The sequence below is a fragment of the Pseudoalteromonas sp. SG44-1 genome, assembly GCF_014164315.1.
Classification (GTDB): domain Bacteria; phylum Pseudomonadota; class Gammaproteobacteria; order Enterobacterales; family Alteromonadaceae; genus Pseudoalteromonas; species Pseudoalteromonas rhizosphaerae.
In genome coordinates this window covers 1-115,343 of sequence record NZ_JACJEW010000005.1, presented here as the reverse complement: position 1 = coordinate 115,343, position 115,343 = coordinate 1, and the positions used below count along the sequence as shown (strand labels likewise).

Here is a 115,343-nt window from a genome sequence, read left to right as displayed (position 1 = left end):
GCTACAGTGAAGTTTGATCCCGCAAATGGGGTTATTTCAGTACCAAATGATTTATTAATGAGTGGTACAAAAGATGGCACTATAAATATTCCCGGTGAGTTGAGTGCTAATGGTGCATCAGTGCCAAGAAGCGCCTATGCTAACCCGTCACTGGCACTAGGTGCACTTGATGGCTGGTCTAGCCAAGTTCCCTATAAAGTAGATCTTACCTTTCCTGCGAATGTGAGCCTTGATGAAAGTTCGGCTGGTGCGCCGGGAGCTGTGCGTATTTTTGAAGTTGTTATGGGCGCTAGTTTAACAGATGCAGATTGCGCAGCGGTACCCGCTGGAGCAGGATGTAAATTATTAGGTGAATTAACCTTTGGCGTTGATTTCATCACTAAAGCAAGTGGCAATGCGGTTGCTATTATTCCATTAAAACCGTTTAAAGCTGGCAGCTCGTATATTAATGTGCTGACGACTGAGCTTAAAGACTCATTAGGGCGTTCAATCCAGCCATCTTCAACCTACGGATTAGTAAAACAGGAAGCCCCATTAGTAACTGAATCGCAACTCGCGCTGCAGGGCGTGGTAAATAGCTATGAAAATGTACTTATTTCAGGCGGCACGATCACTAAAGATGAGATTATATATTCAGCAGCGATGACCATTCAATCTGTAGGTCCAGTGCTTGGTACTATTAAAAAATTGCTAGCAGCGAGCTTACAAAATCCAGCTTTGCCAAAACCACAGGTACAAATACCAGAGCAGGATATGCTGACAGTAGCTGAAGTGCTTCTTAGTGATCCTGACATAACTAATGTGTCACCAGCATTTAATGGGGTGCAGTACCAAAGAGGCAGTGTGACACTGGCTATGTATTTATCTCAACCAGAAGGGAAAGAAATTTCAAAGTTGGCTGATACATACTGGCAAGGCATGTGTTCAAGCCCTGTTGCCGTACTTAATCAGCAAGCAGCGGATCAAGCACTGCGCGACGCAGGAAAAGAAGATGAAATTGATCCAACAATGTTTGGTATTGGTCCATATGAGCAGCTCTGCCAAGGTTTAAGTGAAGGAAAGCTACACGATTACCCAAAAATTGACATTACTCGTCACTTAACGAAATATAACCCGCTCCCTAAAATGCAAAGCCTGCAAGAAGTGCCTGTACAGATAACAAAACCTATTCTGCCTGTGATAAACGCTATCAGGACACAAACTGGTATGCCGGCACTTGAAATGCCAGCGGGTGGTTGGCCTGTTGTTATTATGCAACATGGCATTACTTCAAAAAAAGAGCACATGCTGGCGTTAACGGCTAGTTTAGCGATTCAAGGTTTTGCAACGGTTGCCATAGATCACCCTGTGCATGGTGAGCGTGGCATTGACGTGGATGACGATGGTAAAGACGACTTTAATGCGACTAAAGGGGAGGGATCTGTACTTGCGTACATGAACTTGCAATCATTACTCGTTGCGCGTGACAATTTAAGGCAGTCTGCGGCTGATTTACTAGCATTGCGTCTAGGCCTCAATTTTGTTGATGATACATCACTCAACACCTCTGACGTAGTGTTTATCGGCCATTCACTTGGCTCAGTAGTTGCTCCTGCTTTTGTTGCTCAAGCAAATGCACCTTTTGATAGCCAAGTTGATGGCTTGTTTAAAATCAATAGTGTCGCACTCGCTAGCGGTGGTGGTGGGATAGCTAGCTTTTTATTAGAATCGGCGAGTTTTGGCCCATTTGTGCAAGGCTCTGTATTGCTATCAGCTGGGACGTCTGAATCAGCTGAGTTTCAAACTTATAGAGAGGGTCCTGCTGTATCAAACTGTGGTGAAGCAGCGCCAACGAACGAGAGTATTTCATGTGGTTATGGCGAATATTACACTTCGTTAAATGCAGCTGGTGAAATGACTAAGCTTGCTAAGATTCAAGGTATTTTGAGTCAGTTCTCATTTGCAGCACAGACGGCTCTTGATAGCGGCGATCCAACAAACTATGCATCAGCTATAAAAGCGCTTGGCACACCTGTTTATATGAATGTGGTTGTAGGTGATGGTGAAGCTAATGGCAATAAACCAGATCAAGTGATCCCACCAATGACTGCAAATAACCCAATTGCAGGCTCACTGCCTCTTGCTAACTTAATGGGCTTAACGACAGTAACCCAGACGCAAACGCCTACTGAGGATGGTATGAGCTATTTAGTTAAATTTACCAAAGGGCATCACAGCTCAGTGCTTAGCCCAGATCCTGATGCAGGTGCAACGGCTGAAGAAAGCGCAGCCACGACAACTGAAATGCAATTACAGATTGCGACTTATTTGGTCACCCGAGGGAGAGCGTTATCTATTCAAAATACTGAGATTGTCACTGACTAACTTTCTAGAGTATTAAAATAAATGAAAAGCCACTGAAAAGTGGCTTTTTTTTGTTTCAATGGTAAATTAGACGAAATTTTTGTTTGGAGAATACGATTGGAATTTCTATATGAGTACGGGCTGTTTCTAGCTAAAACGGCAACGTTTGTGATTGCCGCCGCTGCAGTAATATTAATTAGTGTCGCTGCAGCGATAAAGCCTAAAAGTAAAAAAGGTGAGATTGAGATTGATGATATTTCTGAGCAGTTAGATGATTTGAAAAATGATTTTATTGCAAGCACCTTATCTAAAAAAGCATTAAAAGCGCACCATAAAGCCCAAAAGAATGATGCTAAAAAAAGCACTGATGAACAGTCGAAACCACGATTATATGTACTTGATTTTAATGGTAGTATGGATGCCCATGAAGTCGATAGTTTACGTGAAGAAATTACCGCAATTGTTGCAATTGCCGATCCTAAGCAAGACAAAGTGTTGGTTAGGCTAGAAAGTGGTGGCGGTGTAGTTCATGGCTATGGACTTGCTGCTTCCCAGCTACAACGCATTAAAAATAGAGGTATTCACCTTACGGTTGCGATTGATAAAGTTGCTGCCAGTGGTGGTTACATGATGGCCTGTGTCGCTGATGAAATTGTTGCCGCACCGTTTGCTATCGTTGGCTCTATTGGTGTGATAGCACAAATTCCAAATTTTAATAAAATTCTGAAGAAAAACGATGTTGATTTTGAACAAATCACTGCGGGTGAGTTTAAACGTACCTTAACTTTATTTGGTGAAAATACAGATAAAGCACGGGAGAAGTTTAAAGAAGAAATAGAGCAAACTCATGACTTATTCAAACAGTTTGTTAGCAGTCAACGGCCAAGTTTAGATATTAACTTAGTGGCAACAGGTGAGCACTGGTTTGCGACTCAAGCGCTTGAAAAAGGTCTAGTCGATACTATAGAAACCAGTGATGACACATTACTTAAGTATCAAGATGAGCGACAAATATATAAAATTAAATATAAAGTTAAAAAGAGCTTAAGCGACAAGCTTGCTATCGGGTTGAGTAACACTGTTAACAAAACCGGTATATCATTATTGTCTCGTTTAAAAGGGCTAAACCCATAAAGGTTTCCGTTATTAAATGATAAAAAAACCCGCAAATTTGCGGGTTTTTTTCATTTATACACGGACAACTTTAGTCAGTTGATTTGTGATAATCCTCTAAGTCTTTGGCTGCATTTGGGTCGTTAAATACTGCCTCATCTAGTTCACCTTCAGATTTAGCAACCACACATGTCACCATACAATCGCCTGTGACATTGACCGCCGTACGAGTCATATCAAGTAACCTATCAACGCCAATAATGATGGCAATGCCCTCAACAGGTAAACCAACTTGATTCAGGACCATGGCAAGCATGATCAAGCCTACACCAGGGACACCAGCGGTGCCTACAGACGCTAAAGTGGCGGTTAAAATTACCATTAAGTAATCTGAAATCGTTAAATCAACACTGAATACTTGTGCAATAAATACCGTAGCCACACCTTGCATGATTGCTGTACCGTCCATGTTAATAGTGGCACCGAGTGGAATTGTAAATGACGCAACTGAATTTTTTGCCCCTAATTTTTTAGTGGCTGTTTCAAGTGTAATAGGCATTGTTGCACTTGAGCTTGAAGTGCTAAATGCGAATAAACAGGCATGTTTCATTTTTTTCAAAAAGATAATCGGGTTTAATCCGGTTAAAAACTTTAACAGTAAGGTGTAATTAATGAAGGCATGGAAAAATAGCGCAGCCACCACAACACCAAAATATTTAGCTAAGCTGACTATCAAGTTCAACTCGATAGTAGTGAATAGCTTCGCCATTAAGCAGAACACCCCATAAGGAGCCACATTCATTAATAAGGTAACTAGCTTTAAGATCACGGTGTTTAAATCTTCAAAAACAACCGCTACTCGTTTACCAGCACTGCCGCCAAGAGCCATTGCAATACCAAATAGCAATGCGAATACAATTACTTGTAACATATTGCCGCTTGCCATGGCATCAATTGGATTGGTTGGGAACATGCCAATGATTACTTGTGCAAGAGTTGGTGCTTCTTTTGCGCTATAAGTCGCTTCAGAAGGTAAGTTAATCCCTTCCCCTGGATTAACTAATAATGCCAAGGTAATCGCAACCGTAATTGCAATTGCGGTAGTAATAAGATAGAGAACGATTGATTTACCGCCTAAACGGCCTAATTTTTTCGGATCACTTAAGCTACATGTACCACAAACAAGTGATACAAATACCAGTGGTACAACTAACATTTTCAAACTGGCGATAAATATTTGTCCACCAATATGAAATAAACCATCTACAAAAAAGCCCTTAATTGGCAAAGAGAATAATCCAAGTGGGATTAGAAAATCGTCTTCGCCAGCTAATATAGCTTGGAATATGAAGCCTACAGCAACCCCCAGAAACATACCTATCATGATACGGGTGGTTAAACTCATTGAACGGATTTTTGACATAGTAACAATCTATTTTTTATAAATTTGCCATAGCCTACCAGCATGCAGATTTTTATACAGAAAAAATCGCTAAATATGAAAAAAAATATTGTTGAAAAAAACCATAAAAAAGTAATAAAAGTTGTGATTTTAAAGCTTGATATAGGTTAATATTGGGTAAATTTTATATTTAAATAATTAATTACAAACGCTAGGGAGAGGGCAATGCCTTTAATGCGATGGCTCAGTGTCATACTGTTGAGTTTTTTTATCACCGCGTGTGGTGGCGGTGGAACACTTGAAAAGGACGGTGGAACAATTGATGATGGTACTACTGCTGATCCCATTTATACCTTATCTGTTCAGGGTTACGTAAAAGCAAGCGATGAAACTATTAATGCAGTAACCGAAGCTGATCCGATAGATATAAAGATAACTCTATTAAAAAATAATGAGCCGGCAAGTGGGCAAAGAATCACTTTTACCTTGGCTGATAATATAGGTGCTGTAAATTTAAATTCTGCACTTACCAATAGCGAAGGGATAGCCACTGTTGAGCTTTCAGCTGGACTACAAGCAGGCGCTGGTGAGATAACGGCGACTTACACCGGCAATGACATCAATGTTAATAGCAGTTTTGCTTTTACATCTACGGGTGGGCAAGGAGAAAGTAACCAAGGTGCATTTACACTTAGTTTGAAAGGACTATCTCAATTAACTGCAGAGCCTACTAATACAGTTACTACTTTGAATAGTCTGGATTTACAAGCAACATTAAAGCAACAAGGAGAGCCTTTATCGAATGTTAGAATCACTTTTAATCTAGCTGACAATATAGGTGAAATAACGCCTTCTTCTGGAACGGCTTTAACTAACAACCTTGGTATAGCAACGGTTGAATTATCCGCTGGTGATGTCATCGGAGCTGGAGAAGCAACAGCAACGTATACTCATAATGGGGAAACAATAACTTCACAACCATTTAGCTTTGAGACCCTCATAGACGCAAGTGCCTCAGCAGATTTGGTTGTTACTTTACTTTCATCAGATAACACCGCAACACGAAACGTTACTTTTTCAGAACCATCAGTAGCTCAAGCTAAATTGCTATTAAATCAACAGCCGGCGGCCTTTAAGCTAATACAGTTTAATGTGTCAGGTTTTGGTATTCTAAACCCTTCAAATGGTACCGCTATGACCAACAGCGAAGGTATTGCTAAACTTGATTTACTTACAGGTTCTGAAGCGGGAGCAGGTAACATTTCTGCTAGTTATCTTTCTGAGTCGCAGCAAGTTATTAATTCGAATGCTTATACTTATACTGCTGCGGGTGATGCTCCAGTTCAAGGCGTGTCAGAAGACTTTAATGTCAATTTAAGCCTTACTTCATCTGTAAACTTATCTGACACGAATGAAATTAATGCACAGCAGAGCGGTATTATCAAAGCAAGAGTTACAGACTCAAATGGTGACCCCGTAGTCAATAGAGTGGTGAGTTTTACCTCGACGCTTGGTAGTTTACTGCCAAGCTCGGGCACTGCACTTACAAATCAAGATGGTGTCGCTACGCTCAATATCACGACAGGAACTATTGAAGGGGCGGGGCTTATAACAGCCCAATATGAAGCTGTAGAGTCTTCCATTGGCTTTTATACTCGGGGGGATGCGATAGACCCAAATCAAAATAATGCTGATATCGCTTTTAAAATTTTGATTAATTGCCAATCTGATTTTAGAACGACGCGAGACCCTAACTTATGCGAGGAAACAACGAGCATATCGGGCGAAGATGCAGCAATCGTGTTTATTGAATTAACAAAGCAAGGATCAACAACGCCATTAGCACAAACTCTTGTAACTGCAACGACGACTATTGGCGCTATTTCACCAAGCACTGGTACTGCTATATCAAATGAGAATGGTATCGCACTATTGGACCTTGTGCCTGGAAGGGATGTAGGTGCAGGCGAGATAACAGTTACTGTTCTTCAAAGCTCTATAAAAAAAGCATTTCAAATATCAGCAGTAGATGTTGATGTTAGTATCAATAGTTCTTTGGCAGAATCAGAAGTTTTATCAGCAGGTTCAACCGCTTTAATCTCAGTAAACCTGAGCAAAAATGGAGAAACCTTCGTTTCTCCATTATCTGTTGAGTTTACATCAGGTTGTGTTGATGCAGGCCTAGCTGTTATAGATGCCAGTGTGACTAGTATCGGTGGTGTTGCGCGTTCAACATATAGAGCACAAGGTTGTGTTGGCGCTGACTTAATAACAGCAACAGTTATTACTGGTGGTAATACTGTTTCTGCTTCTACGGTAGTGAACGTCTCTGCTGCAAATGTTGGCTCTTTAGAGTTTTTAGATGTATCTGAACCAGTTATTGCGCTTAAAGGTACCGGCGGCGCAAACAGAAAAGAAACCTCTGTTGTTCGCTTTAGGTTAATTGACGAAAATGGCAATGTACTCCCAGCTCGAACTGTAAACTTTAAGTTAGCAACGGAAGTCGGTGGATTGAAGTTAGGTCAGTTATCAGGTTTCACTGATGCTGATGGTGTAGTACAAACTGTTGTGCAGTCAGGAGTAGTGCCAACGCCAGTCAAAGTGATAGCTTCCAGTGAGCAAAACGTTGATGGTGAGAATGTAATTGTAACAGCACCATCTGATGTTTTGGTGGTCAGCACTGGTATTGCTGACCAAAATAGTTTTTCACTATCTCGTTCGCAATTTAATGTGCATGGTTTAAATGTTGATGGCACTGAAGTCGATGTTAATGTTCGCTTAGCTGACCATTTTAACAATCCAGTGCCCGATGGAACTGCGGTTAGTTTTATTACCGAAGGTGGGGTTATTGAGCCCAGTTGTACTACATCTAACGGGGGATGTTCAGTTAAGTGGCGTAGTAGCAACCCACGGCCGTTTGCTGAGTTTATAGTTGAGGGCGGAATTACTCGCAGCTTTTACGGAAATACTATCGCAGATAAATGCGATAGTGGACTACCATGTCCGCTTGGTATTAAAAATAATGATAATACAGCGTTTGACTTACCTTTAGGCGGGAGAGCAACGGTACTCGCTTATGCTATAGGTGAAGAAACATTTTCTGATTTAAATGGCAATGGTTATTTTGATGAAGAAGACTTCTTTGATGATCTTTTTGATAAGCCAGAAGCCTTTATTGATAATAATGAAGATGGAACATTTGGTGGAAAAAATTGTGAAACCGCAGCTGAACTGTGCTCTGCGGCTAATTCTGCAGGGGATGAATTTGAGGAATTTATAGATTTTGATGGCAATGCCCAGTGGACTCAACAAAATGGTTTATACAATGGCTTATTGTGTCGCCCAGAAGATGATGCAGCAGGTATATGTACACGAGAAATGATAAATGTATTTCAAAATCAAGAGATCGTAATGTCGAGTGATAACGCTCACTTTAGATTGGTAACATATGCCGACGAATGTACTGATATACAAGGCGTAACTGCTACAGAAGTACATGTTAATAGTGACATAAATAGTAACTTAGTACATAAGGTACAAAATGATTTAACTAGCCAAAAAATGTGTCAAATAACTGAAGTGGATTTAACGTCAGCTACCGGCCAAGAGAGTATTAATTTGACCGTGTTTATTGCTGATATATTTAATAATCCATTGCCTGTAGGTACAGGAGTAACGATATTAACAGATAATGGTGTACTCAGTGGCGAGCCAGAAAATTATGCCTTCCCGAATACAACGAGTCGAGTTCCGGTTAGCTTATCATTTGCGCTTGGTCGTGAGCCTGCAGATAATCGCAATGATATCACAAGTGGCTTTTTAGAAATTAAAACAACAGCACCATCAGGATTAGTTTCATCTTTATCAGTATCAGTTAGAGATGATCCAAAAGTACCTTAAGATTGTTTAGTTTTAAAAAATGCCAACCATAAGGTTGGCATTTTTGTTGCTATTCTATATATTCCACTGCAAATACCTTAAAACACCGTTTTGTCTAAATTAACGACAATAATTGTTTAATTATTCATTAAAAGCAGAAAAGTTTGTATTAAAAGCTTGTAACAATTGGTGTTTGTAGATATACCTATAAATATTCGCGCCCGTAAATGGGCAAAACACATTTAAAATACTTGGTTAGAAATAGGCAACTATGGGCAAATCGCTAGTAATTGTAGAGTCTCCTGCTAAGGCTAAAACAATTAATAAATATTTAGGAAACGATTTTATCGTCAAGTCCTCTATTGGACATGTACGAGATCTTCCTACCTCCGGTTCAGGCAAAACCAAAACGGCTGCTGTAAAAACACCTGCAGAAGTACGTAAAATGGCACCAGAAGAAAAGGCCGCGTACAAAAAACAGCGTGATTATACAAATTTAGTAGCTCGAATGGGGATTGATCCAGATAAAGGCTGGGAGCCACATTACGAAGTATTACCAGGTAAAGAAAAAGTTGTTCAAGAATTACAAAAGCTCGCTGAAAACGCTGACCAAATCTATCTCGCAACGGATTTGGATAGGGAAGGAGAAGCGATTGCTTGGCACCTGCAAGAAATTATCGGTGGAGAGCCAGAAAAGTATAAGCGTGTCGTATTCAATGAGATAACTAAAAATGCCATTCAGGCCGCCTTTGAGGCCCCTGGTGAGCTAAATACCGACATGGTCTATGCCCAGCAGACTCGTCGCTTTTTAGATCGTGTTGTAGGCTTTATGGTATCGCCATTATTGTGGCAAAAAGTTGCCCGTGGTTTATCCGCTGGACGAGTACAGTCTGTCGCAGTACGTTTGTTAGTTGAGCGCGAGCGTGAAATTAAAGCGTTTATTCCTGAAGAGTTCTGGGATATTCATGCCGATGTGAAAAATACCGAGTCGGCACTTCGTTTAGAGGTGTTCAAACAAGGTGATAAAGCCTTTAAGCCAGTCAATGAAGCGCAAGCTATGGCAGCTACTGCATCTTTAGAGCAAGCTGAATATAAAGTTGTTAGTGTTGAGGAAAAGCCAAGTAAAAGTCGTCCTAGTGCGCCACTAATTACTTCAACAATGCAACAAGCTGCGAGTACGCGTTTAGGCTATGGCGTTAAAAAGACCATGATGTTAGCGCAACGTTTGTATGAAGCAGGTTATATCACCTATATGCGAACTGACTCAACCAACTTGTCGAAAGATGCAGTTGCAATGTGTCGCGAGTATGTTTCGCAGCAGTTTGGTGATAAGTATTTACCAAAAGAAGCTATTAGTTATAGTTCAAAAGGCAATGCACAAGAGGCGCATGAGGCGATCCGTCCTTCAAGTGTTACTGTATTATCTGGTCACCTAGATGGCGTAGACCCGGATGCTAAAAAGCTTTATGAATTAATTTGGCGTCAATTTGTTGCGTGTCAAATGGTCCCTGCTGAATATGACTTAACAACATTAACTGTTACTGCCGCCGATTTCCAATTAAGAGCCAAAGGACGGGTGTTACGTTTTGATGGTTGGACTAAAGTACAACCAGCAGTTCGAAAAAAGAACGAAGAAGATCAATCACTACCAGCTATTAAAGAAGGCGAGATATTAAGCCTTGTTGAACTTGATCCAAAACAGCATTTTACTAAGCCGCCAGCACGCTTTAGTGAAGCGAGTTTAGTAAAAGAACTTGAAAAACGTGGTATTGGTCGTCCATCTACCTATGCATCAATTATTTCAACGATACAAGATCGTGGATATGTCCGTGTTGAAAACCGTCGTTTCTTTGCAGAAAAAATGGGTGAAATTGTCACCGATCGTTTAGTTGAGAACTTTACTGATCTGATGAACTTTGACTTTACTGCAAAAATGGAAGGCCGGTTAGATGATATCGCTGAAGGTGAGCGTGTCTGGACACAGGTACTTGACAAGTTTTACGCTGATTTTTCTACACAACTGACTTTAGCCAGTGGTGAAGAAGATGAAGGTGGGATGCGTAAAAATGAAATGGTCGAAACTGATATTGACTGTCCAACATGTGGCAGAAAAATGGGTATTCGAACAGCCTCTACTGGCGTTTTCTTAGGCTGTACAGGCTATAATTTACCGCCAAAAGAACGTTGTACTACCACTATGAACTTAGTGTCAGGTGATGAAGCGGTTGCCGCTGACGTTGAAGATGTCGAAACCGAAACATTGATGCAAATGAAGCGTTGCCCAATTTGTGAAACGGCAATGGATTCATACCTGATAGATGAAACTCGTAAATTACATGTTTGTGGTAATAACCCTGCTTGTAAGGGTTATGTCGTTGAGCAGGGCACGTTTAAAATTAAAGGCTATGATGGCCCTATCATTGAATGTGATAAATGCTCATCAGATATGCAGCTTAAATCAGGGCGCTTTGGTAAATACTTTGGCTGTAGTAATGATGAGTGTAAAAACACCCGTAAATTACTGCGTAACGGCGAAGCAGCGCCACCAAAAGAAGACCCTGTTCAGTTACCAGAGTTAGAGTGTGAAAAATCTGATGCATACTTTGTGCTACGTGACGGCGCTGCAGGTATTTTCTTAGCAGCGAATACCTTCCCTAAATCACGTGAAACTCGTGCCCCTAAAGTGGAAGAGTTACAGCGTTTTAGAGATCGTATTTCACCTAAGTTTTATTATCTAGCTGATGCACCAGTAAAAGATCCTGATGGTAACTTAGCAATTGTTCGTTATAGCCGTAAGAATAAAGAACAATATGTAATGACTGAGGTTGACGGTAAAGCAACAGGCTGGACTGCACATTTCAATGCAGGAAAGTGGGTTGAAGAGGCAAAGAAGAAAGCCGCACCTAAGAAAAAACCAGCCGCTAAAAAGGCAACAGTCAAGAAAGCCGCACCTAAAAAAGCCGCTGCAAAAACAAAAAAGGACGCTGAGTAGAATACTAAGCTCTGAAAACAAAAAAACCGGAATGCACACCCTTGTGTCAATTCCGGTTTTTTTATATCAAAAATTATGCCTTTAGAGGCATTTTTGACGTTAGATTTTTACGTCAGTGACTTTTTTATAGCCTTCTGATTCAAGTTCATCATTTACGCACTTTAGTACGTATGGTTTAAGCTCTTCATTGCTGATGTCGTCGTCTTTAGCCCAGTTTAAACACATCTCAGTGTATTCTTTAATTGTTTCGGCGGAAGCTTCAACAGCATCGTCAGCAACAGCAAAAGTTGCATAAACTGCAAATAATGGCGCTACGATAAGCGCTAGCAATGCTTTTTTCATTCGTGTATTCCTAAAAAATGTAGTGACTGCTGTTTTATATTCAAAAACAACAGTGATCCAATCAAGCAACATGCTGTTGGTAAGTGATTCTTAAACGAAATGATAATAAAAGATAACGAAATATTTTTATCGTAAAGACAAATATAATGTAATAAGAGACGGTAAAATAATGAGAAACTTATGTTAATCAATGCTATCTTACGCCAGCTATCAATTTAGGAATAATTATGTCTCAAAGCCAACTACCTGACACCACACCTCGTGTTGCATCTAAACTAGAACAGTTTGTTGAAAGCTTTATTTTTCGAGCCCGCTGGCTACTAGCTCCCTTTTTTATAGGCTTACTCGTTGCAATTGTACTGTTACTTTTGAAGTTTTTTAAATACCTGTATCAAATGGCGATAAATACATTTAGCGCTACTAATGAGCAACTACTGGTGGGTATTTTGACCTTGGTTGATACCGCATTACTGGCAGGATTATTATTAATAATTATTTTTAGTGGCTATGAAAATTTTGTTTCTAAATTAAATATTGGTAATCATGAAGATCGCCCTGCATGGATGGGTAAAGTAGGTTTTTCTGGTCTTAAAATGAAATTGATCAGCGCAATTGTTGCCATTTCTGCAGTCGAACTGTTAAAGGTGTTTATAAGCTCTACTAGTCACTCAAGTGATGAATTGATGTGGAAAGTAATAATTCATGTTACTTTTGTGATATCAGGTGTGCTATTTGCTCTCACTGATTTTATAAATAGCAAAACTCACAATCATTAAATAGCAGATAACGCAACGCTATCTGCCTATATGTTTTGTTATTTAAAGATACTCAACCACATAGCCTTTAAACTCGGTTCTTTTGCGTACATATTCATACCCATTTTAAAAATACGAGCGGCAAATATACGTAAGTAATAAAAACAGCCAATACTGAGAAGCAGGGATAAGAGTGCTTGCCAAATTGGTATTTCAACTAATGACATGCGCACCGGCATAACCGCAAATGCCGTGATCGGCAAGTAACTAAGCACGATTGTTAAAACACTGTTTGGTGCATCGATAACAAAAAATGCAATCACGATAGGTGCCAATGGCAGCATCATTAAGGCACTTTTACTACTGTGATTAGGATCATCAATACCCGCTGCGATCGCAGCCATAAATGCAGCGCAGATGCCAAGACCTACAATCGCATAGGCTAACAACCAAGGCAGTAATGACCAATTAATAAAGTCTAAATTGAGGGCTTGTTGTTTAATGATAACGGTAAAAAATAGCATCGATAAAATAATCGATAGCAAGGTGCCAATCATGGTTTTTACTGCAAGTAATATTTGCCCAAGTAGCTTACCATCTATCCATGTTTGTGGTGTCATGGTGGCTAGCAATTGCTCCGTTACGCGGTTTTGCTTTTCACCGGTAATACTGACAAAGAGTTGGCTAAAGATCCCAAACATCGCAACAAATAATAATATCAGTACCCCAACTGCTGTGTATGTTTGACTACGATCAGCTTGATTTTTCAAAAGCTCGTCAAGTACCCTATGTTCAATTGAAATATTTTTCGTCAATCCTAGTCGTTGTTGCTCGCTTAAGCCTAAGCTATCAAATTGAGCTTGTTGCAATTGCGCTCTAAGGAGCGATTGCAATGTTGTTTGCCATGCTGATTTTACAGCCGTTATTAACGTATATGAGTGAGTCGCTTGGTCAAACTTAAGTACGCCATCATAGCCAGTATCCTCAGCTAAATTTGCAATGATGGCAGTTAAATCATCATGTTTGGTAAACTTAAATTGTGTCGATGTAGGCTCTGTTTTGACGCTAAACTCGAGGTTGCTTACTAAATGATAACCTTGTTCAAGTTGACTGTTTGCAGTGGCAAAAAAATAAATAACTCCAGCAATAGCGAGCATGATCAACTTCGAAATAATTTCTTGTTTTAATTTAAAAAAATGCAAGAACTCCCATTTTGCAACAATCCAGAGCTGTTGCTGTGTAAGCGATGATTTATTCATAGCGTCGTTCCTTGATCCAGTTTAGCGTTATGCTCAGCTACTGCGTGTAAATAAATTGCATGCAGTGACTGAGCTTTATTTTTGAGTTCACATATTTCCCCGATGCTGATTAACTGAGGAAGTAACTGGTTAAGTGATTGGTGTTGCTTTAGGGTGATAGTTAGTTGCTGTGCTTTTATTTGCTCAACACAATAATGTTCACATAGTTGCTCAAAGTAAGTTTGATTAATTGGATCGTTGAATACGACTTGAATACTATTATTTTGCGCGCTTTGAAGTATATTACTGAGTTTGCCGTATAAAACACTTTCACCTTGATTTAATAGCAATACCCGATCAGCAAGTTTTTCTACCATCGCCATCTGATGTGCACTTAAAATAACGGTCATGCCTTGCTGTTTTAATTGCGCTAAAAATTCAACAACTAATTCCTGATTAATAGGATCTAAGCCAGAAAATGGCTCATCTAAAATTACCCATTTGGGCTTATGTAAAATTGCAGTGATCAATTGGATTTTTTGTTGGTTCCCTTTAGAAAGTGATTTTAAGGGGTCATTCAAGCGTGCGGTTAAATTAAATTTAGCTAACCAATAGTCACAGCGCTGCGTAAATTCGCTATCTTTTACGCCGTGTAATGCTGCAAAAAATTGTAGATTTTGTTTTATTGTTTTTTCTGGATAGAGGCCTCGGTCTTCTGGTAGATAGCCCAGTAAATGTGCCGGAATAGATGAATACGCTTGTCTTGCATCATTGAGTTGAATAGAGCCACTATCTGGAGAGGAAAAACCAACGATCATTTTTACTAATGATGATTTCCCCGCACCATTGGGGCCAAGTAAAGCAAAAATCTCTCCTGGTTGCACATCAAATGACAGCTTATTCACCGCAGTAACCGTTTTATAGTGTTTTTCAAGGTTGTTAATAATTAACGACATGTGATCCCTACAATATTGTTTTTTTTGAGTTTAATCGGTTACAACCAAGAATGTAACTACTACCAGAGATGAAATTGTAAGCAAAGATTATGCAATAATTAAATAAGAAGTGTGCAGACACTGCAGTTAATACATATTTGCAAAGCTAATGCATTACAATCACAAGCAGATTAACTTTGTCTTGATGATAGTTAGGTATTTATTAATTTATTTTTCAAATACTTAACGATGAGCGCTGTAGTCTTACAGTTACTTTAGATGCGGTTCATGATGAAGCAAAACGACGGATAGTTTCGCTTTAATGAACGGTATGAGTTAGTCACTTAGGGTGCAAATCTTCGCCATTATAGGCATAATGAACGCGATATTTCGCGAGATTGGTGTAAGCAATGATAAAACAGTTTTTAGACGATCCAACTTTATTACTCAACGCCGTTGGTGAGGGAATATATGGCTTTGATTTAAGTGGTAATGCGGTATTTGTAAATCCCGCTGCTGAACGCATGACTGGATGGCATGCAGATGAGTTGCTGGGTAAAAAAATTCATCAGTACCATCATCATAGTCACGCTGACGGACGGCCATATCCAGCAGATGAATGCCAGATTTATTGCACTATGTTTGACGGCAAGCATCGCCATGTTAAAGATGAGGTATTTTGGCGTAAAGACGGCAGCTGTTTCGCGGTAGAATATACATCTACACCCGTTTATAAAAATAATCAGTTGATCGGCGCTGTCGCGATATTTCGCGATGTATCAAAACAACACCAGACAGAGCACGCACTGCGTGATGCTTTAGCGCAAGTGAATCACTTAAGTGAGCAATTAAAAGAGCAAAATAGCTATTTGATAGCAGAACTTAATGAAGATTGGCAAGAGTCTGGTTTGGTAGGCAAAAGCCACGTATTTCAAACCATGCTTGAGCAAATAAAACTTGTTAGCCCGACCGATAGCACGGTATTGATTTTAGGTGAAAACGGCACAGGAAAAGAATTAGTTGCTCGTAACTTACATCGCTTAAGTGGGCGCAGTGGGCAATCCTTTATTAAGGTTAATTGCGCCGCATTTACGCCAAGCTTACTTGAATCTGAGTTATTTGGTCATGAAAAGGGGGCTTTTACGGGGGCTAAGGAGCATCGTAAAGGACGTTTTGAGTTGGCTAATAATGGCACCATTTTTTTAGACGAAATTGGAGAGCTTGCTCTTGAAGCGCAAAGTAAGTTGTTACGGGTATTGCAAGAGCATGAATTTGAACGTGTTGGCAGTAGTCAAACACGTAAAGTTAATATTCGTGTAATTGCTGCGACTAATCGTGACCTATGGGCCATGGTGCAGTCAGGATGCTTTAGAATAGATTTATATTATCGACTAAATGTATTTCCAATCACAGTTCCACCACTGAAAGCGCGTAAAGAAGATATTCCATATTTGTGTAGTAATTTAATTGCGCAATTAAATAAACGTCTTGGTAAACAGCTCAAAGGACTCAGTGAAAAAGCCATAACACAGCTACAAGCTTATGATTGGCCGGGTAATATTCGTGAATTACAGAATGTACTAGAGCGAGAGGCTATTTTATCAAAGCAGTCTGTATTGCAGTTATCGCAACCACTTGATGCCAATGCTAGCGCTAACCTAAACACGGATCTGAGCCTTGACGAAGCGCAGAGACAGCATATCATCGCAGTATTAGAATTATCAAATTGGCAAATTTCTGGCAGTCAAGGCGCGGCAGTTAAATTAGGCATGCCGGAGAGTACGTTACGATCAAAAATGCGCAAGTTGATGATCCGTAAAAATCGTTAAATATCACGGCACTCGCTAAATGTCGCGATTTTAGCGAGTTTATTAAATAAAAATTCATTAATATTCAACTACTTAATTTAATTTCTGTTTGGTCTGAAACTTGCAAACTTACGGGCCTAACCGTCACAGTAAGTAGTTATTATGAAATTTGATATTAAAGAAGAAGATATGATCATCAAGCCCTATAAGCATGAAGGGCCTATTTATATCCGTGAGCAAAAAGGATTTTTCCAGCGTATTCGCCGTAACCTTGGTTGGTTACTCATGCTTACATTCATTCTTATTCCTTGGATCCCATACAAAGGCCAGCAAGCGGTATTGCTAGATGTTGCGAGTCAAAAGTTTGCTATTTTTGGGCTGACCTTACTGCCCCAAGATTTTATGATCTTGGCGTTGTTATTTATGTTAGGTGCTTTTGCGTTGTTTTTTGTTACCAATTGGCTTGGCCGGGTATGGTGTGGATATACATGCCCACAAACAATTTGGATGCTGATGTTTTCATGGGTGGAGCAACGTATAGAGGGAACACGTAATCAACGTATAAAGTTAGATAAATCCGCGTGGACGTTATCAAAATGGCAGAAAAAAACAATCAAGCATAGCGCTTGGTTAATCATATCATTGTTTACAGCAACGTCATTTATGGCTTACTTTATTCCGGCTAAAAGCTTGTATGGGGATATGTTTACTCTGCAATGGTCGGGCATCACTAGTTTTTGGGTATTTTTGTTTGCCTTTTGTACTTATGGAAATGCCGGTTTCTTAAGAGAAAAAATGTGCACTATTGCTTGTCCATACTCACGGTTTCAGGCTGTAATGTTTGATAAAGATACATTACTTGTCACTTACGATAGTGCGCGTGGGGAAAGTCGTGGTCCACGTAAACGTAAGGCCGATCCTAAAGCGTTAGATTTAGGTGATTGCGTAGATTGCAATTTATGTGTGGAAGTGTGCCCGGCAGGGATTGATATTCGTAACGGCTTACAATATGAATGTATTAACTGTGGTTTATGTATCGATGCATGTGACGATACAATGGATAAGTTTGGCTATCAAAAAGGCTTGATCAAGTACGCAAGCGAAAAACAGATGGCTGGCGAGCAAACTAATCCATACCGGTTGAAACTGGTTGGTTATGGCGCACTCACGGTTTTATTAATGGTCAGTATGTTAGCGTGGTTAGTTCAACGCACGCCAATCGAAGTGTCAGTACTGCGTGATCGTAATGCATTATATCGAGTAAATTATGAGGGCTTAGTTGAAAACCCTTACACCTTGACAATAATTAATAAAACACAACAGTTACTGCATTACCGAGTAGCGATTACCGGTCTTGATGTGGCTAAGTTACAGAGCCCTCAACTTACAGCTGTCGAGCCTGGTCAAATGAAGCGCATCCCGGTCACTGTGGTTGCCGATGGCTATGATTTACCAAGTAAGCTCAATGAACTTGATTTTGTGATCACAGCCGAAGAAGATAGCAGTATTAATACATCAATAAGCAGTGTGTTTTATCGTAACTAAGTTATGCAGAGTGAAATTGAGCTGCATTATCGTTCATTGTTTGGTGAACAAAGGTTTTAGCTTGCACTAAACATTTAAACAGACGATGGCGAACATCCACGCTAAGGCCTGCATTTTGAATAATGCGTTGCATTTGATTGATTACGATAGCTGAATCAAAAATATAAGCGCTAGCAATACATCCATTACGAACCATGGCAGAGGCCAACACTGTAAGTTGTTGCTCTGCCTGAGGAGTTGCAGCCAACAAATTTTGAGAATCACTGATATATCCCCATGGTTTATTGGCAAGCTGACTAACCTGCTCAAATAAGCCATTGCTAAATGAGGTTACTAAACTGGCGTTAAGATTCCCGCAAAAATTAGCAATGATTATATTTTGCTCGCGGTGTAAACTAACCTGTCCATGTTTATTGCTAAATTTCAACGTGCTTCCTTGTAAGAAAATTTAAGAGCGCGAATTTTATACAATTAAAACGCGGAGTCTAGGTATTTTTTAATTTTTTATAAATTTGCATTAATTAATCAGTGAATAATATATAACCAGATTAAAAATGTCAGAATAGGGCCTAAATATAATTACCAATAGACCCTCGCAATAATTATTTTGTAAGCAGGTGATCTAATGCACCTTTAATTGCAGCCACCTGTGCTGTAATACATAGCTCATCTGTTGCCGTCGGACTATCTGGGTACACTTCTGTTGTGGTGACATACTGTGCATCTGTAAAGCCCATGCATAAACCGAGTTCTCGTGCTGCATAATTGATCACACCATGTTGTTCTAATGGCACTCCAATGAGTTGATTGTTTTCATCACTGGGGGCAATTTGAGTCACATTAGCAACAGTGTCAATAATCGCTTTTTGGAATTGCGGTTCAGGTTTATTGCTATCAGCGACAAGATAAAAACCATCAGGAATATTCCAATTAGTGTTCACTTTGCCATCACGAGCCGCAAGTGCAGGGCGAAACTCACTGTTGTCAGTGTCAGTTGTTTCATGCAGATCAATATGCGCTAATAAAGGTATATTTTGTGCTTTAATATAATTTATTAGTGCTGCTGACTCTGGTGCTGGGCTTGATGAATAAAACGAACGGTTTGGATCTATGGCTGCTGGGTTCCAGCGATTAATGGTTTCATATCCCCACGGGCTAATACAAGGAGCAACCAGTAAGTTAAACTCTTTAGCGTATTTCATACCTAGCGTTTTCATAAAATGTAATGCGCCATGAACACCGCTTGTTTCATAGCCATGTACGCCACCGGTGATCAATATGCTCGGTTTATTCGATGCCCACTGTTTTGATTTAATAATAAAAAGAGGGTAGCGAGTAGGATCAAAACTGAGCGCACCATATTGCTCAACCTCGAAATCATTATCCAGTTCGTTGATTAAAGTTACAACTTCAGATTGATAGCTACGTTTAATCGTTTGTAGGTTAAACCAGCACTGTTTATCTTTATCATTCCAAGGCGTGCCTTGAGTACCTATTGGATAGTTATTTTCGCTCATAGAACCTTCATTTATTACAATAAAGGTTTAGCTTATCGCTGTACTAACCTCACTGCAACTAGCTGCGACTAATACACAACTGTGAATTATATTTATAAGCTGTTTGAGGACTCATATAAATTGGCATTTTGGCGCTTATGGGCTTCAAATAAATAAGCCCTTAGATGTTCTTTCCCTTGATGAATATGAGTGATCTTGGCAGCCATGCCTCGCTTACTAAAGCGTACCGGTTTGATGTCGATAGTAATATTTTTTTTGTTTGGAAGGGTTAATTTTATCTGTTGCTCAATCGCTAAAGGAGCTTTTTGAGTCGTTGATTTTAGAAAAAGTCCAGTACTTGAGATTGATTCAACTTCAAAGTCTTGGCTCTGAATATTGAGGTTCCCGCCACGCCAACAGCGCTTTATTCCTTGTGTGTCGATGACCTCTGGTGCGCTTAATACAGGGGTTACAACGCCTGTTTTATCAATTCTTATTTCAAGTGGAAACCATAATTGATAATCGCCAACTTCAGCCAGTAGTGTTAATTTTGTATTATTTAGTAATTCAGCAATATTGGCAGGGATAGAGCTTTGTAATGTCAGTGTATGATTGTCCCTCAATTTTGAAGGAACCGTCACTTGGAAAAGATCTGATATAAAATTTAGTTCTTCATTGGTCATATCCATTTAGCATCTAATCCCATGCGGGCGATAATGTAGTTAATACCGTATTTTAAGTCGAGAGTTTATTCATACAATAATGTATAACGGCAGTGTAATAACATACTTGAGTTATTTAAGAAAATAAGCATATTGTGCGCCACAAAGTCGTCTTTTTGGATTGTTAAAATATATAAGAGCTAGCACTTTTATACACTGTCAGATGATAAATCTACCCCTATTTATTCTTACATGATAGTTTTTTGTTTGTTTAATAAACAGTGGCTAAGTTTTATTGCTAAAATAACGTAAATTACTGGACCTGATAAAGTTATTAAGGGTATTTTTAAATTGCGATTTCACTTTTATATTGTTTACATTAATCAACTACTCTTTACGAATTTTCTCACGCCGAATATTTGCATCTGCTTACATTCCTTTAAATTATTCTGGTGTACTTCCAAGTGCATGTTTTTATGCACACGTAATTAATGGGCAATGTATATGGACTATATTTTCTATCAACAATCAATAATTAACTTCATTGCACAATATGCTGGTAATTCTAAATCACAATTAACAGCGATGGTTGATGACACGCGCAGTATTTTAAGAGTTGATGCGTATAGGCTTTTTGAAAATATTCTTTTAAATTATCAACAATTGGGAGTAATTGAATATAGTAAAGTAGATTGCCTACTTAAAAGTGTTGCCGTGAATTTGAAAACTTCAAGTGAGTCTGAGTATTTTCTCGTTTCACAGTTAGCAACCTGGTGGCAAGAATGGCATTTCGCGCTATCGATGCGCGTAAAAACGAGTCAAAATAATGCTGTTATCGTGCAAAATAGTGATTACTCAACGCAAGATAATAAACCACTAACCCGCCAGCATGATTTGAGTGAGTACGTTAATTTATTTACGCAAGTGCCAATACCGTTGTGTAATGTATGTATGCTCACCGAGAATATAATCCGTATAAACCAACGTTTTGTAGATGTGTTCGGTTACACTATTGAGGATATTCCAACACTTAATGATTGGTGGCTTAATGCTTACCCAGATCCACATTATCTGATGTGGGTGCGACAAACGTGGCAACAAGCTCTTAGCTTTGCGTTAGAAAATGATACTGATATTGAACCACAAGTTTATTGTGTTACTTGTAAAGATGGCTCCCATATAATGATGGAAATTTCGGGAAGATATTTTAGGCACGAATTTTTAGCTATATTTAAGGATGTAACACAGCATTTAGCTGCTGAAGATACACTTCGAGACATGGCATTTTTAGACTCATTAACACAAATTGCCAATCGACGTTGTTTTGATGAGAAGTTGGCCAATGAACTTGAATTAATGAATAAAAAAATAAAGCCGTTATCAATGATCTTAATCGATATTGATTATTTTAAGCAATACAACGATAACTACGGTCATATTAAAGGCGATGAATGCTTGTATCAAATTGCACAATGTATTGCAGTGGCCACGATGAATCACGAAAAGGACTTTGTTGCCCGTTTTGGCGGTGAGGAATTTGTGGTGTTACTGCCAGAGGCTGATCCGAAAAAGGCTTTACATAGTGCATTAGAAATCCAGCAAGCAGTTAATCAATTAGCTATTAAGCATGAATATACAGATATTGGCTATATAACACTAAGCATGGGCATTAAAACTTTGCATAATCCCCAAACTGGCGATTATATCTATTTTGCTGATGCGGCAGATAAAGCTTTGTACCAAGCAAAAAGACAAGGGCGTAATTGTATCGTTGTTAGTGAAGATTGATACAAAAAATCAGCTGAGCGCTACTAGGCATATTTGAAATAGCTGCGCTCAAGCACAGCTATAGTTCATCTGCGATTATTTTAAAATGGCCATTATCAATTCCTTTTAACGTATAGTCACCAATACGATAGCGGATTAAACGTAAAGTAGGGTGGCCAATATATGCTGTCATTCTTCTTACTTGGCGATTACGTCCTTCGGTAAGGGTAATACTGAGCCAACTGGTTGGAATGTTTTTTCGCTCTCTAACGGGAGGATTACGTGGCCATAAAGTTGGCTCATCTATGCGTTTAACAACGGCTGGTAATGTTAATCCGTCTTTGAGCTCGACGCCTTGGCACAGTTGTTTAATTGCTGCATCAGTTGGTTCACCTTCAACTTGTGCCCAGTAAGTTTTACTGGTTTTTTTGTTTGGCGCTGTTAAAGTGTTTTGTAATTTCCCACAATTAGTGAGCAATAGCAGGCCCTCACTGTCTCTATCTAATCGTCCTGCAGCATATACATCTTTAATGGTAATAAAGTCAGCTAAGGTTTGTCTGTTTGCTTCATCAGTAAACTGGCACAGCACATCAAATGGTTTATTAAATAAGACAATTTTTCGCTCACTGGCGGCAATGGCTGGTTTTATCTCGCGCTTTATTGAGTTATTCACTTTTTTGGTTGTAATTGCACCGCGATTATAGCTACGGCCGCTATTTCGGCGTTTTGCTGTATTATTTGGTTTAGCTATTGTCATTGCTAGATGCACCGTGCGGGTTTTGGTAAGCCAGCAATTTTAGTTGCTTGCTTAGCTGGGCCTTTAGGAAAAAGAGTATACAGATAAATACTATTGCCTTTATCTTCACCCAGTGCTTTTGCCATTGCTTTAACTAACATTCTTATTGCTGGGCTGGTGTTGTACTCCAAATAAAAATTACGCACAAAATGAATCACTTCCCAGTGTTGGGAGGTTAATTCAATGTTTTCTTGCTCGGCAATAACGCAGGCTAATTGTTCACTCCATAACGAGTGATCAAGTAAGTAACCTTGTTTATCCGTGTCGATAATTTGATTATTAAATTCAAGCATGTATTACCACGTAATAGAGTGAGATGTTGCTAATGTTAGTGCGACAAAGTCGTCATAACTAAGCGAGTGATCGGGCTGATTGATTGTGATATCTCGTACCTTGGCGTCATCAGCAAGTATTAATAAGTGCGTTGCAAGCTGTCTAAATTGAGCAATCGCAAAGCATGCGTCACTTAATAATAATACTTTGTCTGCTGACTGGATCAGGTTAACTAATTGATCCGTGTTGTAATAGCCAAGTGGCTTGGAAAATATGTGTAAAGTGCTCATAAGTTCACTATGTGTTGTTGCTGGGCTATAAGTTGAGTTTGCTGCTGATAATTAAGCGCTTTTACTTCTACTAACAAGTTATGTTTATCAAGGCCATACTCGAGCAGAGACTTTTCACATACATAAATGTTTTCAACATCGTAAATTTCTAGCGTTCTGATGGTCTTAAAGTAGTTCTTTAAACCTATATGCTCAGGTTGTTGATGTTTTTTTAGGGCTAGTACCGCAGGGCCGCTAAATAACCAACTAATATTTTGCTCAACAGCAGCGAATATTAATGTCATATCTAATGCATCACGAATATGTAAATCATCGAAAGGACTATGGTGGCTTAAAACTAATACATTGATCATTTAAATTGCACCCATTTATCCGCATCACTGGCAAGCATTGCAAACTCAGCTAACCCTGCGACTGCAAAAACACCGGTATTATTTATATCAAGGCCACGCTTTTCGGCAGCAGTAACACACAACATAAGATGAATCCCTTGCTCATGTAATTGTTGCCATAAAGCATTAATCGCTAATTCATCAGCTGCCAAATCTAGTTGCTCGCTGGCATGAAAAACGCCGTTTTGATACAAAAAAATGGCATCAATGTTATGCCCTTGTGTTAAACATGCTTGTGCAAATTTCACCAAACGTTGCGTGGTATCATGATCCGATGGTGCGCTGTGCAGAGAAAGTACAAATCGTGCCAAAACTATTCCAATAAAAAAGCCCCTAAAGAGGGGCTATTTTAACAGAACTATTTAATTAGTCATTATTTGCGCCAAGCAGTGCAAGCAATGAAGTAAACAAGTTATATACACTTAAATATAAAGAGACTGTAGCGCGAATATAGTTTGTTTCGCCACCGTTGATGATGCGGCTTGTATCAAACAAGATTAAGCCAGACATGATCAATACAACCGCTGCATTTAATACCATAAACATTAGCGAGCTGCCGATGAAGATATTAACAATGCTGGCCACAATCACAACAATAAGGCCTACCGTTAAAAAACCGCCCATAAAAGAGAAATCTTTTTTAGTATTTAGTGCATACGCAGACAAACCAAAGAAAATCAGTGCAGTTGATCCTAACGCTTGCATGATAAGCATTGGGCCATTTGGCATCGCTGCATAATGGTTAAGTAACGGACCAAGTCCCGCACCCATTAAACCCGTAAAAGCGAATACCCATGCAACGCCTGACGCGCTTTCGGCTTTTTTATTTACAACAAATAAAAGGCCAAATGAAATAAGAGTAAAAACTAACCCCATAAAATAAGGTAGTTGTAATGCCATTGAGATACCAGCCGTCACAGCACTAAATGCTAATGTCATGGCCAATAAGAAATAGGTGTTTTTAAGTACCTTGTTTGTTTCAATGGTCGACATAACCGGTCTAGCGGTATTGTACGAATGATTAAATGCCATTTTAGAGCTCCTTTAGAAACCTATTGTAAGTTCCGATAATTAAACTGAAGTTAGATTACCAAGACTTCTATATTTGGGCAAACCTTTGTAGTTCAATAGACCGATAATTAAAAAGAAAAGTTCAATTTAGTGTGAATTTTACTCAGTGGTGAGTTAAGAATATACAAATCAATGGTTTTTTAAGCACTTGAACACTTTTTTGAAAAAAAAGCTTCACAAAGAGCACTGCCTTCTCTATTATGCAGGCCGTGCGGAGAGATGGCAGAGTGGTCGAATGCACCGGTCTTGAAAACCGGCAGGGGTTTATAGCCCCTCTAGGGTTCAAATCCCTATCTCTCCACCACCTAATTAAAATAATTGCGAGTACACTCTTATTCGTGATTTATAAATGTTTCGGAGAGATGGCAGAGTGGTCGAATGCACCGGTCTTGAAAACCGGCAGGGGTTTATAGCCCCTCTAGGGTTCAAATCCCTATCTCTCCACCATATAAAATAGCCCGCTAAATTAGCGGGCTTTTTTGTGCCTAAGTTTTATGTAGTTATTTAATTACGACCATAGTCTCTATTTCGATGTTGTAAAACATCATGCATTCTTAGTATTTATTCAGGTATGATTTTAAGGACGCATTATGAAACATCGGCTTGCAAAAAGTGTTGGGTTATCATTACTTTCACCTGTGATCATTGGTAGTGTGTTAGGAGTTTATTATGCATTAACGCTCAATACCGATCCGCTGACTACCTTTTTCCAGTTACTTATGAGTGCGATAGCTAACGCGCATATTGTCGGTTTAACCATGGCTGCTTTTGTAGTACCCGGATATTTATTGATGTACAAGTACGCGAAAGTTAATTATTCGGGAGTACTGACATTAGGTTTACTCGGTGGTGCAATTTTTAGTTACTTACTCAGTGCAACAGGTGGTATGGTCTTTTTAATTAATACCGCGATGTCAGCTTTAGCGGCGGGACTGTTTTTATATGGATTAAGGTTAGGTGCGATAAAACAACAGCCTCCTCAATAGCAGAATTATTAACCAAGCTTGCTGAAAATTAGGGCAAATTGCTTTTTTTTGCCCTGAAAAGGTTTCAATTATTGGCGACAAAGAGTACCTTTAGCTACTGTATGTTTGATAAGAAGTAGTTTGGTATGCAAAAGCAAGAATTTTACCAGTCATTAGTTAAACAAACTGAATCGCTAATTACTGGTGAACCTAACATTATTGCCAATATGGCGAATATTAGCGCGCTGTTATTTACGTCACTCGATGATGTAAATTGGGCTGGTTTTTATTTGATGGATTCACCAACTGAATTAGTACTTGGTCCGTTTCAAGGTAATCCTGCATGTATCCGAATTCCTGTCGGAAAGGGGGTCTGTGGAACTGCCGCTGCAACTGCGCAAACTCAACTTGTTGAAGATGTACATGCATTTGCAGGCCACATTGCCTGTGATGCGGCGTCAAACTCTGAAATAGTAATACCTATCCACAAAAATGGTGAGGTATTTGCTGTATTAGATATCGACAGCCCAAGTATTGCTAGGTTTGATGCTGATGATAAGCAAGGTTTAGAAGCACTCATCGCGTGCTTTGAGGCAACTATTGCATGAAAGACTTAGTAAATGTACAGGATTATCTGTTTGCCATCACTGATGTAGGTGATTGGGAAGGGGATGAAGAGCATGTAGCGGAAACGCTCAACGATTTAATCCACATTGCATGGGATCGTCTTCCTGATGATACTGAATGTGAATTAATTGATGAAATTATAAATGGTATTTGGGAACACCTTCGAGGTGATATGGCTGTAATTGAAGCCGACTTTGAAGAGCTGGTCGACTGGGTAACACACTACGTCGATTCGTCCCTTGATGAAAAGATGTGAAAAATAGGTTCTAAAATGGAAACCACAAACAAGCTAAAAGATATTAATGAAGTGTTGGAATTTTTATATCAAGAATTTCCGCAATGTTTTAAACAAAAAGACGGCATCAAGCCGCTGAAAGTAGGTATCTTTAAAGATATCGCTGAGCGAATTGAAGGTTCTGAAAAAGTTAGTAAGACGCAAGTACGTCAAGCACTGAGAAAATATACGTCTAACTGGCGTTATTTAGAAGCCGTGACTAAGTCTGAATTTCGTATTGATCTTGATGGAAATCAAGATGCTAAAGTGGAACAAGAGCACATTGATCATGCTCAAAAAGCACTTGAAGAAAGTCGTGCGAAAATGGCTAAACGTAAAAAGTCACAACGTCCACGTAATGATTCAGACACAAAATCTTACAAAAAGAAACCAGGCCAATTCGCTAAACCAGGCGATAAAAACGCTAAAGTTAATGCCACACCAGCAAAAGCTGCGCCGGTTAAACGTTCAGGTAAAATTGAACCTTTACCAGCAAGTGAGGTCAAGGTTAATAACAAAGTTAAAGTTAAACTTGGCCAAGCCCTTGTTAATGCAGTAATCACTGAAGTGAACAAAGAAGACGTTCATGTAGAGTTGGTAACTGGCATGCAAGTTAAAACTAAAGCAGACAGCCTGTACATTATTTAAGCTGTATATAAATTAAGGAGTTGTGTATGAGTCAGAAGTTTAAGCTCATTCCGTTAGTTGCCGCCCTGTATTCAGGTTTATTATTTGCATCAGATATTGCTGATGTTAATGATGTAGTTACAGCAAAAGACTTGCCAGTACTTACGCAAGAGAGTCAGCATAGTACGGCTAGCAAACGGGTGACAAACTTATTTACTCGTGCACATTATAAACCAATTCGTTTTGATGACGCACTTTCAAGTAAAGTGTTTGACCGTTATATCGAATCCCTTGATTTTAATAAAAGCGTCTTTTTGGCTGCGGATATTGCCTCATTTGAGCAATACCGCAACCAATTTGATAATGCATTAACGACCGGTAAACTTGATTTTACCTTTGATATTTTCAACCTAAGCATGCAGCGTCGTTTTGAGCGTTATGAGTATTCTTTAAAGTTACTTGAAACACCAATGACCTTTGATAAGGCTGATGAATATTACTTTGATCGTGAAGATGCTGATTGGGCAAAAACGCAAGCTGAGTTAGACGAGCTTTGGCGTGAACGTGTAAAATATGATGCACTACGATTAAAAATGACCGGCAAAGATTGGCCTGGTATCAAAGAATTATTAACTAAGCGTTATCACAATGCACAAAAACGTTTAGTGCAAACCAATAGTGAAGATGTATTTCAGATCGTAATGAACTCTTTTGCGCGAAGTATTGAAGCACATACCTCCTATTTATCGCCACGCAGAGCTGAACAGTTCAAAATGGACATGGATCTTGAACTAGAAGGTATTGGTGCAGTACTTAGCTACGACGAAGACTACACGGTTATTCGCAGCTTAGTTCCAGGCGGACCTGCTGATAAATCGGAGCAAATTAAAGCTGACGACCGTATTATCGGCGTTGCTCAAGACAAAGAAGAATTTGTTGATGTCATTGGCTGGCGTTTAGATGACGTAGTTGATTTAATCAAAGGACCAAAAGGCACTAAGGTGCGGTTACAATACTTAAAAGGTGCTGATGATCATGGCGCGCCTAAAGTAGTTGAAATTATTCGCGATAAAATTCGCCTCGAAGATAGAGCGGCAAAATCAGAAGTATTCAAAGCAAAATATTCTGATTTAACCAGCAAAATAGGTGTTATTGAGATCCCTGGTTTCTATAACAACTTGTCTAAAGACGTTAAAGTAGAATTGGCGAAATTAAAAGAAGCCAAAGTAGATGGCATTATAATTGACCTACGCCAAAATGGTGGTGGTTCATTATATGAAGCAACACAACTATCTGGTTTGTTTTTTGACCAAGGTCCAGTGGTACAAATTCATACTCTAAATAATCGCATTGAAGAGCAAAAAGACCGCGATGGTGTTACGTTTTACGACGGCCCCCTAACAGTACTTGTTGATCGGTACAGCGCATCTGCCTCTGAGATTTTTGCTGCAGCGATGCAAGACTATGGTCGAGCAGTAATAATTGGTGAGCAAACGTTTGGTAAAGGCACTGTGCAACAGCATAAGGGCTTAGGCCGTGCTTACGATTTATACGATAATCCACTTGGCAGTGTGCAATATACGATTGCAAAGTTCTATCGTATCAATGGTGGTAGTACACAGCATAAAGGTGTGATCCCAGATATTTCATTCCCATCAGCAATTGATCCAGCGGAATGGGGCGAAAGCCAAGAGGATAATGCATTACCGTGGGACAGTATCGTACGCGCCAAATATAACTCGGTTGATGACTTACACCCAGCTATTGCTTACTTAAGCAAAGCGCATGCTGAACGCATTAAATCAGAACCTGAGTTTAACTATGTTTTTCAAGATATTACGCGTTATAAAGAAGAGAAAGACCGGAAAACTATTTCTCTTGTAGAAGCGCAGCGTATTAAAGAAAAAGACGATGGTGAAGCGCGTGCATTAGCTCGTACCAATGAAAGGCTTACTCGTTTAGGTGAAAAACCAATCGAGAGCTTGGATGATGCGCCTGATGTCTTAGACGACTTAGATCCATTCTTAGAAGAAGCTGCATTAATTACCCAAGATTATATCAAGTTTGGTCGTGTAGCTAAGAAATAACTTGTTTTACAGGTTAATAAAAAAGGCGCTTTGGCGCCTTTTTTGCTGCCTAAAACTCTTGATATTGCTATAATTACTGATTAAACGCTGACAAAAGTAAGTAACTTAGTTAGGCTAAGCGTCGCGTCTGTGCTAAAAAATAATAATTAAACGCGCATAAAAATGCGCGTAGGAGTCTTAATTTTGAATTCACAAAAAGAAAAACCCATCCTACAGGCCAGCTTTTTCGATGCCTTGATCCCAATTTCTGTACTGATTTGTTTATTAGGTGCTGCGGTCTATTTATTTGGCGATAGTTCGTCATCAGGGCCGAATCAAATTGCGCTACTGTTTGCTACATTTACAGCTGCACTTATTGGCCTTAAAAATGGCTATACTTGGAAAAAACTTGAACAAGCGATGATAGAGGGGATCACTCTATCTTTGGGCGCTATATTAATTTTGTTAATGGTTGGCGCGCTGATCGGCACTTGGCTGCTGTCAGGCACTGTACCGACGCTTATTTATTATGGTTTACAGGTAATTAATCCTAGTTGGTTTTACGCAGCAAGCTGTTTAATTTGTGGCATTGTAGCAATGAGTATTGGTAGCTCTTGGACCACGGCGGCGACAATAGGTGTAGCGCTACTCGGTGTTGCTACTGGCCTTGGATTAGAGCAGACAGTGACGGCCGGTGCCGTAATATCTGGGGCTTACTTTGGCGATAAACTCAGTCCACTGTCTGAAACAACAAATTTAGCTCCTGCGGTTGTGGGAGCTGATTTATTCGAGCATATTCATCATATGCTATGGACGACTGTACCAAGTTTTGTGATTGCACTAATCATCTTTATTTTTATGGGCTTTAATGCCACAGCGTCAAGTGAGGCTGGGCGTATTGATGAAATAACCGCTATTCTACAACAAAACTTTAATATAGGTTTAGAGATGCTGGTGCCACTGATTGTTTTACTGGTGTTAGCAATTAAAAAAATGCCTGCATTTCCGGCAATTTCAATCGGTGCGGTACTTGGTGCAGTATGGGCAATGATTTTTCAATCAGACCTAATTGCAACACAAATTGATGGCTCTCAGGGGCAAATTGTCGGTTATTTTAAATTGGTTTGGAGTACATTTTTTGATGGCTTTAGTATCCTGACAGGCGATGAAAAAATGGATTCATTACTCAGTGGTGGTGGGATGTCTGGCATGTTAACCACAACGTGGCTGATCATGACGGCATTGATGTTTGGCGCCATTATGGAAAAAACAGGTTTATTAGATATTTTTGTAAAAAGTATTCTTAAAATTGCCAAAAGCACTGGCTCTTTAATTACTGCTACTATTGCGACCTGTATTGGTACCAATGTAATTGCTGCAGATCAGTATATCGCTATTGTGGTCCCTGGTCGGATGTTTAAAGAAGAATATGCAAAGCGTGGTTTGAAACCTGTTAATTTATCAAGAACATTAGAAGATGGCGGGACGATAACCAGTCCTCTGATCCCCTGGAATACCTGTGGTGCATATATGCAAAGTGTATTACTGATCAACCCATTTGATTATGCGCTATATGCATTTTTTAATCTTATTAATCCATTACTAGCTGTTATTTATGCTTACCTAGGCATTAAAATTTTACGTATTAAGCCAAAACAATAGCCATAAATTATATGCTCCTCTGTTAAGAGGAGCCACTTTGGAGTTTCACATGACTGCATTAAAAAAACCTCAAGCACAGTATCTTAAAGATTACCAAGCTCCACCATTTTTAATTGATCACATTGATTTGACCTTCGATTTATTGCCTTTAAACACCCGTGTTACGAGTGTAATGACGATCACGAAAAAAATAGCTGGTGTGGCAGATTTAGTGCTTGATGGCATTGATTTGACGCTGATCTCAATTACTGTAGATAACAACGCATATACAGATTATGACCTACGTGATGAGCAGCTTGTGATCCATAATTTACCAGCGCAATGTCAGCTTACAATCGTTAATGAAATAGCGCCAAAAACTAACACATCTTTAGAAGGTTTATATCTATCTGGCGGTGCGTATTGTACACAATGTGAAGCGCAAGGTTTTAGAAAAATAACCTATTATCTTGACCGCCCAGACGTACTTGCAAGCTTTGACGTGACGATTATTGCTGACGAGCAGTTTACTCATTTATTATCAAATGGTAATAAATTAGCGGAAGGTAAATTAGACAATGGCCGTCACTTTGCAAAATGGCAAGACCCATTCAAAAAGCCAAGTTACTTGTTCGCACTTGTTGCAGGGGACTTTGATGTACTTGAAGATACCTTTGTTACGCAAAGTGGTCGTACAATAGATTTAGCCTTGTTTGTTGATAAAGGGAATTTACCGAAAACCCCTCATGCGATGGCATCACTTAAAAAATCAATGCGGTGGGATGAGCAGCGTTTTAATCTTGAGTATGATTTAGATATTTACATGATCGTTGCTGTGGATTTTTTCAATATGGGCGCGATGGAAAATAAAGGTCTTAATATTTTCAACTCTAAATGTGTGTTGGCGAATCAAGAAACCGCCACTGATAAAGATTATCACACCATAGAGTCAATCGTTGGCCATGAGTATTTTCATAATTGGACAGGAAACCGAGTGACTTGTCGTGATTGGTTTCAACTGTCGTTAAAAGAAGGCTTAACAGTTTTTCGTGATCAAGAGTTTAGCAGTGATTTAGGCTCGCGGGCACTGAATCGTATTGATGCGGTTAAAGTAATGCGTACTCATCAATTCAGTGAAGATGCCGGTCCTATGGCACATCCGATCCGTCCTGAACAAGTGATTGAGATGAATAACTTCTATACAGTAACTGTGTATGACAAAGGCGCTGAAGTTATTCGCATGATGCACACGTTATTGGGAGAAGAAAAGTTCCAGCAGGGCATGGCACTTTATTTTCAGCGTCATGATGGGCAAGCCGTCACCTGTGATGATTTTGTTGCGGCTATGAGTGATGCCTCAGGTATCGATTTAACTCAGTTTAAACGTTGGTATAGCCAAGCTGGCACACCACGGCTAATCGTAAAACAAGAGTTTGATAAGCTCAATGGTACTTTTTCACTGCATATAGAGCAGCTGGCACCGCTTAATCAGCCAGAAAATGCGCCATTACATATCCCATTTGCTATCGAGCTACTTGATCAACAGGGCGAGTCTGTCCCTTTACAGTTTGAAGGACAGCCACTTGATCATGTCTTAGATGTCACAACAGCGCAGCAAACGTTTAGCTTTGATGGTTTAACCGCGAAGCCTGTAGCGGTGCTACTAGAGGATTTCTCTGCGCCGTGTATTGTTGAGCAACAAAATACAGCCACTGAATTATTACACATTATGCGCTTTGCGCGCAGTGATTTTTCGCGTTGGGATGCTCAACAACAATTATTCATTGGGGCAGTTAAAGGGGCCATTACAACACCTGAAAATAATCAATTGGATCCAGCAATTATTTCTGCATTACGTAGTTTATTAGTTGAGCAGGAGGGAGATTTAGCTTTAATTGCGGAATTATTAAAGCTGCCTAGTTTTGATACCCTCGCAGCTGAGTTTAATGTGATCCCAGTGGATCAATTGGTTGCAGTGACAAATCAGTTTGAGTTACAAATTGCTCAGCAATTGCGTAGTGAGCTCTTAGACTGTTATCAAAGTTTAATAGATGACGGCTCTGTAAGTGCAACAGCTGTCGCTATACGTGCTTTAAAAGGTATGTGCTTACATTATTTGGCAAAAATTAATGAGCTTGATATTAATCAACTCCTTGTTAGTACTGCTAATTCACACAATATGACCAATGTACTCGCCGCGCTCAGTGCGGTGGTAAAAGCTGACAACCCCTTAGCAAAAGAGTTGTTAAACCAATTTGACAGTCAGTGGCGCCATGATGTACTAGTGATGGATAAGTGGTTTGCATTGCAAGCAATGCAAGGTGGCGATGACGCCATTATTAATATCAAAAAATTATATGATCACCCTTGTTTTGATTTTTCAAACCCAAACCGCGTCAGGGCGTTAGTAGGCAGTTTTAGCCATTTTAATACCGCACAGTTTCACCGTGAAGACGGCACAGGTTATCAATTGCTAGGTGACTTATTAGTTAAGCTTAATGCAATCAACCCTCAAAATGCATCACGTATGTTAACGCCATTTATGTCATGGCGTAGATACGATGAAGTACGTTCGGTTGCTATCAAAGCTCAGCTGCAACGTCTTGCTTTGCTTGATAATTTAAGTGACGACTTGTATGAAAAAGTTGATAAAGCACTACAATAAATTATGGTCGAATATTATTTTTTACTGAACTTAACTTACAAACAGTGCATGGATTACTATGAAGGTAAGTATACATCAGTTCAAGTAATTGAAGATGGTGGCAAAAAAGTACGTTTTGCGGCCAGCCATTTGCGTCCTTTTATTTCTTCTTTAGGAGTAAGAGGGCGCTTTCGACTTTTGCTTACCCCAGAGCATAAATTTTTACGTTTGGAACGTGTTGCCTAAAACAATATTTTAAAATAATCACTTATAATATTATTTTTTTGTTAATTCGATTTGTCCTATTGTTAATTTACGTGTATAAATTATCTGGTAGGACGTCTTACCATTAGGTGAACGTCAACTAAACAGAAAAATTATGACCGATTGAACGCGTTCTATTTGTAATTTCTTTATTTCGCTTCTATCGTTACGACTACACTAAAAACAATAACTTGATCACAAAATTACCCGCGACAGGGGGACACACAATGATAAGAAGATCGCTTTTTGTTAAAAATAAACTAGTACTAGGCATCGCAGCCGCTACTTTAGGGTTATCAGCAGCACCAACACAGGCTGCAACATTTGAGGCCGGAGGGTTTGATATAACCTTCGACTCGACTTTCTCTTATGGGCAAAGTATTCGTGTTGAAGACCGAAACTTTAACTTAATAGGGAAAAGTAATAACCCGTCTTTTGATTGGACAGGCTACAACTCCGTTTTAAATCCTATTTATTCAGCGCAAGATGTCTGGGCCCAACCTGGCTCTTACTCTAATAACGGTGACGCTGGGGATTTGAACTTTGATAGTGGTGAGTCTTTTTCAAAGCTGTTGAAAGGGACACACGATTTATCTATCAACAAAGATAACTACGGCCTTTTCACCCGTTTTATGTATTTTTATGATTTTGAATTGATGGATGGCGATCGCGCCTATGTTAATCCAACTTCAGGCCAAGGAGTTGATCCTTGTGATGATAAAGACACTAAAAAACAAAGCTGCGCAGATATTCGTCTATTAGATGCTTACGTATGGGCCAACTTTGATTTGAATGAGGGTAATAATCCACTTTCTATTCGCCTTGGCCAACAAGTTATAAACTGGGGTGAGAGCACATTAATTTCTCACGGTATTAACGTAAATCCGGTCGATATTGACCGATTAAAAGCGCCTGGTGCAGAGCTTAAAGAAGCCTTTATTCCAGTTGGTATGTTATGGGCATCTTTAGGGATCACTGAAAATGTGACTTTGGAAGGCTTTTATCAGTACCAATGGCATGAAACACGCTTACCTGCAGCTGGTACGTATTTTTCAACCAATGACTTTGCCGCAGAAAATGGTTATCAGCAAAATGTACAGCTTGGTTTTACCTCCAACCCTGATATCGATTTAGCATTTTTAACTGATAGCTTAAATAACTTGATGACCACCTTTGGTCAAGCTGCTGCCGCTAAAGGGATCGATCCTGCAAGCCCTGAAGGTAAAGCGTTATTAGCACAAACTTATCTAGCGTACCCTACTAAAGTCGCGCTTAAAGGCAAAGGGGGAGATGGTAAAACTGAGCCTGATGATGGTGGCCAATATGGTTTACGTTTAGGTATGTTTTTACCAGAGTTTAATGACACTGAGGTTGCACTTTATCATGTGAACTACCATAGTCGTCGCCCGCTTATCTCTGGTCGCGTATCTAACTTTACACAAGCCTCTATGGCTCAAGATTTAGCCATGTTAGCAACGACTAAAATCACTTCTGACAATGTCTCTGATTTAAAAGCATTTGCTAAAGCAACCAATGAGTATCCAGAAGATATTAAACTGTATGGGTTAAGCTTTAATACATCAATTGGTGAAACAGCGTTTGCTGGTGAGTTCACTTTCCGTGAAGACGAACCATTACAAATCGATGACGTAGAATTGCTTTATGCTGCTATGCCTGAGCAGTTAGCGGTAGCGGGGCTTCGTCCTGAGTTTGCAGGTATTTCACAAATGAGTCCAGGTGACGCGATTAGCGTTGTAGGACCTGGCGAATTAGCAAAAGGTTATATTGAGCGTAATACTAGCCAATTGCAGTTTACAGCAACACATTTATTTGGCCCATCACTTTGGGCTGATAGTTGGGCTGTTGTGGGTGAAATTGGTGGTGTGCACATTAATAATATGCCTGAATATGATGAAATGCGTTTAAATGTATCAGGCACTGGTCGAAGCGGTATTATGACTGGACCAGGTACCGATGATTACTCAACACTTCATATGGCTTTATCAAATGGGCCAGAGCAAAAAGAGTTTGCATCAGCATCATCGTGGGGATATCGCTTAATTGCCAAAGGCGATTACTATAACTTCTTCAAAGGAGTTAACTTTTCACCTCGTATTGTATTTTCGCACGATGTAAATGGTAACACACCCGATCCGATGTTCTTATTTATAGAAGATCGTAAGTCACTTGGTGTTACAGCGAACTTTAATTATCAAAATGCATGGTCATTTGACTTTAGCTACAACTCTTTCTGGGGTGGCGGTGATATAAATACTTTCTCAGACCGTGATTTTGTTTCTTTCAATATTAAATATTCAATTTAGGGGTATCATGATGATAAAAAAACCTACCCTCATTGCACTAACGCTATGTAGTTTGTTTTCTACAAAAGCGGTCGTTGCCAAAATGACCAGTGAAGAAGTAGCACGTTTAGGTGCAGATCTAACTCCTTTAGGTGCAGAAAAAGCAGGTAATGCTGATGGTTCGATTCCTGCGTGGACAGGTGGTATTACTAAAGCACCGGCAGGTTATACGCCGGGAATGCATCATCCAGATCCGTACGCTGACGACAAAGTACTTTTCACCATTGATAAATCGAATGTTGATAAATACAAAGCAAATTTAAGTCCTGGTCAAGTAGCTCTTTTTGAAGCGTATCCAGATACGTTTAAAATGAATATCTATACTACTCATCGCAGTGCTTCAAACCCACAGTTTGTCTATGATGCGACAAAAAAATACGCACCAACTGCAGAGTTGATAGAAGAAGGTAATGGGATAAAAAATACCGCAATTGGTATTCCTTTTCCTATTCCAAAAACTGGCTTAGAGGCAATTTGGAACCATTTATTACGCTACCGTGGTCTGTCAATTGAGCGTTTTGGCGGTCAAGCAGCTCCTATAGCCTCAGGTTCGTATAATTTAGTTGGCTTTGATGAGCAACTGTTAGTTAAGTACTCAGATCCAAAAGCAACACCAGCAGAGTTACAAGAATCTAATATTTTGTTTAAATTTAAACAAAAAGTCACCGAGCCTGCGCGTTTAGCTGGCACGGCCCTATTAGTTCATGAAACCATGGACCAAATTTTAACTCCGCGACAAGCGTGGACTTACAATTCTGGCCAGCGTCGTGTTCGTCGCGCGCCTAATGTTGCTTATGATGCACCAGGGACAGCAGCTGATAGCTTGCGTACAACCGATGATTTCGATATGTTTAACGGTTCGCCAAACCGCTATACATGGACGCTCAAAGGTAAGCAAGAGCTTTATGTACCATACAATAGTTATAAGTTACACAGTGATAAGTTACAGTATGACGATATTCTGATGGCCGGTCACATCAATCCGGAACATGTGCGTTATGAAAAACACCGTGTTTGGGTTGTAGAGGCAGATTTGAAAGGCGACACTCGTCATATTTATAAGAAGCGGGTATTTTATATTGATGAAGATAGCTGGCAAGTTCAAGTGACGGATATCTATGATAACCGTGACCAAATGTACCGTGTAGCGATGGCTCATACAATTAACTATTACGATGCGCTCACTAACTGGAGTACGTTAGACGTTTACTACGATTTGAATTCGCGCCGTTATCTAGCGATTGGTTTAGATAACCAAGAGAAAATGTATGATTTCTCACAATCGTTTAATGATAATGAATTTACCTCAAGTGCACTGCGCCGCGAAGGTCGTTAATACACTCTAAGCACCTGGAAATATCTAGGTGCTTTTTTATTATTTCAAATCGCGTTTGTCACTCTGACACGCACTGGGTCATGACACTAACCGAGTCCCCCGACTGCACGTTATATACCGACAAACACATTCTTTTCAAGGCGATTTTAATTTATGAAGTACATGCTTTATGCAGGTCTTGCCGCTGTGGCGAGCCTTTCAACTCTTTCTATTGCAGCTGAACCACTTGCTGCAATTGTCGCAACTAAAGCAGATAAAACCCTGTTGACTGATATTGAATACACAGGAAAGCAACTGGTCGCTGTCGGAAAACATGGCACTATTATTACAAGCAGTAATGCAAAAAATTGGCAACAAGCGAGCGTTCCAACGCAAGTGTTATTAACGGCGGTTGCCTTCAGTGGCAGTGAACTCGGTTGGGCTTGCGGGCATGATGCGACTATTGTTCATACCAATGATGGTGGTGCAAACTGGCAGTTGCAACAAGTGAATACGCAATTAGATAAACCTTGCTTAGATATTTTATTTACCAGTGAACTTCACGGCTTTGCTGTGGGTGCCTATGGTATGTTTTATGAAACCAGTGATGGTGGCAAACATTGGCAAAAGCGTTTTCTGGATTCTTTATTATTTGCAGATGATAGAGATTACTTAAATGATTTAAAAGAATCCGATCCTCAAGGCTATGAAGCCGAAACTGCATCAATATTGCCGCACTTTAATCGTATTGTCACAACAAAAGATAAACTTATGTTAGTGGGCGAAATGGGTTTGTTAGCGCACAGTACAGACAACGGAAAAACATGGCAACGCGATGAAGAAATCTACCGGGGTTCTTTTTTTGCTTATGCCAGCGATGAACAAGGGCAAGAAATAGTCGCGGGTTTAAGAGGCAATATTTTTAGCCGTCAGGTAGGTGAGCAATGGCAACCAATAAGTAATAATAAAACCGCCACAATCAATAGTATTATCGCTAGCGGTGATAATCAATGGTTGTTACTTGCCAACAGCGGTGTGATTTTCCACTATAAAAATAATCAACTTACTATTGAGCAGTTAGCGGATGGTAAAGCAATTCTTGATGCCGTTATTTTTGAAAATCAATTGGTTATGGCATCAGAAAATGGCATTAAAGTGAAGGGGATGGCTCCATAATGCACACAATCGTCAATTTTTTAGAGAAAGCAGTTTTTCGTCATCGATTAATGATGGTGATAAGTTTTATTTTAATAACATGTTTTTTAGGTTTTAAAGCCACACAAATCCAACTTGATGCTTCATTTAATAAAAATATTCCACTTAATCATGATTATATGAAAGTGTATTTAAAGCATGAAAAGCAATTTGGTGGCGCAAATAGTATTTTGATCTCAGTGTGTGATGATAGCGGTGATATTTTTAATCCTGAGTTTTTCACCCAATTAAAAGCCGTTCATGATCAGTTATATTTTATTCCTGGGGTGAATCGTCCGTTAGTGAATTCAATTTTTTCACCCAGTGCACGTTTTGTTGAAGTTGTTGAAGACGGCTTTGCGGGTGGGCCAATTATTCCCGCCAATTTTACTGCTGATCAACGAGGTTTAGCGGTTGTTAAAGAGAATATCGAAAAAGCGAAAGTCGTAGGTAGGATGATTGCCTCTGACTATTCGTGTGCGATGGTGACCGCGCAGTTGATGGAAACTGATCCGCAAACGCAAGAAAAATTAGATACGTTAGCGTTTGCACAAAAGCTAGAAAGCGAAATTCGAGAGCCATTGAGCACTGATAAAGTAAGTATCCACATTATTGGTTTTGCCAAAATGGCCGGTGATATTGCCGAAGGTGCGAAAGGGGTTGTGTTATTTTTTGCTATTGCTATCGCGTTTACTTTCATCATGGTGTGGTTATTTTGCGGCAGCATCAAGCTCACTATTTTACCTATAGCCTGTTCAATTATTGCCGTGGTTTGGCAGTTAGGGATATTGTCGAGCTTAGGCTTTGGTCTAGATCCAATGTCGATTCTAGTACCATTCTTAGTGTTCGCAATCGGCGTAAGTCATGGCGTACAGATGATCAATGCAATAGGTAAAAAAGTCGCCGAAGGAAGCAGTAATACGCGTCTTTGCTGTCAGGCTAGTTTTAGATCGCTGTTAATACCCGGTGGTATTGCATTGCTGTCAGACACGGTCGGCTTTTTGACGTTACTAACCATAGATATAGGTATAATTCGTGAACTGGCTATCACAGCAAGTTTAGGTGTGGCTGTTATTATTTTTACTAATTTGATTTTATTGCCAGTATGGGCATCGTATATGCGCTTTGAAAACACAGTTCATATTCAATCAGGCAACAGCGAAAAACCAAACTTACTTGATTCAATTCGTGATCTGTTAGTCAAAGCCACGGATCCAAAATGCGCGAAAATCATTATTGGCTGCACCTTAGTATTGTTTGCTGTAGGTTATTGGCAAGCAGGGAAAATGCATATCGGCGATTTACATGCAGGTGCACCGTCATTGCATCAAGATGCCCGTTATAACCAAGATACCTTTTTAATATCGGACAAATATACAATTTCATCCGATATTCTAAAAGTGATTGTCGAAGCTTACCCTGCAGCATGTACAGAGCACGACGTAATGGATCGCATTAGTCGTTTTCAATATAAAGTTGAAAACTTAGCAGGTGTTCAATCAGCAGTATCCCTAAGCTCAGTAGCGCAGTCGGTTAATGCCGGGTATAACGAAGGTAATTTAAAATGGCAAAGTTTGCCTCGTAATACGGCAAGTTTGGTGCAATCTACCTCACGAGTCGAAACCAGTACCGGTTTACTCAATGGTGATTGTTCAGTTATGCCTGTGATCATCTTTTTAGATGATCATAAAGCGCAGACCATTGAACATATCATTGCCAGTGTTAAGCAATTTGCCATTGAAGAACAAACCGATATGCTGCAGTTTAAGTTGGCCTCAGGGCCTGTCGGCGTCATGGCTGCGACGAATGAATCAGTTGCTGCTGCACAATTACCTATGATGTTATACGTTTATGGTGCAGTTATTATTTTATGCTTGATTAGCTTTAAGAGTGTAAAAGCGACCATAGCGGTAGTGTTACCCTTGTATATTGTATCGACTCTTGCGCAAGCTTTAATGGTACAACTTGAAATCGGTCTGACGGTTTCAACGTTGCCAGTGATTGCACTAGGTGTAGGTATTGGGGTGGATTATGGGATTTATATTTTGTCATCGATGATGGGGCAATTAAAGCAAGGTGTTGCCTTACCAGTGGCGTATCGTAATGCACTCGTTGAGCGTGGTAGTGCGGTGTTATTTACCGGTATCACGTTAGCTATTGGTGTGAGTACCTGGATTTTCTCTGATCTTAAGTTCCAAGTGGACATGGGAATATTGTTAACCTTCATGTTTTTAGTCAATATGCTTGGCGCAGTATTACTTTTACCAGCAATTGGTAGTTTGATCTGGACTGACCAGAAAAAATAATGTGAATAATTTTGCTCCTAAATGGCCTGTAAAGGCCATTTATATCTATAATTTGTGAATAGATGACCAAATAACTGAAATGCTTAAAATGTTTTCATCGAAAGGGCTGTTTATTAATTTTAAAAGGGTTAGAATTTGCCTGACTCCACACAATAAATTGCTGTACAAATTTTCCATCTAAGTAGGTGGTATAGATTTAAGGAACATGTAATGACACGAAATGAAGGGCAAGCCTCGGTTATCTTAGATAATGTCTGTAAGCTGATCCAGAAAAAAGTTCACGCTGATAATGTGTTACTCGTTGAGAAATTCGCCAAATCCTTGTACAGCAATATGTCTAAAGAAGATTTGGCACATCGCAATGATAGTGACTTATATGGCGCTGCACTTAGCCTATGGAACTCGCTAGAAAAAAATACCTCTGATGATGCGGTGATCCGCGTTTTCAATCCTGAAGTAGCAAAAGATGGCTGGCAGTCATCACACACAATCGTCGAAATTATCGCTAAAGATATGCCATTTTTAGTTGATTCTGTTCGTATGGCGATGACCCGCGAAAATATCGCATCTCATTTGCTATTACACAGCCCACTTAAGATTCAACGCGATAAAAACGCTAAAATTTCGGCTTTATCAAATTTAAAAGCCGAACAAGAGTCTAGCTCTACAAAAACAGTGTTTTTTATCGAAATTGATCGCCAAACAGATTCTTCAGTGATTGACTCGTTCAAAAAAGAGCTTGAGTCAGTGTTGAACGATGTGTCTACTGCGGTAGAAGATTGGCAACCGATCCGCAAAAAGTTAATTGCGGTCAGTAAAGAATTACCAAAACGTAACCATAACAACAATGCAAGTGAAGTCGCAGAGACTGTTGAATTCTTAGATTGGTTAGTAAAAGATAATTTCACATTAATGGGCTATCGCCAATACGATTTGTCGCCAGTACAAGGCGATTACCAGCTCAAAGGTAAAATCGAGAGCAGCTTAGGTTTAATGAAGAATTCAACCGAAGAGCATTCTCGCCTGTTATCTGAATTACCAGAAGTTGCCCGTCAAGAAGCCCGTAGCAATAACCTGTTGATCCTTACAAAAACCAATTCGTTATCACGCGTACACCGCCCAGCATACATAGATTATGTAGGGATTAAACGTTTTGATGATGAGGGGAATGTGATTGGCGAAGACCGTTTCATCGGGTTGTTTTCATCAAGTTTTTATAACAACAGCGCCGCTGATGTGCCAGTTTTAAAAAGTAAAATAAATCGCATCATGGAAATGTGTGATTTTGCCAAAGGCACTCATGCTTATAAAGCGGTATTAAATATTCTTGAAACCTATCCGCGTGATGAACTTGTTCAGGCCCGTGAAAGCGAGTTACTTGAAGTTGCAATGGGTGTTTTACAAGTACAAGAGCGCGATATGTGTCGCTTATTTGTGCGTAAAGATGCCTATGGTCGTTTTTTCTCTTGCATGGTCTATGTACCGCGTGAGCGTTATAACACAGCGCTGCGCCGTGAAACACAAGATATTTTAGGCAATGCATTTAATTCAGACGATAAAGTCGAATTTACTACCTTCTTCTCTGAGTCTACACTGGCGCGTACTCATTATACCGTGCGTGTGACTGACAACAATATAGAATATAACGTGAAAGACATCGAAAATAATTTAGTAGAAGCCGCTCGTACTTGGGAAGATAAATTACAATCAGCACTGTTAGAGTCTGCTGGTGAAGCACGTGGTAACGAATTAAACCGCAAATATTGTAATGCGTTTGCTCGTTCTTACAAAGATGAAGTACTGCCAAGTGCCGCTGTTGTTGATATTGAAAAGCTTGAACTATTGAATGACGATAACAAGCTTGAAATGTTGTTTTACCGTCCGCAAGAAGAAGCGAACAGCAACATTGTACGTTTGAGCTTATTCCACAAAGATGAGCCAATCCATTTATCAGACGTTATGCCAATGCTTGAAAACTTTGGCTTGCGCGTCATTGGTGAAACGCCTTATTCGGTTAAAACCAGCGATGGCCGTATCAACTGGATCATGGATTTCTCAATGCTACTTGATAGCAAAGGTATTGCAGATTTCGATAAAGTATCAGCACGTTTTCGTGCCGCACTTACTAGTGTGTGGAGTAACCGTTTAGAAAATGACGGCTTTAACCGTTTAGTGCTAATGGGTGGCTTAACTGGTCGCGAAGCGTCAATATTACGCGCTTATGCAAAATACATGCGCCAAGTTGGGGTTACTTTTTCGCAAACCTACATCGAGAGCACATTAGCTAATTACCCGCACATTGGTTCGCAAATTGTTAATTTATTTGCTAAAAAGTTCTCTGTTAAAAGCCCTGCCAGTGTTAAAACGCTTGATAAGCTAATTGCACAAATTTATGTAGAACTTGAAAACGTTGCTAACTTAGATGATGACCGTATTATTCGTTTATACGTCGATATGATCATTGCTACGCTGCGTACTAACTACTTCCAAAAAGATGGCATAGGTCAGTTTAAGTCTTATGTGTCGTTCAAAGTAAATCCAAGCTTAATTCCAGATATGCCATTGCCATTACCGGCATTTGAAATATTTGTTTATTCTCCACGTGTAGAAGGTGTGCATTTACGTGGTGGTAAAGTTGCGCGTGGTGGCCTGCGTTGGTCAGATCGTCGTGAAGATTTCCGTACGGAAGTACTTGGTCTAGTTAAAGCACAACAAGTAAAGAATACAGTTATTGTACCTGTAGGCTCAAAAGGCGGCTTTGTTTGTAAACAACTGCCAACGGATCGTGACGCATTCTTCAAAGAAGGCCAAGAGTGTTACAAAATCTTCATTCGTGGTTTATTAGATATCACAGATAACATTATCCAAGGTGAAATTGTGCCGCCGGTTGATGTAACTCGTCATGATGAAGATGATGCATATTTGGTTGTAGCAGCTGATAAAGGTACAGCCACTTTCTCTGATATTGCCAATGGCATTGCCAATGAATATAACTTCTGGCTAGGTGATGCATTCGCATCAGGTGGTTCAGTAGGTTATGACCATAAGAAAATGGGTATTACAGCCAAAGGTGCATGGGAATCGGTTAAACGTCATTTCCGCGAAATGGACATTGATACACAAACAACAGATTTTACGGTAGTTGCAATTGGTGATATGGCTGGGGATGTATTTGGTAATGGTATGTTGTTATCCAAGCATATCCGTTTACAAGTGGCATTTAACCACATGCATATCTTTGTTGATCCAAACCCAGATTCAGCGACGTCTTACCCAGAGCGCGAGCGCCTATTTAACTTACCTCGTTCATCGTGGGAAGACTACAACAAAGACTTGATTTCAGCGGGCGGCGGGGTGTTCTCACGTGCGGCTAAATCAATCACTTTAACGCCAGAAATGAAAAAAATGTTGGGCACTAAAAAAGCCAGCATGACACCAAACGAGCTGATCAAAGCATTCTTAATGATGGAATTCGATCTATTATGGAATGGCGGCATTGGTACTTACATTAAGAGCAGTAAAGAAAGCGATGCAGATGTAGGCGACCGTGCAAATGACGCCCTACGTATCAATGGTAGTGAGCTTGGTGCAAAAGTACTCGGTGAGGGTGGCAACTTAGGTGCAACCCAATTAGGACGTATTGAATTTGCTGCTAAAGGCGGTCGCGTTAATACTGACTTCATTGATAACGTAGGTGGAGTTGCGTGTTCTGATAACGAAGTAAATATCAAAATTTTACTTAATGGTTTAGTTACTGCCGGTGATTTAACGCGTAAACAACGTGATGAACTACTGTATTCAATGACCGATGAAGTTGCACAACTGGTACTGAAAGACTGTTATCGTCAAACGCATACACTGTCAATTACGCAATCAAAAGGCTCATCAACGCTTAAAGAAAAAGTACGCTTTATTCATGCCCTTGAAAAAGATGGCAAGTTAAATCGTGCAATTGAATTTATTCCAAGCGATGAAGAGTTGGCAGAACGCGCTGCAGCGGGTAAAGATTTAACTCGCCCAGAGTTATCGGTGCTTGTGTCTTACGCTAAAATGGTACTTAAAGAGTCACTCGTGACTGACGACATCACAGAAAATCCATATTATCGTCAGCTATTAGTGAAGTCTTTCCCTTTACCACTACGTGAAAAGTTCAATACTGCGATGGATAATCACCCACTGCGTAAAGAGATTATTGCTACTAAATTAGCTAATAATATCGTTAACGATATGGGTCTGAACTTCATGGTACGTATGCATGAAGAAACTGGCGCAAACGAAGCTGAAATTGCGTTATGTTACTCTGTTGCCAGTGAAGTATTCCAAATGCGTGATACGTGGTCTGCAATTGTTGATCTTGATAACAAGATCCCAGCCGCAGTGCAAACTGAAATGTTGTATCAATTACGTCGTACAGTACGCCGTGCAACGCGTTGGTTCTTACGTCATCGCAATAAAGCGCAAAATATTGAGCAAACAATTGCCTTCTTTGCACCGACCTTCGCTGATTTAAGTGCAAACTTAACTACCTACATGGTTGAAAAAGAAAGTGAACGTTTATCTGCGGCCGCAGACAAGCTTATTGAAAGTGCAGTGCCAGCTGAGCTTGCAACACGTATTGTATCGCTCTCTAGCTTGTTCTCAGTAATGGACTTAGCAGAAGTTGCTGCAAATTCAGGGCGTAGTATTGATATGGTATCTAATACCTACTTCAAACTAGGTGCACGGATGGGACTGCATTGGTTCCTTGACCAAATTACTCATCAGCCAGTGGCGAATCATTGGCAAGCATTGGCCCGCGCTTCATACCGTGAAGAACTTGATTGGCAACAACGTACACTATCTGAAGTTGTTTTAAATAACTTTGCTGGTGATAACAAAGATGTTGACGGTCAAATTGATCAGTGGATGGACAGCCAAGATTTGTTACTACAACGCTGGAAGCAAATGTTAGCTGAATTTAAGACTTCACAAAGTCATGATTTTGCTAAGTTCTCAGTTGCATTACGTGAACTTATGCTACTTAGTCATAACTGTGATACATCTGCAAAATAAGCAATTGATACTGACTGATTATTTTCCCACATGAAAATAATGAGTTAATCGTTAAAATTGTTATACAATACCCCAGCCTAGTCTGGGGTATTTTTTTATTAAGAGGATTATTTCATGTTTTACGATCTTGCTCGCCGTTTTATGTTCACCCGTGATGCGGAATGGGCCCATGAATTTGCACTTCATAACTTGCGCCGTTTTAACAATACCCCGTTCAGTGCTGCATGGTCGCAATCAGTGGCAGATCGTCCAGTCGAATTTTTAGGTTTACAGTTTAAAAACCCAGTAGGATTAGCAGCTGGCCTTGATAAAAATGCAGAATGCATTGATGCGTTTGCAAAGATGGGTTTTGGCTTTATTGAGGTAGGTACTGTGACACCTCGTCCACAAGTCGGTAATGACAAGCCGCGTATTTTCCGTCTGCCGGAGTCAAATGCAATTATCAATCGTATGGGCTTTAATAATAAAGGTGTTGATAACCTAATTAATAACGTTAAGGCTGCTAAATACGACGGCATTCTAGGTATCAATATTGGTAAGAATAAAGATACCCCAAATGAACAAGGTAAAGACGATTACATCCACTGTATGCGCAAAGTGTTTGAACATGCCTCATATATTACTGTCAATATCTCATCACCAAATACGCCTGGACTTCGCGATCTGCAATATGGTGCTGCACTGGATGATCTATTGCAAAGCCTTAAAAATGAGCAGCTTGATTTGATCGCCAAACATAATAAACAAGTGCCAATGCTAGTAAAAATTGCCCCAGATCTTGATGCTGTGCAAATAGCTCAAGTTAGTGAATCATTATTAAATAACAACATCGATGGTGTAATAGCGACGAATACTACCTTAGAGCGTGCTGCGGTGCATGGACAACAATATGCTGATGAAGCCGGAGGCCTGTCAGGTCAGCCAGTACGTGAGCGCTCCACTCATGTAGTGCAAGAATTAAAACGTTTAACCGCAGGGAAACTGCCAATCATTGGAGTGGGCGGAATTGATGATGCAGCCAGTGCGAAAGAAAAATTATCAGCAGGAGCGGATCTTGTACAGGTATACACTGGATTTATATATAAAGGACCGCAATTGGTAAAAACGATCCTGCAAGGCTTATAAGGATCCGTTATTTAAGCTTTTGATCGTTCAATAAATGTTCTAAAGAAATATATATTAATTGGTCAAAAGCCGCTATACTACAATATTCATAAGATTAATTAGTAGGGGCGTAGGGAACGCATGTTACAAGCATCAAAGCAGTGGAAATGGATTGCTTGTCCAGTAAGAAATCGTTTATTGATCGATTTAGATCAAGATATGCAGCTGTGCACGCCTTATAAACTACGTCAACTCACCGATGCTATTTTAACCCAACCTAACTTTAGTTTAGAAGATGCCGCCTTTTATCAGCAGGTTTACCAATATCTTGCTGGATTTAATCTTTGGAATGGCGCGCAGCTATGTCAAATTGCGCTCAATGCGACAGCAGCTAAATTTTATTTAAAGCCAATGCTGGCAAAAAGTTGGTTTTTCGAACCCTACAAAGGCAATGAGCCCAGTATAGAAGCCGTTATAAAATTGCAAACTAGCGAACAAAGTGGTGAGTTTTTGATTGTTGACCACTGTAAAGAAGCCTCTTTATGCATTTGTCTATCTGAGCATTTTAAGCTTGATGAAAACTTAAGCCTTAATCAATTTGAAGCTATTCGTATACTTAACAATCGTGTCCATCCAATTTATAACCACGCACAAAACAGTAAAACAGCCTAAGCATATTTTTTGTAGTTCCTTTGTTTATCGCGTGTTTGTCGCCCAACCTATGTTATAATCCCGCGCAATTAGCTATTAAGGGTTATTACTTTGCATTTTATCGCACTTACTTCTATCGGAATCGAAAATTTATTGGTTGATGAACTTACTGACATTGGCGCTACGGTGACCAAACAAACAGTCGGTTCTGTGCGTTTTGACGCCGACACTACATTAGCACAAAAGGTCTGTTTAATGAGCCGCTTCGCGACACGAGTGCTGATGTTGATCGAAGAGAAAGAGGGCGTAAATAATAAAGAAAGCCTTTACAATTTTGCTCGCTCACAGCCTTGGCAGGAATGGTTTGGTCCAACGCAAACTTTTGCAGTCGACTTTAATGGTACCAACGACTCACTTAAAAATACCCAGTTCTCAGGTTTAGTGATCAAAGATGCGATTGTTGATTATTTTAATGATTTATTTGAACAGCGGCCAAACGTTGATAAACAAGATGCCAATGTACGCGTTGTTGCGCGTTTATCGCGTCAAGGTGTGGCCATGTATATCGATTATTCAGGACCGCGTTTATCTGAACGTGGTTATCGAGAAGGTCAAGGTAAGGCACCTATTAAAGAGCATTTAGCGGCAGCACTGATCAAACGCAGTGGTTGGCTTGACAATGTTCAACAGCCGCTATTTGATCCCTGCTGTGGTGCAGGTACTATTTTGATTGAAGCTGCTGGCATGGCGCGTAATGAAGCGCCGGGTTTATTCCGTGAGGGATTTGCATTTGAGCGCTTACCAAGTTTCCGTATTGCTAAATACAAAGAGTTAAAAGAGCAGCTTACAGCACAAATTACAGATCCTAAACTATGGCTTATTGGCCATGACAATGACGCTAATGTACTAAGCAAAGCAGTAGATAATGCTCGTAGAGCTGATCTAGGTGATGTGATCAAGTTTAAACAAAGCGATGCAACTAAGCTTACCTCAGTGGCAAAATTACCAGGTGTGGTTATTTCAAATTTACCGTATGGTGAACGTATTGGTTCGATGGCTGAGTTGGTAAGTTTACACAGTGCTTTAGGTACAGGCTTTAAAAAACATTTTAATAACTGGAAACTTGCTCTACTAGGCATGGATGAGAGTTTATTTAAATTATTAAAGCTGGTGAAACTCAAGCGTTATAAATTTAAAAATGGTCCACTTGATGTGGTACTTAATTTATATCAACTTGATGACAAACAAGTCAGCCAAACAACTGAAGATAAGCCTGCATTGAACTTTGAAGGTTCAATGTCGTTTGCTAATCGGGTTAAAAAGAATAAGCAAGGCTTGAAAAATTGGCTCAAACAAAATGATGTGCAGGCCTATCGTGTCTACGATGCTGACATCCCTGAATACAATGTAGCTGTTGATATTTATGGTGATTCAGCGGTAATATTTGAGTACGCTGCGCCGAAAGAAATTGACGATGTAACAGCGCACAAACGTTTACAAGACGTGATTTCGTTAACCTCACAGCAGCTCAATATAGCACCTGGAAATATTGCTGTAAAAGTACGTAAAAAGCAAAAAGGTGAAGAGCAATACACACCGATGGCTAAGCAAAATCGTACTCAAGTAGTTGAGGAGTTTGGCGCGAAGTTTAAAGTCAATTTATTTGATTACTTAGATACTGGCTTGTTTTTAGACCACCGTCTTGCGCGTCGTTATATCCAAGAAAATGCCAAAGATAAACGCTTCTTGAATTTATTTGCCTACACAGGGACAGCCTCTGTACATGCCGCTCTGGGTGGCGCTAAAGCGATAACCACGGTTGATCTATCGAAAACCTATTTAAAATGGGGCCAAGATAACTTTGACCTGAACAATATCAGTAATACCCGTTATCGTTTTGAACAGGCTGATTGTTTGAAGTGGCTTGAGCATGCCACAAGCCAATACGATTTGATCTTTTTAGATCCGCCAACGTTTTCAAATTCAAAACGCATGAAAGATGCTTTTGATGTACAAAATGATCATATTAAATTACTGACATGGGTTAAAAAAATCCTCAGTCCATCTGGCACGTTGATTTTCTCGAATAATATGCGTGGCTTCACCATGGATGAAGTTGGCTTGATTGGCTTAGGCTTAAAAGCTGTTAATATTTCAGAGCAGACGATTTCTCCTGACTTCAAACGCAATAAAAAAATACATAATAGCTGGTTGATAACCCATGGCTAAGTGGATTTTGTATCATACCGATGGCTGTCATTTATGTGAGCAAGCGCAGAGCTTGATCACGCCGTTGTTAGGTGATGATCTGTTACAGCTTGTTGATATTATGAGTGATGAAGAATTAATTACAGAATATCAGACCAGTATACCCGTTTTAAAAAGCGATCAAGGCCCGCAATTATTTTGGCCTTTCACTGCGCAAGATGTGCGTCAGTTTTTTACGCAAACAGAATAAGAGTAAACAGATAGTATGGATTTAATTAGAATTTCTAAAGCTCAACTCGCGTATGGTACGCATCCACTGTTAGACAACGCTGATGCCGTCATCGAAACTGGTGAGCGTGTGTGTGTGGTTGGTCGTAATGGTGCGGGTAAATCAACGTTACTAAAAGTCCTTGATGGCCAAGTTATTTTAGATGATGGTGAAATAAATCAGTTAGGTAGTATTAAAATATCGCGTCTAGAGCAAGATCCACCAAAAGGGGCTAGTGGCTCGGTGTTTGATTATGTTGCTCAAGGTATGCCTGAGATTGCAAATTTATTAATTGACTTTCATCACGTCAGCACTGAGTTACAAACTGACTGCACAGATAAACTACTTAATAAACTTGAACGTTTATCAAATCAACTCGAAGCCGCAGATGGTTGGCGTTTTGATAGTAGAATTCAACTTGTATTAACACAGTTAGAATTAGCACCAGAAGCCAAACTTGAATCACTTTCTGGTGGCTGGTTACGCAAAGTTGCTCTTGCACGGGCACTTGTCAGTGAGCCGGATTTATTATTACTTGATGAGCCTACTAACCATTTAGATATGGAAAGTGTGATGTGGCTTGAACAATTCTTAAAAGAGTTTAAAGGCGGTATTGTCTTTATTTCTCATGACCGTGCTTTTATTCGTGCAGTTGCTACGCGTATTCTTGATTTAGATCGTGGTAAGTTAATTTCATACCCTGGCGATTATGCTACTTATTTAGAGCAAAAAGCCCATGATTTAAAAGTAGAAGAAACGCAAAACGCATTATTTGACAAACGCTTAGCAGAAGAAGAAACGTGGATCCGCCAAGGTGTAAAAGCACGTCGAACGCGTAATGAAGGGCGTGTCCGCGAGCTCAAACAGCTACGTAATGAACGCAAACAGCGTGTTGATCAAGTGGGTAAAACTGACTTCAATATTGAAACTGCAGACCGTTCAGGTAAATTAGTATTTGAAGCTAAACATCTAAATCATGCATTTAATAAAGATAAAGTTATCGCCAATGACTTCTCTACATTAGTAATGCGTGGCGATCGTATTGGCTTAGTTGGCCCTAACGGTATTGGTAAGACGACTTTATTAAAACTGCTATTTGGTGATATTGAAGCTGATGCAGGGATTGTTAAGCAAGGGGTGAACTTAGAGTTTGCTTACTTTGATCAATACCGCCAAAAGCTTGATGAAGAAGCCACCGTACAAGATAACGTTGCCGAAGGTAAGCAAGAAGTAATGATGGGCGGACGCTCACGTCATGTACTCGGTTATTTACAAGACTTTTTATTCCCACCTGCGCGTGCTCGTACACCAGTTAAAGCACTCTCTGGCGGTGAAAAAAATCGCTTATTATTAGCTAAACTATTTTTAAAACCATCAAATATTCTTGTGCTTGATGAGCCAACCAATGATTTAGATATAGAAACCCTTGAGCTGTTAGAGGATATTATTAATCAGTATCAGGGAACTGTGTTAATTGTAAGCCATGACCGTGAGTTTATTGATAATACCTGTACCAGTGTTTGGGCATTTGAAGGTAATGGGGTAATTACAGATATTGTCGGTGGTTACAGTGATTATGAAGCCTATGCTAATTATTTAGCACAGGAACAAAAAAAACAGCTAACTACACCTGCTAAAAAAGAAGCAGTCGTTGCACCAGCTCCTGTGGCTAAAGCAGATAACAAAAGTAATAAACTCTCTTACAAATTAAAACTTGAATTAGAACAATTACCCAGTAAGCTGGAACAACTTGAACAAGCATTAGAAGCACAGCAAGTTGTGGTTAATGACGCTGATTTCTTTAAACAAGATGCCAGTGCGACAACCAAAGAATTGAACCATTTAGCACAACTTGAGTCTGACCTTGAAGCCGCTCTGGAGCGCTGGGAAGAACTTGAAGATTTAAAGAATCAGTAGTAAGGACTAAAATGAAATATAAATTACTCGCGGCTAGTATTTTAGCTACGATGAGTACATCAGCAATCAGTGCAACATATCAGTTGACAGAGCTGAGTTCTTTAGACGAAGCCAAGCATAATTACGTAAAAGATGTCAGCGAAAGTGGCAATATAATCGGCGTTGCTAACGGTATTTACAATTTACCTATTGATGTTAGTTATATCGATTTTGGTGATAATGTAATTGAAAGTGCTTACCGTGAGCGAGAAAAGTATTTTAAGAACATTGATAAAGAAATTACTTTTACGCTTGATGATATTGAAAAAAATAATGCGGCGGCAACTAACCCAGATGCACACAGTTTTATGCTTTCATTTTTATCAGCACAAGCTAATAACTCAGAATATCAAAAACTGGCAAATATTGTTGGTTACCATGTTTTGAATGGTGAAGCTCAAGAGCAAGTACTGTTTGATGTTGCATCAGTCGATTATGATGGCCTTACACGATCAGTTAGCAATAACTATAATGCAGTGGCTGAAGACGGTGTTACTGTGGGTTGGGGCAGTGCACCTTATGAGAAAACTAGCTTTCTTCCTGAGGGTGAAAGTGAAGAAGAAACACGATTCGTGCGTGATTTTATCTCTCGGGGCATTGTTGTATCGCCATCGGGTTTAAATGTGCCATTAGTGCCAGAGTATGCGGAATTTGGTGGCTTAAGTTCAGCCAACGATATCGTTAAAACAAACACCGGTTATATTGTCGTTGGGCAAGTATCAACAGGGATCCCAGTTGATAGACAAGAAAATATTGATGATAATTGTGATGGTGAAGATGAACCTGTCAGTGTTTGTATTGAGAATTTGTATAGAAGCACATCATCACGATTGTTCGATACCCGTGCAGTTAAGTGGACACTTGATACAAATTTAAACATTACTAAAACTGAACCGCTTGGTTTGGGTCTTACACCAGAAGATGATGATGGGTTTGCATTTATAAGTAATGCACTTGCTGTTAATAGTAATGGTATTGTTGCCGGTTACTCTGACATTCGTGATAATAACAGATCGTCAACAATTAGATCGTTGCCTGTTTATTACAAAGACGGAAACGTTGTTGAAATGCTCAATCAAGAAGATGATTGGACAGGTGGTAAGGCAGTAGCAATTAATAATAATAATACGATTGTTGGTTATGGAATAAAGAGAATTGATGGCTCAGATCGTCAAAAATTCTTTTATCATGATGTTGCCAGTAATAGTACTGTATTCCCAACGGATTTCTTTAATAGCTCCAGCTCAGTTGCCAATGATATTAATGTTAATGGTTATATTGTTGGTGAAGGTGAAACTGACCTATTTAATGTTGGTGCGCGTCGCCGCGAAGGTTTCCTGTACAAGATTGGTGAAGATGCGATTACAAATATAAATGATCTACTGCCTTGCTACGAAGCAGATGGTGAAACACGTTATGGTTATGTCGTTTCAGGAGCTAAAGTAATTAACAATAAAAACGAAATTTTTGGTGTTGCTACTAAAACGGTCGAGAAAACTGATTCATTAGGCGGTGTTGTACGAGATATCAATGGTGAAATAGAATACGAAAGTATTGTAGTGCCAGTGAAGTTATCTCCTATTAACGGGACTATTGATAGTTGTTCAGCTCCTGAAACGGAAACTTATGAACGTCAATCGTCTAGTTCCCCTTGGTATACGTTATTGTTACTACCGTTAGTTGGTCTGCGTCGTATATTGCGATAAGTATTGAAATTATTGCTAGGTGATCCAGCATTAACGGTCACTTAGTATTAAAATAAAAAACCCTGCTTTGCTAAGCAGGGTTTTTTTTGTCTATACTTTAAATTGAAACAGTTATTTTTTATGACGATTTAACCATGCTTTTCGCACTGAGCGTCGCCATAGTAAATCAACACCGAAATAGCCTATTATTGAGGCAACACAGGCAGAAATAAGCGAGCCAACTAAAAAAGCAGGACCAATGGTGGTTAAGCTTTCCATAAACCACTGCCAACTTGGTTCAAATGCAAAATGTTGCTCCGGCTGCCCTAACACTAACGTACCAATTAAATACGAACAATAAAAAATAGGTGGCATGGTTAGCGGGTTAGTGATCCATACTACGGCGACAGAAATAGGTAGATTTACTCGTAATGGAATAGCCAACGCAGCAGCAAGCACCATCTGAAAAGGAACAGGGATGAAAGCGAAGAATAAACCGACTGAAAATGCCCCACGAGCTGAGCGACGATTTAAATGCCATAGATTAGCATCGTGGAGTAAACGACCAAAAATTTTTAAATATTTATGATGTTTAACTTTATTGTGATCGGGTAAAAACCGTTGGATCGTTTTTTTAGCCATTTAAAGCAACCATTTACATCTGTTTGGTTAAGCGTTGGGTTTGTCGTTGGTTGTATTATAACCGTTTATTATTATCAGACCCTTGTATTTACAGTTTTCGCGTTATCTCTGTTAATTGCGAGTGCCTATTTTAAGCCGTTTTACCGTGTATTGTTAGGTTTTATTTGTGGAATTTTGTGTGTATGGGGACATTTTTCCAGCTTTTATGCAATTTCCAGCTTGGCTTTGGATGAAAATAAACCACATCTAAGTAATATTACGATTGTTGAAGTTATTTCTCAGCGTGATAACTATTATTTAAAAGTTCAGCTCAATGAGATAGATAATCAGCCTCTATCAAATATTAAGCCTCCTTTTGCATTGCTCACTTTAAAAAACGACCAGAGACTCAAAGTAGGTGATCACGTTACAACGTGGCTTGAATTAGAAAAATATCGCAGCCAAAAAAATTATGATGTGTTTGATAAAGAGCGTTACGCATTTAGTGAGCGACTATTTTTTAAAGGCAAGCAAGTTGGTAGTATTATCGAAATATCGAACAACCATGAATTTGAGCTAATTGAAAAATACCGTAATTTTATCAAACATACCTACCAGCATAACTCGCTAAATTGGCTGTTTTATCCGCTAATGACTGGCGACCGAAGTGCTATGAGTTTTTCACAAAAGCAAGAATTACAGCAATTTGGTATTAGCCATTTATTGGCTATTTCGGGATTACACATTGGCTTGATGTTTAGTATCGGTTTTTTTATAACTCGCTATTTAACAAGCCTTTTTATTTTTGTGGTTAAACCAACTACACAGCAGATCAATTTGTCACTTATTTATAGTTTAGGTGGATTTGTGCTTGCTTTTAGTTATGTGTACTTAAGTGGTTTTATCGTCTCTGCAACGCGTGCGCTGATCATGCTAGGGTGTTATTTAGTTATTTATTACTTTGCTAAGCAGGCACTACGCTGGCGATTTATCTTGTTTGCATTGGTATGTGTATTACTTATTGATCCATTTAGTTTACTTAATCCGGGACTTTATTTTTCATTCACTGCGGTGGCAATTATCTTTTGGGTTTTTAGTGTTATAACCGTAACCAGCTCCGGCTTTTTAGCCATCATAAAAACACTTATTATTCTACAGCTTGCATTGTTTATTGGTTTACTACCATTATCACTTTATTATTTTAATGGGGTCAGTGTAATTGGCTTAGTTGTTAATTTAGTGGCTATCCCATTACTTGGTTTAATTATCATGCCTTGCTTAGTAATGTTTTCTGCAATTAGTGTGTTTTTTGATATTAGTGGGTTGATTAGTGTGTTTGATTCATTATTACAACATATTTATCAACTCTTATTGTTGATCCCGGTTGATTTTCGTTGGTTTGATACCACAAATTTTAGCCAGCAATGGCTTATTAGTAGCTACATTACAGCAATAATTGTGTGTTTTTTGCCCTGGCGTTTATTGGCATGCATACCATTATTACTGGTTGTACTCGATCATTATTTACTGACCAAACCGCGCTGGCAGCTAAATGTATTCGATGTCGGTCATGGCACCATGGTGTTAGTCAGTAATCGAGGTAAAGGTTTTATCTATGATCTTGGCCCAATTTATTTTAATACATTTACGCGGGTCAACAGCACCTTAATACCTTATTTAAAAAGAAACGGCATTGAGGCGGAAGTTGCGCTCATCAGCCACATGGATAAAGACCATGCTGGAGGGCTTATCCATTGGTTAGAGCAAGGTTATCAGCATACTTTTAAATTGCTACAACCAAATGGGCCAGAGCAAGTTTGCAGAGCGGGCGAATATAGTTTTTATGACTTAACCATTACCGTGAGCGAGCCAGCACAGCATTTAATAACTGATAATGATAACTCTTGTGTCGTGCGCATTAGCGATGGCAGGTTCAGTGTTTTGCTTCCAGGTGATATTTCAGCAACAAGAGAAGCGCAACTAATCCAGCAGCAAGGGGTGCTTAAAAGTACGGTATTACTGAGTCCTCACCATGGCAGTAATACCTCATCGAGTGATGCATTTATTGCTGCGGTTGCTCCTGAGATTGTTATTCATTCAACGGCATATAAAGGACAGTGGCAATTTCCACGTACAGAAGTTATAGCACGTTATGCTACACAGCATGCTTTACAATATACAACAGCGAATAAAGGGCAGGTTAAAATTGAATTTTATCCACATCACTACACAGTAAACCTAGCTCGTGAAGATGAAAGTTATTGGTTTCTAAAAGATTGAGTTTAGTTTTGTGCAACTGGAGGCTACAATAGCCACAGATTATGAATAAGAGAGTATTATGGACCAGACTACATCACAAATTTATAAGCGTTTATTGACGTATGTGGGGGATTATAAAAGCGTTGCCATTTTTGCTGTTATTGGCATGATTGGTTACTCAGCGATGGATGCTTTATTTATCCAACTAATGAAGCCATTTATAGATCAGGGCTTAAATCAACGCAACGCTGAAGTATTAAAATACGCGCCATTTGTTGTCATCGCGTTAGTATTTGGCCGAGGTGTTTTTAATTATATCTCGTCTTATTGTTTAAGTTATGTGGGTTCACAAGTTGTCCGTTCGTTACGTCAGCAATTATTTGAGCATATTTTACATTTACCGGTTGCATTTCATGATCAAAATTCAACGGGTGATTTGATTTCAAAAATAACGTTCGATACAGAGCAAGTACAGCAAGCGATCACCAAAGCGATGCTCATTGTGGTCAGAGAAGGCGCGTTTGTGGTGTTTTTGCTAGCTGTGATGTTTTATACCAGTTGGAAGCTGTCGTTAATCTTTTTGGTTATAATTCCCTTAGTGGCCGTTATTGTCTCTGTTGTATCAAAACGTTTTCGCCATATCTCTAAAAACATTCAATCAGCAATGGGACAAGTTACCCGTAGCTCAGAGCAAATGCTCAGTGGTCATAAAGTTATTCATGGCTTTGGCGGTCAAGCGCAAGAAATAACTCAGTTTGCAAAAATTAATAACCATAACCGTCAGCAGCGTATCAAAATGGATGCCACTAAAGCGCTTAGTGTATCTGTGATTCAAATTTTGGCTGCCAGTGCAATGGCCGTTATTCTCTGGGTGGTTTCCATGCCATCAATGATTGATACAGTGAGCTCGGGGGATTTTGTGGTGCTTATTTCATCGATGATGATGTTATTACGCCCTTTAAAGCAATTAGCTAATGTAAATAGTGATTTACAGCGTGGCATATCTGCAGCGCAAAGTATTTTTTTAGTGCTTGATGAAGAGGTCGAAAAAGACGTCGGTACAGTTAGTGTAGATAAAGTAAAAGGTATGATTGAAGTTAAAAATGTCACCTTCAATTACCGAACGAAAGCAGAAGCTGTATTAAAAAACTTATCGCTCACTATAAAAGCAGGCGAGAGTATTGCGTTAGTTGGGCGTTCTGGTTCTGGTAAATCAACCATTTCAAACTTATTACCGCGTTATTATGACTTACAACCGCCCAGTGAGATTTTACTCGATGGTGTGCCATTGGCGGATTATAAGTTAACTGATTTACGTCGCCAATTTGCTTTAGTATCCCAGCAAGTGGTGTTATTTAATGACACTATTGCTAATAACATCAGTTATGGGATTGCACGTTCACTTAGCGATGACGAGGTATTGAATGTAGCAAAACAAGCACATGTGTGGGAATTTGTTAAAGATTTACCCGATGGTCTAAATACCATGGTCGGTGAGAATGGTGTAATGTTATCAGGCGGGCAGCGCCAACGAATTGCAATTGCGCGGGCGATATTAAAAGATGCACCAATCTTGATTTTAGATGAAGCAACCTCTGCATTGGATACTGAGTCTGAAAAACTGATCCAGCAAGCTTTAGAAGCATTAATGAAAAATAAAACCTCTATTGTGATTGCCCACCGATTATCAACAATCGAACAAAGCGACCGCATCTATGTTATTGATAATGGTCAAGTGATAGAAAGTGGTGATCACACTAGCTTACTGGCTAATGATGGCACGTATGCAGCGCTTTGCAAGATGCAATTTGGTGATCACGGGTGAGTAAAATAGAACAAAGTTGGTATCGAGAAATAAGCTTTATTACCATATTACTTTTACCACTGACTGTATTATTTTGGTTTATAAGTGATCTGCGTAAATTAGCGTATAAGCTAGGTTTATTGAAGGCATACCAAAGTCCTGTGCCAGTTATCGTGGTAGGTAATATTAGCGTTGGTGGTAATGGGAAAACCCCCTTTGTGATCTGGCTTGCGAATTACTTACAGCAGCGTGGCTTAAGAGTTGGCATTATTAGTCGCGGCTATGGCGGTAATAGTGATAGCTATCCACTTACTGTGACTGAGCATACCGACACGACTCAGGCAGGTGATGAGCCGGTACTTATTCAACGCAGGCTTGACTGCCCTGTAGTTGTAGGCCCAGATCGACAAGCGAATATAAAACAATTAATTGCGCATTATCAGCTTGATGTGATTATTTCCGATGATGGTATGCAACATTATAAAATGGCCAGAACAATAGAGTGCTGTATTGTTGATAGTGAACGGCGTTTTGGCAATGGCTTGTTAATGCCTGCGGGGCCACTGAGAGAAACACAAAAACGTTTAAAATCAGTTGACTTAGTTATTGAAAATGGGGGGAACGCCACGTTTAATTATCAGCTAAAAAGTGCTGATTTAGTAAATGTTGCCACTAATATAGCAACTAAAGTCCCGCTTTTGACCGGTCACGCAGTGAGCGCCATTGGTAATCCACAACGTTTTGAAAATAGCTTACGTCAACAAGGCATTACATTGCTAAGTTGCCATCATTTTCGAGATCATTATGGTTATACAGCACAAGATTTCATAAAATTTAATGATGATATAGTGTTTATGACGGAGAAAGATGCGGTAAAATGTCATTCATTTGCAAAACCAACGTGGTATTTTTTACCCGTTGACGCAGAGCCATCCCCTGCGGTGGTTTCTAAACTTAACTTATTACTGAGAGAAAAAGGGATCCTAGATGGCCTTTGATACAAAATTACTTGAAATAATTGCTTGCCCAGTGTGTAAAGGCAAATTACGTTTAGACAAAGAAAACAGTGAATTGATCAGCACAGCTGCAAAACTTGCTTACCCTATTCGAGATGATATTCCTGTATTACTAGAAAATGAAGCGCGTGAATTGAGCTTAGAAGAGATTGAAAAGTGGAATTCGTAGTCGTTATTCCTGCACGCTTTGCATCGAGTCGTCTACCAGGTAAACCACTTGCTGATATTTGTGGCAAACCGATGATCCAACATGTTTATGAAAAGGCGATGGCGTCAGGGGCAAGTAAGGTCGTGATAGCCACCGATCACCAACAGGTTTTTGATGTTGTCAAAGGTTTTACTAATGATGTATTAATGACTCGAGATGATCATCAGTCAGGCACTGAACGGCTAGCAGAAGTTGTTGATTTATTATCTCTCAATAACGATATTATTGTAGTGAATGTACAAGGTGATGAGCCTTTATTAGCCGCTGAAAATGTCTCGCAAGTTGCTGCTTTACTTGCTAATTCAAGTGCGCCAATGGCGACCTTGAGTGCTGCCATTGATAGTGTCGATGAGATCTTTAATCCCAACGCAGTTAAAGTCGTCAGCGATGTAAATAAAAACGCACTGTACTTTTCTCGCGCCAGCATTCCCTATGATCGAAGTCATATGTACACAGGTGAAAATAACGGATTAGACATACAAGATTTTCAACGTCATGTGGGTATTTATGCATACCGCGCTGGTTTTATTAAACAATACATCTCACTGACGCCATCCCCATTAGAGCAACTTGAATCTCTTGAGCAATTACGTGTTTTATATCATGGCTATAAAATAAAAATAGAACAGGCAAAAATAACACCGCAAGCAGGGGTTGATACGCCTGATGATTTAGCGCGTGTAGTCGCTATACTGCAAAGTCATTAAGTGGTGAACACGTTCACATTACTCAAGGTTATAGCAAAGCACCTTGATTTTTATATTATAGAAAAACCTGCCGGGCTTAATTTCCATAGTGAAGAAGGCCCAGGTTTTGTAGTACTGGCTGAGCAACAACTCGCAGAAAAGTTATATGCTGTGCACCGCCTTGATAAAGTGACATCGGGGCTAATAATTTTAGCACGCAGTAGTGAAGCGGCTGCAAAGCTGACAGTTTTATTTACTGCTCATCAAGTTAATAAGTTTTATTTGGCGATAAGTGATTGCAAACCGAAGAAAAAGCAAGGTTGGATCAAAGGGGATATGGCTAAATCACGCCGTAGTACCTATAAGCTACTAACAAGTAAAGAAAACCCAGCCATAACTCGCTTTTATTCTATTAATTTTAAAGCCAATAGAAGGGCATTTATTTTAAAGCCTTACTCGGGTAAAACGCACCAACTACGGGTCGCGCTAAAAAGCCTTTCTGCGCCGATTTTAGGTGATGTAATATACGGTGGTACTGCTGCTGAGCGCACCTATTTACATGCTTTTGCACTAAGTTTTGTGTGGCAAGGTAAACTACAGCAATTTAGTTTGTTACCGCATTACGATGATGAGTTTACAACATTAATTGAACATGAAAATTTTCAGCCTTGGCAGACACCATGGCAACTGGATTGGTAAATGAGTGAAAAAGTAACCGATATCCGTTTTGGTGGTATCAAAAGATTATATGGCAACACTGAATTTGAATGGCTACAACAAGCCCACTTTTGTGTTATTGGTATTGGTGGCGTGGGCTCGTGGGCGGCAGAGGCTCTAGCACGTACTGGAGTTGGTAAAATAACCTTAATTGATCTTGATGATATTTGTGCAACCAACGTGAATCGGCAAATACATGCATTAACAGGCACGGTGGGTGAAGCAAAGGTTGTCGCAATGAAGGCCCGCTGTGAATTGATCAATCCACTGTGTGAGGTCAGTGTTGTCGATGATTTTATTACTTTAGATAATATTCGTGAGCATATAAGTGGTTTTGACTATGTCATAGATTGCATTGATGCAGTAAAAGAAAAAGCGGCATTAATAGCGCATTGTAAACGTAACAAAATACCGGTGATCACCACCGGTGGTGCTGGCGGTCAAACTGATCCGAGTCAAATCACTTTTGGTGATGTAGCAAAGACCACCCATGATCCATTACTGGCAAAAGTCCGATATATTTTGCGCAAGCAGTACAACTTTAGTAGCAATCCAAAGCGAAAATTCAACATCGATTGTGTTTATTCAACTGAGCAATTGGTATATCCAAGTACTGATGGCAGCGTTTGTCATGCTAAACAGGGGGCTGATGGCTCCATGAATATGGATTGTAACAACGGTTTTGGTTCAGCGACTATGGTAACCGGAAGTTTTGGTTTTTTTGTCGCAGCAAAATCAATACGTAAATATTTAGATCGCTGCGCACGTACCGTGAAAAATTAGTTTTTCTGTTCTGCCATGGTTTGAATACGCTCAACCATGGCTTTAATACCGTTGCCTCTGGAAGGACTAAGGTGCTGGATAAGCCCTAAATGATTAAACTGTGCAAATGCGTCAGTGTTAATAGCTTGTTCAGGGGTTAAGCCATTATAAAGCGACAGAATGATCGCTAATAATCCTTTTACTATGCGGGTATCTGAGTCACCAATAATAACTAGGCAATTTTCTTCAAGATCAAAATCCAAATACAGCCAAACTTTACTCTCACAGCCAGGTACAAGGGCATCGCTGGTTTTTAAAACAGCCGGCATAGCTGGTAATTGTTTACCTAGTAGCATTATTTCACGGTATTTTTGTTGCCATGATGGCGAGCTCTCAAGCGATGAAGCAATTTCTTTAAACGTTTTAATCATGTCTTATCCATAATTAGTCTAATAACTCTAAGCAATTTTGCAAAGCAGCGATAAATAAATCAACATCGCTATGGTTATTATAAAATGCAAAGCTGGCTCGAACACTGCCATTAATACCTAAATGTTGCATTAATGGCTGCGCACAATGATGACCGCTGCGAACTGCTATACCATAACCATCTAAAAGTGTTGCTATATCGAAAGGGTGTTCGTCTTTATAATTGAAACAAAGGGTACCAATATTGTTCTCAATGTTGCTATAAACGGTAATTCCTGCGATGGCTTGCAGTTTTTCTGCCGCATAATTAAAAATTACTTGTTCATGAGTATATACATTAGTCTTATTTAAACTGGTTAGATAATCGATTGCAGTTGCAAAAGCGATCACTGCAGCAATGTTTGGTGTACCTGCTTCAAACTTTGCTGGTGCCTGACGAAATATTGTTTTTGCTAATGTTACAGTTTCAATCATTTCGCCACCAGTTTGATACACAGCTAAACTATTTAATCGATCATAACGACCATATAATCCTCCTAATCCGGTCGGCCCGAGCATTTTATGAGCCGAAAAAACATAAAAATCACAACCAAGTTGAGGTAAATTTGGCTGTAAATGCAGCGCAGCTTGCGCACCATCCACTAAGGTAATTGCATCATGGCGTTTTGCGGCATGTAATATTGGGTCAAGATCTGTGATATTACCAAGCGCATTAGACGCGTGAGTGATAGCAAGTACAGATGGCTTATGCTGACTGATGAATTCAACACATGCTTGAACATCAAAGCAGCCATTTTTTTGTAACGGAAGTGCCAGTAGCTTTGCTCCCGTGCGCTTTGCTAACTGTTGCCATGGCACAATATTAGCGTGATGCTCTAAGGCTGAAATGATGATGGTTGAATCATTATCAAGCTGCTCAGTTAAGCCATTCGCCACTAAGTTTATTGCCTCAGTAGCTCCTTTGGTCCAAACTAATTCATTTGCATCGATATTAAAATAATTGGCAACGGTCTGTCTTGCTTGTTCATAGGCATGGGTTGCTTGTTCGCTTAAGGTATGGCGGCCACGATGAACATTAGCATTATTGCGTGCGTAAAATTGCTCAGTCGCGCTGATAACTGACAGTGGTTTTTGTGTGGTTGCAGCCGAATCAAGATAGACCAGCGGTTGCCCGTTGATGAGTTGTTTTAGGGCAGGAAAGTCTGCGCGAATTTTTTCTATATTAAACATAACTTTTCAACACCAAGCACAGCAAAGCCGAATTAAAAACTGAATCGGAATTGTAATGGCTTTGTGATATTTCTCAAGGACTAGATACAAAAAAGGCCGCAAATGCGGCCCTTTTTAGCATTAACTAAAATTAACGCTTGTCTGTCGCTACGTAATCACGGTGTGTGTGACCAGTATATAGCTGACGTGGACGGCTGATCTTATGACCAGGTTGCGATAACATCTCGTCCCAGTGTGTGATCCAACCAACAGTACGTGCCATTGCGAAGATCACAGTGAACATGCTTGTTGGGATACCAATTGCTTTTAAGATAATACCTGAGTAGAAGTCTACGTTAGGGTAAAGTTTCTTCTCAACAAAGTATGGGTCTTCTAAGGCAATTTGCTCAAGTTTCATTGCAATATCCAGCAATGGATCTTGAATATTAAGCTCAGCAAGTACTTCGTGACAGGTTTGACGCATTACAGTTGCACGCGGGTCGAAGTTTTTGTAAACACGGTGTCCAAAGCCCATAAGACGGAATGGGTCCGACTTATCTTTTGCTTTAGCAACGTATTCGTCGATGCGATCAACAGAGCCAATTTCTTCTAACATGTTTAAACATGCTTCGTTAGCACCGCCATGTGCAGGGCCCCATAGTGATGCGATACCCGCTGCAATACATGCATATGGGTTAGCACCAGAAGAGCCAGCTAAGCGTACTGTAGACGTTGATGCATTTTGCTCGTGATCAGCGTGAAGCATAAAGATTTTATCCATTGCTTTAGCAGTCACTGGATTAACTTTATATTCTTCAGCTGGTACAGAAAACATCATATGTAAGAAGTTTTCTGCATAGCTTAAATCATTACGTGGATAAACGAATGGTTGACCTACGTTATATTTGTAAGCCATCGCTGCGATAGTTGGTAGCTTAGCAATTAATTTTACTGCACTTGTTTTACGTTGTGTTGCATCAGTAATATCAAGATCTTCATGATAAAAAGATGATAATGCACCAACTACACCACATAGCATAGCCATTGGATGGGCATCAAAACGGAAACCTTGGAAGAAGTTTGCAATTTTCTCATCAAGCATCGTGCTATGTGTAATTTGTGATGCAAAATCAGCATATTGCTCTTTAGTTGGTAACTCACCATTTAGCAGTAAATAACACAACTCAACATAATCTGAGTCTTCGGCTAGTTGTTCAATTGGGTAACCACGGTGAAGTAATATCCCTTTGCCACCGTCGATATATGTAATTGAAGATTCGCAAGAACCAGTCGACATGAAACCTGGATCATATGTGAAATGACCATGAGCACCTAACGTACGTACATCGATTACATCCTGACCAGCAGTACCTTGGTAAATTGGAAGTTCGATTGGATCTAGACCATCAATATGGACTGTGGCTTTCTTATCCGCCATCTATTTATCTCCTATTAAGATAACAACTCTGATTGTTATGTTCTGAATCTGTTTAAGCACATTCTTTTCATTTTAACGTGAAAGAGGGGGTTAAAGTCAATTTTTATAAACATTATGCACAAATGTATAATAAATATTCTCACGGGATTAAATATTATACCATTGGCTAATTCGCAAATAGCTATAACTAAACAAGAATTGTAAAAAGACCTCTGGCTATATATACTATCGAAGGTTTTATACCGTATTGTCTGTAGGTAAACGTTATTTTTACAGCTAATCTTTGCAAAAATGTGAATTTTAGTCGTAACAAAACGCTTTACTTAGATAGTTCCATCAGAAAAATCGTTTTTTGGTGGGTTAAGAAAAACAAGTAGATGAGCTCCTAGTGGGCAAGATGGGCAAGTAACTGTGAAAAAGCAAAGACCTGTAAATCTAGATCTAACAACTATATCTATGCCGGCAGCGGCTAAAGCATCAATTTTTCACCGCGTCACCGGTGTTGCATTATTTTTTGCTTTAACGTTTGTCATTTGGGCTTGGTCAGAGTCTCTTTCTTCAGCTGAAGGTTTTGAATTCGTCAAGGGTCTGTTTAGCGGATTCATTGCCAAATTTATAGCTTGGGGCACCATTTCTGTATTGGCGTATCACCTTATTGGTGGTATCCGTCATATCATTATGGATATGGGACATTGGGAAGAACTTGAATCAGGTAACCTTAGCGCTAAAATTGCAATGGCACTTGGCGTTGTGGCTTCTGTATTAGCAGGGGTGTGGATATGGTTTTAAATCAAGCAACTCTAAAACGTGACGGCATACAAGATTATGTCTCGTTACGTACCACGGCACTAGTAATTACCGCGTATGCGATTTTTATTATTGGCTACTTCTTATGTACACCAGAAGTCACTTTCGAAGCATGGCAAGGCCTGTTTTCAAACCTAGCAATGAAAGGGTTCACACTAATTACCCTTGTTTGCATTATGGTTCATACCCGTATTGGCCTTTGGCAAGTACTGACTGACTACGTTAAATGCGCAAAATTGCGTGCTGTTTTAGGTTTTGTTTTGAACCTAATGGCCGCTGCATACGTAGCAATTGGTCTAATCGTTCTATGGGGTGTTTAAGTGAAATATTCTGTTCGTGAATTTGATGCCGTCGTGATTGGCGCAGGTGGTGCGGGTATGCGCGCGGCACTTGCAATCACTGAATCAGGTAAAACCTGTGCACTTATCTCTAAAGTTTTCCCAACGCGTTCACACACTGTGTCTGCACAAGGTGGTATTACGGTTGCGCTGGGTAACTCACATGAAGATAACTGGGAATGGCACATGTACGATACCGTTAAAGGTTCCGATTTCATCGGTGACCAAGACGCTATCGAATATATGTGTAAAACTGGCCCAGAAGCAATTACTGAATTAGAAAACATGGGTCTACCGTTTTCTCGTTTTGAAAATGGCCGTGTTTACCAACGTCCTTTCGGTGGTCAATCGAAAAACTTTGGTGGCGAGCAAGCAGCACGTACCGCGGCTGCGGCTGACCGTACAGGTCATGCGTTATTGCACCTTCTTTATCAACAAAACGTTAAAAACAAAACCAATGTATTCTCTGAGTGGTATGCATTAGATTTAGTTAAAAACGATGATGGTAATGTAGTTGGTTGTACTGCTATTGATATTGAAACAGGCGAAGTTGTTTATTTCAAATCAAAAGCTGTGGTACTAGCAACAGGTGGTGCGGGTCGTATCTTCGCTTCAACTACTAATGCTCACATTAACACTGGTGACGGTGTTGGTATGGCGACACGTGCTGGCATTTCTATGCAAGACATGGAAATGTGGCAGTTTCACCCAACCGGTATTGCTGGTGCGGGTACGCTAGTAACGGAAGGTTGTCGTGGTGAAGGTGGTTATCTTTTAAATAAAGATGGCGAACGCTTCATGGAACGTTATGCACCGAATGCGAAAGACTTAGCGTCACGCGATGTTGTTGCCCGTTCAATGATGACAGAAATTCGTGAAGGTCGTGGTTGTGATGGTCCTTGGGGTCCACACATTAAGCTTAAACTTGATCACTTAGGTGAAGAAACGCTTAACCTACGTCTTCCAGGTGTATGTGATCTTGCTAAAACATTTGCTCACGTTGACCCTGCAAAAGAGCCAATTCCAGTAATCCCTACTTGTCACTATATGATGGGTGGTGTTCCTACTAACGTAAATGGTCAAGCGCTACAAATCGATGCTAACGGCAACGAAAAAGTAGTTGAAGGTTTATTTGCTGTTGGTGAAATTGCCTGTGTATCTGTACACGGTGCAAACCGCCTAGGTGGTAACTCATTACTTGATTTAGTTGTATTTGGGCGTGCTGCAGGTAACTTCCTTGGCACTTACCTAAATGACGTTGAAGTATCAAAAGATGCCTCAGAATCAGATTTAGACGCTGCACTCGCTCGTTTCAATCGTTGGGAGAACTCAACAGTTGGTCAAGGCGAAGATCCAGTACAAATCAAGAAAGACCTACAGCAGTGTATGCAACTTAACTTCTCGGTATTCCGTGAAGGTGAGTCAATGGCAGCCGGTCTAAAAGAGCTTAAAGAAATTCGTGAACGTCTGCAGCATGCGCGTCTTGATGATAAATCATCAGACTTCAACACTGCACGTATCGAATGTCTAGAGTTAGATAACATGATGGAAACAGCATACTCAACAGCAGTTGCTGCAAACTTCCGTACAGAAAGCCGTGGTGCACACTCTCGCTTTGACTTCCCAGATCGTGATGACGAAAACTGGTTATGTCACTCAGTATTCAATCCGGTAACGGATGAAATGAGCAAGCGTGATGTAAACTATGCGCCGAAACTGCGCGAAGCATTTCCACCTAAAGCACGTACCTACTAGGAGCGAGACGATGGCACAAGTACAATTTTCTGTTTATCGTTACAATCCAGATGTTGATAACGCCCCCCGTATGCAAGAATATACTTTGCAAACGGAAGAAGGCCACGACATGATGGTATTGGATGCACTTTTATTATTAAAAGAGCAAGATCCAACGTTATCATTTCGTCGTTCATGCCGTGAAGGTGTGTGTGGCTCTGACGGTGTTAACATGAATGGTAAAAATGGTTTAGCATGTATTACTCCTTTATCAACGCTACAAAAAGGTGGCAAAGGTAAAATCGTAATTCGTCCATTACCAGGTTTACCAGTGGTACGTGACCTTGTTATTGACATGAGTCAGTTCTACACTCAATACGAAAAAGTAAAGCCTTATCTAATTAACGATACACCTGCTGCAGGTGAGCGTCTTCAATCAATTGAAGAACGTGACAAGTTAGATGGCTTGTATGAGTGTATTCTATGTGCATGTTGTTCAACATCGTGTCCTTCGTTCTGGTGGAATCCAGACAAGTTCATCGGTCCAGCTGGTCTTCTTCATGCTTACCGTTTCTTGGCAGATAGCCGAGATACAGCAACAGAAGAGCGTTTAGCTGACTTAGACGATGCATTCAGCGTGTTCCGTTGTCACAGTATCATGAACTGTGTTAGCGTTTGTCCTAAAGGTCTTAATCCAACTAAGGCAATCGGACAAATCAAATCAATGTTAATAAACCGTTCAGTTTAATAATATTGATAAATGTAAGATGGCTAATGTAAATTAGCCATCTTGTTATAACAATTAATTTCTGCGCTAAAGAAAAGGGCTTATAAATGCACGAAGGTGTGATGAAGGCATGGCTAGAATCTTCACATTTAAACGGCGGAAACGTTGCTTATATAGAAGAGCTTTATGAAGCGTATTTAGACAATGCGACTTCTGTGCCAGAAGAATGGCGAGAAGTGTTCGAACAATTACCAAAAGTAGATGGTGTGGATGTTGAAGTAAAGCATTCAGAAGTTCGTGCACAGTTTGCGGCGCTTGCGAAAAACAAGCATAGAGAAGTAGTGGTAGCAGAGGGCAGTGGTAGCGGCGATCCTAAACAGGTCAAAGTACTGCAGCTTATTAATGCTTTCCGTTTCCGTGGTCACCAAAATGCTAACTTAGATCCATTAGGCATTTGGCAGCGTGAACGTGTTCGAGATTTAGAACTTGAATACCATGAATTATCTAAAGCTGATTTTGACCGTGAATTTAACGTGGGATCGTTTGCCGTTGGCCGCGATACCATGCCTTTAGGTGAGTTATATCAAGCACTAATGACCACATATTGTGGTTCAGTAGGTGCTGAGTATATGCACATCACATCAACTGAAGAAAAACGTTGGTTACAACAACGTTTAGAATCAGTGCAATCACGACCAACATTCAGTAAAGAAGAAAAGTTGCGTATCCTCAAAGGATTAACCGCAGCCGATGGTCTTGAAAAGTATTTAGGGGCTAAGTTCCCAGGTGCTAAGCGTTTCTCACTCGAAGGTGGTGATGCGTTAGTACCGATGCTGAAAGAGCTTATTCACCGTGCTGGCGAAAGTGGCCAACAAGAAGCGGTAATTGGTATGGCTCACCGTGGTCGCTTAAATGTTCTTGTCAATGTACTTGGTAAAAATCCATCAGAACTATTTGATGAGTTTGCTGGCAAGCATAAAGAAACATTAAGCTCAGGTGATGTTAAATACCACATGGGTTACTCTTCGGATTTTGCTACTAAAGGTGGCAAAGTTCATATGGCTCTTGCCTTTAACCCATCGCATCTTGAAATCGTAAACCCAGTAGTTATGGGCTCGGTTCGTGCACGTTTAGACCGTTTGGGTGACAGTTCAGGTATTAAAGCACTACCTATCACCATTCATGGTGATTCGGCAGTTGCAGGCCAAGGTGTTGTTCAAGAAACCTTTAACTTATCGCAAACAAATGCGTTTAGTTGTGGTGGTAGTATTCGCATTGTAGTGAACAACCAAGTTGGTTTTACTACAAGCAAACAATACGATGTACGTTCAACAGATTACTGTACAGACATCGCAAAAATGGTGCAATCGCCTATTTTCCACGTTAATTCAGATGACCCTGAAGCGGTTGCATTTGTTACGCAAATCGCACTTGATTTCAGAAATCAATTTAAACGTGATGTGGTTATTGATCTAGTTTGTTATCGTCGTCACGGCCATAATGAAGCGGATGAGCCGAATGCGACTCAACCGATCATGTACCAAAAAATCAAAAAACACCCTGTGCCACGTTTGATCTACGCAGATCAGTTAATGGCTGAAGGCTCGTTTACTGAAGATGAAATTAAAGCACTGGCTGATGACTACCGTAATGGTTTAGACGAAGGCAATTGTGTTGTTGAAGAAATTCAACCAGAAACATCACACTCATCTGATTGGGCTAAGTATGTTGGCCATGAATGGAGTGTTGATTACGATGCCAGCGTTCCAGTTGAAAAATTAAAAGAACTGGGTAACAAAATAGCAAGTTACCCTGAGCAATATAAAGCCCAGTCTCGCGTTAAAAAGATTTACGATGATCGCAAATTAATGGCTAACGGTGAGAAACCACTTGATTGGGGTATGGCAGAAACACTTGCTTATGCAACAATCGCAACTGAAGGCACTGATATTCGTTTAACAGGCCAAGATTCAGGGCGTGGTACTTTCTTCCACCGCCATGCAGTTGTACATAGTCAAACTGATGGGGCCACTTACACGCCTTTACAGCACTTAAGTGAAGATCAAGGTACTTTCCAAGTATTTGACTCTGTGCTTTCAGAAGAAGCGGTTGTGGCGTTTGAATATGGTTATGCGACAGCAGAGCCAACATCACTAGTATTGTGGGAAGCACAGTTTGGTGATTTTGCTAACGGCGCCCAAGTTGTATTTGACCAATTCTTAAGTTCAGGTGAGCAAAAATGGGGCCGCTTATGTGGACTGACCATTTTATTGCCACATGGTTATGAAGGGCAAGGTCCTGAGCACAGTTCAGCACGTTTAGAGCGTTTCTTACAGCTATGTGCTGATCACAACATGCAAGTATGTGTGCCATCAACACCGGCACAAGTATATGCAATGTTACGTCGTCAATCAGTAAGACCACTGCGTCGCCCACTGATTGTTATGACACCTAAATCATTGTTACGTCATCCACTTGCAACGTCGTCGCTTGAAGAGCTTGCAGAAGGTGTATTCCATAATATGATCGATGAAATCGATGATATTGATGCTAAGAAAGTAGAACGCGTAGTATTTTGTAGTGGTAAAGTTTACTACGAGCTATTACAAGAGCGTCGTAAGCTTGAGCAAGACAATATAGCTATTGTGCGTGTTGAACAGTTATACCCATTCCCACATGATGAAATGGAAGCCATTATGGCGCGTTATCAACATGTGAAAGACTTTGTTTGGTGTCAAGAAGAGCCGCAAAACCAAGGTGCTTGGTATTGTTCACAACACCACTTTGTAGATGCAATCCCACAAGGTGCGAAGCTTAAATATGCAGGTCGTAAAGCCTCTGCTTCTCCAGCGTGTGGTTATATGTCAGTGCATACTAAAGAACAACAAGCGCTTGTCGCAGACGCGCTTACTATTGAAAATAAAGGATAAGCAATGAGCACAGAAATTAAAGTTCCTGTTCTTCCTGAGTCGGTTGCTGATGCTTCCGTTGCTACATGGCATGTAAGTGTTGGCGACAAAGTAAGCCGTGATCAGAACTTAGTAGATATCGAAACAGACAAAGTTGTTTTAGAAGTTGTTGCACCACATGATGGTGTGATCACTGAAATTTCACAAGAAGAAGGTGCAACCGTACTTGGCGACCAAGTGATCGGTATCATTGGTGAGGCTGATGCAGCTGCGCCAACTGAAGACGCAAAGAGCGAAGCTGCACCAGCTTCGGACAAACAAGAAAACGCGCCAGCGGCGCAATCAGCACCAGCATCAGAAGGTAAAGAAGTGGACATTAAAGTACCTGTACTTCCAGAATCAGTCGCAGACGCGACAGTAGCTACTTGGCATGTGCAACCAGGTGACGCAGTAACACGCGATCAAAACCTAGTTGATATCGAAACTGATAAAGTTGTTCTTGAAGTTGTTGCTCAAGAAGATGGCGTAATGGGTGAAATTATTCACGCAGAAGGCGATACAGTACTGGGTGACCAAGTTATCGGTAAAGTTAAAGCCGGTGGCGCACCAGCTGCAGCCCCTGCAGCAAAAGAACAAGCTCCAGCTGCTGATTCTAGCGATAGCTCAGACGTGTTAACACCGTCAGTGCGTCGTTTAATCGCAGAAAAAGGCCTAGATGCTTCTAAAATTAAAGGCTCTGGTAAAAATGGTCGTGTGACAAAAGAAGATGTTGATCAATTCTTGAAGTCACCAGCTCCTGCGGCGAAAGCTGAAGCAGCGCCAGCGGCACCAATGGGTGACCGTACACAAAAACGCGTGCCTATGACACGTTTACGTAAAACCATTGCTAATCGTCTTCTTGAAGCGAAAAACTCTACTGCAATGTTAACGACATTTAACGAAGTTAACATGAAACCAATCATGGATCTTCGTAAGCAGTATCAAGAAGTGTTCGAGAAACGTCACGGTATCCGTTTAGGTTTCATGTCTTTTTACGTAAAAGCAGTTACTGAAGCACTAAAACGTTTCCCTGACGTAAATGCATCAATTGATGGCGATGATATCGTATACCACAACTATTTTGATATCAGCATTGCAGTTTCTACGCCACGTGGCCTAGTGACTCCAGTACTAAAAGATTGCGATAAGCTATCTGTTGCTGAAATCGAAAAAGGTATTCGTGAATTAGCACTTAAAGGTCGTGATGGTAAGTTAACACTTGACGACATGACGGGTGGTAACTTCACTATCACTAACGGTGGTGTGTTCGGTTCGTTACTATCAACACCTATTATTAACTTACCGCAGTCTTCAATTTTGGGTATGCATAAAATCCAAGATCGTCCAATGGCTGTGAATGGTAAAGTTGAAATTCTTCCTATGATGTATTTGGCATTATCTTATGATCATCGCCAAATAGATGGTAAAGAATCTGTTGGCTTCTTAGTAACAATTAAAGAGTTACTTGAAGATCCAACTCGTTTATTACTGGATGTTTAATTCAGTAGTATAAAATATAAGCTGTGAGTCATATTCACAGCTTTTTTTTTGCGCCTTTGGTCGTACTGGGGTTTTCATGTTAAGCCTTGGGATCTATACTAGGTGCGCAATTTGGGATAGCTGTCTATTTATAAAAATAGTCAGCTCTTTTAGTATAAAAAATTGGATAAAGCATCATGAATTTGCATGAGTATCAGGCAAAACAACTTTTTGCCGAATATGGTTTACCAGTTTCTCAAGGTTTCGCTTGCGATACACCTGAAGAAGCTGCAGCAGCTGCTGAGAAAATCGGCGGTGATATGTGGGTTGTTAAAACTCAGGTTCACGCAGGTGGACGTGGTAAAGCTGGCGGTGTAAAGCTAGTTAAAACTATCGACGAAGTTAAAGCGTTTGCAGCTAACTGGTTAGGTAAAAACCTAGTTACTTACCAAACAGACGAGAATGGTCAGCCAGTTGCTAAAATTTTAGTAGAAAGCTGTACTGATATCGCCAACGAATTGTACTTAGGTGCAGTTGTTGACCGTGCATCTCGCAAAGTTGTTTTCATGGCGTCTACTGAAGGCGGTGTTGAAATTGAAACTGTTGCTGAAGAAACACCAGAGCTTATCCACAAAGCAGAGATCGACCCATTAGTAGGTCCTCAAGCTTACCAAGCACGTGAACTAGGTTTTAAATTGGGTCTTAACCCAGTACAAATGAAACAGTTCGTACAGATCTTTATGGGTCTTGGTAAAATGTTTACTGATTTCGATTTCGCACTACTTGAAATCAACCCGCTTGTTATCACTGATGAAGGTAACCTTCACTGTCTTGACGGCAAAATCGGTATCGATGGTAATGCACTTTACCGTCAACCTAAAATGCGTGATTTCCACGATCCATCACAAGAAGATGCACGTGAAGCACATGCAGCAAGTTTTGAACTTAACTACGTTGCATTAGACGGTAACGTTGGTTGTATGGTTAACGGTGCAGGCCTAGCAATGGGTACTATGGACATCGTAAACCTACACGGTGGCAAGCCTGCAAACTTCCTAGATGTTGGCGGCGGCGCGACTAAAGAACGTGTATCTGAAGCATTCAAAATCATTCTTTCAGATGACAACGTTAAAGCTGTTTTAGTTAACATCTTTGGTGGTATCGTTCGTTGTGACATGATCGCTGAAGGCATCATTGGCGCAGTTAAAGAAGTTGGCGTAAACGTACCTGTAGTTGTACGTTTAGAAGGTACTAACGCTGAGCTAGGTCGTGAAGTTCTTAAGAATTCTGGTCTAGATATCATTGCTGCTGAATCACTAACAGACGCGGCTGAAAAAGTTGTTGCTGCTGCGGAGGGCAAATAATGTCTGTATTAATCAATAAAGATACAAAAGTTATCTGTCAAGGTTTCACCGGTGGCCAAGGTACTTTCCACTCAGAGCAAGCGCTTGAGTACGGTACACAAATGGTTGGTGGTGTAAGCCCAGGTAAAGGCGGTCAAACGCACCTTGGTCTTCCAGTATTTAACACTGTACGTGATGCTGTAGAAGCAACAGGTGCAACTGCATCAGTTATCTATGTACCAGCACCTTTTTGTAAAGATGCTATCTTAGAAGCAATCGATGCGGGCATCGAGCTAATCGTTTGTATCACTGAAGGTATCCCTACACTTGATATGGTTGACGTTAAAGTTAAACTAGATCAAACAGGTACTCGTATGATCGGTCCTAACTGTCCAGGTGTTATCACTCCTGGTGAGACTAAGATTGGTATCATGCCTGGTCACATCCACAAACCTGGTAAAGTAGGTATTGTTTCTCGCTCTGGTACTTTAACGTACGAAGCTGTTAAACAAACTACAGATGCAGGTTTCGGTCAGTCTACCTGTGTTGGTATTGGTGGCGACCCAATTCCTGGTACTAACTTTATCGACGTTTTAGAAATGTTCGAAAAAGATCCACAAACTGAAGCGATCGTAATGATCGGTGAAATCGGTGGTACTGCAGAAGAAGAAGCTGCAGAGTACATCAAAGCTAACGTTACTAAGCCTGTTGTTTCTTACATTGCTGGTGTTACTGCACCAGAAGGTAAGCGTATGGGTCATGCTGGCGCAATCATCGCTGGCGGTAAAGGTACTGCTGATGAGAAATTTGCTGCATTAGAAGCTGCGGGCGTAAAAACTGTACGTTCACTTGCTGATATCGGTAAAGCACTTAAAGAAAAAACTGGCTGGTAATAACCCGCTATGTTTTGAAAAAAAGGCTCACTTAGTGAGCCTTTTTTATTGTCATTATTCATAAAGTATTATGTCTAGATAATGATAAATTTCAGAATCTTTAGCTGTTTATTTAATAATAAAAATCAATAGCTTGTTTCAATAAAATCTACTGGTAATAATCAAAACTGCCGTTATAATGTGCGATTGCTTTTTATCATTGGAAGATCTAGCAGTAATGCGAATAATTTATTTTACAGTCTACCTTGTATGCTTTTGTTGCTCTTTCAATTTATTTTCATCTACTTCATTTCGTACCGCATTTTTAGTAACCGAACAACGCGCATTAGCTGAACCAAATCAGTTGATCGAAGAATTAGTTCTTACACAAGCAGCTCAGGGTATTTCTACCACTGAACACGCTTATAATAATACTTTGTTAGCACGGCTGTATTTATTTAAAGGTGATATCGCACGTTCACAAAGTTACTTTGAACTTGCCCAACAACAACTGCCTAAAGACGATGATTGGATCCAAGGTTATTGGTTAATGTATCGGAGTGTTTTTTCTTTAGAAGAAGGGCTGTTACCTGAAAGTATTAAACAAATCCGCTTAGCACAAAATGCCTTTATTCAAGCAAACGATTTAGAGATGTTGGTACAAGCTGAGTCTATTGAAGGAGCTCTGTTGCTCTGGCAAGAGGAATACCCTAAAGCAATAGAAATTATCGAAAATGCCTACATTGAAGCGAAAACTACGAATATGTCATCAACTACCATGCTTTATGTTTATGATAGTTTAGCGGCATATTATTCGACCATGTCACTATTTGAGAAAGGTGAGCAATATGCAGTTTTGGCGCGCGATATCGCCAGCAAAAACGGCGATGTTGTCAATGGTTTGCCTGTTATCTATATCTTATGCATGACATATGAGCGCGCTGAAAAACTTGATTCAGCGGCGGCTTGTTATGAAGAAATGATAATGTTATCAGCAATGGTAAAAGCACCGCGCTATCTTTTTTTGGCACCAGCTGGTAAGGCAAATGTCGCTCTGAAGCAAAAAAAATATTCGCAAGCGTTGCAACTACTATACTTGGCTAAAAGTTATGTCAATAAAGTGATTGTAAATCCAGCGCATATAATTGCGTTAAATAATGGATTTGCTAAAACTTTCTTAGCATTACAGCAACCAGAGCAAGCACTTGAATATATTCAAGCATCAGAGTTATTGTTGACTGATTACGATAGGCCGCTTAATAACCGTTACAGCCGTAATACACTTAGCTTAAAGGCGCAAAGCCTAGAACAATTAGGTCGTTTTGCAGAGGCTACTAATGCACTGAAGTTATTGATTAAGCTTACAGAGCAAGCAAAAGAAACAACGCAGCAGAAACTCGAGCAAGAAGCACGCTCACGATTTGAATCTACTCAACAAGATATCAAATTGCAGTTGGCTGAAGAGAAATTAAAATACCAACAAATTACTTTAGATAAGTTAGCTAAAGAAGGACAGTTACAAGCAGCCTATTCTGTTATTGGTATATTAGCGATATTAAGCATTACAATTTTCGCATTAAATCAACGCAAAGCATATTTACGAAGCCAACGCAGAGCAAATACAGATCCACTCACTGGAGCTCATAACCGTCGTTATATTCTCGATTTTATTGCATCGCAACTTATCGGGAAGCAACAAAACTTTTCAGTTTCAATTTTAGATATTGATCATTTTAAACAAGTAAATGATCAATATGGTCATGATATCGGTGATCAAGCCCTAATTGCTTTTAGCGCGTTACTTACTGAGCAGTTAGCTGATACTGAGTATCAATTTGCTCGCTTTGGTGGTGAAGAGTTTATTGTGGTAATGCCAAACTTAACACTTGCACAAGGGCATGATTTTATCGGTAACTTATGCATTTGTTTAAAATCGTTAAGCTTGACCGATAAAAAAATCACTTTAACAAGCAGTGCTGGGGTCGCACAAATGCAGCCAGGATTAGCCCTTAATACATTATTAAAAGTTGCTGACACAAACCTTTACCATGCTAAAAATACTGGCAGGGATAAGGTTTGTAGTTAACCTGAACTTAGCTTAAGGGGGTCATTATCGACAAGCTCGCTATTATAGATAATGATTGATATGTTGAAAAAATCGCACAGTGATATCTTGGCGCTCTTTATTAATAGATAATGGTTCGATGAGTGTACGGATCACACTTTCAACTTGATTCATAAACCGACCGTGGCCAATTCCTTGTTCGTCTTTTTCACTGGCAACAATAACAAAATGCAGTGAATCTACTAGTTTTTCATCATGCCAATAATGACTGTATTGCGTTTTTTGATCGTCGGTTGAAAAGCTCAGCTTTTGCAATTCATGATTGCCATCGTTGTTATCAGTCTTACTGTTTCTAATTATTGGCATCGTACCATTTGCTATCATCGCCGCTAAATGTAAATTTTTGGCGGCGCATTGCTGAATAAATGCGTCATAAAAATACTGGTAAAACTCTGTGAATGTTGGCTTATTAAGTAAATGATGAAACTGAGTTTTAATGGTACGTGTTATTGGGATCGCAAATGTCGTATAAGTCATCTCATTATGTTCTGCGGGGAGTGTACAATGGCGGCTTTGGTAGCGAGGGTAGAGTCCTCTAAGTTTATAACCGTAGCTTTCTTTACATCCTTTCGCTTTGGCGAACAAGTCATAGGTTAAATGCTGATGATCACGCACTTTTATTGCTGTTTCATCGATCAATAATGTGCTTTGTAGGTATTCGAGTACTTTTTTAACACGGGTATGGAATATGGCAGCATTCGCACGCAAGTCTTCACCAGTAGCAAGGAAGAGCAAGCGAATTTTTTTACTGGGTTTGCTGCTGTCGTAAATGCATTTATGCGCTTCATGGTAACGCGGGTTATAAAAGAATAAAATTTGCTTTTCTGTTTGTAAACAATACGACTCTTCATGAAACCTAACAACGGGAAGCTTATCGTTTGCTATCAAATGTACATTGTGTAGCTCGTATTCATCACATGAGGAGAATAGCTGTCGTGCTAAACGTTCATAACATTGCTGTATATTGCTAAAACGTGCGTATAAATCGGCACTGGGTACGAACTCCGCTAAGATATATTGGTTTGCGCGTGCAGTAGTTGGGATATAAACGCGATGCTGTGAAAGTGAAGCCATTATTTTCTCCTTAAAAGAATTACTTTAATGACGCCACTGTAGCTTGGTTGAATGACTGTTTTATTGCGCTAGAACAATTTATCGCCATTAAGAGGTTAAATAACAACCCAGACGTGGTTCTTCAGCTAGTATTTTCCGCTAAGCACACAGTATGTAATAAACCCGCATCTATTACTGTATGTTAAGGTTTGTTTTTATAATATACCCAAACCACCTCAATATGCAGAATTCAGCGTTTCACAGGGGCTTAATATCAAGGCGTTACTTTGCAACAATGATAGTCCCTTTTAAGAAGTAACAACGATGAGAGTAAATGCCTGCGAAACGCCCAACGGGTTGGTTTAAAAGCGATTTATACTGCGTTATTGATTTTACCAATAGAACCACTATTATTTGCAATCAATGCCTTGCCTAAATCGCTTTTAATTCCAACTGAAACTCGCATCTTGGGGTGGTTTGGGTATAATGCAGTAGTTTTGTCACCATGCACTATTGTGAGGATTGTATTCCTATGGCGGAAATTGAGAATCGCCCAAGTAACTTTATAAGAACCCGTATTGATGAAGATTTAGCATCAGGTAAACATGCGTCTACACATACTCGTTTTCCACCAGAGCCAAATGGTTTTTTACATATTGGTCATGCTAAATCAATTTGTTTAAATTTTGGTATAGCGCAAGACTACAGTGGTCAATGTAATTTACGTTTTGATGATACTAACCCTGAAAAAGAAGATATTAACTACGTTAATTCAATCAAAGAAGATGTTCAGTGGTTAGGTTTTAACTGGGATGGTGAAATAAAGTATTCGTCAAATTATTTTGATACTTTGTATGACTATGCTGTAGAGCTTATCAATAAAGGCTTAGCCTATGTTTGCTTTTTAACAGCTGATCAAGCGCGTGAATATCGCGGCACGTTAAAAGAGCCTGGTAAAAATAGTCCAACCCGTGATACTAGTCCTTCAGAAAACCTAGCACTATTTGAAAAAATGCGTGCTGGTGAATTTAAAGAAGGCGAGTGTGTACTACGTGCAAAAATCGATATGGCCAGCTCATTTATGGTGCTGCGTGATCCTATTATTTATCGTGTTCGATTTGCACACCATCATCAGACCGGTGATAAATGGTGCATTTACCCAATGTATGACTTTACGCACTGTATCTCAGATGCGCTAGAGGGCATTACCCATTCATTGTGTACACTTGAATTTCAAGATAACCGCCGTTTATATGATTGGGTGTTAGATAACATCAGTCTTGAATGTCATCCACAACAAATTGAGTTTTCAAGGTTAAACCTTGAATACACTATAATGTCAAAGCGTAAGCTAAATGATTTAGTGGTCAATGAGTATGTTGAAGGGTGGGATGATCCGCGTATGCCTACCATTGCAGGTCTTCGCCGTCGTGGTTATACACCAGCATCAATTCGTGAATTTTGCTTACGTATTGGCGTAACCAAACAAGAAAACATGGTTGAAATGGGCATGCTTGAAGCCTGTATCCGTGAAGACTTAAACGAACATGCTCCACGTGCCATGGCCGTTCTCGATCCGGTTAAAATCATCATTGAAAACTATGCTGTTGATACCGTTGAAACCTTATCAATTGCAAATCATCCAAATGATGAAAGTATGGGTCGTCGTGATGTTCCGTTCACCCGTGAAATTTATATTGAACGTGAAGACTTCAAAGAAGAAGCAAATAACAAATTCAAGCGCTTAGTACTTGATAAAGAAGTTCGTTTACGTGGTGCTTATGTTATTAAAGCAGAGCGTGTTGAAAAAGACGAAAATGGCGAAATAACCACGATTTTCTGTAGCTATGATCCACAAACGCTGGGCAAAAATCCAACTGATGGACGTAAAGTGAAGGGCGTTATCCACTGGGTGTCAGCCAGTGAGTCAATCACCGCAGAAGTTCGTTTATATGATCGGTTATTCAGCGTACCAAATCCTGCAGCAGCTGAAGACTTTGCAACAACTTTAAATCCTGATTCATTAGTGGTTTTAGCAAACGCAAAACTTGAGCCATCACTTGCTAATGCAGAGCCTGCACAAGGTTTTCAATTTGAACGTACAGGGTACTTCAGCCGTGATACTAAGTCAGAGAACATTGTTTTTAACCAAACAGTTGGTTTACGTGATTCTTGGACTAAAACGCAGCAGTAGTTTTTTATCCCTTCGCTCAAAGGCGAGGGGATAAAAGTAACAGACATAAAAAAACCTGCAATTTGCAGGTTTTTTTTATTCAGCTAAAAAATTATTGGCTATCAGCAAATGCTTTACATGCTGCAGTGTCAGTACACTCGCCATACAGATAAAGAGAGTGGTTGGTTAATTTAATACCATTTTCTTCTGAAATTTCAAGTTGACGACGTTCAATCATTTCATCTTCAAATTCAACAACTTTACCACATTTTAAACATACAAGATGATCATGGTGTGTGCTACCAGAGAGTTCAAATACTGACTTACCGCCTTCAAAATGGTGACGGCTAACAATACCCGCATCATCAAATTGGTTAAGTACGCGGTACACAGTAGCAAGGCCAATTTCTTCACCTAGGTCCAAAAGAATTTTGTAAACATCTTCAGCGCTGATGTGTTGGTTATCTGGAGATTGTAAAATCTCTAAAATTTTAATACGCGGCAAAGTTACTTTTAAGCCGGCTTTTTTTAATTCCAAGTTATGATCAGTCATTAAATCTGTCTCAATTATATTTGGTTATACTAGACACCTTACAAAGATGTACACGACACATTAGCAACGATAAGAATAACGTGCCTAGTCATTAAGTGCAAAGATCAATTGCTAGAAATACTTATAAAATGTGTAATAGGAAAACGAACGTCACTATTTTATACGATTACTAGCAATAAAGTGCATTTAATCAGCAAGTTCACTTAAACACATTTCTTCATAAACTTGTGCTGACCATGCTTTTACACGTTGTTCAGTAAGCTCTGGTTGACGGTCTTCATCAATGCCTAAACCAACAAAATGGTTGTCATCAGCCATGCCTTTCGAGGCTTCAAAATCATACCCTTGTGTTGGCCAATGACCCACAACAATAGCGCCACGCTCAGTAACGATGTCATTGATCATACCCATCGCATCAAGGAAGTATTCAGCGTAGTCTTCTTGATCGCCACAGCCAAAAATAGCCACAAGCTTGCCATCAAAATCAACTTCTTCTAATTCAGGGAAAAAGTCATCCCAATCACATTGTGCTTCACCATAATACCAAGTAGGAATGCCAAATAAGATTAAATCAAATTCTGCGATCTGTTCTTTTGAACTTTTAGCAATATCATGCACAGCCACTAACTTTTTACCCAATTCTTTTTGGATCATTTTAGCTACGTGTTCTGTGTTACCTGTGTCACTTCCGAAAAAAATACCTACACTTGCCATGGATTTAAAACCTTTTATCTATCAATAGCCAATCTTTCTTGTAAAATAGTTTCAATCAGCGCACTGCGGCTAATATTTTGTGCATCGGCCATATCGCTTAACGCTTGATATAACTGCGATGAAACTTTAAATTCGACACGCTTTAAACCACGTGCTTTATCTCTTTTTATTTGATTACGTTTATTTACCTTTAACTGAACCTCCCTTGGTAGGGGATTCGTTTTTGGTCTGCCGGGGCGTTTTTCGTATTCAAATAAATCGAGCGTTGTTCTATCTGTTTCAGACTTAGCCATGGTTAACCCACACCCGCACCTTGCCAAAAAACTTGAATAAGTCCTTTAGCGATAAAACCAGAACACCCTAAAAATAGCACAAGCCATACTACATAACGGCCAAATTTAGGCACATTACCTTTTTTTAGTACGTCTTGGATAGCCATACCGATAAAAAAGAACACACCGGCTAAGCCAAAGTACAACCCAAGGGTATCAAATTCGTTAATTAACTGACTGACCATCAACGTATAACCTTTAAATTAAACGGCGCGTACTATAGCATATAAAATTGTAATAATTTAGTGCGCTAAGTCAAAAATACGTGATTAAATTTTGCTTTATTAAGCCATTAAAAAATCATTGATAGACTTATTAACCGCCATTGGTTTTTGGGCATGCAACCAATGACCTGCGCCATGAATAATTTTTGCTTTTGCGTTGCTAAATTGAGCCATAATAGCTTCACGATATTCAGGCAATATATAATTAGAATCGTTCCCTTTGATAAATAAAGTATCGCATAAACAAGAATCATTTGCTTTAATATTTGCTAAAATATTGCGATATTTTTCACTTAGGGTAGTCAAATTAAAGCGCCACTGCAGTTCACCAAGTTCGTTTTTCGCATAGCTTTTTAGCAAAAACTGGCGAACACCTAATTCAGGTATTAGCTGCGTCATTAATTTATCCGCTTCTTTGCGGTCATTAATAGCATGGCTTTTTACCAGCTTTAATGCCGCAATGATATCATCATGACGACTTTGATATGCAACAGGAGCGATATCTAATACTACGAGCTTATTTACTGAGCTTGGATTAATATGTGCTATTTGCATAGCAACTTTCCCGCCCATAGAATGACCGACTAAATGGGCTTTATCAATACTTAAATGGTCCATTAAGGCGAGTACGTCGTCAGCCATTGCCGGGTAATCCATAATATCACTGTGTGGTGAACGGCCATGGTTACGTAAATCAAGATTCGTTACTGTAAAATTTTCTGCCAATGCATTGGCTATAACATTTAAATTTTCCAGTGAACCAAACAATCCATGGATCAAAATTACATGCGGCCCTTGGCCAGTTTGTTTGTAATTTAACAGCATCACAGTTTCCAAAAACAATTTCATAAAAGTGTGCCTAGTTTGCCTAGTGAAATAACAAATTGCAAAACATAGAGAATTAAATCAGGTTTGGGTATAATCAGCATGGATGAAAAAAATGTGACCCGTAACGACAGGAATAACATGAAAAAAATTGACATAGACGACGAGTTATATCAATACATTGCAAGTAACACTCAAAGTATAGGCGAAAGCGCCTCAACTATTTTACGTCGTTTATTAAATATTCACGGCGAAAATGATTTAGCCGCGCAAGAAAAACCAGAACAGCCCGTCACGCATGAGGTTGCAAAGACGACTCAAACAACTGAACACACCTCATCGACCGAGAATAAAAAGTCAGCCGCTGTCACACCATTGACACAAGCGCATGCCAGTGTTTTTAATATACTCAATAAAGAAGAGTTGGCGATGCAAAAAGGCGTAGTAGGGCGCTTTTTGTTTATTTTATCTGCTTTACATAGAACTCATAAAACTGATTTTTCAGCGGTATTGGATGTGCAAGGGCGTGATCGCGTTTACTTCGCAACCAGCAAAGAAGCGTTAGTAAACAGTGGCAGCAGTATGAATCCAAAAAACATTACCGACAGTGAATACTGGGTAATGACCAACTCAAATACTACCCGTAAGAAAATGATGCTACACGAAGTGGCACTTGGCTTAGGCTATAGTGCTGAACAAGCTGAAAAAATTCGAGACTACTTATAAAGGAAATGTAATGGCGATTCATTCCGGTGCAGGGAAACCTGCAACACAATCAGATTTAGTAAATGTACCAAAATTAGTGTCTGCTTATTATTTAAATGAACCCGATCTAGAGCAAAACCCTGAACATTGTGTTGCTTTTGGTACTTCAGGGCACCGAGGTTGTTCATATGATGTGAAATTCAATGAATCTCACATTCTCGCCATTACTCAAGCAATTTGTGATTACCGAAAACAAAATAATATTTTTGGACCGCTATTCTTAGGTAAGGATACGCACGCGTTAAGTGAGGCGGCTTACAATTCAGCGATTGAAGTGCTTGTTGCTAACGAAGTACAAGTGATCACGCAAGAAAACGACGATTTTACACCTACACCGGTGATTAGCCACGCGGTCGTGTGTCATAACAAATTACGTCCTCATGAATTAGCTGACGGTATTGTTGTTACACCTTCACATAATCCTCCAGAAGACGGCGGTTTTAAATATAACCCACCTAATGGTGGCCCGGCAGATACTGACGTTACTAAGTGGATAGAAGACAGAGCAAATCAACTACTACTAGAAGATTTAGTTGAAGTTGAGCTATTCCCATTTGCAAAAGCAGCCCGTTCAGGTTTTATTAAATACCAAGATTTAATGACTCCTTATATTGAAGATCTGATTAATGTTGTTGATGTAAAAGCGATTGCAAAAGCAAATATTAAAGTGGGTATTGATCCGCTCGGTGGTTCAGGGATCAACTTTTGGCCTATTATCGCCGAAAAATTTGCTTTAGATTTAACAATCGTCAATGAAAGTGTCGATCCGCGCTTTGCATTTATGCCACTTGATAAAGATGGCAAAATTCGTATGGATTGCTCATCACCTTATGCGATGGCAAACTTAATCGCCCTTAAAGATGATTTTGATATAAGCATTGGCAATGATCCTGACTATGATCGCCATGGTATTGTAACTCCTGACGGCTTAATGAATCCTAATCACTTTTTAGCGGTTGCCATTGATTACTTATTAAATCATCGTGATTGGTCCAAAGGCGTTGAAATTGGCAAGACACTTGTTTCAAGTGCGATGATTGACCGAGTAGTTGCCCGTAATAATCGTCAAGTGCGAGAAGTACCTGTTGGTTTTAAATGGTTTGTCGAAGGGCTAAGTACTGGAACACTCGCGTTTGGCGGTGAAGAAAGTGCCGGGGCATCATTCCTTCGTTTTGACGGTACAGTATGGAATACCGACAAAGACGGTTTCATCATGGGATTATTAGCCGCGGAAATTTTAGCTGTAACAGGAAAAACCCCATCAGCACTTTATAAAGAGCTTGAGCTCGAATTTGGTGCGCCTATATACAAACGTATAGATGCGGCTGCAAGTTCTGCCCAAAAAGAGCGACTTAAAGGGCTAAGTGCGAAAGATGTTACGGCAGATACACTTGCGGGCGAGCCTATTTTACAAAAGCTAACTCATGCGCCTGGAAATAATGCCGCTATTGGTGGTTTAAAAGTAGTTACTGAAAACGGCTGGTTTGCAGCGCGTCCATCAGGTACTGAAGACATTTATAAAATTTACCTTGAATCATTCAAAGGTGAAGAACATTTAGCGCTATTAGAAAAAGAAGCCAAGAAGTTGGTTGATTCAGTGATTAGTTAATAACGCTTAGACTATTTTATAACGGCTGATTTATTCAGCCGTTTTTGTTTCTCATTTGCATAATAATATGAAGGCATTTGGATTATGACAGCCAACTCAGAGTATTTAAACGAATTACAACAGCAAGGCGATTTTTTAACTCTCAGCCGTAATAATGAATGGCACTTAGCACCGAGTGCTTTTACTTTAAGTAATGGTACCACTGTAACTATTCATGACACCGGCGTTATAGAGTTTCAACCAAAATGCGCTACTACAATCGATGTGGTACTTTCAAGTGCGATCCATGGTAATGAAACAGCACCTATTGAAATTTGCGATGAATTAATTAAGCGTATTATCTTAGGCGATTTACAACTAGCACAGCGTGTACTGTTTATTTTTGGTAACCCGCAATCAATTAATATTGACAAGCGTTTTGTAGAAGAAAATCTAAACCGTTTATTTAATGGTCATCACACTGTCGAAGGTGTAAAGATGAATAATGAGCGCACACGAGCGGCCAAGCTTGAACAATATGTTAGTGACTTTTATCAACGCGGCGGTCAGCAGCGAGAGCGCTGTCATTACGATTTGCATACTGCTATTCGTGGTTCAAAAAATGATAAATTTGCTGTATATCCCTTTTTACATGGTAAACCGTGGAAAAAGTCGCAACTACAGTTTTTATTAAGCTGTGGAGTAAATACGGTGCTAATGATGAAATCACCAGCCACCACTTTTAGTTACTATTCTTCTTTTGTTCATGGTGCAGATTCATTTACCGTTGAACTTGGTCAAGTAAAACCGTTTGGTGAAAATGATATGAGTCGTTTTGCGAAAACCAAAGCGACCCTAATCGCATTAATTAGCCAAAAAGAAGTGATATATAAAGAATTTGATGCAAGTGACTTTGAGTTATTTGCTGTGCACCGATCAATCAATCGCACTGAACACGATTTTTCGTTTCCTTTTTCGGATGATGCCGAGAATTTTACCGGGTTTAGCAAAGGTGATTTACTCGCAACGGATGGTCAGACCTGTTATTACGCAGATGTTGAAGGCGAAGCAATTATATTTCCTAATGCCGATGTTGCCCTTGGACAACGTGCATTATTAACGGTAATACCATTACAACTGACTGATAATATTATTTAATTTTTTGCTTTGCCGATCAGCTCAAATCGTTAACTATATGATTGTATATACTTTATGCTCTTGTATAGTTAACTTTCCAATGCCACTGTCGCCAATTAACTTTGTTTCGTCTATGATTAGTTGAATAACACTTTACGTTAACGTAAAGTGTTAGCAGCTTTAATTTAAATACAGTACAGTTTCTGCAAAGTTTATCCTGCAGAGCACAGCCAATAATAACAACTGACTTGTACTGTTTACGACAACAAAAGAAGGTAGGTTATGAGCAATCCAAATAACGTATCGCTGAATATTAGTCATGCTCTCTCATTTATTGACGGTCATGCCTTAAATATTCCGACCTTGAGTATTTTAAACGAGGATGGCGATATCCACGACGGTGCAACAGCCCCCGATATTGATGAAAGTACTGCGCTGCGCTTGTATGAAACAATGCGTTTTATTCGTGCACTTGATGAGCGTATGCAAGCTGCTCAACGCCAAGGCCGGGTAAGCTTTTACATGCAATGTTTAGGCGAAGAGGCGGCAGTGACAGCGTCTGCTGCGGCACTTGATCAAGACGATATGATCATGGCGCAATACCGTGAGCAGGCTGCACTTCATTACCGTGGCTTCACACTTGATCAGTTTATGAATCAAATGTTTTCAAATGAGTTGGATTTAGGTAAAGGTCGCCAAATGCCAATTCACTACGGTTCAAGTGCACTTAATTACATGACTATCTCATCGCCGCTAGGCACTCAAATACCGCAAGCAACAGGTTACGCGTATGGCCAAAAAATTAAACACATAGATGCAAAATCAGGTGAGCTAAGCTCAACGATAGATAACATAACTATCTGTTACTTTGGCGAAGGGGCTGCTTCAGAAGGAGACTTTCATGCTGGTTTAAATATGGCCGCAGTGCATAAGTCACCGGTTATATTTTTTGCTCGCAATAACGGTTATGCGATTTCAACTCCTGCGGATGAGCAATTTAAGGGCGACGGCATCGCTTCTCGTGGCGTAGGTTACGGTATTAAAACGATTCGTGTTGATGGTGCTGATGCACTTGCTGTTTATGCCGCAACTAAAAAAGCCCGTGAACTTGCCACTAAAACAGGTGAGCCGATTTTAATTGAATCGATTGCATATCGCCTTGGCGCGCATTCTACATCAGATGATCCTAGTGGCTATCGTTCAAAAGACGAAGAAGCGAATTATCAGTCTTGTCCAATCGAACGTTTTCGCAAATGGTTAATTAAGCAAAACTGGCTTAATGAAGAAGAAGACAATAAAGCCAAAGAGCAAATTCGTGAAGATATACTAGCCGCGTTAAAACGCGCTGAAGTGATTGCAAAACCGGCCTTAGAAGAGTTGGTGTCAGATGTATATGATACACCGATCCCTTCTTTGCAACGTCAATATGAGCAATTGAAAACGCATATCAAGCAACACCCCGATGCTTACCCAGTGACTGCAGGGAGAATTAAGTAATGGCTAAAATGAATATGTTACATGCGATTAATTCAGCCCTTGATATAACCATGGCTGAACATCCGCAAGCGTGTATCTTTGGTGAAGATGTTGGCTATTTTGGCGGCGTATTTCGCGCAACGTCTGGACTACAAGAGAAATATGGTCAGCACCGTGTATTTAATACACCATTAACCGAACAAGGGATCATGGGTTTTGCTAATGGCTTAGCAGCGTTTGGCGCACCAGCACTTGCTGAAATTCAATTTGCCGATTATATCTTTCCAGCCTTTGACCAAATAGTAAATGAGTCTGCTAAATTTCGTTACCGTAGCGGTAACGAGTTTAATGTTGGCAACCTGACTATCCGTACTCCTTACGGTGGTGGTATTGCCGGCGGTTTATATCATTCACAATCACCAGAAGCTTATTTTGCACATACCCCGGGACTTAAGATTGTTGTTCCTCGCAACCCTTACCAAGCAAAGGGCTTATTACGAGCTGCAATTAAAGATGATAATCCAGTTATTTTCTTTGAGCCTAAACGCTTATATCGTGCATCAACGGGTGAAGTTCCTGAACAAGATTACAGCATTGAACTGGGTAAAGCTGAAATAGTTAGTGAAGGTACGGATGTAACACTACTTGCTTGGGGCGCACAGATGGAAATCATCGAAGATGCTGCAAAACGTGCAAATGAGCAAGGTATTAGTTGTGAAGTGATTGATCTACGCAGTATTTTACCATGGGATATGGAAACGATTGTTAACTCAGTGACAAAAACAGGGCGACTTATTGTTAGCCATGAAGCACCAATCACTAATGGTTTTGGTGCAGAAATTGCGGCGACAATCCAACAAGAATGTTTTTTGCATTTAGAATCACCTATCTTACGTGTTTGCGGCTTAGATACTCCGTATCCATTAGCGCTTGAAAAAGAATATGTACCTGATGCGTTGAAAGTGCTCGCAGCAATCAAGCAATCGGTCGAATTTTAGGAGTCATCATGGCAAAAGATTTTATTTTACCGGATATCGGTGAAGGCATCGTTGAATGTGAAGTTGTTGAATGGTTAGTAGCCGAAGGCGACACCGTAGCTGAAGATCAACCGATTTGTGATGTAATGACAGACAAAGCACTGGTGCAAATTCCTGCGGTTCATGATGGTGTGATCAGTAAGCTCTATTATGCTAAAGGGGATATTGCTTTAGTGCATGCCCCACTGTTTGCAATGGATGTAGCTGGTGAGACTACAGCCGATCATACTCAAGCAGAAACAACCAGCGTAATAGAGCACACGCAAACAAATACTCACGCTGAAGTCGTTGAGGATTTTATCCTTCCCGATATTGGTGAAGGAATTGTTGAGTGTGAAATTGTTGAGTGGTTAGTCAGCGAAGGCGATTTGATAGAAGAAGATCAAGCCGTTTGTGATGTAATGACAGATAAAGCACTGGTACAAATTCCAGCTAAATATACCGGCACAGTGGTAAAACTTTATTATGCTAAAGGGGATGTTGCACAAGTACACAGTCCACTTTTTCAAATGTCGATTGCAGGCACTCAAGCAAACGTTGTCGATATCAATGATGCATTAGTGAAAGCACAAACCAAAGCGGTAGAGCAAAAAACAGCAGTAGTTGAAAAGTCAGTGACAGCCCCTGTAATTAATAAAAAGGCGGTCGCATCACCGGCAGTAAGACGCAAAGCACGTGAACTTGATGTTGATCTAACCACAGTCCCAGGCAGTGGTAAGAATGGCCGTATTTACAAAGAGGACATTGAACAGTTTGTGAAAGGGGAAGTGCCAAATAGTATTGATACATCACCACTGCAAACGAAGCCTGACGTTACGAAAACCACAGCTAGCGACACTGGCGGCATGCGCATTGAGCCAATTAAAGGCATCAAAGCAGCAATGGCTAAACAAATGGTTGCTTCGGTAACGACTATCCCACATTTTACATTTTGTGATGAGATTGATTTAACAACTTTGATTGCTTTGCGCAGTGATTTAAAAGAGCAATATAAGCAACAAGGCGTTAAATTGACAATGATGCCATTTTTCATCAAGGCCTTATCGCTGGCTATGAAAGAATTTCCGGTATTAAACTCGAAAATAAATGATGAATGCACTGAGCTTAGCTACTTTGATGATCACAATATCGGTATGGCAGTTGACTCTAAAATTGGTTTGTTAGTGCCAAATATCAAACAATGTCAAACAAAGAGTATTGTTGATGTAGCCAATGAAGTAACGCGATTGACGGATGCTGCCCGTGAAGGACGTGTTAGCCCTGACGATCTCAAAGGCGGCACAATTAGCATTTCTAATATTGGTGCGATTGGCGGAACAGTTGCGACGCCAATTATCAACAAGCCAGAAGTGGCGATTGTGGCATTGGGTAAATTACAACATCTACCGCGTTTTGATGCCAAAGGGCAAGTGGTGTCTGCTGCAATTATGCAAGTTAGTTGGTCAGGCGATCACCGAGTGATTGATGGGGCCACGATAGCGCGATTCAATAACTTGTGGAAATCGTATTTAGAAAACCCAGCCAAAATGATGATGGCAATGAGTTAAGCGTAGCTCTTAATTATTCATTTTATCAAAGCTCAGCAGTCGCTGAGCTTTTTTATGTCAGTGACTTACACCCCAAAGAAATATAAGCCATAGCCAACGAGTAAAGCGGGAATTGCCGAATATATTGTTGCCACAAATGCGGCACGTGGTGCCATTGCGATTGCAGGGAAAAGGGCATCGCCGTCATTTGATATTGCATTCGCAGCTAAGGCACTAAAGGGAATGATGCCTTGAATATACAATGTAGTTACCACTATTTGTGGTCCACAGCCAGGTAAAAAACCAATCAAAACGGCAATTAAAGGCGCTAAGTATGCATAGTGAGTAAACCAGGCTTTTAAATCCACACCGGCAAATGTTACTAATAACTCAAATAGCATAAATGAGGCAACTACCCATGCCGTAACAAAATGGGTGTCTTGCAAAACTTTATATAGCTTTGAAGGGGGCGTTATAGTCTCTTCTTCTGAAGTTACTTGTTGATAGCTTTGACCTTTAGACGACAGCGCCCAAGTGGTAACAGCCAATAGCGCCATAATAGCGCCAAATAAGGTTATTGATTCAGCAAGTAGAGCATCAAAGGCTGAAAAGTCAGTATTGAAAGCAATCATTATTGCCACAATAAGACTGGGCATCATAATAATTTGCCAAATTGATTTACTGACTATAATTGCCTTACTAGGCTGATTTAAGCACTCATCAGCATAATCATTTTTTGCTGGGCGAAGATAATCTTGCTTATGAAATGCATTGACTAAGGATCCGCTGATAATACCAACGCTTAGGCCAATAATCATAATAAGTAAGCCTTCAAGCGGCTTCGTTGCTAATAGTAAAAATGCAGCATCCCCCATGGTCGCTGTTAATACAGCAACGATAGAGCCAAAGCTCGCTTGTCCTTTGGTAAATTGTGTCACTACTATGATGGCGCCTCCGCAGCCAGGTAAAGCTCCTAGTAGTGAAGCAAAACTAATTTCTAACAAGGGTGATTTTTGGCTTAAATAGCCAAGCTCTAAGTGAGGCAACCGATCGATGGCGTAGTAATAGATAAATAAAGTGACGGCAACAAATATACTAACTTGAAAAAACGCATCACTCATTGCCGTCAATGTCATTGCTCGCAAAGGAGCATAAGCTAAACAACACAACAACAATAGCGGTAATAGCAGCCGTTTATTACTGGTAATAAAATGTGTGGACGCTGGAAAACTAATTTTGGGCAGTGAAAGTGAAAACATAAGTGCAACCTAAAAACTATCTAAGTTGCACTTTAGATTCAAATTAAATGAAAATCAATATCATTTGCGTTATTTTCTTTGGAATTCTGAGTTCGCATTCCATTTGGGCCATTGTGGTTGCTCTGAAATATCAAAACCTACTTGATAAAACAGTTGTAAGTCTTGTACAGCTCCCGATAGATCCCATTCATCACGGTATCTGTCACATGGTTGATGGTAACAACCACGTAGCACTAAGCTCATGCGTTTACGATAATTAGCCGTATCTTCGTCAAGTGCTTCACTGCCACCACCCGCATACATCGCTGGAATACCCATGTTGGCGAAAGCAAAATGATCAGAGCGATAGTACCCGCCTGAAGATGGTTTAGGATCGCCGGAGACCGTGCGCCCTTGTGCATTAGCTGCCTGTGCTAATAGCGAGTCCATTTCTGATTTACCAATACCAACCACGCTGATATCTTTTACTTTGCCTAACAAGTTCAAGCTATCCATATTAATATTAGCGACTGTCTTATTTGCTGCTATCACTGGGTGTGCAGCATAATACTTAGATCCTAATAAACCTTGCTCTTCAGCTGTCACTGCTAAAAAGGTCATTGAGCGGCTAGGGTGCTTTGGTAAGCTTGCAAACGCTTTAGCTACTTCAATTAAGCCTGCAGTGCCTGTCGCGTTATCATGTGCTCCATTGTAGATTTGGTCGCCTTTACGGTTTTTATCAGTACCTAAGTGATCCCAGTGTGCTGAGTATATAATATGCTCATCTGGTTTTTCACTACCGGGTAAAGTCGCAATGAAGTTATATGAAATTGATTTTTTGATGGTGTTTTTAACCGCAACAGACGCTGTTAAATCGCCCATATCAACATGATAAGCGCCTTTTGCTGCATTGGTTTTCGCACTGGCAAAATCTAAACCTGCTTTAGTGAAAAGCTCGTTAGCAACCTCTGTGGTTACCCAACCTTCAACAGCGACTCTGTCCATATTATTGTTTTCTTTTTGAAAACCAAACTGCTCGCCGCTCCATGAGTTTTCAACCACAGACCAAGGGTAAGAGGCCGGTGCAGTTTCATGAACGATGATAGCCCCAGCAGCACCTTGACGGCTGGCTTCTTCGTATTTGTAAGTCCAACGGCCATAGTAAGTCATGGCATCACCGGTAAACAAAGCAGGATCTTTAGTGGCAAAACCAGGGTCGTTGACTAAAATCACCACAGTTTTACCCTTAACATCTAAACCTGCGTAATCATTCCAATTATATTCTGGGGCATTAACACCATAACCAACAAATACCAGTTCAGAGTCTTTAATACTTTGGCGTTCGCTAATGCGACTGCTGCCCATTACCATGTCTTTTTTATACTGGTAATCTTTGCCGCCGATAGTTAACACCATGTTTGGATCTGCTTCAAGAGACACCAACGGAACTTCTTGTAAAAAGCTGTCGCCATTACCTGGTTGATAACCTAGTTTTTTAAATTCTTCAGTAAGGTAAGCTAGTGTGAGTTCTTCACCTTTTGAAGATGGAGCGCGGCCTCCAAATTCATCGGAGGCAAGCACTTTGACATGCTCTGCGAGTTGTTGGGCATTGATTGAATTATACCCTTTGCTAACATCATCAGAGGTGAGACTTGTTGTTGCACATCCTGCAAGTACCGCAGTTGCAAGGAGTGTCAGAGAAAAATAACGTTTCATAGTCGCTCTTTTTTTGTTTTAAGTGAGCTCAGTATAAGAACTTCTATTAAAGAGAACCAGTTTTTGCGGTAAACTCCAACCATAATAATTGTAAAGCTAAAGATACTCATGAAGCGTTTTACCCCTTACGAACAATGGCATAGCGCCAGTTTAGAAAATGGTGCATTTAGCCATTTAAATACACTGTTTTCTTTAAACGGTTTATCCGACTGGCCGCAATGTGCGTGGATTTCATCATTTTTAGATGCTAAAAATGCAAATCAGCAAACAATTCGCTTTGTTGAAGACGCCTGCTTTAGTGAGGAAGAGCGCTATTATGAGCAAATCATTTTTGATACCGGTAAAGTACCAACGCGACAACAAAATTGGCATGACTTATTTGGTGGACTTATCTGGTGTTTATTTCCTAAAACGAAAGCATTGATCAATCAACGCCATGTTGAAGAGATCACACTTCACGGCACTAAAGTACGCTCAAAACACCGCAATGCCTTAACCTTGTTTGATGAATGTGGGGTTGTACTTGCTGTAAGTGATAATGTTTGGCCTGCGTTACTTAAAAATCATCAATGGCAGCAGGCATTTATTGAGCAAAGAGCGTTGTGGGGTAAAACCATTGCGCCATTTATGTTCGGCCACGCTAATTATGAAATGCTAACAAAGCCGTATATTGGTCTGACAGGTAAAGCATTATTTGTAAAAGTACCGAGTGACATATTTTGTAAAGATTTAGCCCAGCAGTATCAGTATATTGATCAAACCCTTTATGAGATGATTAGCGTCGATAACTGTTTAAGGGACAATAGCCAGCTCTCACCATTACCACTGCTAGGCGTACCAGGCTGGTATGATAATAATAACCCCGAGTTTTATAGTAATACGGATTACTTTAGACCAAAACGAAGGACACGAACATGATAGAAGTTACGGGGCTTAAAAAGAAATTTAAGCTAACTAAAGACCATAAAAAAAACAAAGTCGATAAAATAGATCCCCGTGAAGATAAAGATTATTTTCATTCGGTGCGAGATGTCAGCTTTCATTGTAATAAAGGCGAAGTGCTGGGCTTACTCGGCCCTAATGGTGCAGGAAAAACCACCACGCTAAGAATGATCTCGACAGCGTTAAAACCCGATGAAGGGCAAATAATTATTGCTGGTGAAGACATCATTAAAAAACCACTATTTGGTCGTAAGTCTATTGGTTTTCTATCTGGCAGTACCGGTTTATATGGCCGTTTAACGGTAAAAGAAAATATCGAATATTTTGCAAAACTACACGGTATGAGTAAAGACGCGATTAGAGCACGGTGTGAAGAGTTATTTGATTTACTCGATATGCATAGCTTTATTGATAAACGTGCTGATAATTTATCAACGGGTATGAAGCAAAAAGCCAATATAGCCCGCGCAGTTGTGCACCATCCGGCAGTCGTGGTACTTGATGAGCCGACCACTGGATTAGACATTATGACCACTCAAACGGTGATCGAGTTTATAAAACGGCTTAAAGCGCAAGGGACTCCTGTTATATTTTCAACCCATCATTTAGATGAAGTAGCGCTACTGTGTGACCGCGTTGCGGTGATCAACGAAGGTATCAGTTGTTTTGACGGCAGTCTTGACGAATTTAAAAAAGTGGGTAAAAGCGACGAACTTAATCAAGCGTTTATGAATATATTGACGGAGAAAAATAATGTTTGAAGTATTTAAAAAGGAATTAAAGGAGCTATTACGAGATAAAAAAACACTCATTTTTATTGTCGCATTACCAGTTGCTATCTTTCCATTATTATTTGCGGTGATGGCATTTATTAGTTCTCAAGCAACACTTGAAGCCGAACAAAAAGTTCATACCTATGCCATTATCAATGGCGAATATGCGCAATCATTCACAGATAAAGTTTTTTATCATAAAAGTTTTCAATTATACAAAGGTGATCACACCTTTAATACAGTTGTAGAGCTTACAGAGGCCGTTAAAGCCGGCACCATTGATATGGGTATTTTCTTACCCGCAGATGCCAAACAAAACCTTGATGACGCAAAACAAAGTCAGTGGCAAGTGGTTTATAACGATGCTAAAGCGATTAACTTTTTATTCGACAGAGTAAAAGAGCTTGCTGAAGAATTTGGTAATAAGCTAAGAGCTGAAAAACTATTAAGCTACGGTGTTTCAGTTGAGCAACAAAGTGCAATTATTGATCCAATCAAAGTTGTAAAAGTTGATACTGCTGATAAACGAGAAAATTTAGGTGAGAAAATAGGCGGCTTTATCCCTTACTTACTGATCCCATTAGTATTGATGGGAGCAACATACCCAGCAATTGATTTAGGTGCAGGTGAAAAAGAACGCGGCACATTAGAAACGTTACTATTGACACCAATCACCCGTACGCAACTTGTATTAGGTAAATTTATTACTTTACTTGCAGCGTCAATCGCCACCACAACGATAACCGTGTTGAGTATGGGCGTTTGGATCAGTATCGCGATTTCTTTCATTGATTTGGATGTGATAAAAACAGCATTTAGTTCATTACGCGTATTAGATTTGGCACTCATTTTTATTATTTTATTACCCGTCGCCGCGATTTTTTCTTCTCTTGCGTTAGCAATATCGATTTATGCGCGTAGCTTTAAAGAAGCTCAGAATTACATGACACCACTGAGTATGGGGGTGATATTTCCTATCATTGTTGCTTTACTACCGAATGTTGAGCTAACAGCTAAAACCGCATTTATACCGGTTACTAATGTGGCTTTAGCGATTAAAGAAATTATCAAAGGTACGATTGATTACACGTTACTTGGACTAATCTTTTTAGCGACCGTGATTGTTGCCGGTGCACTATTAGCATTTTGTGTTAAATGGTTTAATAAAGAAGAAGTCTTATTTAGATAATAAATTATATAGAAGTAGGCTGGGCGTGGTTGTTACAATACTCTTAGTTAAATAATAAAAATGACGGGCTAGCTCGTCATTTTTTATTACTATAGTTTCCTTAGAAAAACTAAGAATCGATAAAAAGCGCAGAGATAACTTTTTAATTGCTCTATAATGTAGTTTGTATTTGAAAGCAAACTGGCAATTTTGATGCGCAACTCACTGACATTTTTTAATTTATTTCGCAGTAATAAACTTTCTTTATTAGCATTGCTGTTTTTTTTCATCCTCGCAATACCTGCTTTATATATATTTGAGCTGAAAGTACGCAAAGATGTTTACCAGGTTGCCCAAACCACACTACAGCAAGAGCTTGATACAAAAGCACTGATGTTAAAAGGACATTTAAAAGACAGTGTTTCGTCAATCAACTTTTTAAATGCCACACCGCCTATCAGTGGCATCAGCCGAGCCGCTGCAAATAACCTTATTGATCCACTATTAAATACTCCCATCGCGATATGGCAAACGCGCTTAGCTGAAATATTTAGTGGCTTTATGCGCACTGACCCGCAGCTATTACAAGCCAGATATATTACCCTTGCTGATAATGGTCAAGAAATTGTCCGTGTTGATAGGATCAATGATGTTGTGGTGCGCCTCGAGGGAGGCTTATTACAACAAAAAGGGCAGCGGGATTACATGCTTAATGCCAGCAGGTTAGATAGTGAATCTGTCTATATATCACCGATTAACTATAATCGAGAGCATGGCCAAATTCAGATCCCCTACGTGAGTACCTACCGAGTTGCTAAGCCGGTATTTAATAAACAAGGAGCAGTGTTTGCTGTATTAGTAACCAATTATTTTGCTGATGAGTTATTTAATAGTGTTACTTTTAGTTCACCTGCTGGGGTTGATGTTTATCTGTTAAATGATCAGCAGCAGTTTTTATTTCACCCAGATCCTAAACTGCGATTTGGTTTTGAGTTTGGTCAAGACATTACTTGGTCAAGTGTATTTAGTCAAAGCCAAGATATGAGCAGCCAAGCGACTTTACCTTTTCATGATTTACCAAGCCATTATTATTTAAAACAACGTATTAGTTTAGAAAATAACATTAGCATGTTGCCCCTTGAACTTGCGGTATCAATTAATACCGATATTTTGGCAAAAGACGTTGCTAAGCGTCGTGATCATTTTGTGCTGGTAATTATTTCACTTTTCACTGCTTTGTGGTTATTAGTGTGGTTATACCAAAGGTATATAAACCGCAAATTAGAGTTTCACTCCTTGAAGGAGCGTAATAACAAGATTATTGAAAATTCCCTCGATGCAATCTTAACAGTACAAGAGGATGGGCTTATCAGTAATGCCAATAAAACAGCGTTGCAGTTCTTTGATATCATTATTGATCACACCAAATTCACGCAATTATTTACGCTTGCTGAAAGTGATAATTCATGTATTGATGAAACCATAGCGCAGGGGTCAAAACCATCATTTGAAGGCGTGTATACTGATCCGCAGGATCAACAACACTTTTACTCAATTACACTTACTAGCGTGTTTGATATTTTTACCCAGCGCCACCAGGTTGCAGCGATTTTACGAAACATCAATTCACTTAAACAGACTCAAGTAGAGCTTGAAAAACTCAATAGTACGTTAGAGCAAAAGGTTCGCCAACGCACAACTGAACTTGAAAGTGCGATTGAAGAAGCGTTGGCAGCCAGTAAATCGAAAAGTGATTTTATTGCTAACATTTCCCATGAAATACGTACCCCTATGAATGGTGTATTAGGGATGCTGGAAATGCTCAAAGAAGACACACTAACGCAACAGCAACAGCAATACCTAGAGCTGGCCAATAGCAGCGCTAACTCATTAATGACATTAATTAATGACATCTTGGATTTTTCAAAAATAGAAGCAGGTAAACTTGATATTGATAATCACAGTTTTGATGTGATTACTGTATGCAGTGATATGATCACCTCTATGGCATTACAAGCCCAGCGTAAAGGCTTAGAAGTGTTTTTGCATACCGATAAAGTTATTGATCGTATGTTAGTAGGAGATAGCCACCGATTAAAACAAATATTAATAAACTTACTTAATAATGCATTCAAATTTACCCATCAAGGTGAAGTCAGTTTAACTCTTGGCTGTCAGTATCTTACTGAAGAAAAGTTATTAATGAGCTTTGTTATTGAAGATTCAGGCATCGGCATTGCTGAAAAAAATATCGATAAGTTGTTTGAGGCCTTTACCCAAGAGGACACCAGTACCACTCGCCACTTTGGTGGTACTGGGCTTGGTTTATCAATTTGTCGTAAGTTGGCGCAATTGATGGGCGGTGATATTAGCGTCACCAGTGAAAAAGGCAAAGGGAGCTGTTTTACAGCGCAAGTGCAATTACATATTGCAGCTGAGAAAAAGCTCAATACAGCCGTTGAGTTGGCAAAAGATATTCAGGTTGGCGTGCTGATAGATAGCGACAGTGTATATAACAATGTCACTAATTTATTGATTAAAAATTGCCAAGTAGCGGCCAATAATATTCAACGATTTGACTACCAAGCACAATATCAAGAGTTAAAAGTTGATTTACTGGTTGTTGATAATGATCACCCATACTTACAAACACTGATTAATTTATGTAATAAGCAGAATAAAAAATATGTATTAATTTTGCGTGATTTATTGCTTAGTAAAAAAGCCAAAGAGCAGGTGCCTGAAAATTGCCATGTACTTAATAAGCCGCTTACTCAAGATCAATTTAGCTTTAAGTTAGCAAGTTTGTTTGGTGTTAATAATAGTTTTTTGGTTGCTAGCCAAGGTAGTGAGCAAACAGAATATGTTGAATACGATTTCTCAAATTTTAAGGTGTTATTGGTTGATGATAATATGATCAACCTTGAAGTTGCCAAAGCAATATTAAAAAATACCGGTGTCACTATTGTATGTGCCAGCGATGGCCTCGATGCACTAGAAATATTAAATACAGAGCAAACAGCTTTATTTGATCTGATTTTTATGGATTGCCAAATGCCAAACCTCAATGGCTATGACACGACCTCTGCAATTCGCAGCAACAAAGCTGGTGCTGACTATGCGAAAGTGCCTATTATCGCTATGACTGCCAGCGCTATGGCAGGTGACAGAGAACGCTGTATTACAGCTGGTATGAATGATTATATTACCAAACCCATAAAGCCAAAAGTTTTGAAAGACAAATTAGCTATGTGGTTAAAATAAACCACGCAGTCTAAATTTTAAGCTACTGATTTTTCAGGTTTAGCCTTTGGTCCACCAAGATTTTGATTAAGTTTGGTAATATCAGCAGAATTAATCACTGTTTGAGTGTCAGACCAGTGTAGCAATTCGATACGACCATTTTCTTGCTCTACTACTGCGGTACAACTTTCTATCCAATCGCCATCATTACAGTAAACAATGCCATCAACGACTTTGAGTTGTGGGTGATGAATGTGACCGCAAATAATACCGTCTACGCCTTGCTTTTTAGCCTCATGAATAGCAGCATTTTCAAATGCCTCTATTGCTTCACGCGCTTTATGAACGCGGGCTTTGATCCAAGCAGCGAGTGACCAATAGTTACCACCGTATAAGCGTCGAATACGATTAGTCCAGCGATTTAAAAATAGTAAAAAGTCATAACCTGTATCACCGGCAATACTGATCAGTTTGTTATACCGAGTTGCTGAGTCAAAATCATCACCGTGAACCAGTAGAAATCGTTTGTTGGCTTTGGTTGTGTGAATAAACTGCTGGTGGACTTCAATACCAAATAGGCTGTTATTGACGTAGTGCCGGAATGTTTCATCGTGATTGCCGGGAATATAAATCACTCGAGTACCTTGAACTGCTTTGGCTTGAATACAAGCTAATACTTGATAGTGACTAGGGTGCCAATAAAAATTTCGCTTCATAGACCATAAATCGACGATGTCACCCACTAGATAAAGGGCATCGCACTCAATACTATTTAAAAAGTCGAGTAGGTAATCTGCTCGACAATCTTTATAGCCTAAATGTACATCGGAGATCCAAACGGCTGGGTAGTACTTTTTATCACTTTTTTCGATGTCGTGCATAGGAGGTTACTCACGGTGTAATAACAACAAAGTTAAGCAACTTGAATGACGTTTATAAGACTGTTTGACGAAACATCTATGACAATTAATAATCGTGCAAAAACAAAAAAACCGCATTACGCGGTTTTTTTTTCAGAAGGTGCTGATGATTAAGCGTTCATGGCCGCTTTGATTGCTTCAACAGCGGTATCAATATCTATCATTAATTTTTCACCAGTACGGCGATTTTTCAACTCAACCTTGTTTTCATCAAGATTACGCTCACCAATTACCAACGTGAAAGGTACACCGAGTAATTCCATATCGTTAAACATCACACCTGGGCGCTCTTTACGGTCATCAAATAACACGTCTAAGCCTGCGGCTTTTAAACCGTTGTAAAGGTTATTAGCGATATCTGGTATACGATGCGATTTATGCATATTCATTGGCACAATGGCTAAATCGAACGGGGCGATTGGCTGTGGCCAAATAATGCCGTATTGATCATTATTTTGCTCAATAGCCGCTGCGACAATACGCGATACACCAATACCATAACAACCCATAGTCATTATTTGGTTTTTACCGCTTTCGTTTAATACTCCCGCTTTCATCGCTTCTGAATACTTAGTACCAAGCTGGAATATATGGCCAACTTCAATACCGCGTTTAATATGTAAAGTACCATTACCACATGGACTAGGATCACCTTCGACAATATTACGTAGATCAGCAACTTCATACTCAGTTACATCGCGATCCCAGTTAATACCGCTGTAATGCTCGTCATCTTTGTTAGCACCGGCTACAAAATCAGCCATTACGTTGGCTGTACGGTCTACTAAAATTGGCATGATTAAGCCAACAGGGCCTAATGAACCCGGTTTAGCACCAATGGCTGCAATTATGTCAGCCTCGTTTGCCATTTCCAGTGGAGAATCTACTAATGGATGTTTTTCAGCTTTAAGTTCGTTAAGCTCATGATCGCCACGTATTACTAATGCAACTAAACCACGTTGACCATCTTCATTTGGCACGCCGTAAACAATCAGTGTTTTAACACTGCGATGAGGTTTAACACCATAGTGTTTCTTTAGCTCGTCGATAGTTTTCGCATCAGGCGTTGGGAATGCTTTTAATTCTTTTGCGGCAGCAGGGCGCGCTTCACTTGGCGCTAATGCTTCTGCTTTTTCGATGTTTGCTGCATAGTCACTTTTATCACTAAAGGCGATAGCATCTTCACCTGATTCAGCTAACACATGAAATTCATGAGATACGCTACCACCGATAGAGCCGGTATCAGCAATAACAGGACGGTAATCAAGGCCTAAGCGATCGAATATATTACAGTATGCTTTGTGCATTACTTGATAAGTTGCATCTAAACATTCTTCACTTAAATGAAATGAATAGGCATCTTTCATAGTAAATTCACGCGCGCGCATAACCCCAAAACGAGGACGACGTTCGTCGCGCACTTTTGTTTGTACTTGATACAAAGTAAGCGGTAATTGTTTATACGAACTTACTTCTTTACGAACAAAGTCAGTGATCACTTCTTCATGGGTTGGTCCTAACGCGAAAGTACGATTGTGACGGTCAGTAAAACGCATAAGTTCTGGGCCAAACTGCTCCCAACGGCCAGACTCTTCCCATAGATCCGCAGGTTGAATAACAGGCATCAACATTTCGATTGCACCTGATTTGTCCATTTCTTCACGCACAATGTTTTCGACTTTTCGTAACACGCGTAATCCAGAGGGTAACCAAGTATATAGGCCCGACGCGACGCGACGGATCATGCCCGCTCTTAACATTAATTGATGCGATACAATTTCAGCATCTGATGGCGTTTCTTTAAGTGTTGCGAGTATATATTGACTGGTACGCATGTTTATTCCGATAGTTATAAAATTATTATTTCAATTGGGCACTCAGTTTAGCAGCGGTTGCTTTTACACTAAAGCGCTAAGTGTGTTTTTCTAACTTTTTTCTATGCTAGTGACATAGTTATGCTCGTCGTTTACTTGCCAACGGATATTAAAATCATACAAGGTCATTCCATAACTTTGTTCACCCTCTTTTTGCTTTTTATAGGCAGGGCGAGGATCTTGCTTAAGTACATTACTAATAAAGTCATGCAACTGTGGGAAGTTGGTTTGCTGTTCAATAAACGCCTGCACTTGCGGGCTAAACTCAACGGTCATTTGCGTTTCTGGGCGCGTGTCAGCAAAGCCTGCGGTGGCATCAACCATGGCATCTGAATAAGGTAAATATGGTTTGATGTCTAAAATCGGGGTGCCATCAAGTAAATCTATGCCTGCCAATAATAAACACAGCTGGCCATTTTTATACTCTATGCCTTCAAGTTTGACGGCACTCATGCCTATGGCATTGGGTCTAAAGGTCGCGCGTGTGGCAAATACGCCTTTGCGCTCATTACCGCCTAAACGCGGTGGTCTAACCATGGCTGAGTAGCCTTTATCTGCAGTTTCATGAAAGCGAAACAATAACCAAATATGGCTAAATTCATCTAAACCACGAACAAATTCTTCACGGTTAAAATCAGCAGCAAATACCAACTTAGCTTTTGCTTGTGGAACTAAACGCGGTTGGCGAGGAATGGCGAACTTTTGTTTATAAGGAGATTGAATATGGCCAATAGCCGTTAGTTGAAAATCGCTCATGAAACTCAATTACTGTTAAAGATACGATATTCTAACCGCTAACAACAAAAAAGGCAGCTCGAAGCTGCCTTTTACTGCTAAATAACCTCAAAATAGGTTAAGCATTTCTTAGAACATATATTGGAATGAAACCGATGCTACATCCATTTCTGGATCAATTTCATCTTTTAGTTCATAGCGTTCATACTCAAAGCGTACCTGCATGTTGGTGGTGAATGCGTACTCGATACCTGCACCATAAAATACATCGCCTCCACTTTGATCTGCTGATATCTTACCAATAGCAGGAAGGTCGCTGGTTACCTCAGCATCCCATTCTAGCCAACCACCTTTAGCATAGACAGAGAAGCTATCCGTAATAGGGGCAGCTAACCGTGCGGCCAAAGACACACCATCAACTTCAGCATAGCTATCAATATCGCTTACTTCATCAAAGTTTTGATAGGCAAGCTCTAAACTTAAATACTTATTAAATTGCGTACCAACGTAACCCTTAAGCATTTGTGAATCATCATCAAAATCGATGTCGTCATCAGAGTCTTCAAATTTGAATGAGTATTGACCATAGCCAATACCTGTATATACGCGAGGGTAATCCATGTTTGTTGTTTCTGCACTAGCTGCAGTATTAAAACCTAACAATGCTAATGAGATAGCAGAAAGTGAAATTGATTTAATCATTTAATAGCTCCTTTACAAAATAAAAATATAACCTTTAAATTACCGGTTAATTTTAATATTGCATGGTGCGTGCCATGATTAATTTGGCTTAAAAACAGCCAGTTATAGTCTTTTATAGCATATAAAGTATACCAATGAGCGCTATTTAAACGCTCGTTCAGTTTGGCTGGAGAAAATATTTCTGACTAGGATGTAGCTTTTACAGATAGATAGTTTAGGTGATCAGGGTTCTGATTTATGCAATAAAGTTTCAGTTTCTATGGCAATCTCTTTCATCTTAATTGCGTAGTTTTCTAATTTTTTGTCTTCATTACTCACTGCGATGTATTCTGGCACTGCTACGGGGTAACCTGTTTCGTCCATGGCAACAAAGCTAATTACACAGTGGTTAGTCTCAACTAAATTACGCGTTTTCGGATCGCCACAGCGAACTTGTATAAAGATTTGCATACTGGTTTTGCCAGTGTGGGCAATTTTAGCTTCAACTTCAACAATTTGACCAACTAGAATTGGGCGACGAAATTTAACCCCAGCGACAGATACAGTGACACAGTAATGACCACTCCAACCAGCAGCGCAGGCATAACCTGCTTGGTCAATCCACTTCATGACGACACCGCCATGAACCTTCCCGCCAAAATTCACATCGGTGGGCTCTGCTAAAAAACGGAATACAACATTAGACGACGGCATAAAAATATCTCACTCATATATAATTCTTATTAGCATAGCGCAAAAAAGGGGCCGAAGCCCCTGCAATTTAGGATAGGTTTATAACTTATATGTAAAATATTATTTTTACGCTGTATCAAGCGCTTTAATTGTATTTAGATTACATATTTGGGTAGTTGGGACCACCGGCTCCCTCAGGTGTTACCCAGGTGATGTTTTGGCTCGGATCTTTAATATCGCAGGTTTTACAATGCACGCAGTTTTGTGCATTGATCACAAACTCGTCTTTGCCGGCAATTTGCTGTATCTCATACACACCCGCCGGGCAATAGCGCTGAGCAGGCTCGTCAAATTTAACTAAGTTAACATCGATAGGAATAGCGCTATTTTTTAGTTTTAAATGACACGGCTGAGATTCTTCATGATTGGTATTTGATAAAAACACCGAAGATAATTTATCAAAGCTGAGTTGACCATCAGGCTTCGGGTAATTAATGACACTGGCCTGATTTTTATCAACTAGCGTTGCGTGATCTGGGATATTATCTTTAAAAGTAAAAGGTAATGCCCCTGCAAAAATATTTTGATCAAGGGTGTTATACGCACCACCAAGAAATTTTCCTAGCTTATGCATCACAGGGCCAAAGTTACGTGATTGGTATAGCTCTTTATAAGCCCAGCTTTGTTTAAATGCTTCGCTGTAGTCAACTAAGTCAGTATGCTGTTGCTCGTTTGTAAGCGCGCTAAAGATCACCTCAGCGGCAATCATACCTGACTTCATCGCTGTGTGGTTGCCTTTGATTTTGGCAAAATTCAAGGTGCCAGCATCACAGCCGACCAACAAACCACCCGGGAAGTGCATTTTTGGTAATGAGTGTAAGCCACCTTTTGCAATCGCACGAGCGCCATAAGCAATACGTTCACCACCGGCTAATACATCTTTAAAGATTGGGTGGTGTTTCATGCGCTGAAATTCATCAAACGGGCTTAAATGCGGGTTTGAGTAATTTAAATCAACAATTAAGCCGACTACAACTTGATTATTATCACTGTGGTACATAAACGCACCACCGTTAGTATCTGCACTTAAGGGCCAACCGGTGCCATGAACTACCGTGCCTTGCTTGTGTTTAGCAGGATCGATTTGCCAAATTTCTTTAAAGCCTAAACCATAATGTTGCGGTGAGGCATCTTGATCAAGTGCAAATTGAGTGATCAGCTGTTTACCTAAGTGACCACGACAACCTTCAGCAAATACAGTGTATTTAGCACGAAGTTCCATGCCAGGCATAAAGCCATCTTTTTCATTGCCATTGCTATCAAGGCCCATATCGCCGGTAATAATGCCTTTTACTGTGTCATCTTCAATAATCAGTGAGTGTGCGCTAAAACCTGGGAAAATCTCAACCCCTAGGTTTTCTGCTTGCTCTGCAAGCCAGCGGCATACATTACCCATAGAGACAATATAGTTATCAGAATTATGAAATGTTTTAGGTGCGGCAAAGTGAGGGATAGCGGTGGCTTTGCTGTCATTATTAAACCAATATATTTCATCACTGGTTACTTTAGTGGTCACTGGTGCGCCAAGTTCTTGCCAATTGGGCAGTAACTCGTCCAAAGCGGTGGTTTCAAATACTGCGCCCGATAATATATGGGCGCCCACTTCGGAGCCTTTTTCAACCACGCAGATCATGCACTCTTGTTGTTTTTCTTGTGCTTGTTGCGCTAATCGTATGGCGGTAGCTAAGCCTGCAGGGCCTGCGCCGACAATAACGACATCAAATTCCATGGTTTCGCGTTCGACCATATTAACCTCTTTTATGTGACGGACCTGTGCCTTTACGAGGGCAATTTCATACTTGCAAATGAAACGTTACAGGCGATGAATAGTTTAAGGTTATTTTAGGTTGACGTTTACGTCAACAGGAAGTAGTCTGATTTCATAAAATAAATAGGTTGACGTACACGTTAGCTTGTAGGTTTAAATAATTATGGAGTTCCTATGAAAGTTCTCGTTCCAATAAAAAGAGTTATCGACTACAACGTAAAAGCACGCGTTAAAGCAGATAATAGCGACGTTGATCTAACTAATGTGAAAATGGCACTTAACCCATTTTGCGAAATTGCCATTGAAGAAGCTATCCGCTTAAAAGAGGCGGGCACTGCCACTGAAGTGATTGCTGTAACCATTGGTGCTAAAGCATCTCAAGAACAATTACGTACAGCTCTGGCACTGGGCGCCGATAAAGCGATTCATATTGAGACTGACGAAAAATTAGAATCACTGCACGTTGCAAAGCTGCTTGCTAAAATCGTCGAGCAAGAAGCCCCTGAACTGGTGATTTTAGGTAAACAGTCGATTGATTCAGATAACAATCAAACAGGTCAAATGCTGGCGGCTCTTACTGGGCGCGGGCAAGGTACGTTTGCATCAAAGGTCGACATAGCAAATGGCACTGTTAATGTGACGCGTGAAGTTGATGGCGGTTTACAAACAGTGGCATTAAAGTTACCGGCCGTAGTCACAACAGACTTACGTTTGAATGAACCCCGTTATGCATCATTGCCAAATATTATGAAAGCCAAACGTAAACCACTTGAGGTAATTGCAGCTGATAGCTTAGGTGTAGACTTAACCCCGCGTATCGAACTTGTTGCGGTACATGAACCTGCAAAACGCAGTGGCGGTATCATTGTTGATGATGTAGCCCAGTTAGTTGATTTATTAAAAACACAAGCGAAGGTGATTTAAATGAAAACATTAGTTATAGCAGATCATGACAATGGCAGTTTAAAGCCTGAAACTTCTAAAACCATAAACGCAGCATTAAAGCTTGGTTTTGCTGTTGATGTACTAATTGCTGGTGAAAACGTAGCACCAATGAGTGAAATAGTGGCCAGTATTGCAGGTGTAAACACCGTGCTGGTGGCTGATCATAGTGAGTATGCGCATCAGTTAGCTGAAAACATCGCAGATTTAGTGTTATCGCTTGCGCCAGATTATTCGCATCTTGTTGCTAGTGCCACTACAACGGGCAAAAATTTCATGCCACGTGTTGCCGCATTACTTGATGTTGCACAAATTTCAGAAATCATTGATGTGGTTGACGCTGATACATTTAAACGTCCAATCTATGCAGGTAATGCCATCGCAACTGTAAAATCACTGGATAGCAAAAAAGTGATCACCGTTCGTGCAAGTAGCTTTGATCTGCAAGGTGAGCAAGCTCCCGCTGAGAGTCGTGTTGTTGATTCTGTGTTTAGCAGTGAATTAAGCGCATTTGTAAGTGTTGAGCAAACCGAATCTGAGCGCCCAGAGTTAACTGCTGCGCAAGTGGTTATATCAGGTGGACGCGGTATGCAAAATGGCGAGAACTTTTCATTACTTAATGGTATTGCCGATAAACTAGGCGCGGCAATTGGTGCGTCTCGTGCTGCGGTTGACGCAGGCTTTGTGCCAAACGATATGCAAGTGGGTCAAACCGGTAAGATCGTTGCGCCTAACTTATATATTGCCGTAGGCATTAGTGGCGCAATTCAGCACTTAGCGGGTATGAAAGACTCTAAAGTGATTGTGGCTATCAATAAAGATCCCGATGCGCCAATCTTCCAAGTGGCAGATTATGGTTTAGTAGCAGATTTATTTGATGTGCTACCAGAGCTTGAACAAGCACTCTAATTTATAACGATTCTGGTTGTTAAAAGCTGTTGTGATCAGTTTACTGATCACGCGGCTTTTTTTCTTTTATTTTACCAATCAGAAAGTCTGTAATATCTAACTAAGTAATTACCATGAATAAGGAGTATCACTTGTCGTTTAGTGAGTTGGGTGCATTATTTTTTTAACACACATTGCCTTTTTACACTTTTTTTGCGCAAAATGTCAGGACACGCTAAGCTGAGGCTAAATGACTAGAAATTTAGAACTAAAAAATTAATAATCAATAAGCTAGCTTCACCCTTATCCCTTACATTTTTTAGAATACGTTGAGACCTCGCAGTGAAAACCAAAGCAATCCGCAATTTTTATATCAATGAAGAGCAGTCGGTCTATTTGCTTTCGCACCATGACGCCAAAAAACATCGCCAATGGTTGAATATCTGTATTAAGCAACTCACTAATTTAGGCTACAGCCAGGTTGAAATGATTGGCTCGGGTGCTTTTGGATTTGTATTTGCGGGTTTAGATGAGCGTAAACTTCCTTGGGTGTTTAAATTTTCACGTATCACCTTGGCGCAAAGTGTACGTGATCGACTTGAGGACGAAGCGTATATGCTCTCGCAAGTTGATAACCCATTAGTGCCTAAGTTTTATGCTTTTGAACGGATAAAAAAGCAGGGCATTTTAATGATGGCCCGCGCGCTGGGCGAAGACTTAGAAAAAGTATCACTTAAAAAAGGCCGCTTTAGCGCAGCAGCAATCGCCAGTTTAGCGCTAAAACTACGTAATGTATTAATAGACCTACGCACTCAGCAAAATGGCATAACGCCACAACCGATTGTGCATGGCGATATCAAGCCCTCTAATCTAGTGTGGGATGAACATACCCAAGGCTTATCGCTGGTGGACTGGGGCAGCTCGGTGTATGCCCAAATAGACAGTAATGGCGAGCCAATCACCAGTAACTTTATGGATTTAATGTCTGGCGATTTAAGTACCACCAATGCGCGGATGGGGGATGTGTATTTTATTGGTGATGAGCAAATGTCAGGTGCTAAATCATCGCCGCGTTTTGATGAGCAAGGCGTGGCGTCCACCTTATACGCACTGGCTTCTGCACAGTCATGCCGATTTGGCGCGCAAGTGATCCCAGCCAGTTCACTAGGGCTCCCTATGGAGCTTGCAAAAGTGATTGACGGTATGCTCTCTAAAAATAAAATTACAAGAGACGGGGCGGGTGATTACTTTATGCGTAATATGCCTGCTATGGCAAAAGCATATTTACCAGAGCTCAATTTAGCTGAAGATGTGCGAGCCAATATTCCATTTTGGTTTGGTAACGATGACGAACTACCTGATACTGTGGTTTATAGTTCACGTAAACAATTTTTACGCCAAGCCGACCTCAATCAACAACTGCTTGATGTAAATGACGCTCAATTGGACCGGTATTATAAAGAATTCCTGTTTGATACCGGTGATACTGAAAAAGCATTTTTAGCCTCTATCAGCCGATTAGCAAAATACCCAGTAGTAGGGGGCTTAAGCTTTCATTGGAAAGAGGAATCACTGTTCGTTGAATCATCACTGATCATGCATGATGAAAGTTTAGGCCATGCTTTTACCCAAGCGGTTAATAATACCGTGATGTTGGCACAAGGCATTCATCAAAAAGGCTTATTTAAGTGTTGTTTATTTGATGCAAGAAAGACCATTCAACTGGAGCGTGATGGCACAGGGGCATTTAAGTTTGAACAACTTCCAGAGCTTGACTATGAGGTAATGAATTTAAAAAGCTCAGAAGTCACCCGACCACATTCTTATTTTGAAGACGGTAAAGATCCGGACGAGCAACTGCAGCTACCTAAAAAAGTGATCAAATGCGTATTTGAGTTAAACCAAATACATCATACCGGCTGCATTATTTTTGAAGCTTTACCAGATAGAATGAAAATACATCATTACTATCGTTTGTTAGATGGCACTAAAGAAGCACAGTTTAAGCGCTTGCTTAATAAGTTGATGCAATATGCGGTGAGCATTACTGATGTGGGGGTTGCCGGGTTTATGAAACTACCTTACAAAAATACCCGTGAGTTTGCCTTGTGTGATCGCCAGCCTGATTTTTTCTATCCTAAAGATCCTAAACGTTTTGGCGCTTAATTTTGCCGTGTAAATACGTTAAACTAATGCATCAAAAAAAGGATAAATAATGGCAAAAACTCAGCCCGCAATCACTATGCAAAGCTTTGGTATTTATACAAAGTGGGATTCATCATCAAAAGCCTTACCGCAAATTCAAGCATTTACCACAAAAGTACCCGCACAACTCGATGTGGAGTTTGGTTTTATCATTAATATTAAAAAAGCCAAAGGCGAAAAGCTTCATTATTGTATTTATCATCCTGACATACCGGATGCTGATGGTGAGGTAATGCCACCATTTTACGGCTTTGAATACGTTAAAGACAATGACTGGCACTTTTACTTAGGTGATACCTTGTGGCAACCTATCAGCAATAAAATAGGTGACTGGCGCATGACCATAGAGCTAAACGGTAAACTGATTGCCGATAAAACATTTTCAGTGTTTGAACAAGAGTCCATGTCAGAAATTGAGTTTTGGCAAAAGCGCGGGTATTAAATACTTTATGTGTATATAGGCTTATTGTATTTGTAGTAAGTGTAATTGTTGAAAATAAATTAGGACGAGGTGGTTACTCCACCTCATGAAATAAATTAGATTTTAATTACTTTGAGCCAGCTCTTTTCTAATAATCTCTGCGCCAGCGGTTAACGCATTGAGCTTACCTCTTGCAACTGCGCGAGGTAGGGGGGCCATACCACAGTTAGTACACGGGTAGAGCTTGTCAGCATCGACAAACTGCAGTGCTTTACGTAGCGTATTTGCCACTTCTTCAGGTGTTTCTATGGTATTGGTGGCAACGTCAATGGCGCCAACCATTACTTTTTTACCGCGAATAAGTTCAAGTAGTTCCATTGGTACATGAGAGTTGTGACATTCTAATGAGATAATATCAATATTAGATTGCTGCAGTTTTGGAAATGCTTCTTCGTATTGTCGCCATTCTGAGCCTAACGTTTTTTTCCAATCTGTATTGGCTTTGATGCCATAACCATAACAAATATGTACGGCCGTTTCGCATTTAAGGCCTTCAATGGCTTTTTCTAAACACGCAATTCCCCAATCATTTACCTCATCAAAAAACACGTTAAATGCAGGCTCATCAAATTGAATGATATCAACCCCCGCAGCTTCTAGTTCTTTGGCTTCTTGATTAAGAATTTTGGCAAATTCCCAAGCGAGCTGTTCGCGGCTTTTATAATGGTCATCATAAAGTGTATCTATCATAGTCATAGGACCTGGTAGCGCCCATTTGATCGGTTTTTTGGTTTGGCTGCGTAAAAACTTAGCATCATCAACAAAAACCGGTTTTATACGACTAACAGGTCCAATGACTGTCGGTACACTGGCATCATAGCGGTCACGAATTCTCACCGTTTTACGGTTTTCAAAATCTACACCGTTAAGGTGCTCAATAAATGTGGTAACAAAGTGTTGGCGTGTTTGCTCGCCATCACTGACAATATCAATACCTGCGCGTTGTTGCTCTTGCAGAGAGATCCGTAATGCATCGTGTTTGCCGTCAATTAATTCATCACCTTGAAGTTTCCAAGGTGACCAAAGAGTCTCTGGCTCTGCAAGCCATGAAGGTTTAGGTAAGCTGCCTGCAGTTGAAGTCGGTAATATTGTTTTGCTAATAGATGTTTTCATAATAAATAATGCCATTTATTTGGGTTAACTTTTTAAGTTGCGATTGAATCTAACGATTGAACTCGCTATTACGCGTAATTAGCAGACCATTGCTCAAGCACTGTTTGATATGGCTTGATGAAGTGCTGCTCAGCAAATTTCCCCTGTTCATTCGCCAATTTACTGCGCTCTTCACGGTCATAAACAATTTGCGTGAGTGAATGATCTAGGTTCTTCAAATTTGGTTGATATGATTTCCCCGCAGTCGCATTGGCATTATAGATCTCTGGTCGGTAGATTTTTTGAAATGTCTCCATAGTGCTAATAGTGCTAATAAGCTCAAGATGAGTGTAATCATTTAGCAAATCACCAACAAAATAAAAGGCTAAGGGCGCTACACTATTTGGCGGCATAAAATAACGCACCTGCAAGCCCATTTTTTTGAAATATTGCTCAGTCAAAGACGGTTCATTTGGCTGATATTCAACACCTAACGCAGGGTGCTGATTTTCAGTACGATGATAGGTCTTGTTATCCGAAACACTTAGGCATATTACTGGCGGCTTTTTAAAGTGCTTTTTGTAGCTGTCAGAACTAATAAAATATTTAAATAGTTTGCCATGCAGCTCGCCAAAGTTATCAGGAATACTAAATTTAGGCTGATCTTTATTATGTTCTTGCAGTAATACACTAAAATCATAGTCGCGCACATAGGAGGAAAAATTATTTCCTACAATGCCTTCAATGCGTTTGTTAGTGTGATGATCAACAATATTTGTTTTCAATATTTCAATCGATGGAAAGCTATTACCACTGCCAGCAATATCCATATCAACAGAGATGATTTCAAGCTCTACAGAATAACGATCCGCTTTTGGGTTATCCCACTGCGCCAAGGCATTAAAACGGTTATCGATCATTTTTAAGGCGTTGCGTAAGTTTGCTTGGCGATAACTGCCTCTGGCCAAGTTTGCAAAATTGGTAGTGATACGTGTATTAGCTGCTGGATGATAATTTTCATCGAGACAAATACTCTTAATAGTAAATGTGAAATCTTTAGTCATGGTGATCTGTATCCAATTATCTGATTTAAAACCTGCGTTTATGCTGTGCTCTTGAGCGAATTAACGTTACTGATCTCTCAGTAAGTGATGTTCACAGTTTTTGTGTTTGTGCCTGATGGCTTAATTAAAACCGCTGTAAAACTGTGTTGCCTCTAAGAGTTGAGCTATTTATACGTGGATCGGTACATGAATAAAAACGGTTTAATTTCACCTAAAACATGAGCTGTATTCATCAACTAATAATATTGCACGCCATTAGCTATAAATTATCTGAAGTGGCACTTTAAAAGACAGAGTGCCAACTTGGCTATACAGACATTTAGACTTCTGGGTGGGTATCTTGTATTTATTTCATCTAAAACATGAGGATTATTCAGGGCTTAATTTAGCAAATATATCAATGGGCATCAGTTATATTGATATACTCGCGGCCAATGTGGTGAGTGATCGCTGCTCTGTTGGAAATAGAAACGCATTCATCTGGCATGAGTGCCCCAAAATTATAATAAGAGATAAACGCAATGAGTGAATTGATAATGTTGATTTTATACTGCGCCTTACTTGGCAGTGGCGTAGGTTTTTTAGCAGGGCTGCTAGGTATTGGGGGCGGGCTGGTTATTGTTCCTGTGTTGAGTATTATTTTACTGCATTTTGAAATTCTACCAGCTGAGCAAGTCGTTATTGCCGCAATTGCAACGTCATTAGCATCAATATTATTTACATCAACGTCTTCCGCAATCGCACATCATAAAAATGGCAATGTTCCATGGACTCTTGCTCCTTGGGTAATGACGGGCGTTGCACTGGGGGCGCTTATCAGTGGCTTTATAGCAGCACTATTACCTGAGCAGATTGTTCGCTTAGTGTTTGCTGTCACAGTGGTACTTATTGCGATAAAGATGTTTGTAAGTAATAAGCGTAAGCCATCGGTTGAGCGTGGCATGCCCAATAAAAGTGTGTTAACCATTATGACCACGATCACCGGCGGCTTGTCTGCGATGATCGGTATTGGCGGAGGCGCGCTTTTGGTACCATTGTTAACGTTTTTCTCAGTCGATATGAAAAAAGCCATAGGGTGTGCATCCGCATGCGGCATTGTTATCGCATTATTTGGTTCAATTGGTTACATCAGCTCAGGCAGCGGCCATTTTGCACTAGAAGATGGATTTGCTGGATTTGTGTATTTACCAGCGTTATTCGGTATTATTTGCACATCCTGGTTTACCGCCCCGTTAGGCGCCAAAGCCACCCATCACTTACCAGTCACGTTAGTCAAAAAAATCTTCGCCGCATTGTTGCTAGTAACCGCTGTCAAAATGATTATGTATTAAAAGGAAGGGCACTGCAGTGAAACGAATAGAGCCAATAATTTATCAAATCGGTTCTATTTGCGTAGGCTAGCTCTTTAAGCGCAGCGAACCTTAATACCTTTGTGAATAATTCACTAAAATTTTATTGCACAAAGAGAAAAGAATGAGAAATAAATGAGGGTTTAAATCTGAGAAAGCTAAGTCGTTTTTTAAATGAAAGTACATTAGAACATTTATGAAAAGTATCCGTATAAGCGCAAAAAAGCTGGCACTGCCAGCTTAATTATTAAAACATTTTGTTAGCACTTAGCACTTA

At 39.9% G+C, this 115,343-nt stretch carries 92 protein-coding genes and 2 tRNA genes (1 of these 94 running past the window's edge); 61 read left to right on the top strand and 33 right to left on the bottom strand.

Going from position 1 to position 115,343, the window contains the following annotated elements; all coding sequences use genetic code 11:
* Both H5187_RS03875 and sohB read left to right on the top strand, forming a co-directional pair.
* A protein-coding gene (locus H5187_RS03875) for a VolA/Pla-1 family phospholipase (protein WP_182794441.1) crosses the window boundary here: on the top strand, nt 1-2,364 show its 3' portion. Its footprint begins 108 nt before the window's first position; the window shows 2,364 of its 2,472 coding nt (coding positions 109-2,472); the start codon falls outside the window, past its left edge; it ends in the stop codon at nt 2,362-2,364.
* Nucleotides 2,365-2,460: 96 nt separating this feature from the next.
* Nucleotides 2,461-3,477, top strand: a complete 1,017-nt coding sequence (sohB, locus tag H5187_RS03870; protein ID WP_145233753.1) for a protease SohB — start codon at nt 2,461-2,463, stop codon at nt 3,475-3,477.
* Nucleotides 3,478-3,547: 70 nt separating this feature from the next.
* Here the strand turns inward: sohB and H5187_RS03865 are convergent, their stop codons facing one another.
* Nucleotides 3,548-4,879 carry a dicarboxylate/amino acid:cation symporter gene (locus H5187_RS03865; RefSeq protein ID WP_149981035.1) on the bottom strand — a complete coding sequence of 444 codons (1,332 nt, stop codon included), beginning with the start codon at nt 4,877-4,879 and terminating at the stop codon, nt 3,548-3,550.
* Nucleotides 4,880-5,083: 204 nt separating this feature from the next.
* On the opposite strand from H5187_RS03865, the gene H5187_RS03860 reads away from it, so the two are divergent.
* Together H5187_RS03860 and topA are read left to right on the top strand one after the other, a co-directional pair.
* A complete protein-coding gene (locus H5187_RS03860) occupies nt 5,084-8,758 on the top strand; it encodes an Ig-like domain-containing protein (protein WP_182794442.1) in 3,675 nt (1,224 codons plus the stop codon).
* A gap of 250 nt (nt 8,759-9,008) precedes the next feature.
* Nucleotides 9,009-11,729: a type I DNA topoisomerase gene (topA, locus tag H5187_RS03855; RefSeq protein WP_182739243.1), complete on the top strand. Its 2,721-nt coding sequence runs from the start codon at nt 9,009-9,011 to the stop codon at nt 11,727-11,729.
* A gap of 99 nt (nt 11,730-11,828) precedes the next feature.
* Here the strand turns inward: topA and H5187_RS03850 are convergent, their stop codons facing one another.
* On the bottom strand, nt 11,829-12,071 hold the full coding sequence (locus tag H5187_RS03850; RefSeq protein WP_149981038.1) for a hypothetical protein: 243 nt from the start codon (nt 12,069-12,071) through the stop codon (nt 11,829-11,831).
* Between the two features lie 227 nt (nt 12,072-12,298).
* Here H5187_RS03850 and H5187_RS03845 point away from each other — a divergent pair, with 227 nt between their 5' ends.
* Nucleotides 12,299-12,847, top strand: a complete 549-nt coding sequence (locus tag H5187_RS03845; RefSeq protein ID WP_145233766.1) for a TIGR00645 family protein — start codon at nt 12,299-12,301, stop codon at nt 12,845-12,847.
* Nucleotides 12,848-12,885: 38 nt separating this feature from the next.
* On the opposite strand, the gene H5187_RS03840 is transcribed toward H5187_RS03845, so the two are convergent.
* Together H5187_RS03840 and H5187_RS03835 are read right to left on the bottom strand one after the other, a co-directional pair.
* A complete protein-coding gene (locus H5187_RS03840) occupies nt 12,886-14,085 on the bottom strand; it encodes an ABC transporter permease (RefSeq protein ID WP_182794443.1) in 1,200 nt (399 codons plus the stop codon).
* Nucleotides 14,082-15,020 carry an ABC transporter ATP-binding protein gene (locus H5187_RS03835; RefSeq protein ID WP_182761308.1) on the bottom strand — a complete coding sequence of 313 codons (939 nt, stop codon included), beginning with the start codon at nt 15,018-15,020 and terminating at the stop codon, nt 14,082-14,084. Before H5187_RS03835 ends, H5187_RS03840 begins: the two co-directional genes overlap by 4 nt.
* A 389-nt stretch (nt 15,021-15,409) precedes the next feature.
* Between H5187_RS03835 and H5187_RS03830 the strand changes: the two genes are divergently transcribed.
* A complete protein-coding gene (locus tag H5187_RS03830) occupies nt 15,410-16,828 on the top strand; it encodes a sigma-54-dependent Fis family transcriptional regulator (protein WP_149981042.1) in 1,419 nt (472 codons plus the stop codon).
* Nucleotides 16,829-16,969: 141 nt separating this feature from the next.
* Nucleotides 16,970-18,352, top strand: a complete 1,383-nt coding sequence (gene ccoG / locus H5187_RS03825) for a cytochrome c oxidase accessory protein CcoG (protein ID WP_182739245.1) — start codon at nt 16,970-16,972, stop codon at nt 18,350-18,352.
* Between the two features lies 1 nt (nt 18,353).
* Here ccoG and H5187_RS03820 read toward each other — a convergent pair whose 3' ends face one another.
* The 3 genes from H5187_RS03820 to H5187_RS03810 form a co-directional block, all read right to left on the bottom strand.
* Nucleotides 18,354-18,779 (bottom strand): hypothetical protein, encoded by a 426-nt coding sequence (locus tag H5187_RS03820; RefSeq protein ID WP_182739246.1) that lies wholly within the window; start codon nt 18,777-18,779, stop codon nt 18,354-18,356.
* 175 nt (nt 18,780-18,954) lie between these two features.
* On the bottom strand, nt 18,955-19,869 hold the full coding sequence (locus H5187_RS03815; RefSeq protein ID WP_182739247.1) for a M14 family metallocarboxypeptidase: 915 nt from the start codon (nt 19,867-19,869) through the stop codon (nt 18,955-18,957).
* A 92-nt stretch (nt 19,870-19,961) separates the two neighbouring features.
* Nucleotides 19,962-20,537 (bottom strand): hypothetical protein, encoded by a 576-nt coding sequence (locus H5187_RS03810; protein ID WP_182717882.1) that lies wholly within the window; start codon nt 20,535-20,537, stop codon nt 19,962-19,964.
* A 477-nt stretch (nt 20,538-21,014) separates the two neighbouring features.
* Between H5187_RS03810 and H5187_RS03805 the strand changes: the two genes are divergently transcribed.
* Entirely contained in the window at nt 21,015-22,298 is a 1,284-nt protein-coding gene (locus H5187_RS03805; RefSeq protein WP_182797560.1) for a sensor domain-containing diguanylate cyclase, read from the top strand.
* A 58-nt stretch (nt 22,299-22,356) separates the two neighbouring features.
* On the opposite strand, the gene H5187_RS03800 is transcribed toward H5187_RS03805, so the two are convergent.
* The 6 genes from H5187_RS03800 to H5187_RS03775 are packed head-to-tail and all read right to left on the bottom strand — an operon-like array spanning nt 22,357 to nt 25,060.
* On the bottom strand, nt 22,357-23,034 hold the full coding sequence (locus H5187_RS03800) for a pseudouridine synthase (protein WP_182797559.1): 678 nt from the start codon (nt 23,032-23,034) through the stop codon (nt 22,357-22,359).
* A gap of 2 nt (nt 23,035-23,036) precedes the next feature.
* Nucleotides 23,037-23,366 (bottom strand): TusE/DsrC/DsvC family sulfur relay protein, encoded by a 330-nt coding sequence (locus tag H5187_RS03795; protein ID WP_145233784.1) that lies wholly within the window; start codon nt 23,364-23,366, stop codon nt 23,037-23,039.
* Between the two features lie 3 nt (nt 23,367-23,369).
* Nucleotides 23,370-23,636 carry a DsrH/TusB family sulfur metabolism protein gene (locus tag H5187_RS03790; RefSeq protein ID WP_149981049.1) on the bottom strand — a complete coding sequence of 89 codons (267 nt, stop codon included), beginning with the start codon at nt 23,634-23,636 and terminating at the stop codon, nt 23,370-23,372.
* Nucleotides 23,633-23,989 (bottom strand): sulfurtransferase complex subunit TusC, encoded by a 357-nt coding sequence (gene tusC, locus H5187_RS03785; protein ID WP_145233789.1) that lies wholly within the window; start codon nt 23,987-23,989, stop codon nt 23,633-23,635. The genes H5187_RS03790 and tusC overlap by 4 nt, the downstream gene beginning before the upstream one ends.
* Nucleotides 23,986-24,339 (bottom strand): sulfurtransferase complex subunit TusD, encoded by a 354-nt coding sequence (gene tusD, locus H5187_RS03780; protein ID WP_149981050.1) that lies wholly within the window; start codon nt 24,337-24,339, stop codon nt 23,986-23,988. Before tusD ends, tusC begins: the two co-directional genes overlap by 4 nt.
* Nucleotides 24,340-24,394: 55 nt before the next feature.
* Nucleotides 24,395-25,060 (bottom strand): Bax inhibitor-1/YccA family protein, encoded by a 666-nt coding sequence (locus H5187_RS03775; RefSeq protein ID WP_145233793.1) that lies wholly within the window; start codon nt 25,058-25,060, stop codon nt 24,395-24,397.
* Between the two features lie 252 nt (nt 25,061-25,312).
* Here H5187_RS03775 and H5187_RS03770 point away from each other — a divergent pair.
* From H5187_RS03770 to H5187_RS03670, 21 genes are all read left to right on the top strand, one after another.
* Nucleotides 25,313-25,403, top strand: a tRNA-Ser gene (locus H5187_RS03770).
* Nucleotides 25,404-25,455: 52 nt separating this feature from the next.
* Nucleotides 25,456-25,546: transfer RNA gene (locus tag H5187_RS03765), tRNA-Ser, on the top strand.
* Nucleotides 25,547-25,689: 143 nt separating this feature from the next.
* Entirely contained in the window at nt 25,690-26,085 is a 396-nt protein-coding gene (locus H5187_RS03760; RefSeq protein ID WP_145233799.1) for a hypothetical protein, read from the top strand.
* A 125-nt stretch (nt 26,086-26,210) separates the two neighbouring features.
* Nucleotides 26,211-26,672, top strand: a complete 462-nt coding sequence (locus tag H5187_RS03755) for a GAF domain-containing protein (protein WP_149981051.1) — start codon at nt 26,211-26,213, stop codon at nt 26,670-26,672.
* Complete coding sequence (locus tag H5187_RS03750) at nt 26,669-26,947, top strand: hypothetical protein (RefSeq protein WP_064666123.1); 279 nt, start codon at nt 26,669-26,671, stop codon at nt 26,945-26,947. Before H5187_RS03755 ends, H5187_RS03750 begins: the two co-directional genes overlap by 4 nt.
* A 15-nt stretch (nt 26,948-26,962) precedes the next feature.
* Nucleotides 26,963-27,613 (top strand): RNA chaperone ProQ, encoded by a 651-nt coding sequence (gene proQ, locus H5187_RS03745; protein WP_149981052.1) that lies wholly within the window; start codon nt 26,963-26,965, stop codon nt 27,611-27,613.
* 26 nt (nt 27,614-27,639) lie between these two features.
* Nucleotides 27,640-29,679 (top strand): carboxy terminal-processing peptidase, encoded by a 2,040-nt coding sequence (gene prc / locus H5187_RS03740; protein WP_149981053.1) that lies wholly within the window; start codon nt 27,640-27,642, stop codon nt 29,677-29,679.
* Nucleotides 29,680-29,841: 162 nt separating this feature from the next.
* Nucleotides 29,842-31,320, top strand: coding sequence for a Na+/H+ antiporter NhaC (nhaC, locus tag H5187_RS03735; protein WP_182717879.1), 1,479 nt, complete (start codon nt 29,842-29,844; stop codon nt 31,318-31,320).
* A 49-nt stretch (nt 31,321-31,369) separates the two neighbouring features.
* Complete coding sequence (gene pepN, locus H5187_RS03730; protein ID WP_182783643.1) at nt 31,370-33,964, top strand: aminopeptidase N; 2,595 nt, start codon at nt 31,370-31,372, stop codon at nt 33,962-33,964.
* A 3-nt stretch (nt 33,965-33,967) separates the two neighbouring features.
* Nucleotides 33,968-34,189, top strand: a complete 222-nt coding sequence (locus tag H5187_RS03725; RefSeq protein ID WP_149981056.1) for a DUF2835 domain-containing protein — start codon at nt 33,968-33,970, stop codon at nt 34,187-34,189.
* Between the two features lie 245 nt (nt 34,190-34,434).
* Nucleotides 34,435-36,531, top strand: a complete 2,097-nt coding sequence (locus tag H5187_RS03720) for a DUF1302 domain-containing protein (protein ID WP_149981057.1) — start codon at nt 34,435-34,437, stop codon at nt 36,529-36,531.
* Between the two features lie 10 nt (nt 36,532-36,541).
* Nucleotides 36,542-37,906, top strand: coding sequence for a DUF1329 domain-containing protein (locus H5187_RS03715; RefSeq protein ID WP_182739277.1), 1,365 nt, complete (start codon nt 36,542-36,544; stop codon nt 37,904-37,906).
* 153 nt (nt 37,907-38,059) lie between these two features.
* Nucleotides 38,060-39,061: a YCF48-related protein gene (locus H5187_RS03710; RefSeq protein ID WP_149981058.1), complete on the top strand. Its 1,002-nt coding sequence runs from the start codon at nt 38,060-38,062 to the stop codon at nt 39,059-39,061.
* Nucleotides 39,061-41,385: an RND family transporter gene (locus H5187_RS03705; protein WP_182717876.1), complete on the top strand. Its 2,325-nt coding sequence runs from the start codon at nt 39,061-39,063 to the stop codon at nt 41,383-41,385. The genes H5187_RS03710 and H5187_RS03705 overlap by 1 nt, the downstream gene beginning before the upstream one ends.
* A 210-nt stretch (nt 41,386-41,595) precedes the next feature.
* Complete coding sequence (locus H5187_RS03700) at nt 41,596-46,437, top strand: NAD-glutamate dehydrogenase (RefSeq protein WP_182797558.1); 4,842 nt, start codon at nt 41,596-41,598, stop codon at nt 46,435-46,437.
* Nucleotides 46,438-46,551: 114 nt separating this feature from the next.
* Complete coding sequence (pyrD, locus tag H5187_RS03695) at nt 46,552-47,562, top strand: quinone-dependent dihydroorotate dehydrogenase (RefSeq protein ID WP_145233821.1); 1,011 nt, start codon at nt 46,552-46,554, stop codon at nt 47,560-47,562.
* 120 nt (nt 47,563-47,682) lie between these two features.
* Complete coding sequence (locus tag H5187_RS03690) at nt 47,683-48,213, top strand: cell division protein ZapC domain-containing protein (RefSeq protein WP_145233823.1); 531 nt, start codon at nt 47,683-47,685, stop codon at nt 48,211-48,213.
* A gap of 90 nt (nt 48,214-48,303) precedes the next feature.
* Complete coding sequence (gene rlmKL / locus H5187_RS03685; protein WP_145233826.1) at nt 48,304-50,421, top strand: bifunctional 23S rRNA (guanine(2069)-N(7))-methyltransferase RlmK/23S rRNA (guanine(2445)-N(2))-methyltransferase RlmL; 2,118 nt, start codon at nt 48,304-48,306, stop codon at nt 50,419-50,421.
* Entirely contained in the window at nt 50,414-50,650 is a 237-nt protein-coding gene (locus tag H5187_RS03680) for a glutaredoxin family protein (RefSeq protein ID WP_149981062.1), read from the top strand. The genes rlmKL and H5187_RS03680 overlap by 8 nt, the downstream gene beginning before the upstream one ends.
* A gap of 15 nt (nt 50,651-50,665) precedes the next feature.
* Nucleotides 50,666-52,585, top strand: a complete 1,920-nt coding sequence (locus H5187_RS03675) for an ABC transporter ATP-binding protein (RefSeq protein WP_182717873.1) — start codon at nt 50,666-50,668, stop codon at nt 52,583-52,585.
* 11 nt (nt 52,586-52,596) lie between these two features.
* On the top strand, nt 52,597-54,330 hold the full coding sequence (locus H5187_RS03670) for a DUF3466 family protein (protein ID WP_182794447.1): 1,734 nt from the start codon (nt 52,597-52,599) through the stop codon (nt 54,328-54,330).
* Nucleotides 54,331-54,441: 111 nt separating this feature from the next.
* On the opposite strand, the gene H5187_RS03665 is transcribed toward H5187_RS03670, so the two are convergent.
* Nucleotides 54,442-54,951 (bottom strand): DUF2062 domain-containing protein, encoded by a 510-nt coding sequence (locus H5187_RS03665; protein ID WP_149981065.1) that lies wholly within the window; start codon nt 54,949-54,951, stop codon nt 54,442-54,444.
* A 225-nt stretch (nt 54,952-55,176) separates the two neighbouring features.
* Between H5187_RS03665 and H5187_RS03660 the strand changes: the two genes are divergently transcribed.
* The 7 genes from H5187_RS03660 to tcdA are packed head-to-tail and all read left to right on the top strand — an operon-like array spanning nt 55,177 to nt 62,403.
* Nucleotides 55,177-57,210, top strand: coding sequence for a DNA internalization-related competence protein ComEC/Rec2 (locus H5187_RS03660; protein WP_259401704.1), 2,034 nt, complete (start codon nt 55,177-55,179; stop codon nt 57,208-57,210).
* A gap of 58 nt (nt 57,211-57,268) precedes the next feature.
* Entirely contained in the window at nt 57,269-59,014 is a 1,746-nt protein-coding gene (gene msbA / locus H5187_RS03655) for a lipid A export permease/ATP-binding protein MsbA (RefSeq protein ID WP_182797556.1), read from the top strand.
* Nucleotides 59,011-59,991, top strand: a complete 981-nt coding sequence (gene lpxK / locus H5187_RS03650; protein WP_182717869.1) for a tetraacyldisaccharide 4'-kinase — start codon at nt 59,011-59,013, stop codon at nt 59,989-59,991. The genes msbA and lpxK overlap by 4 nt, the downstream gene beginning before the upstream one ends.
* Nucleotides 59,981-60,178 carry a Trm112 family protein gene (locus H5187_RS03645; RefSeq protein WP_145233843.1) on the top strand — a complete coding sequence of 66 codons (198 nt, stop codon included), beginning with the start codon at nt 59,981-59,983 and terminating at the stop codon, nt 60,176-60,178. Before lpxK ends, H5187_RS03645 begins: the two co-directional genes overlap by 11 nt.
* Nucleotides 60,166-60,924, top strand: a complete 759-nt coding sequence (gene kdsB, locus H5187_RS03640) for a 3-deoxy-manno-octulosonate cytidylyltransferase (RefSeq protein WP_149981069.1) — start codon at nt 60,166-60,168, stop codon at nt 60,922-60,924. The genes H5187_RS03645 and kdsB overlap by 13 nt, the downstream gene beginning before the upstream one ends.
* Before the next feature lie 3 nt (nt 60,925-60,927).
* Nucleotides 60,928-61,602: a TIGR01621 family pseudouridine synthase gene (locus tag H5187_RS03635; RefSeq protein ID WP_257325926.1), complete on the top strand. Its 675-nt coding sequence runs from the start codon at nt 60,928-60,930 to the stop codon at nt 61,600-61,602.
* The gene (gene tcdA / locus H5187_RS03630; protein ID WP_182730946.1) at nt 61,603-62,403 is read left to right on the top strand and encodes a tRNA cyclic N6-threonylcarbamoyladenosine(37) synthase TcdA; all 801 of its coding nucleotides are present in this window, start codon (nt 61,603-61,605) and stop codon (nt 62,401-62,403) included.
* Here tcdA and H5187_RS03625 read toward each other — a convergent pair.
* The 3 genes from H5187_RS03625 to H5187_RS03615 all read right to left on the bottom strand — a co-directional run bounded on the left by H5187_RS03625 (nt 62,400) and on the right by H5187_RS03615 (nt 65,458).
* Nucleotides 62,400-62,813: a SufE family protein gene (locus H5187_RS03625; RefSeq protein ID WP_145233851.1), complete on the bottom strand. Its 414-nt coding sequence runs from the start codon at nt 62,811-62,813 to the stop codon at nt 62,400-62,402. The two genes, tcdA and H5187_RS03625, sit on opposite strands and share 4 nt — an antisense overlap.
* Nucleotides 62,814-62,826: 13 nt before the next feature.
* Complete coding sequence (locus tag H5187_RS03620; RefSeq protein ID WP_182739259.1) at nt 62,827-64,041, bottom strand: aminotransferase class V-fold PLP-dependent enzyme; 1,215 nt, start codon at nt 64,039-64,041, stop codon at nt 62,827-62,829.
* A 130-nt stretch (nt 64,042-64,171) separates the two neighbouring features.
* Entirely contained in the window at nt 64,172-65,458 is a 1,287-nt protein-coding gene (locus H5187_RS03615; RefSeq protein ID WP_149981074.1) for a citrate synthase, read from the bottom strand.
* Nucleotides 65,459-65,869: 411 nt separating this feature from the next.
* Between H5187_RS03615 and sdhC the strand changes: the two genes are divergently transcribed.
* From sdhC to H5187_RS03570, 9 genes are all read left to right on the top strand, one after another.
* Complete coding sequence (gene sdhC / locus H5187_RS03610) at nt 65,870-66,247, top strand: succinate dehydrogenase, cytochrome b556 subunit (protein WP_084448108.1); 378 nt, start codon at nt 65,870-65,872, stop codon at nt 66,245-66,247.
* Entirely contained in the window at nt 66,238-66,585 is a 348-nt protein-coding gene (sdhD, locus tag H5187_RS03605; protein WP_169017830.1) for a succinate dehydrogenase, hydrophobic membrane anchor protein, read from the top strand. Before sdhC ends, sdhD begins: the two co-directional genes overlap by 10 nt.
* Nucleotides 66,586-68,358 carry a succinate dehydrogenase flavoprotein subunit gene (sdhA, locus tag H5187_RS03600; protein WP_182717863.1) on the top strand — a complete coding sequence of 591 codons (1,773 nt, stop codon included), beginning with the start codon at nt 66,586-66,588 and terminating at the stop codon, nt 68,356-68,358.
* A gap of 10 nt (nt 68,359-68,368) precedes the next feature.
* Nucleotides 68,369-69,085, top strand: coding sequence for a succinate dehydrogenase iron-sulfur subunit (locus tag H5187_RS03595; protein ID WP_064666153.1), 717 nt, complete (start codon nt 68,369-68,371; stop codon nt 69,083-69,085).
* 86 nt (nt 69,086-69,171) lie between these two features.
* Nucleotides 69,172-71,994, top strand: coding sequence for a 2-oxoglutarate dehydrogenase E1 component (locus H5187_RS03590; RefSeq protein WP_182717862.1), 2,823 nt, complete (start codon nt 69,172-69,174; stop codon nt 71,992-71,994).
* 3 nt (nt 71,995-71,997) lie between these two features.
* Nucleotides 71,998-73,512, top strand: a complete 1,515-nt coding sequence (gene odhB / locus H5187_RS03585; RefSeq protein WP_182717861.1) for a 2-oxoglutarate dehydrogenase complex dihydrolipoyllysine-residue succinyltransferase — start codon at nt 71,998-72,000, stop codon at nt 73,510-73,512.
* Nucleotides 73,513-73,688: 176 nt separating this feature from the next.
* Nucleotides 73,689-74,855: an ADP-forming succinate--CoA ligase subunit beta gene (gene sucC / locus H5187_RS03580; protein ID WP_145233868.1), complete on the top strand. Its 1,167-nt coding sequence runs from the start codon at nt 73,689-73,691 to the stop codon at nt 74,853-74,855.
* Complete coding sequence (sucD, locus tag H5187_RS03575) at nt 74,855-75,727, top strand: succinate--CoA ligase subunit alpha (RefSeq protein WP_145233870.1); 873 nt, start codon at nt 74,855-74,857, stop codon at nt 75,725-75,727. Before sucC ends, sucD begins: the two co-directional genes overlap by 1 nt.
* A 217-nt stretch (nt 75,728-75,944) precedes the next feature.
* Entirely contained in the window at nt 75,945-77,792 is a 1,848-nt protein-coding gene (locus H5187_RS03570) for a diguanylate cyclase (protein WP_182797555.1), read from the top strand.
* Between the two features lie 42 nt (nt 77,793-77,834).
* Here the strand turns inward: H5187_RS03570 and H5187_RS03565 are convergent, their stop codons facing one another.
* Nucleotides 77,835-78,905, bottom strand: a complete 1,071-nt coding sequence (locus H5187_RS03565; protein ID WP_182717859.1) for a DUF3083 family protein — start codon at nt 78,903-78,905, stop codon at nt 77,835-77,837.
* Nucleotides 78,906-79,416: 511 nt separating this feature from the next.
* Here H5187_RS03565 and glnS point away from each other — a divergent pair.
* Nucleotides 79,417-81,078, top strand: a complete 1,662-nt coding sequence (gene glnS / locus H5187_RS03560; protein WP_145233878.1) for a glutamine--tRNA ligase — start codon at nt 79,417-79,419, stop codon at nt 81,076-81,078.
* Nucleotides 81,079-81,169: 91 nt separating this feature from the next.
* Here the strand turns inward: glnS and fur are convergent, their stop codons facing one another.
* The 5 genes from fur to H5187_RS03535 form a co-directional block, all read right to left on the bottom strand.
* Nucleotides 81,170-81,610, bottom strand: a complete 441-nt coding sequence (gene fur / locus H5187_RS03555; protein ID WP_145233880.1) for a ferric iron uptake transcriptional regulator — start codon at nt 81,608-81,610, stop codon at nt 81,170-81,172.
* A 186-nt stretch (nt 81,611-81,796) separates the two neighbouring features.
* On the bottom strand, nt 81,797-82,324 hold the full coding sequence (gene fldA, locus H5187_RS03550; protein WP_149981079.1) for a flavodoxin FldA: 528 nt from the start codon (nt 82,322-82,324) through the stop codon (nt 81,797-81,799).
* Nucleotides 82,325-82,338: 14 nt separating this feature from the next.
* A complete protein-coding gene (gene ybfE, locus H5187_RS03545) occupies nt 82,339-82,617 on the bottom strand; it encodes a LexA regulated protein (RefSeq protein WP_016709654.1) in 279 nt (92 codons plus the stop codon).
* 2 nt (nt 82,618-82,619) lie between these two features.
* Nucleotides 82,620-82,841, bottom strand: a complete 222-nt coding sequence (locus tag H5187_RS03540; protein ID WP_054204660.1) for a DUF2788 domain-containing protein — start codon at nt 82,839-82,841, stop codon at nt 82,620-82,622.
* A 99-nt stretch (nt 82,842-82,940) separates the two neighbouring features.
* Nucleotides 82,941-83,705 carry an alpha/beta fold hydrolase gene (locus tag H5187_RS03535; RefSeq protein ID WP_182797564.1) on the bottom strand — a complete coding sequence of 255 codons (765 nt, stop codon included), beginning with the start codon at nt 83,703-83,705 and terminating at the stop codon, nt 82,941-82,943.
* 141 nt (nt 83,706-83,846) lie between these two features.
* Between H5187_RS03535 and seqA the strand changes: the two genes are divergently transcribed.
* The 6 genes from seqA to H5187_RS03505 all read left to right on the top strand — a co-directional run bounded on the left by seqA (nt 83,847) and on the right by H5187_RS03505 (nt 91,255).
* A complete protein-coding gene (gene seqA / locus H5187_RS03530; RefSeq protein ID WP_182717858.1) occupies nt 83,847-84,431 on the top strand; it encodes a replication initiation negative regulator SeqA in 585 nt (194 codons plus the stop codon).
* A 10-nt stretch (nt 84,432-84,441) separates the two neighbouring features.
* A complete protein-coding gene (pgm, locus tag H5187_RS03525; protein WP_182797554.1) occupies nt 84,442-86,079 on the top strand; it encodes a phosphoglucomutase (alpha-D-glucose-1,6-bisphosphate-dependent) in 1,638 nt (545 codons plus the stop codon).
* An 84-nt stretch (nt 86,080-86,163) separates the two neighbouring features.
* On the top strand, nt 86,164-87,216 hold the full coding sequence (gene astE, locus H5187_RS03520) for a succinylglutamate desuccinylase (RefSeq protein WP_145233889.1): 1,053 nt from the start codon (nt 86,164-86,166) through the stop codon (nt 87,214-87,216).
* A gap of 261 nt (nt 87,217-87,477) precedes the next feature.
* Nucleotides 87,478-88,692, top strand: coding sequence for a thiamine pyrophosphate-dependent dehydrogenase E1 component subunit alpha (locus tag H5187_RS03515; protein ID WP_182761326.1), 1,215 nt, complete (start codon nt 87,478-87,480; stop codon nt 88,690-88,692).
* Nucleotides 88,692-89,669: an alpha-ketoacid dehydrogenase subunit beta gene (locus H5187_RS03510; protein ID WP_182761327.1), complete on the top strand. Its 978-nt coding sequence runs from the start codon at nt 88,692-88,694 to the stop codon at nt 89,667-89,669. Before H5187_RS03515 ends, H5187_RS03510 begins: the two co-directional genes overlap by 1 nt.
* A gap of 8 nt (nt 89,670-89,677) precedes the next feature.
* Nucleotides 89,678-91,255 carry a dihydrolipoyllysine-residue acetyltransferase gene (locus H5187_RS03505; RefSeq protein WP_182794451.1) on the top strand — a complete coding sequence of 526 codons (1,578 nt, stop codon included), beginning with the start codon at nt 89,678-89,680 and terminating at the stop codon, nt 91,253-91,255.
* Nucleotides 91,256-91,320: 65 nt separating this feature from the next.
* Here the strand turns inward: H5187_RS03505 and H5187_RS03500 are convergent, their stop codons facing one another.
* Both H5187_RS03500 and H5187_RS03495 read right to left on the bottom strand, forming a co-directional pair.
* Nucleotides 91,321-92,493, bottom strand: coding sequence for a putative manganese transporter (locus H5187_RS03500; RefSeq protein ID WP_149981085.1), 1,173 nt, complete (start codon nt 92,491-92,493; stop codon nt 91,321-91,323).
* Nucleotides 92,494-92,562: 69 nt separating this feature from the next.
* Nucleotides 92,563-94,188 (bottom strand): M28 family metallopeptidase, encoded by a 1,626-nt coding sequence (locus H5187_RS03495; RefSeq protein ID WP_182797553.1) that lies wholly within the window; start codon nt 94,186-94,188, stop codon nt 92,563-92,565.
* Nucleotides 94,189-94,296: 108 nt separating this feature from the next.
* Between H5187_RS03495 and H5187_RS03490 the strand changes: the two genes are divergently transcribed.
* From H5187_RS03490 to H5187_RS03475, 4 genes are all read left to right on the top strand, one after another.
* Nucleotides 94,297-95,106: a DUF3025 domain-containing protein gene (locus tag H5187_RS03490; protein WP_182717853.1), complete on the top strand. Its 810-nt coding sequence runs from the start codon at nt 94,297-94,299 to the stop codon at nt 95,104-95,106.
* Nucleotides 95,103-95,891: an ATP-binding cassette domain-containing protein gene (locus H5187_RS03485; RefSeq protein WP_149981088.1), complete on the top strand. Its 789-nt coding sequence runs from the start codon at nt 95,103-95,105 to the stop codon at nt 95,889-95,891. The genes H5187_RS03490 and H5187_RS03485 overlap by 4 nt, the downstream gene beginning before the upstream one ends.
* Entirely contained in the window at nt 95,884-97,092 is a 1,209-nt protein-coding gene (locus H5187_RS03480) for an ABC transporter permease subunit (protein ID WP_182797552.1), read from the top strand. The genes H5187_RS03485 and H5187_RS03480 overlap by 8 nt, the downstream gene beginning before the upstream one ends.
* A gap of 192 nt (nt 97,093-97,284) precedes the next feature.
* Nucleotides 97,285-100,335 carry an ATP-binding protein gene (locus H5187_RS03475; protein WP_182797551.1) on the top strand — a complete coding sequence of 1,017 codons (3,051 nt, stop codon included), beginning with the start codon at nt 97,285-97,287 and terminating at the stop codon, nt 100,333-100,335.
* 17 nt (nt 100,336-100,352) lie between these two features.
* Here the strand turns inward: H5187_RS03475 and H5187_RS03470 are convergent, their stop codons facing one another.
* The 6 genes from H5187_RS03470 to H5187_RS03445 form a co-directional block, all read right to left on the bottom strand.
* A complete protein-coding gene (locus H5187_RS03470; protein ID WP_149981091.1) occupies nt 100,353-101,195 on the bottom strand; it encodes a UDP-2,3-diacylglucosamine diphosphatase in 843 nt (280 codons plus the stop codon).
* 149 nt (nt 101,196-101,344) lie between these two features.
* Nucleotides 101,345-103,069 carry a proline--tRNA ligase gene (locus H5187_RS03465; protein WP_182797550.1) on the bottom strand — a complete coding sequence of 575 codons (1,725 nt, stop codon included), beginning with the start codon at nt 103,067-103,069 and terminating at the stop codon, nt 101,345-101,347.
* A 90-nt stretch (nt 103,070-103,159) separates the two neighbouring features.
* Nucleotides 103,160-103,864 (bottom strand): tRNA (N6-threonylcarbamoyladenosine(37)-N6)-methyltransferase TrmO, encoded by a 705-nt coding sequence (gene tsaA, locus H5187_RS03460; protein WP_182717847.1) that lies wholly within the window; start codon nt 103,862-103,864, stop codon nt 103,160-103,162.
* A 108-nt stretch (nt 103,865-103,972) separates the two neighbouring features.
* Nucleotides 103,973-104,545 carry an outer membrane beta-barrel protein gene (locus H5187_RS03455; RefSeq protein ID WP_182717846.1) on the bottom strand — a complete coding sequence of 191 codons (573 nt, stop codon included), beginning with the start codon at nt 104,543-104,545 and terminating at the stop codon, nt 103,973-103,975.
* 222 nt (nt 104,546-104,767) lie between these two features.
* Entirely contained in the window at nt 104,768-105,238 is a 471-nt protein-coding gene (locus tag H5187_RS03450; protein WP_145233918.1) for an acyl-CoA thioesterase, read from the bottom strand.
* A gap of 139 nt (nt 105,239-105,377) precedes the next feature.
* On the bottom strand, nt 105,378-107,024 hold the full coding sequence (locus H5187_RS03445) for an electron transfer flavoprotein-ubiquinone oxidoreductase (RefSeq protein ID WP_182717845.1): 1,647 nt from the start codon (nt 107,022-107,024) through the stop codon (nt 105,378-105,380).
* A 195-nt stretch (nt 107,025-107,219) separates the two neighbouring features.
* Here H5187_RS03445 and H5187_RS03440 point away from each other — a divergent pair, with 195 nt between their 5' ends.
* From H5187_RS03440 to H5187_RS03425, 4 genes are all read left to right on the top strand, one after another.
* Nucleotides 107,220-107,969: an electron transfer flavoprotein subunit beta/FixA family protein gene (locus tag H5187_RS03440; protein ID WP_149981096.1), complete on the top strand. Its 750-nt coding sequence runs from the start codon at nt 107,220-107,222 to the stop codon at nt 107,967-107,969.
* Nucleotides 107,970-108,896: an electron transfer flavoprotein subunit alpha/FixB family protein gene (locus H5187_RS03435; protein WP_182717844.1), complete on the top strand. Its 927-nt coding sequence runs from the start codon at nt 107,970-107,972 to the stop codon at nt 108,894-108,896.
* A gap of 321 nt (nt 108,897-109,217) precedes the next feature.
* Nucleotides 109,218-111,041, top strand: coding sequence for a protein kinase domain-containing protein (locus H5187_RS03430; RefSeq protein ID WP_182739271.1), 1,824 nt, complete (start codon nt 109,218-109,220; stop codon nt 111,039-111,041).
* A 49-nt stretch (nt 111,042-111,090) separates the two neighbouring features.
* Nucleotides 111,091-111,522 (top strand): DUF3859 domain-containing protein, encoded by a 432-nt coding sequence (locus tag H5187_RS03425; RefSeq protein WP_182739272.1) that lies wholly within the window; start codon nt 111,091-111,093, stop codon nt 111,520-111,522.
* A gap of 102 nt (nt 111,523-111,624) precedes the next feature.
* Here H5187_RS03425 and H5187_RS03420 read toward each other — a convergent pair whose 3' ends face one another.
* Both H5187_RS03420 and H5187_RS03415 read right to left on the bottom strand, forming a co-directional pair.
* Nucleotides 111,625-112,674 carry a methionine synthase gene (locus H5187_RS03420; protein ID WP_182739273.1) on the bottom strand — a complete coding sequence of 350 codons (1,050 nt, stop codon included), beginning with the start codon at nt 112,672-112,674 and terminating at the stop codon, nt 111,625-111,627.
* Between the two features lie 68 nt (nt 112,675-112,742).
* Nucleotides 112,743-113,717 (bottom strand): DUF1852 domain-containing protein, encoded by a 975-nt coding sequence (locus tag H5187_RS03415; protein ID WP_182717840.1) that lies wholly within the window; start codon nt 113,715-113,717, stop codon nt 112,743-112,745.
* 521 nt (nt 113,718-114,238) lie between these two features.
* Between H5187_RS03415 and H5187_RS03410 the strand changes: the two genes are divergently transcribed.
* Entirely contained in the window at nt 114,239-115,048 is an 810-nt protein-coding gene (locus tag H5187_RS03410; RefSeq protein ID WP_182797549.1) for a sulfite exporter TauE/SafE family protein, read from the top strand.
* The last annotated feature ends 295 nt before the right edge of the window (nt 115,049-115,343 follow it).

Coding starts and splice junctions, on each gene's coding strand:
- H5187_RS03715 (WP_182739277.1), top strand. CDS start 36,542: ATGATAAAAAAACCTACCCTCATTGCACTAACGCTATGTAGTTTGTTT.
- H5187_RS03440 (WP_149981096.1), top strand. CDS start 107,220: ATGAAAGTTCTCGTTCCAATAAAAAGAGTTATCGACTACAACGTAAAA.
- pyrD (WP_145233821.1), top strand. CDS start 46,552: ATGTTTTACGATCTTGCTCGCCGTTTTATGTTCACCCGTGATGCGGAA.
- nhaC (WP_182717879.1), top strand. CDS start 29,842: ATGCGCGTAGGAGTCTTAATTTTGAATTCACAAAAAGAAAAACCCATC.
- H5187_RS03665 (WP_149981065.1), bottom strand. CDS start 54,951: ATGGCTAAAAAAACGATCCAACGGTTTTTACCCGATCACAATAAAGTT.
- astE (WP_145233889.1), top strand. CDS start 86,164: ATGACAGCCAACTCAGAGTATTTAAACGAATTACAACAGCAAGGCGAT.
- H5187_RS03500 (WP_149981085.1), bottom strand. CDS start 92,493: ATGTTTTCACTTTCACTGCCCAAAATTAGTTTTCCAGCGTCCACACAT.
- H5187_RS03830 (WP_149981042.1), top strand. CDS start 15,410: ATGATAAAACAGTTTTTAGACGATCCAACTTTATTACTCAACGCCGTT.
- H5187_RS03750 (WP_064666123.1), top strand. CDS start 26,669: ATGAAAGACTTAGTAAATGTACAGGATTATCTGTTTGCCATCACTGAT.
- H5187_RS03410 (WP_182797549.1), top strand. CDS start 114,239: ATGAGTGAATTGATAATGTTGATTTTATACTGCGCCTTACTTGGCAGT.
- sdhD (WP_169017830.1), top strand. CDS start 66,238: ATGGTTTTAAATCAAGCAACTCTAAAACGTGACGGCATACAAGATTAT.
- H5187_RS03725 (WP_149981056.1), top strand. CDS start 33,968: ATGGTCGAATATTATTTTTTACTGAACTTAACTTACAAACAGTGCATG.
- glnS (WP_145233878.1), top strand. CDS start 79,417: ATGGCGGAAATTGAGAATCGCCCAAGTAACTTTATAAGAACCCGTATT.
- H5187_RS03425 (WP_182739272.1), top strand. CDS start 111,091: ATGGCAAAAACTCAGCCCGCAATCACTATGCAAAGCTTTGGTATTTAT.
- H5187_RS03445 (WP_182717845.1), bottom strand. CDS start 107,024: ATGGTCGAACGCGAAACCATGGAATTTGATGTCGTTATTGTCGGCGCA.
- H5187_RS03480 (WP_182797552.1), top strand. CDS start 95,884: ATGTTTGAAGTATTTAAAAAGGAATTAAAGGAGCTATTACGAGATAAA.
- H5187_RS03535 (WP_182797564.1), bottom strand. CDS start 83,705: ATGCTGTTAAATTACAAACAAACTGGCCAAGGGCCGCATGTAATTTTG.
- H5187_RS03845 (WP_145233766.1), top strand. CDS start 12,299: ATGTCTCAAAGCCAACTACCTGACACCACACCTCGTGTTGCATCTAAA.
- ccoG (WP_182739245.1), top strand. CDS start 16,970: ATGAAATTTGATATTAAAGAAGAAGATATGATCATCAAGCCCTATAAG.
- H5187_RS03625 (WP_145233851.1), bottom strand. CDS start 62,813: ATGATTAAAACGTTTAAAGAAATTGCTTCATCGCTTGAGAGCTCGCCA.
- H5187_RS03720 (WP_149981057.1), top strand. CDS start 34,435: ATGATAAGAAGATCGCTTTTTGTTAAAAATAAACTAGTACTAGGCATC.
- H5187_RS03670 (WP_182794447.1), top strand. CDS start 52,597: ATGAAATATAAATTACTCGCGGCTAGTATTTTAGCTACGATGAGTACA.
- odhB (WP_182717861.1), top strand. CDS start 71,998: ATGAGCACAGAAATTAAAGTTCCTGTTCTTCCTGAGTCGGTTGCTGAT.
- H5187_RS03465 (WP_182797550.1), bottom strand. CDS start 103,069: ATGCGTACCAGTCAATATATACTCGCAACACTTAAAGAAACGCCATCA.
- H5187_RS03680 (WP_149981062.1), top strand. CDS start 50,414: ATGGCTAAGTGGATTTTGTATCATACCGATGGCTGTCATTTATGTGAG.
- H5187_RS03455 (WP_182717846.1), bottom strand. CDS start 104,545: ATGATTAAATCAATTTCACTTTCTGCTATCTCATTAGCATTGTTAGGT.
- H5187_RS03810 (WP_182717882.1), bottom strand. CDS start 20,537: ATGGATATGACCAATGAAGAACTAAATTTTATATCAGATCTTTTCCAA.
- H5187_RS03710 (WP_149981058.1), top strand. CDS start 38,060: ATGAAGTACATGCTTTATGCAGGTCTTGCCGCTGTGGCGAGCCTTTCA.
- H5187_RS03795 (WP_145233784.1), bottom strand. CDS start 23,366: ATGCTTGAATTTAATAATCAAATTATCGACACGGATAAACAAGGTTAC.
- pgm (WP_182797554.1), top strand. CDS start 84,442: ATGGCGATTCATTCCGGTGCAGGGAAACCTGCAACACAATCAGATTTA.
- seqA (WP_182717858.1), top strand. CDS start 83,847: ATGAAAAAAATTGACATAGACGACGAGTTATATCAATACATTGCAAGT.
- H5187_RS03805 (WP_182797560.1), top strand. CDS start 21,015: ATGGACTATATTTTCTATCAACAATCAATAATTAACTTCATTGCACAA.
- H5187_RS03415 (WP_182717840.1), bottom strand. CDS start 113,717: ATGACTAAAGATTTCACATTTACTATTAAGAGTATTTGTCTCGATGAA.
- fur (WP_145233880.1), bottom strand. CDS start 81,610: ATGACTGATCATAACTTGGAATTAAAAAAAGCCGGCTTAAAAGTAACT.
- H5187_RS03435 (WP_182717844.1), top strand. CDS start 107,970: ATGAAAACATTAGTTATAGCAGATCATGACAATGGCAGTTTAAAGCCT.
- tusC (WP_145233789.1), bottom strand. CDS start 23,989: ATGATCAATGTATTAGTTTTAAGCCACCATAGTCCTTTCGATGATTTA.
- H5187_RS03760 (WP_145233799.1), top strand. CDS start 25,690: ATGAAACATCGGCTTGCAAAAAGTGTTGGGTTATCATTACTTTCACCT.
- H5187_RS03490 (WP_182717853.1), top strand. CDS start 94,297: ATGAAGCGTTTTACCCCTTACGAACAATGGCATAGCGCCAGTTTAGAA.
- H5187_RS03505 (WP_182794451.1), top strand. CDS start 89,678: ATGGCAAAAGATTTTATTTTACCGGATATCGGTGAAGGCATCGTTGAA.
- H5187_RS03645 (WP_145233843.1), top strand. CDS start 59,981: ATGGCCTTTGATACAAAATTACTTGAAATAATTGCTTGCCCAGTGTGT.
- prc (WP_149981053.1), top strand. CDS start 27,640: ATGAGTCAGAAGTTTAAGCTCATTCCGTTAGTTGCCGCCCTGTATTCA.
- H5187_RS03800 (WP_182797559.1), bottom strand. CDS start 23,034: ATGACAATAGCTAAACCAAATAATACAGCAAAACGCCGAAATAGCGGC.
- H5187_RS03570 (WP_182797555.1), top strand. CDS start 75,945: ATGCGAATAATTTATTTTACAGTCTACCTTGTATGCTTTTGTTGCTCT.
- proQ (WP_149981052.1), top strand. CDS start 26,963: ATGGAAACCACAAACAAGCTAAAAGATATTAATGAAGTGTTGGAATTT.
- H5187_RS03450 (WP_145233918.1), bottom strand. CDS start 105,238: ATGCCGTCGTCTAATGTTGTATTCCGTTTTTTAGCAGAGCCCACCGAT.
- tcdA (WP_182730946.1), top strand. CDS start 61,603: ATGAGTGAAAAAGTAACCGATATCCGTTTTGGTGGTATCAAAAGATTA.
- tsaA (WP_182717847.1), bottom strand. CDS start 103,864: ATGAGCGATTTTCAACTAACGGCTATTGGCCATATTCAATCTCCTTAT.
- H5187_RS03840 (WP_182794443.1), bottom strand. CDS start 14,085: ATGAATAAATCATCGCTTACACAGCAACAGCTCTGGATTGTTGCAAAA.
- H5187_RS03835 (WP_182761308.1), bottom strand. CDS start 15,020: ATGTCGTTAATTATTAACAACCTTGAAAAACACTATAAAACGGTTACT.
- H5187_RS03485 (WP_149981088.1), top strand. CDS start 95,103: ATGATAGAAGTTACGGGGCTTAAAAAGAAATTTAAGCTAACTAAAGAC.
- H5187_RS03470 (WP_149981091.1), bottom strand. CDS start 101,195: ATGCACGACATCGAAAAAAGTGATAAAAAGTACTACCCAGCCGTTTGG.
- H5187_RS03700 (WP_182797558.1), top strand. CDS start 41,596: ATGACACGAAATGAAGGGCAAGCCTCGGTTATCTTAGATAATGTCTGT.
- H5187_RS03775 (WP_145233793.1), bottom strand. CDS start 25,060: ATGGCATTTAATCATTCGTACAATACCGCTAGACCGGTTATGTCGACC.
- H5187_RS03565 (WP_182717859.1), bottom strand. CDS start 78,905: ATGGCTTCACTTTCACAGCATCGCGTTTATATCCCAACTACTGCACGC.
- H5187_RS03755 (WP_149981051.1), top strand. CDS start 26,211: ATGCAAAAGCAAGAATTTTACCAGTCATTAGTTAAACAAACTGAATCG.
- H5187_RS03510 (WP_182761327.1), top strand. CDS start 88,692: ATGGCTAAAATGAATATGTTACATGCGATTAATTCAGCCCTTGATATA.
- H5187_RS03860 (WP_182794442.1), top strand. CDS start 5,084: ATGCCTTTAATGCGATGGCTCAGTGTCATACTGTTGAGTTTTTTTATC.
- H5187_RS03540 (WP_054204660.1), bottom strand. CDS start 82,841: ATGGTCAGTCAGTTAATTAACGAATTTGATACCCTTGGGTTGTACTTT.
- H5187_RS03590 (WP_182717862.1), top strand. CDS start 69,172: ATGCACGAAGGTGTGATGAAGGCATGGCTAGAATCTTCACATTTAAAC.
- fldA (WP_149981079.1), bottom strand. CDS start 82,324: ATGGCAAGTGTAGGTATTTTTTTCGGAAGTGACACAGGTAACACAGAA.
- H5187_RS03865 (WP_149981035.1), bottom strand. CDS start 4,879: ATGTCAAAAATCCGTTCAATGAGTTTAACCACCCGTATCATGATAGGT.
- H5187_RS03620 (WP_182739259.1), bottom strand. CDS start 64,041: ATGTTTAATATAGAAAAAATTCGCGCAGACTTTCCTGCCCTAAAACAA.
- topA (WP_182739243.1), top strand. CDS start 9,009: ATGGGCAAATCGCTAGTAATTGTAGAGTCTCCTGCTAAGGCTAAAACA.
- H5187_RS03515 (WP_182761326.1), top strand. CDS start 87,478: ATGAGCAATCCAAATAACGTATCGCTGAATATTAGTCATGCTCTCTCA.
- H5187_RS03475 (WP_182797551.1), top strand. CDS start 97,285: ATGCGCAACTCACTGACATTTTTTAATTTATTTCGCAGTAATAAACTT.
- H5187_RS03615 (WP_149981074.1), bottom strand. CDS start 65,458: ATGGCGGATAAGAAAGCCACAGTCCATATTGATGGTCTAGATCCAATC.
- pepN (WP_182783643.1), top strand. CDS start 31,370: ATGACTGCATTAAAAAAACCTCAAGCACAGTATCTTAAAGATTACCAA.
- H5187_RS03790 (WP_149981049.1), bottom strand. CDS start 23,636: ATGAGCACTTTACACATATTTTCCAAGCCACTTGGCTATTACAACACG.
- H5187_RS03420 (WP_182739273.1), bottom strand. CDS start 112,674: ATGAAAACATCTATTAGCAAAACAATATTACCGACTTCAACTGCAGGC.
- H5187_RS03815 (WP_182739247.1), bottom strand. CDS start 19,869: ATGAGCGAAAATAACTATCCAATAGGTACTCAAGGCACGCCTTGGAAT.
- H5187_RS03495 (WP_182797553.1), bottom strand. CDS start 94,188: ATGAAACGTTATTTTTCTCTGACACTCCTTGCAACTGCGGTACTTGCA.
- ybfE (WP_016709654.1), bottom strand. CDS start 82,617: ATGGCTAAGTCTGAAACAGATAGAACAACGCTCGATTTATTTGAATAC.
- H5187_RS03705 (WP_182717876.1), top strand. CDS start 39,061: ATGCACACAATCGTCAATTTTTTAGAGAAAGCAGTTTTTCGTCATCGA.
- H5187_RS03850 (WP_149981038.1), bottom strand. CDS start 12,071: ATGAAAAAAGCATTGCTAGCGCTTATCGTAGCGCCATTATTTGCAGTT.
- H5187_RS03690 (WP_145233823.1), top strand. CDS start 47,683: ATGTTACAAGCATCAAAGCAGTGGAAATGGATTGCTTGTCCAGTAAGA.
- sucD (WP_145233870.1), top strand. CDS start 74,855: ATGTCTGTATTAATCAATAAAGATACAAAAGTTATCTGTCAAGGTTTC.
- msbA (WP_182797556.1), top strand. CDS start 57,269: ATGGACCAGACTACATCACAAATTTATAAGCGTTTATTGACGTATGTG.
- H5187_RS03675 (WP_182717873.1), top strand. CDS start 50,666: ATGGATTTAATTAGAATTTCTAAAGCTCAACTCGCGTATGGTACGCAT.
- H5187_RS03595 (WP_064666153.1), top strand. CDS start 68,369: ATGGCACAAGTACAATTTTCTGTTTATCGTTACAATCCAGATGTTGAT.
- sucC (WP_145233868.1), top strand. CDS start 73,689: ATGAATTTGCATGAGTATCAGGCAAAACAACTTTTTGCCGAATATGGT.